Source organism: Pseudomonas sp. SJZ131, from assembly GCF_007828705.1.
GTDB lineage: Bacteria > Pseudomonadota > Gammaproteobacteria > Pseudomonadales > Pseudomonadaceae > Aquipseudomonas > Aquipseudomonas prosekii.
In genome coordinates this window covers 173,015-286,806 of the sequence record NZ_VIVC01000001.1, presented here as the reverse complement: position 1 = coordinate 286,806, position 113,792 = coordinate 173,015, and the positions used below count along the sequence as shown (strand labels likewise).

At 58.7% G+C, this 113,792-nt stretch carries 107 protein-coding genes, 4 tRNA genes and 1 pseudogene (1 of these 112 cut by a window edge); 68 read left to right on the top strand and 44 right to left on the bottom strand.

The genetic code is table 11. From position 1 onward, the window contains the following. The 18 genes and pseudogenes from FBY12_RS01070 to FBY12_RS00980 form a co-directional block, all read left to right on the top strand. Window positions 1-314, top strand: the 3' portion of a protein-coding gene (locus FBY12_RS01070) for a hypothetical protein (RefSeq protein ID WP_145250249.1). The gene continues 40 nt to the left of window position 1, outside the view; the window shows 314 of its 354 coding nt (coding positions 41-354); the start codon falls outside the window, past its left edge; its stop codon occupies window positions 312-314. Between the two features lie 9 nt (window positions 315-323). Continuing rightward, window positions 324-1,055 carry a hypothetical protein gene (locus FBY12_RS01065; protein ID WP_145250246.1) on the top strand — a complete coding sequence of 244 codons (732 nt, stop codon included), beginning with the start codon at window positions 324-326 and terminating at the stop codon, window positions 1,053-1,055. A 788-nt stretch (window positions 1,056-1,843) separates the two neighbouring features. Then, a complete protein-coding gene (locus tag FBY12_RS01060; protein WP_145252280.1) occupies window positions 1,844-2,473 on the top strand; it encodes a hypothetical protein in 630 nt (209 codons plus the stop codon). A gap of 799 nt (window positions 2,474-3,272) precedes the next feature. Continuing rightward, entirely contained in the window at window positions 3,273-3,902 is a 630-nt protein-coding gene (locus FBY12_RS01055) for a hypothetical protein (RefSeq protein WP_145252278.1), read from the top strand. A gap of 366 nt (window positions 3,903-4,268) precedes the next feature. Next, window positions 4,269-5,517, top strand: a pseudogene (gene tssI, locus FBY12_RS01050) (type VI secretion system tip protein TssI/VgrG); the annotation flags it as partial. A gap of 181 nt (window positions 5,518-5,698) precedes the next feature. Beyond that, complete coding sequence (locus FBY12_RS01045) at window positions 5,699-6,109, top strand: hypothetical protein (protein ID WP_145250244.1); 411 nt, start codon at window positions 5,699-5,701, stop codon at window positions 6,107-6,109. Further along, window positions 6,075-6,437: a hypothetical protein gene (locus FBY12_RS01040; protein WP_256663249.1), complete on the top strand. Its 363-nt coding sequence runs from the start codon at window positions 6,075-6,077 to the stop codon at window positions 6,435-6,437. The genes FBY12_RS01045 and FBY12_RS01040 overlap by 35 nt, the downstream gene beginning before the upstream one ends. Window positions 6,438-6,461: 24 nt before the next feature. After that, entirely contained in the window at window positions 6,462-7,199 is a 738-nt protein-coding gene (locus FBY12_RS01035; protein WP_145250243.1) for a DUF4123 domain-containing protein, read from the top strand. Continuing rightward, a complete protein-coding gene (locus tag FBY12_RS27595) occupies window positions 7,199-7,360 on the top strand; it encodes a hypothetical protein (protein ID WP_178111705.1) in 162 nt (53 codons plus the stop codon). The genes FBY12_RS01035 and FBY12_RS27595 overlap by 1 nt, the downstream gene beginning before the upstream one ends. A 62-nt stretch (window positions 7,361-7,422) precedes the next feature. Then, window positions 7,423-7,950, top strand: a complete 528-nt coding sequence (locus tag FBY12_RS01030) for a CPCC family cysteine-rich protein (RefSeq protein WP_145250241.1) — start codon at window positions 7,423-7,425, stop codon at window positions 7,948-7,950. Window positions 7,951-8,182: 232 nt separating this feature from the next. Then, window positions 8,183-8,515 (top strand): hypothetical protein, encoded by a 333-nt coding sequence (locus tag FBY12_RS01025; RefSeq protein ID WP_145250239.1) that lies wholly within the window; start codon window positions 8,183-8,185, stop codon window positions 8,513-8,515. Between the two features lie 492 nt (window positions 8,516-9,007). Beyond that, window positions 9,008-9,433, top strand: coding sequence for a hypothetical protein (locus tag FBY12_RS01020; protein ID WP_145250236.1), 426 nt, complete (start codon window positions 9,008-9,010; stop codon window positions 9,431-9,433). Window positions 9,434-9,705: 272 nt separating this feature from the next. Next, window positions 9,706-9,942: a polymorphic toxin type 46 domain-containing protein gene (locus FBY12_RS01015; RefSeq protein ID WP_145250234.1), complete on the top strand. Its 237-nt coding sequence runs from the start codon at window positions 9,706-9,708 to the stop codon at window positions 9,940-9,942. Window positions 9,943-9,967: 25 nt separating this feature from the next. Next, a complete protein-coding gene (locus tag FBY12_RS01010) occupies window positions 9,968-10,240 on the top strand; it encodes a hypothetical protein (protein WP_145250232.1) in 273 nt (90 codons plus the stop codon). A 261-nt stretch (window positions 10,241-10,501) separates the two neighbouring features. Beyond that, the gene (locus FBY12_RS00995; RefSeq protein ID WP_145250229.1) at window positions 10,502-10,837 is read left to right on the top strand and encodes a hypothetical protein; all 336 of its coding nucleotides are present in this window, start codon (window positions 10,502-10,504) and stop codon (window positions 10,835-10,837) included. 166 nt (window positions 10,838-11,003) lie between these two features. Next, window positions 11,004-11,288 (top strand): hypothetical protein, encoded by a 285-nt coding sequence (locus FBY12_RS00990; RefSeq protein ID WP_145250226.1) that lies wholly within the window; start codon window positions 11,004-11,006, stop codon window positions 11,286-11,288. A gap of 502 nt (window positions 11,289-11,790) precedes the next feature. After that, a complete protein-coding gene (locus FBY12_RS00985; protein WP_145250222.1) occupies window positions 11,791-12,225 on the top strand; it encodes an SMI1/KNR4 family protein in 435 nt (144 codons plus the stop codon). A gap of 215 nt (window positions 12,226-12,440) precedes the next feature. Then, complete coding sequence (locus tag FBY12_RS00980; protein WP_145250218.1) at window positions 12,441-12,830, top strand: immunity 22 family protein; 390 nt, start codon at window positions 12,441-12,443, stop codon at window positions 12,828-12,830. Window positions 12,831-13,296: 466 nt separating this feature from the next. Here the strand turns inward: FBY12_RS00980 and FBY12_RS00975 are convergent, their stop codons facing one another. The 4 genes from FBY12_RS00975 to FBY12_RS00960 form a co-directional block, all read right to left on the bottom strand. After that, the gene (locus FBY12_RS00975; RefSeq protein WP_092270365.1) at window positions 13,297-13,539 is read right to left on the bottom strand and encodes a hypothetical protein; all 243 of its coding nucleotides are present in this window, start codon (window positions 13,537-13,539) and stop codon (window positions 13,297-13,299) included. A 61-nt stretch (window positions 13,540-13,600) separates the two neighbouring features. Continuing rightward, window positions 13,601-14,689 (bottom strand): lipocalin-like domain-containing protein, encoded by a 1,089-nt coding sequence (locus FBY12_RS00970; RefSeq protein ID WP_121733984.1) that lies wholly within the window; start codon window positions 14,687-14,689, stop codon window positions 13,601-13,603. Further along, a complete protein-coding gene (locus FBY12_RS00965; RefSeq protein WP_145250214.1) occupies window positions 14,679-17,150 on the bottom strand; it encodes an FtsX-like permease family protein in 2,472 nt (823 codons plus the stop codon). Before FBY12_RS00965 ends, FBY12_RS00970 begins: the two co-directional genes overlap by 11 nt. A gap of 1 nt (window position 17,151) precedes the next feature. Next, complete coding sequence (locus FBY12_RS00960; protein WP_092270370.1) at window positions 17,152-17,820, bottom strand: ABC transporter ATP-binding protein; 669 nt, start codon at window positions 17,818-17,820, stop codon at window positions 17,152-17,154. 181 nt (window positions 17,821-18,001) lie between these two features. Between FBY12_RS00960 and FBY12_RS00955 the strand changes: the two genes are divergently transcribed. Continuing rightward, window positions 18,002-18,952 carry a hypothetical protein gene (locus FBY12_RS00955; protein ID WP_145250211.1) on the top strand — a complete coding sequence of 317 codons (951 nt, stop codon included), beginning with the start codon at window positions 18,002-18,004 and terminating at the stop codon, window positions 18,950-18,952. A gap of 30 nt (window positions 18,953-18,982) precedes the next feature. Here the strand turns inward: FBY12_RS00955 and FBY12_RS00950 are convergent, their stop codons facing one another. Continuing rightward, window positions 18,983-20,680, bottom strand: coding sequence for a sulfatase-like hydrolase/transferase (locus FBY12_RS00950; protein WP_145250208.1), 1,698 nt, complete (start codon window positions 20,678-20,680; stop codon window positions 18,983-18,985). Between the two features lie 389 nt (window positions 20,681-21,069). Between FBY12_RS00950 and FBY12_RS00945 the strand changes: the two genes are divergently transcribed. The 17 genes from FBY12_RS00945 (at window position 21,070) to FBY12_RS00865 (ending at window position 39,897) form a co-directional block, all read left to right on the top strand. After that, window positions 21,070-22,422 (top strand): UDP-glucose/GDP-mannose dehydrogenase family protein, encoded by a 1,353-nt coding sequence (locus FBY12_RS00945; RefSeq protein WP_145250205.1) that lies wholly within the window; start codon window positions 21,070-21,072, stop codon window positions 22,420-22,422. Beyond that, on the top strand, window positions 22,419-23,465 hold the full coding sequence (locus FBY12_RS00940; RefSeq protein WP_145250203.1) for an NAD-dependent epimerase: 1,047 nt from the start codon (window positions 22,419-22,421) through the stop codon (window positions 23,463-23,465). The genes FBY12_RS00945 and FBY12_RS00940 overlap by 4 nt, the downstream gene beginning before the upstream one ends. A gap of 18 nt (window positions 23,466-23,483) precedes the next feature. Continuing rightward, window positions 23,484-24,230 carry a sugar transferase gene (locus tag FBY12_RS00935; protein WP_092270387.1) on the top strand — a complete coding sequence of 249 codons (747 nt, stop codon included), beginning with the start codon at window positions 23,484-23,486 and terminating at the stop codon, window positions 24,228-24,230. Beyond that, window positions 24,231-24,878, top strand: coding sequence for a CpsD/CapB family tyrosine-protein kinase (locus tag FBY12_RS00930; protein ID WP_121733990.1), 648 nt, complete (start codon window positions 24,231-24,233; stop codon window positions 24,876-24,878). A 22-nt stretch (window positions 24,879-24,900) separates the two neighbouring features. Beyond that, window positions 24,901-25,926 (top strand): polysaccharide biosynthesis/export family protein, encoded by a 1,026-nt coding sequence (locus FBY12_RS00925; RefSeq protein ID WP_145250202.1) that lies wholly within the window; start codon window positions 24,901-24,903, stop codon window positions 25,924-25,926. Between the two features lie 17 nt (window positions 25,927-25,943). After that, entirely contained in the window at window positions 25,944-27,536 is a 1,593-nt protein-coding gene (locus FBY12_RS00920; RefSeq protein ID WP_145250199.1) for a Wzz/FepE/Etk N-terminal domain-containing protein, read from the top strand. Further along, complete coding sequence (locus FBY12_RS00915; protein WP_145250196.1) at window positions 27,533-28,627, top strand: glycosyltransferase family 4 protein; 1,095 nt, start codon at window positions 27,533-27,535, stop codon at window positions 28,625-28,627. Before FBY12_RS00920 ends, FBY12_RS00915 begins: the two co-directional genes overlap by 4 nt. After that, window positions 28,624-29,991 (top strand): O-antigen ligase, encoded by a 1,368-nt coding sequence (locus tag FBY12_RS00910; protein ID WP_145250193.1) that lies wholly within the window; start codon window positions 28,624-28,626, stop codon window positions 29,989-29,991. The genes FBY12_RS00915 and FBY12_RS00910 overlap by 4 nt, the downstream gene beginning before the upstream one ends. After that, entirely contained in the window at window positions 29,988-30,956 is a 969-nt protein-coding gene (locus FBY12_RS00905) for a glycosyltransferase family 2 protein (RefSeq protein WP_145250190.1), read from the top strand. The genes FBY12_RS00910 and FBY12_RS00905 overlap by 4 nt, the downstream gene beginning before the upstream one ends. Next, window positions 30,949-32,085 carry a glycosyltransferase gene (locus tag FBY12_RS00900; protein WP_121733995.1) on the top strand — a complete coding sequence of 379 codons (1,137 nt, stop codon included), beginning with the start codon at window positions 30,949-30,951 and terminating at the stop codon, window positions 32,083-32,085. Before FBY12_RS00905 ends, FBY12_RS00900 begins: the two co-directional genes overlap by 8 nt. 12 nt (window positions 32,086-32,097) lie before the next feature. Next, entirely contained in the window at window positions 32,098-33,099 is a 1,002-nt protein-coding gene (locus FBY12_RS00895; protein ID WP_145250187.1) for a polysaccharide deacetylase family protein, read from the top strand. Then, window positions 33,096-34,400 carry a lipopolysaccharide biosynthesis protein gene (locus tag FBY12_RS00890; protein ID WP_145250184.1) on the top strand — a complete coding sequence of 435 codons (1,305 nt, stop codon included), beginning with the start codon at window positions 33,096-33,098 and terminating at the stop codon, window positions 34,398-34,400. Before FBY12_RS00895 ends, FBY12_RS00890 begins: the two co-directional genes overlap by 4 nt. After that, complete coding sequence (locus FBY12_RS00885; protein ID WP_145250181.1) at window positions 34,397-36,340, top strand: hypothetical protein; 1,944 nt, start codon at window positions 34,397-34,399, stop codon at window positions 36,338-36,340. The genes FBY12_RS00890 and FBY12_RS00885 overlap by 4 nt, the downstream gene beginning before the upstream one ends. Before the next feature lie 86 nt (window positions 36,341-36,426). Further along, window positions 36,427-37,116, top strand: a complete 690-nt coding sequence (locus FBY12_RS00880; RefSeq protein WP_145250178.1) for an N-acetyltransferase — start codon at window positions 36,427-36,429, stop codon at window positions 37,114-37,116. Window positions 37,117-37,119: 3 nt separating this feature from the next. After that, window positions 37,120-38,325, top strand: coding sequence for a GNAT family N-acetyltransferase (locus tag FBY12_RS00875; RefSeq protein ID WP_145250175.1), 1,206 nt, complete (start codon window positions 37,120-37,122; stop codon window positions 38,323-38,325). Beyond that, on the top strand, window positions 38,297-39,088 hold the full coding sequence (locus tag FBY12_RS00870) for a ChbG/HpnK family deacetylase (RefSeq protein WP_145250172.1): 792 nt from the start codon (window positions 38,297-38,299) through the stop codon (window positions 39,086-39,088). Before FBY12_RS00875 ends, FBY12_RS00870 begins: the two co-directional genes overlap by 29 nt. A gap of 116 nt (window positions 39,089-39,204) precedes the next feature. Beyond that, window positions 39,205-39,897 carry an N-acetyltransferase gene (locus FBY12_RS00865; protein WP_121757442.1) on the top strand — a complete coding sequence of 231 codons (693 nt, stop codon included), beginning with the start codon at window positions 39,205-39,207 and terminating at the stop codon, window positions 39,895-39,897. Window positions 39,898-40,052: 155 nt separating this feature from the next. Here the strand turns inward: FBY12_RS00865 and FBY12_RS00860 are convergent, their stop codons facing one another. Beyond that, entirely contained in the window at window positions 40,053-40,760 is a 708-nt protein-coding gene (locus FBY12_RS00860; RefSeq protein WP_121734001.1) for a YebC/PmpR family DNA-binding transcriptional regulator, read from the bottom strand. A gap of 232 nt (window positions 40,761-40,992) precedes the next feature. On the opposite strand from FBY12_RS00860, the gene FBY12_RS00855 reads away from it, so the two are divergent. Beyond that, a complete protein-coding gene (locus FBY12_RS00855) occupies window positions 40,993-42,390 on the top strand; it encodes a type VI secretion system Vgr family protein (protein WP_145250169.1) in 1,398 nt (465 codons plus the stop codon). A 160-nt stretch (window positions 42,391-42,550) separates the two neighbouring features. Here FBY12_RS00855 and FBY12_RS00850 read toward each other — a convergent pair whose 3' ends face one another. Continuing rightward, window positions 42,551-43,957, bottom strand: coding sequence for an FAD-dependent oxidoreductase (locus tag FBY12_RS00850; protein ID WP_145250166.1), 1,407 nt, complete (start codon window positions 43,955-43,957; stop codon window positions 42,551-42,553). Window positions 43,958-43,966: 9 nt separating this feature from the next. Next, window positions 43,967-45,292 carry an MFS transporter gene (locus tag FBY12_RS00845; RefSeq protein WP_145250163.1) on the bottom strand — a complete coding sequence of 442 codons (1,326 nt, stop codon included), beginning with the start codon at window positions 45,290-45,292 and terminating at the stop codon, window positions 43,967-43,969. Window positions 45,293-45,560: 268 nt separating this feature from the next. Here FBY12_RS00845 and FBY12_RS00840 point away from each other — a divergent pair, with 268 nt between their 5' ends. Further along, window positions 45,561-46,433 carry a LysR family transcriptional regulator gene (locus tag FBY12_RS00840; RefSeq protein WP_008029617.1) on the top strand — a complete coding sequence of 291 codons (873 nt, stop codon included), beginning with the start codon at window positions 45,561-45,563 and terminating at the stop codon, window positions 46,431-46,433. Between the two features lie 184 nt (window positions 46,434-46,617). On the opposite strand, the gene FBY12_RS00835 is transcribed toward FBY12_RS00840, so the two are convergent. Further along, entirely contained in the window at window positions 46,618-47,481 is an 864-nt protein-coding gene (locus tag FBY12_RS00835) for a LysR substrate-binding domain-containing protein (protein ID WP_145250160.1), read from the bottom strand. A gap of 109 nt (window positions 47,482-47,590) precedes the next feature. On the opposite strand from FBY12_RS00835, the gene FBY12_RS00830 reads away from it, so the two are divergent. Then, on the top strand, window positions 47,591-48,700 hold the full coding sequence (locus FBY12_RS00830) for a 2-aminoethylphosphonate--pyruvate transaminase (protein ID WP_145250158.1): 1,110 nt from the start codon (window positions 47,591-47,593) through the stop codon (window positions 48,698-48,700). A 217-nt stretch (window positions 48,701-48,917) separates the two neighbouring features. Further along, window positions 48,918-49,745 carry a phosphonoacetaldehyde hydrolase gene (gene phnX / locus FBY12_RS00825; protein WP_145250155.1) on the top strand — a complete coding sequence of 276 codons (828 nt, stop codon included), beginning with the start codon at window positions 48,918-48,920 and terminating at the stop codon, window positions 49,743-49,745. Window positions 49,746-49,804: 59 nt separating this feature from the next. On the opposite strand, the gene FBY12_RS27590 is transcribed toward phnX, so the two are convergent. From FBY12_RS27590 to FBY12_RS00810, 3 genes are all read right to left on the bottom strand, one after another. Then, on the bottom strand, window positions 49,805-50,416 hold the full coding sequence (locus tag FBY12_RS27590) for a hypothetical protein (protein WP_178111704.1): 612 nt from the start codon (window positions 50,414-50,416) through the stop codon (window positions 49,805-49,807). A gap of 180 nt (window positions 50,417-50,596) precedes the next feature. Then, window positions 50,597-51,520 (bottom strand): 1-aminocyclopropane-1-carboxylate deaminase/D-cysteine desulfhydrase, encoded by a 924-nt coding sequence (locus tag FBY12_RS00815; RefSeq protein WP_145250152.1) that lies wholly within the window; start codon window positions 51,518-51,520, stop codon window positions 50,597-50,599. Window positions 51,521-51,571: 51 nt separating this feature from the next. After that, window positions 51,572-53,611, bottom strand: coding sequence for an NADPH-dependent 2,4-dienoyl-CoA reductase (locus FBY12_RS00810; RefSeq protein WP_145250149.1), 2,040 nt, complete (start codon window positions 53,609-53,611; stop codon window positions 51,572-51,574). A 208-nt stretch (window positions 53,612-53,819) separates the two neighbouring features. Here FBY12_RS00810 and FBY12_RS00805 point away from each other — a divergent pair, with 208 nt between their 5' ends. Beyond that, the gene (locus tag FBY12_RS00805; RefSeq protein ID WP_145250146.1) at window positions 53,820-54,950 is read left to right on the top strand and encodes a carbon-nitrogen hydrolase family protein; all 1,131 of its coding nucleotides are present in this window, start codon (window positions 53,820-53,822) and stop codon (window positions 54,948-54,950) included. A 3-nt stretch (window positions 54,951-54,953) separates the two neighbouring features. Then, window positions 54,954-55,994, top strand: coding sequence for an AraC family transcriptional regulator (locus FBY12_RS00800; RefSeq protein WP_121734453.1), 1,041 nt, complete (start codon window positions 54,954-54,956; stop codon window positions 55,992-55,994). Window positions 55,995-56,345: 351 nt separating this feature from the next. Here FBY12_RS00800 and FBY12_RS00795 read toward each other — a convergent pair whose 3' ends face one another. The 7 genes from FBY12_RS00795 to tig all read right to left on the bottom strand — a co-directional run bounded on the left by FBY12_RS00795 (window position 56,346) and on the right by tig (window position 66,008). Further along, window positions 56,346-57,257, bottom strand: a complete 912-nt coding sequence (locus tag FBY12_RS00795; protein WP_145250143.1) for a DUF2242 domain-containing protein — start codon at window positions 57,255-57,257, stop codon at window positions 56,346-56,348. 228 nt (window positions 57,258-57,485) lie between these two features. Next, entirely contained in the window at window positions 57,486-59,357 is a 1,872-nt protein-coding gene (locus tag FBY12_RS00790; protein WP_145250140.1) for a SurA N-terminal domain-containing protein, read from the bottom strand. A gap of 234 nt (window positions 59,358-59,591) precedes the next feature. Beyond that, window positions 59,592-59,864: an HU family DNA-binding protein gene (locus tag FBY12_RS00785; protein WP_002552737.1), complete on the bottom strand. Its 273-nt coding sequence runs from the start codon at window positions 59,862-59,864 to the stop codon at window positions 59,592-59,594. 150 nt (window positions 59,865-60,014) lie between these two features. Then, window positions 60,015-62,411 (bottom strand): endopeptidase La, encoded by a 2,397-nt coding sequence (gene lon / locus FBY12_RS00780; RefSeq protein ID WP_121734372.1) that lies wholly within the window; start codon window positions 62,409-62,411, stop codon window positions 60,015-60,017. Window positions 62,412-62,572: 161 nt separating this feature from the next. After that, window positions 62,573-63,856: an ATP-dependent Clp protease ATP-binding subunit ClpX gene (gene clpX / locus FBY12_RS00775; protein ID WP_007901798.1), complete on the bottom strand. Its 1,284-nt coding sequence runs from the start codon at window positions 63,854-63,856 to the stop codon at window positions 62,573-62,575. A 112-nt stretch (window positions 63,857-63,968) separates the two neighbouring features. Further along, window positions 63,969-64,604, bottom strand: a complete 636-nt coding sequence (gene clpP, locus FBY12_RS00770; RefSeq protein WP_092270463.1) for an ATP-dependent Clp endopeptidase proteolytic subunit ClpP — start codon at window positions 64,602-64,604, stop codon at window positions 63,969-63,971. A 93-nt stretch (window positions 64,605-64,697) separates the two neighbouring features. Then, window positions 64,698-66,008, bottom strand: coding sequence for a trigger factor (tig, locus tag FBY12_RS00765; protein WP_121734371.1), 1,311 nt, complete (start codon window positions 66,006-66,008; stop codon window positions 64,698-64,700). 145 nt (window positions 66,009-66,153) lie between these two features. Here tig and FBY12_RS00760 point away from each other — a divergent pair, with 145 nt between their 5' ends. Further along, window positions 66,154-66,390, top strand: a complete 237-nt coding sequence (locus FBY12_RS00760) for a hypothetical protein (RefSeq protein ID WP_145250136.1) — start codon at window positions 66,154-66,156, stop codon at window positions 66,388-66,390. A 20-nt stretch (window positions 66,391-66,410) separates the two neighbouring features. On the opposite strand, the gene FBY12_RS00755 is transcribed toward FBY12_RS00760, so the two are convergent. The 4 genes from FBY12_RS00755 to FBY12_RS00740 form a co-directional block, all read right to left on the bottom strand. Beyond that, window positions 66,411-66,486: transfer RNA gene (locus FBY12_RS00755), tRNA-His, on the bottom strand. A gap of 78 nt (window positions 66,487-66,564) precedes the next feature. Further along, a tRNA-Leu gene (locus tag FBY12_RS00750) sits at window positions 66,565-66,649 on the bottom strand. A gap of 56 nt (window positions 66,650-66,705) precedes the next feature. Next, window positions 66,706-66,781 (bottom strand) — tRNA-His (locus FBY12_RS00745). A 32-nt stretch (window positions 66,782-66,813) separates the two neighbouring features. Beyond that, window positions 66,814-66,890, bottom strand: a tRNA-Arg gene (locus tag FBY12_RS00740). Between the two features lie 274 nt (window positions 66,891-67,164). Between FBY12_RS00740 and folD the strand changes: the two genes are divergently transcribed. After that, on the top strand, window positions 67,165-68,019 hold the full coding sequence (gene folD / locus FBY12_RS00735) for a bifunctional methylenetetrahydrofolate dehydrogenase/methenyltetrahydrofolate cyclohydrolase FolD (RefSeq protein ID WP_101208814.1): 855 nt from the start codon (window positions 67,165-67,167) through the stop codon (window positions 68,017-68,019). Between the two features lie 246 nt (window positions 68,020-68,265). Continuing rightward, on the top strand, window positions 68,266-69,204 hold the full coding sequence (gene pbpG, locus FBY12_RS00730; protein WP_092270472.1) for a D-alanyl-D-alanine endopeptidase: 939 nt from the start codon (window positions 68,266-68,268) through the stop codon (window positions 69,202-69,204). A gap of 71 nt (window positions 69,205-69,275) precedes the next feature. Here pbpG and FBY12_RS00725 read toward each other — a convergent pair whose 3' ends face one another. The 3 genes from FBY12_RS00725 to FBY12_RS00715 all read right to left on the bottom strand — a co-directional run bounded on the left by FBY12_RS00725 (window position 69,276) and on the right by FBY12_RS00715 (window position 70,504). Beyond that, window positions 69,276-69,491, bottom strand: a complete 216-nt coding sequence (locus tag FBY12_RS00725) for a hypothetical protein (protein ID WP_145250132.1) — start codon at window positions 69,489-69,491, stop codon at window positions 69,276-69,278. Between the two features lie 8 nt (window positions 69,492-69,499). Then, window positions 69,500-69,721 (bottom strand): DUF6021 family protein, encoded by a 222-nt coding sequence (locus FBY12_RS00720; protein ID WP_092270477.1) that lies wholly within the window; start codon window positions 69,719-69,721, stop codon window positions 69,500-69,502. Between the two features lie 111 nt (window positions 69,722-69,832). Continuing rightward, complete coding sequence (locus FBY12_RS00715) at window positions 69,833-70,504, bottom strand: peptidase C39 family protein (RefSeq protein ID WP_145252274.1); 672 nt, start codon at window positions 70,502-70,504, stop codon at window positions 69,833-69,835. A gap of 226 nt (window positions 70,505-70,730) precedes the next feature. Between FBY12_RS00715 and FBY12_RS00710 the strand changes: the two genes are divergently transcribed. Then, window positions 70,731-70,901 (top strand): hypothetical protein, encoded by a 171-nt coding sequence (locus FBY12_RS00710; protein WP_371927358.1) that lies wholly within the window; start codon window positions 70,731-70,733, stop codon window positions 70,899-70,901. A gap of 247 nt (window positions 70,902-71,148) precedes the next feature. Here FBY12_RS00710 and FBY12_RS00705 read toward each other — a convergent pair whose 3' ends face one another. Beyond that, complete coding sequence (locus tag FBY12_RS00705; RefSeq protein WP_121734368.1) at window positions 71,149-71,898, bottom strand: TerC family protein; 750 nt, start codon at window positions 71,896-71,898, stop codon at window positions 71,149-71,151. A gap of 30 nt (window positions 71,899-71,928) precedes the next feature. After that, on the bottom strand, window positions 71,929-72,171 hold the full coding sequence (locus FBY12_RS00700) for a hypothetical protein (protein ID WP_121734367.1): 243 nt from the start codon (window positions 72,169-72,171) through the stop codon (window positions 71,929-71,931). A gap of 135 nt (window positions 72,172-72,306) precedes the next feature. On the opposite strand from FBY12_RS00700, the gene nhaR reads away from it, so the two are divergent. Further along, entirely contained in the window at window positions 72,307-73,203 is an 897-nt protein-coding gene (gene nhaR, locus FBY12_RS00695) for a transcriptional activator NhaR (protein WP_145250129.1), read from the top strand. Window positions 73,204-73,237: 34 nt separating this feature from the next. Here the strand turns inward: nhaR and FBY12_RS00690 are convergent, their stop codons facing one another. Beyond that, window positions 73,238-74,398, bottom strand: coding sequence for an MFS transporter (locus FBY12_RS00690; RefSeq protein WP_092281442.1), 1,161 nt, complete (start codon window positions 74,396-74,398; stop codon window positions 73,238-73,240). Window positions 74,399-74,783: 385 nt separating this feature from the next. Between FBY12_RS00690 and sstT the strand changes: the two genes are divergently transcribed. Continuing rightward, a complete protein-coding gene (gene sstT, locus FBY12_RS00685; RefSeq protein WP_145250126.1) occupies window positions 74,784-76,004 on the top strand; it encodes a serine/threonine transporter SstT in 1,221 nt (406 codons plus the stop codon). A 138-nt stretch (window positions 76,005-76,142) separates the two neighbouring features. Here the strand turns inward: sstT and FBY12_RS00680 are convergent, their stop codons facing one another. Further along, window positions 76,143-76,652, bottom strand: coding sequence for a DUF1993 family protein (locus FBY12_RS00680; protein ID WP_145250123.1), 510 nt, complete (start codon window positions 76,650-76,652; stop codon window positions 76,143-76,145). A gap of 142 nt (window positions 76,653-76,794) precedes the next feature. On the opposite strand from FBY12_RS00680, the gene FBY12_RS00675 reads away from it, so the two are divergent. Then, window positions 76,795-77,442, top strand: coding sequence for a YceH family protein (locus FBY12_RS00675; protein ID WP_145250121.1), 648 nt, complete (start codon window positions 76,795-76,797; stop codon window positions 77,440-77,442). 147 nt (window positions 77,443-77,589) lie between these two features. On the opposite strand, the gene FBY12_RS00670 is transcribed toward FBY12_RS00675, so the two are convergent. Then, a complete protein-coding gene (locus FBY12_RS00670; RefSeq protein ID WP_145250118.1) occupies window positions 77,590-78,408 on the bottom strand; it encodes a shikimate 5-dehydrogenase in 819 nt (272 codons plus the stop codon). A gap of 244 nt (window positions 78,409-78,652) precedes the next feature. On the opposite strand from FBY12_RS00670, the gene FBY12_RS00665 reads away from it, so the two are divergent. From FBY12_RS00665 to FBY12_RS00655, 3 genes are all read left to right on the top strand, one after another. Next, window positions 78,653-79,015: a hypothetical protein gene (locus FBY12_RS00665; protein WP_092270503.1), complete on the top strand. Its 363-nt coding sequence runs from the start codon at window positions 78,653-78,655 to the stop codon at window positions 79,013-79,015. Window positions 79,016-79,269: 254 nt separating this feature from the next. After that, window positions 79,270-79,464: a hypothetical protein gene (locus tag FBY12_RS00660; RefSeq protein ID WP_121734400.1), complete on the top strand. Its 195-nt coding sequence runs from the start codon at window positions 79,270-79,272 to the stop codon at window positions 79,462-79,464. Between the two features lie 100 nt (window positions 79,465-79,564). After that, window positions 79,565-79,747, top strand: coding sequence for a hypothetical protein (locus tag FBY12_RS00655; RefSeq protein ID WP_145250114.1), 183 nt, complete (start codon window positions 79,565-79,567; stop codon window positions 79,745-79,747). Here FBY12_RS00655 and FBY12_RS00650 read toward each other — a convergent pair. Continuing rightward, window positions 79,744-80,808 carry an AI-2E family transporter gene (locus FBY12_RS00650; protein WP_145250112.1) on the bottom strand — a complete coding sequence of 355 codons (1,065 nt, stop codon included), beginning with the start codon at window positions 80,806-80,808 and terminating at the stop codon, window positions 79,744-79,746. The genes FBY12_RS00655 and FBY12_RS00650 overlap by 4 nt on opposite strands. Before the next feature lie 163 nt (window positions 80,809-80,971). Between FBY12_RS00650 and yegQ the strand changes: the two genes are divergently transcribed. After that, window positions 80,972-82,309, top strand: a complete 1,338-nt coding sequence (yegQ, locus tag FBY12_RS00645; protein ID WP_145250109.1) for a tRNA 5-hydroxyuridine modification protein YegQ — start codon at window positions 80,972-80,974, stop codon at window positions 82,307-82,309. A 152-nt stretch (window positions 82,310-82,461) separates the two neighbouring features. Here the strand turns inward: yegQ and FBY12_RS00640 are convergent, their stop codons facing one another. After that, window positions 82,462-83,325, bottom strand: a complete 864-nt coding sequence (locus FBY12_RS00640) for a LysR family transcriptional regulator (RefSeq protein WP_145250107.1) — start codon at window positions 83,323-83,325, stop codon at window positions 82,462-82,464. Between the two features lie 97 nt (window positions 83,326-83,422). Here FBY12_RS00640 and FBY12_RS00635 point away from each other — a divergent pair, with 97 nt between their 5' ends. Next, window positions 83,423-84,340 carry a DMT family transporter gene (locus FBY12_RS00635; protein ID WP_145250104.1) on the top strand — a complete coding sequence of 306 codons (918 nt, stop codon included), beginning with the start codon at window positions 83,423-83,425 and terminating at the stop codon, window positions 84,338-84,340. Window positions 84,341-84,847: 507 nt separating this feature from the next. Here FBY12_RS00635 and FBY12_RS00630 read toward each other — a convergent pair. Then, window positions 84,848-85,078 carry a hypothetical protein gene (locus tag FBY12_RS00630; protein ID WP_092279898.1) on the bottom strand — a complete coding sequence of 77 codons (231 nt, stop codon included), beginning with the start codon at window positions 85,076-85,078 and terminating at the stop codon, window positions 84,848-84,850. 93 nt (window positions 85,079-85,171) lie between these two features. Continuing rightward, entirely contained in the window at window positions 85,172-85,885 is a 714-nt protein-coding gene (locus tag FBY12_RS00625; RefSeq protein WP_145250101.1) for a FadR/GntR family transcriptional regulator, read from the bottom strand. 301 nt (window positions 85,886-86,186) lie between these two features. On the opposite strand from FBY12_RS00625, the gene FBY12_RS00620 reads away from it, so the two are divergent. The 3 genes from FBY12_RS00620 to ampC all read left to right on the top strand — a co-directional run bounded on the left by FBY12_RS00620 (window position 86,187) and on the right by ampC (window position 90,267). Continuing rightward, window positions 86,187-87,509: an MFS transporter gene (locus FBY12_RS00620; protein ID WP_371927379.1), complete on the top strand. Its 1,323-nt coding sequence runs from the start codon at window positions 86,187-86,189 to the stop codon at window positions 87,507-87,509. 25 nt (window positions 87,510-87,534) lie between these two features. Continuing rightward, window positions 87,535-88,902, top strand: coding sequence for a glucarate dehydratase (gene gudD / locus FBY12_RS00615; protein ID WP_145250095.1), 1,368 nt, complete (start codon window positions 87,535-87,537; stop codon window positions 88,900-88,902). A gap of 213 nt (window positions 88,903-89,115) precedes the next feature. Continuing rightward, window positions 89,116-90,267 (top strand): class C beta-lactamase, encoded by a 1,152-nt coding sequence (gene ampC / locus FBY12_RS00610; RefSeq protein ID WP_145250093.1) that lies wholly within the window; start codon window positions 89,116-89,118, stop codon window positions 90,265-90,267. Between the two features lie 114 nt (window positions 90,268-90,381). Here ampC and FBY12_RS00605 read toward each other — a convergent pair whose 3' ends face one another. Continuing rightward, complete coding sequence (locus FBY12_RS00605) at window positions 90,382-91,509, bottom strand: MFS transporter (RefSeq protein ID WP_145250091.1); 1,128 nt, start codon at window positions 91,507-91,509, stop codon at window positions 90,382-90,384. Window positions 91,510-91,662: 153 nt separating this feature from the next. Here FBY12_RS00605 and FBY12_RS00600 point away from each other — a divergent pair, with 153 nt between their 5' ends. Continuing rightward, on the top strand, window positions 91,663-92,457 hold the full coding sequence (locus FBY12_RS00600) for an SDR family NAD(P)-dependent oxidoreductase (RefSeq protein ID WP_092279886.1): 795 nt from the start codon (window positions 91,663-91,665) through the stop codon (window positions 92,455-92,457). 780 nt (window positions 92,458-93,237) lie between these two features. Here the strand turns inward: FBY12_RS00600 and FBY12_RS00595 are convergent. The 4 genes from FBY12_RS00595 to FBY12_RS00580 form a co-directional block, all read right to left on the bottom strand. Beyond that, a complete protein-coding gene (locus FBY12_RS00595) occupies window positions 93,238-93,810 on the bottom strand; it encodes a DUF4174 domain-containing protein (RefSeq protein WP_145250088.1) in 573 nt (190 codons plus the stop codon). A gap of 164 nt (window positions 93,811-93,974) precedes the next feature. Further along, on the bottom strand, window positions 93,975-96,230 hold the full coding sequence (locus tag FBY12_RS00590; RefSeq protein WP_145250085.1) for an ATP-binding protein: 2,256 nt from the start codon (window positions 96,228-96,230) through the stop codon (window positions 93,975-93,977). Continuing rightward, window positions 96,227-96,826 carry a biliverdin-producing heme oxygenase gene (locus tag FBY12_RS00585; protein ID WP_256663248.1) on the bottom strand — a complete coding sequence of 200 codons (600 nt, stop codon included), beginning with the start codon at window positions 96,824-96,826 and terminating at the stop codon, window positions 96,227-96,229. Before FBY12_RS00585 ends, FBY12_RS00590 begins: the two co-directional genes overlap by 4 nt. A 316-nt stretch (window positions 96,827-97,142) precedes the next feature. Beyond that, entirely contained in the window at window positions 97,143-97,928 is a 786-nt protein-coding gene (locus tag FBY12_RS00580; protein ID WP_121734389.1) for a sulfite exporter TauE/SafE family protein, read from the bottom strand. A gap of 21 nt (window positions 97,929-97,949) precedes the next feature. Here FBY12_RS00580 and FBY12_RS27585 point away from each other — a divergent pair, with 21 nt between their 5' ends. Beyond that, window positions 97,950-98,099 (top strand): hypothetical protein, encoded by a 150-nt coding sequence (locus tag FBY12_RS27585; protein WP_178111703.1) that lies wholly within the window; start codon window positions 97,950-97,952, stop codon window positions 98,097-98,099. A gap of 45 nt (window positions 98,100-98,144) precedes the next feature. Here the strand turns inward: FBY12_RS27585 and FBY12_RS00575 are convergent, their stop codons facing one another. Beyond that, a complete protein-coding gene (locus FBY12_RS00575) occupies window positions 98,145-98,882 on the bottom strand; it encodes a hypothetical protein (protein WP_145250082.1) in 738 nt (245 codons plus the stop codon). A gap of 236 nt (window positions 98,883-99,118) precedes the next feature. Between FBY12_RS00575 and FBY12_RS00570 the strand changes: the two genes are divergently transcribed. The 3 genes from FBY12_RS00570 (at window position 99,119) to FBY12_RS00560 (ending at window position 102,049) form a co-directional block, all read left to right on the top strand. Further along, window positions 99,119-100,267: an aldose epimerase family protein gene (locus FBY12_RS00570; RefSeq protein ID WP_145250078.1), complete on the top strand. Its 1,149-nt coding sequence runs from the start codon at window positions 99,119-99,121 to the stop codon at window positions 100,265-100,267. Window positions 100,268-100,634: 367 nt separating this feature from the next. Then, complete coding sequence (locus FBY12_RS00565) at window positions 100,635-101,468, top strand: aldo/keto reductase (RefSeq protein ID WP_145250075.1); 834 nt, start codon at window positions 100,635-100,637, stop codon at window positions 101,466-101,468. Window positions 101,469-101,578: 110 nt separating this feature from the next. After that, a complete protein-coding gene (locus tag FBY12_RS00560) occupies window positions 101,579-102,049 on the top strand; it encodes a DUF1810 domain-containing protein (protein WP_145250072.1) in 471 nt (156 codons plus the stop codon). On the opposite strand, the gene FBY12_RS00555 is transcribed toward FBY12_RS00560, so the two are convergent. Beyond that, window positions 102,014-104,374 (bottom strand): DNA polymerase II, encoded by a 2,361-nt coding sequence (locus tag FBY12_RS00555; protein WP_145250069.1) that lies wholly within the window; start codon window positions 104,372-104,374, stop codon window positions 102,014-102,016. The genes FBY12_RS00560 and FBY12_RS00555 overlap by 36 nt on opposite strands. Before the next feature lie 199 nt (window positions 104,375-104,573). Between FBY12_RS00555 and FBY12_RS00550 the strand changes: the two genes are divergently transcribed. Then, the gene (locus FBY12_RS00550; RefSeq protein WP_109521318.1) at window positions 104,574-105,014 is read left to right on the top strand and encodes a CBS domain-containing protein; all 441 of its coding nucleotides are present in this window, start codon (window positions 104,574-104,576) and stop codon (window positions 105,012-105,014) included. Window positions 105,015-105,169: 155 nt separating this feature from the next. On the opposite strand, the gene FBY12_RS00545 is transcribed toward FBY12_RS00550, so the two are convergent. Next, on the bottom strand, window positions 105,170-105,793 hold the full coding sequence (locus FBY12_RS00545; RefSeq protein ID WP_121732300.1) for a glutathione S-transferase: 624 nt from the start codon (window positions 105,791-105,793) through the stop codon (window positions 105,170-105,172). Window positions 105,794-105,939: 146 nt separating this feature from the next. Between FBY12_RS00545 and FBY12_RS00540 the strand changes: the two genes are divergently transcribed. The 4 genes from FBY12_RS00540 to FBY12_RS00525 all read left to right on the top strand — a co-directional run bounded on the left by FBY12_RS00540 (window position 105,940) and on the right by FBY12_RS00525 (window position 109,035). Next, complete coding sequence (locus FBY12_RS00540) at window positions 105,940-106,734, top strand: DUF4349 domain-containing protein (protein ID WP_145250066.1); 795 nt, start codon at window positions 105,940-105,942, stop codon at window positions 106,732-106,734. A 426-nt stretch (window positions 106,735-107,160) separates the two neighbouring features. Beyond that, window positions 107,161-107,682 carry a DUF3455 domain-containing protein gene (locus FBY12_RS00535; protein ID WP_121732309.1) on the top strand — a complete coding sequence of 174 codons (522 nt, stop codon included), beginning with the start codon at window positions 107,161-107,163 and terminating at the stop codon, window positions 107,680-107,682. A gap of 109 nt (window positions 107,683-107,791) precedes the next feature. Further along, complete coding sequence (locus FBY12_RS00530; RefSeq protein WP_371927357.1) at window positions 107,792-108,331, top strand: sigma-70 family RNA polymerase sigma factor; 540 nt, start codon at window positions 107,792-107,794, stop codon at window positions 108,329-108,331. Continuing rightward, entirely contained in the window at window positions 108,328-109,035 is a 708-nt protein-coding gene (locus tag FBY12_RS00525) for an anti-sigma factor domain-containing protein (protein ID WP_145250060.1), read from the top strand. The genes FBY12_RS00530 and FBY12_RS00525 overlap by 4 nt, the downstream gene beginning before the upstream one ends. A gap of 214 nt (window positions 109,036-109,249) precedes the next feature. Here FBY12_RS00525 and FBY12_RS00520 read toward each other — a convergent pair whose 3' ends face one another. Further along, complete coding sequence (locus tag FBY12_RS00520) at window positions 109,250-110,341, bottom strand: DUF1615 domain-containing protein (protein ID WP_145250057.1); 1,092 nt, start codon at window positions 110,339-110,341, stop codon at window positions 109,250-109,252. 439 nt (window positions 110,342-110,780) lie between these two features. On the opposite strand from FBY12_RS00520, the gene FBY12_RS00515 reads away from it, so the two are divergent. Beyond that, the gene (locus FBY12_RS00515; RefSeq protein WP_145250054.1) at window positions 110,781-113,009 is read left to right on the top strand and encodes a TonB-dependent siderophore receptor; all 2,229 of its coding nucleotides are present in this window, start codon (window positions 110,781-110,783) and stop codon (window positions 113,007-113,009) included. Window positions 113,010-113,792: the final 783 nt, after the last annotated feature.

The following is a 113,792-nucleotide window of genomic DNA, read 5'->3' as shown; positions in this document are numbered from 1 at the left end:
TAACACCTAGAACCAAACCTACGCACTCTTTATACCCCTCACCTAACATATCAGAAAAAGATACAAGCTTAACACTACAAACCTGGGTGCCATTATCCGAAAAGGCTCAGAACCTGGAATTGCAAATTTGGTATCCAATAGAGGTTCTGGCTTCTGGTGAGGGAGACAGAGGATATAGGTATCAATTAGAGCTATCTAATGAAGGAATCAATGATCACAAAGATACACGTATAAGCGCATCAGTCAAAAGCACTTTGCAAGTGCAAACCCTTGGCGGCCGAATGCAGGGTGCTGTGGTACCGATTCCGCTTTAAGGAAAGAAAATGAACAATTCAACACCGAGTGAATGTGCGATCGAAGATGATCCAATTATAGGCGAAGTCCAGATGTCCTGGACTATAAAAGCTTTGCCTCACAACACTTCAATCATGGATACAGGCATGATTGTATTGACTTTGATTGGACTGACTGCGCTACTAAATGGAATATATGAAATATTTTACTTGGACCTACCTTTGCAACAACGCTCAACTTTTTTAAGTGCTCACTTTGGAATTATTTGCCTATGCATGACTTTGTACTTTTGGACATTAGTCATACGACAAAAAAACATCTACCACTATGTTATCACCGACAAAGAACTAGATGTCAAGTATAAGATCCACTTCCCTGAGCTTGCCGGGACCATATTTAAATGGCTAGCCGGAACGTTCATTATTGCAATATTTATTTTTATCGCCTACAACCCATCAGCGGCATGGTTCCTAGCAGGTCCAGCAGGAATCTCCATTGTCAGTGCGATACACCTTTTAAACTGGAAAAACCCAACAAAAAATCTGAGATTCAATTGGGATCGCCCAAATCTGGTACTTATCGACAGGAAACGCAGATTAGTTGCCGTTCAACGCCGTTACAACCCAGATATGCGTATTGAAGACAACTATCTTTACATACCGATACATCTGCCTAGAGCAGATATTGACAAGTTCGTGGCTATTGCAAAAAAATTTGCTCCAGCTTCTACCGATTTCGAGGAGGGGCGCGACAAAAACTAGTCAATCGCTTCGAGTGATAATCGGGGACAGGAGCGAAAATAAATCCGCTCCTTTTCTGCGTATTGCTGGAATTGGCCATCCATCGGCGACAGTCCGAATTAGAATTATTCTGCCCCAAAATCAGCCATGACTTCATCCACGCCCGGCAGCCGAACGGGATTGGCACATCAAAACACTAAGTTCTCTGTATGACTTTTCAAATAGATAATTCGTACGCTGCCAGCGCCTACCGCAGCAACAGCCGTGCCCCGCTGCCTCCTCCAAAATGGGCGGAAGATGCCAATCGCTCAGGGAACTTTGAGACCCACCTCGCCTTTGGTCATTACGCAAATCTTGAACCGGCGATGGAAATTAATACCCAGCTACAAGGTGAGGAACGGACCATTTACCAGCGACAGCAGAAGCTAGGAAAAAAGGAAGAGGCATATTGCGATGCCAGACGCTGGCGCTTTCAAAACTCAAGTAAAATCCCCCACTTGTTTTCAGTTTTAAAACTCATGTGCTTCTTCTTCATATGGGTTCCTTGGGGAGCGGGAATTATAATTAATTTCATCCCTGAAACCGGACGCAAAGATGTTAATGCATTTCTCGTTTTACTTTCTTCAGTTCTGGTCGTCGCACTGATGGTTACTTCACTTGCTCTTTACATGAACGGGAAAAAAGTCGTTCATCACATCCAAATTATTGGTTTATGCATTTTTTCCGTCATTGTCTACTCCCAGAAAGGTTCACTATTGGGTAGCGATGAAATCCAGATTGCCCTCTGGACCGGTTCGTTCCTTTACTTCATGGGTGCTATCGGCATTGATTGCCTTATTTGGCTCCACAGCAAAATCACCACCCACGACGGCAGCGAATTCAACCGCATAGACGGCATGCTTCGCTTCAAACGCCGTTTCCGCCGACTCTTCGTTGCGCCTTTTGAAGAGTTCGATCCAGTGCTGCAATTGTTGCCCAGCGGTTATGGTTCCCATGACTATGCCCTGTGGCTGCACCACCGCTATACCGACAACAAGATTTGTCTGGCCACCAAGGTCCACGCCTTGGGCCTCGACCAGGTGAATGCACTGGCCTTCTGGGATTGCCTGCAACGTTATATGGATGTCACGCAACCGTTGCCGGACCTGCCAGTACTGGAACAAAGTCGCCACCTGGACCCGGTAACTTCCATCTACGACGCCAAAACATGCCGTAACCCGAGACGCTGGCGCGACCAATCGGAAAAGGGTTGGCTGGCAATAGGCCTCAAGCAGCTGACACAACAATTGCAGCAATATCCTTGGCAAAAACAGCCCTGCATCATCAAGGCTCGCATTGATCCATCTTTGAGCATCGAAGCTTACTACCGCGCGCAGGAAGCTAAAGGCATTCAGGCGACGCCGAAAGCCGACGACTTTGATGATGTTCATCGCGGTTGAGCGTAAAAGCTTAAAGGGGACAGTTTTATTTCCTAAGCAGTCTCCTAGCGGGAAATCGCGCAAGAATAAATCCGCCTCTTTTGCGCAAGCTCAAAAATCCGTCTCGCAGTTTTCTCAGCCAACTGCCGTTGGCCTTCTGAGAGCTTGCAGCGGGATATCTGCCCAGCCTATTGCAAATCAAAGCCACTGAGTTCTCTGTATGACTGTTCAAATGGATAACCCGTATGCTGGCAGTGCTTACCGCAGCAACAGCCGAGCCCCGCTGCCTCCTCCAAAATGGAAGGAAGATGCCAATCGCTCAGGGACCTTTGACACCCATCTCGCCTTGGGTCACTACAGCAATTTGGAACCAGCGATGGAGGTTACGACCCAGCTTCAAGGTGAAGAGCAGTCGGTTTATCAACGACAGCAGGAGCTAGGAAAAAAGGAAGACGTGTATTGCGATGCCAGACGCTGGCGCTTTCAAAACTCAAGCAAAATCCCGCACTTACTTTTCATTTTAAAATTGATTAGCTTTCCATTTGGCTGGATAGCGTGGGCAGGGATATTGGGATCATTTATTCCAGGCCATGATGCAGCTAAATACTTGCAAGACTTAGCATTACTATTCTTTCTTTTGATTTCCGCCACCCTCATAGTTGGCTCACTAATGCTTTACATGAGGGGAAAAAAAATAGTCCACCACATGCACATCATAGGTTTTTTCATTTGTGCGGGTATCGTGTATTGGCAGAAAGGTTCTCTTTGGGGGAATGATGGAATACAGATCTCCCTATGGATCGGCGCCTTCCTCTACTTCTTGGGGGGCATCGGTTTTGATGGCCTGCTATGGCTCCACAGCAAAATCGGCACCTATGATGGCAGCGAGTTCAACCGCATCGACGGCATGCTTCGCTTCAAGCGGCGTTTCCGCCGACTCTTCGTTGCGCCTTTTGAAGAGTTCGACCCCGTGCTGCAATTGCTGCCCAGTGGTTATGGTTCCCATGACTATGCCCTGTGGCTGCACCACCGCTATACCGACAACAAGATTTGTTTGGCCACCAAGGTCCACGCCTTGGGCCTCGACCAGGTGAATGCACTGGCCTTCTGGGATTGCCTGCAACGTTATATGGATGTCACGCAACCGTTGCCGGACCTGCCGGTACTGGAACAAAGTCGTCACCTCGACCCAGAAACTGTCGCCTACGACGCCAAAATAGGCCGTAACCCGCGACGCTGGCGCGACCAGTCGGAAAAGGGTTGGCTGGCAACAGGCCTCAAGCAGCTGACACAACAATTGCAGCAATATCCTTGGCAAAAACAGCCATGCATCATCAAGGCTCGCATTGATCCATCTTTGAACATCGAAGCTTACTACCGCGCGCAGGAAGCTAAAGGCATTCAGGCGACGCCGAAAGCCGACGACTTTGATGATGTTCATCGCGGTTGAACGTTAAAAGCTCCAAGAAGCTCAAACTCACAAGCAAACTCAAAAGGGAAAGATTTATTTTTATACACTCCAAAATAAATCCGCCCCTTTGTTCTACTGCAAGTTCCAAACTAATGACTTATTTATGTTGCAGTGCAATGTCGGAGTTACCAAGGTTTCGAATCAGTTTTGACGTGTGTTTGAGGTAGCGAAACGGCAAGCGGGTGCTGTCCTGCGACACGGTGTATGTCTTGCGGGAGTAGCGCCAGACGTGTTGGCGGAGGAGGCGTTTTTGCCACACGAGCAGCCAGCAGATAAAGAAATTGGACAGATTTATTCTTCTTAATTCGGGTTACCGAAATCTGAAACCAACGTGGCGACGCCCTGCCCGACCTCGAAGACTACGACTATCCCGGTCGCTTCATCGACCGCGAGCGCGGCAAACACCTGGCCAAACGCGCCCTCGAACGCCACCGCAGCGACTTCCAGCTCGCCGAAGGCAAAAGCGCTCAACCGTTGCTCGTCAGCGGCCACTTCCTGGCCCTGACCGAACACCCGAAAGCCAAATGGAACGACTTGTGGCTGCTCACCGAAATCTTCCACGAAGGCAAACAGCCACAAGTGCTGGAAGAGTCAGTCACCAGCGACACCACCACGCTCAAAGATGACTTCCACCAGGGTTATCGCAACCGCTTCCAGGCCACCCCGTGGGACGTGCCGAACCGCCCGCCGCTGAACCACCCGAAACCGCGAATCCTCGGCAGCCAAAGCGCCGTGGTCACTGGGCCAAAAGGTGAAGAGATCCACTGCGACCAGTACGGCCGTGTCAAAGTCCAGTTCCACTGGGACCGCGAAGGCCAGGCCGACGACAAAACCAGCTGCTGGCGGCAATGAGCGGCACGATACGGTTGAGCAGAACAGCTACACGGAATTCAAGGCTGAAGAGCATCACACGGTTTATGCGGATCGCAAGGTCGAGGCGCGGGCGAATGATCACCTTACTGTAGGTGTGAATCAGCACGTGAAGGTGGGTACTGGGCAATTCATCGATGCTGGTCAGGAGATTCACCTGAGCAGCGGCATGAAAGTCGTGCTCGAAGCCGGCAGCGAGTTGACCCTGATTGGTGGGGGTAGCTTCGTCAAGATTGATGGCAGCGGTGTAACGCTGAGCGGGCCGGTGATCAACATGAACTCCGGGGGTAGTCCCGGCAACGGCACAGGCGCCGCCCCGCTGATGCCCGGAGTGCTGAAAAAAGCCGATGCGGATAAGGCGGGGGCGGTACTGACACCAGCGCAAATCAATACGTTGAAGCGCAATGCGCCGTTCTGTGAAGAGTGTGAGAAATGCAAGGCAGGTTTGTGCGATATCGAAAAAGCCATCCCAAATACAGGCAAAACCACCCACGATTTAGTGTTCGTCGTGAATGACGATACAACAGGCCAACCCAAGCCAAATACTTCTTATCAAATAACGCTTGAATCTGGACTTATTGTTAATGGCGTCACCGACAGTAAAGGACAGACCCAAAAAGTCTCATCCAACAAACCCGAAAAAGCCACCATTGAGGCCCCCTATTATGGCGACACTACAAGCGACACTCACTCCGACTGCGGATCAGACGCCTGTAGCTGTTAGTGTTTCAGCGGAAGAGCCGAGTGGAGCTCAATGGGTGGGTAGATTCCTTGGCAGCGCTAGTGTCACGACGCTTGCGTCCCCATTTCGCGAAGCTGTATCCAAGTTTCTGGATGCCGTAAAAGCTGGCGGAGGATCTGTCCATATTTCTGCGACATTCCGTCCTCCAGAAAGAGCCTATCTGATGCACTGGTCTTGGAAAATCGTAAAAACAGGCTTCGACCCGAGGCAAGTTCCCAGCTATCCCGGTGATGTTATAAAAATCAAGTGGGCACACGTTTCCGCGTCTGGCGCATTTGACCAGCAAGCTTCAGTGCAAGGGGCAAGGGCTATGGTGAATAGCTACGGCATCAGTGGACTCAATGTCGCCCCGGCGCTTAACTCCCGGCACACTCTAAAGCTTGCCATTGATATGAACATTAGCTGGACAGGGACGTTAGCGATTAACAATGCCTCAGGCACCGCAGTCAGTATAAGCTCGGCTCCCAAAACCGGCATGAACAGTGAGCTGCATACCGTTGGAGCTTCTTATGGCGTGATTAAATTTTTAGGGGGAAGTAGTGACAAACCTCACTGGTCGAATGATGGGCATTAAAATGCAAAATATCCCACCTTATTGCTTACTTTTTGCGTTAGCCCTCCCCTTGATTTCTTGCGCAGCGGAAAGCGATAGCAAAGTGCCGGTTGATGTCTCCAGCTACATAAAAGGCAGAGATACTTGCGACTCTTTGCGTGGAGATATCCCTGAGCCTGACCCCACTGACCCTGAAAATCTCAACCGTGTCATCAGCAATATAAATAGATACTGCAAGGGTACCGATCTAAAGCTGAAACAGTTGAAAGAAAAGTATTCTGGAAACGAAAACGTTGAGAAACTGCTCTCGACTTACGAAGAAAATATTAAAGCGGACATGAGTTTTTAGATTCACTCATCAAGGACGGCTGTTGTGACATCTGAAAACATTTCCCCACAGGTCTGGTTATCTACAACCCCGTTGCGAGAGGGAGAACGGCTTTATCTGGTCCTCAGCGTCGCCAGTGATGCCGAAGCGATCAAGACGCTGTATCAAGTAGAACCCACCACCCAAGTCACCCCCATTTGGGGCGGCACGCCCTATGCAGCGTGGCAACCGGTGATGCCCTACCTCACCGAAATCAGATCCAACTCGAACTTCTTGCCGTGGATCGCCGAAACCGATGCCCAGGACTGGGGCTGGCTGGCAGTGTCCCGCAGCGAACCGGAGGTGGTGTTTGAGCATTTGCGGAGTATGACCCAAGTGAAGATGCCGGACGGGACTGAGGTGTTCTTCCGGTTTTGGGATGGACGGCATATTTATCCGATTCTTGAAGAATTAGGTGAAGCGGCCGGACAAGAGTTACCGGTGTTTGATCGGTATTTGATTAACGGCCAAAGCCTTGAGATTGGGCCGAGGGTGGTGCCGCCGGCGAAAGACTGGCCGTGGTGGCAGGTGCCGACAGGATTGCTGGATGGGCTCGCCAAGCAGAACCCATCGACCCTGATTGGCAACCTGATGCAATGGCTGGGAGAGGAACGTCCAGACATCTATGCCGCTTATCCCGAGAGCAACCTGAAGCTGAAAATTGCACGCTTCGTGCGCCGGGTCGATGCTCCAAAAAACCTTAATGAAGCACTGTTAAACCACCTGATTCTGGAGCGAGGCTGATGGATCGCGTTGCTTTTGTTGATGACCAACTGACCACATTCAAGGACAGTCTGAAACTTTATCGTGAAATGACCGAAAGCAATTTCGCTCAGTGGGTAGATAAACGCCCTCAGTTCTTTGACAAGCCAGCCTTAAGTCTCGAGAATCAGAACCTTTTATAAAGATGACGGAAGAAGCGCCGATCCGTTTAAGTCAGCGATTGATTTAGCTAAAGGTCTTTAACATGCGGAAAATCTCTCGATCCGATGCAACTCATATACTGAGCAAACAAGCTTTAGCGTCCCTTGACAATAATACGCGCGAATCACTGTTATTGAACTGGTGGGGAATTGATGATAGCGATGAAGAATTTTCCTTACTTTCAAAAGAGATGCAAGAACTACTTGTCTCAAACGACGAACCTCCGAGCGATGTGCAGAATCCTTTATATGACGAGTTGCTTTTGATTGCTTTGTACTCAGAGTACAAAGGCGTGACAAACTCATATTTATCTACCTCCATGAAAAAAATTGGACTTGGCGAACATGAGGTCGTTGGGTTTATCGAACCATTGGAGACTTGCCCCTGCTGCGGCTACCGAACGCTATCGTCAAGGGCAAACTATGAAATTTGTGATCTATGCAGATGGGAAGATAGTGGAGTAGTTGATCCTGAGCAGTACAGCGGCCCAAATCATATGACACTCGGGGAAGCGAAAGCGATATTTGCCAAGAGCATGAGCACATTGCCTTTAGATAAATGGGCTATCTGATAACAACCGAAAATTGAGTGTTATTTTTATACTATGTCTAGTCTTGGAAAAAGTTTAATTGAAGACACAAACGGAAATTATCTTAGAGTGTATGAGGCTCTTTTTCCCAGAGGAAAGAAATTACCTAGATTTACAAAGCATTCAACGTAGCAAAAATCGACTCATGGAAGGCAGGCAGGAAGAACAGAAAGCGAACACAATGGATTAATGGATTTCCATAAAGAGCCATAAGATGAAAACAATCTCCGTCCCGTTGCGCTCCGAAGCAATGAAGCGCCTAGATCTAGATGACTGTTTGCTTGGTGATCTTGAAGAACTGCAATTACCAGAAGAGCAATACGCAAAACTACTGCAATCTGGAGTACTTGAAAAAATCAACTCATCGCTAGGAAAACTTATAGATGAGTACGAAGACGAAAGCATTCAAGGCAACACAGACCTGACCAAATCTCTAGATATTTTCACCAGCGTTTATGAACACACTAAACTTGAAGTATTAGGAAAGATTATAAGCCTGAACAAGCTAGCACTAAAGAGCAAGACAGGGTTGTTTTTTTATTTCTGAGTAAAATAAATTAAAAGTGTAGAATGACTTTCCATATAGGAAATTTTATCTATCCCTGTTCACTCTTGAAACAGATATTTTGCAGCACTTGAGAATTACGCGTTCTAGGATGGTCAAGACATCAAAAATGGAAAGCCATGGAAGGTCATTGAAATAGGGAAACCATTGACGCCAGCGACGCTAAGTAATTGCGATTCAAGAAAATTGAGCTAAGTTCGAACACGATCTATAGCGGCTAATGCAGGGCGACCGCTACTACGACTACGATACGTTCGGCTACCTGAGACGAGCAAAAACAGGGGACAGAATTATTTTCTATGCTCGAAATAGATCCGCCCCTCTTTTCAAAGAGGATGGACTTATTCTGAGAAGTACAATTGGCGACCCAAAAGAAGGGGATAAGTGGTCATGGCGGTATTCGGAAGATCGTTGGGGGGAGCAAGAAGTTCTCTTGAAAGGACCCCGCAGCGGGGATGTTGAGGCGTTTAAACCATGAATATATTAGATTTCTTACAACAGTATTTTCATCTCGCAGACGTCGAGACGAAATCGGCCCAACTATTAAATAAATCAGCTAAAGAAAGTTTCATTTTTAAAAACGCTTACATAATAATAAAAACTAGCGACGCGTACAAAAAAGAACTCATCATTCAAAAAGAAATTGCAAATACAACCTCATCGGAAATACTAGGATTTGAAGAGCTTATAAGTTCGCTTTCAAATATCGCGCCTGACGCAATACTATCAATGCGTTTCATTAATAGTACTAGTTGGGACGGTCGCATTTTTTATGATGAAAAAAATGCATTCATTGGCGCGATAATTGGAAAAAAGAAAAATAAAAATTGGGAGACGCCCCCAAACTGGGATGGCTCAGAGGAAATGCTACGAACATACAATGCCCAAAAAGACACCTAAAACCTCTATAAAACGCACACCCATGCACGAGCCGATCTCCAGTCAAGGCCAAGGTGTTTCTTTTTCGTGTAAAGGCATGTCGAATCGGGATAATTCGATAGAACGCGGCATCATTACATAATGAAAGCTGCGGTTCCTCAGAAGCTACAGTTGCACTACTTAAGACAAAAACGGAAAGGTACCCCTTTTTAAGCTGAGTCGTAAACTCACCTTCCGACTGTAAAAGGTAAGGACGGAGAAACAGTACACATTTACTAACAAAGGGAGACAGATTGTTTTCCATTCTCAAAATAAATCCGTCCCCTTTTCGCAGAGATAATCGCGCAGCAGGAACGGTGGAACTAAAACTGCAAGGCATGTATCGAACGACAGAAAAAACGCCAGTATTGAAATCGACAGGCAATTCGATTGATGATACGTGGTCTGTAAAAGGGATGACGCAACCGTCATCAGGTGGGGGCACTCAAGTCTTTAGCAGCGCTAAAGGAAATTTTGAAAAAACCCAGTGATTTATCAAAATCTAAGAGGCTACGAATGAAGCAAACTGATTTATATAACATGGCAAGTCGTTGCGGCTTCACGGTAACGGTGTTTTCGGAACATCCAGACTTCTTCTCATCTTGGTCGTTAAACATAGGAAAAGACGATAAAAAATACATGATAGAGCACGACGGTAGAAACGGCTGGCTGATGTTCTACCAAGAAAACGAACCAAATAAATTCAAAGAAATTGATAAGAAAATATCTCATGCCATGGACGACAATGAAAAAATAAACCAGTGCGAGTCTTGGCTGTTAAGCGTTTAAAAAGTAAAGTCCAGCGAGACGTCAACAAAGAGGGGACAGATTTATTTTCTCTCTGAAAATAAATCTGTCCCCTTTTCTCTCAGTATTAGCCAGAAGGATCGCAATCTGTTCCAGCGCCGCTACGCCTACGATGCCAATGGCAACCTCGCCGGCATAGACGACAGCCGCAGAGGCAACTTGGCAAAGGCGGACGAGATATATGGGGTGGGGGCCGAGAAGGCCGAGAAGGGAAAATAAAAACGGAATAATTGGAGCACTGATATGAAACACATTCATTATATCAAGATAAACGACCTGATCGATTTCTTAAAGGCTCAGAAAAAAGAACACACCTATTGTGTTTATGGGAAAGGATCATCGGACCAAGCGACGCTGAAAACCGACTGCGTGATTGATGAATACTCGGAGATCACCGATGACGACGAAGAGATTTTTCCAAAATACATCACTCAAAACAATCTTGAGTTTTGGTTTACCGACGAACTCTTGGAGGATGTTACATCCAACGCGCTGAAGCAAAAAATGTCTGCTACAAATGAGGAAATACTAAAAGCCATTAAACATTATAATGAGCACGACAGCTTCATGAAATCATGAAAATACAGCCCACGAAAATAACCCCGTTATTTTTTGCTTGCTGAATGGGAATGCATCTAGACAAGGTTCGGAAATTGCCCCGCCGAAACGATAGACTCCCATAAACTTGCACGTTCCCATCTCCAAGGAAAGGGGGGCAGAGTTATTAACTGCGCGCGAGTCTGACATGAAATTCGAATTGAGTTCTTTAGGGGTTGAACAAGGTCCTTCGGTGGACGGGGATACGATTACGCAAGTACAAAAAATTTACTTGGCGCTGCTCTTCCAGAGTCATACTTGGAGTTGGTCAAATATCCCAATGAGGCATCTCCAGAAGTATCGTCATTTTCGTATGGGAACGAAGCTGGTAAGAGAGTTCTTTTGGTTCTCGCCTGATGCGACTCCATATACCATATCAGGGTACTTTGTTTTGGGAAGACCCCCAAGACTGTTGGTGCTGACGGCAAATTGATCCAGTTGCCAAGTTATCACTGACCCAGTCTGTTCCTCGCGAACCATTGCCTTAGCTGAGTTTGTTTAGCTTTGGAGGTGGTTCAGTCTTACGTCAGTATGTGGGTTAATTCGGCGTTGACGTCAACAGGGGTCGCTTTTTGAGCTAGGTTGTAAGACTCCCCTTACGACCTTAAAAAGCAAAAATAGGGGACAGATTTATTTTCTACGCTCGAAAATAAATCCGCCCCCTCTTTTCAAAAGAGGATGGACCTATTCTGAGAGTTAAAAATTGGCGCACTAAAAGAAGGGGATAGGTGGTCATGGCAGTATTCGGAAGATCATTGGGGGGAGCAAGAAGCTCTCTTGAAAGGACCCCGCAGCGGGGATATCGAGGTGTTTAAACCATGAATATATTAGATTTCTTACAGCAGCATTTTCATCTCGACGAATAGAAAATAAATCAGTCCCTTTCTGCAGATCCCTTCCGCAATGTTGGAGGGATCGTGCCACCGAGGTAAAAAATGATACCCCCAGAATTAGTTAGCCTGATAGAAAAGCAGCCAGACAGCATACATAGAACCGACAAGGACTTGGCTATAAGCGCCCTTGAAAAACTAGGAGTCTCTCCAGACAGCGAGTTCGGTACTATTTATATAAATTACCTACCTGCTAATTTTAAGAGCTCTGTATCTGATGAGTACATTTGTGACGTATCCGAGCCTACAGAGCAGATCTTGATGGGTACCGAGTTCATTCACGACATGTGGGAGCTACCAGAAAATTACATAGGCTTCACATCCTTGCAAGGTGAGGGATGTTACTTGCTGGACAAAAATAGTGGTGGCGTTTGGGACTTCGACTTAGCTCAGCAAGAAGACTTCGTATCTGGCCTGATCCCTCCAAAATGGAGTGGATTTTTTGAGTTTATCAGGTGGTACCTTTCGCCAGCAGAATAAAGAAAATAGGGCAGGTGTATTTTATCTACACTCACGAAAATAGCCCCGTTACCTTTTTGCTTGCTGAATGGGAATGCAGCTAGACAAGGTTCGGAGATTGCCCCGCCGAAACGATAGGCTTCCATAAACTTGCATACATAAATTATGTAGACTGGACGGCGATTGGAAGGCGGGTCCGATGCTCTACCATCAGGACTAGAACTGAGGAAACGAAAATGGGGTCGAAAAAAATCGTTTGTATTTGGACGGTAAATACCGATTGGGAACCGTCTACTCTTCGAGATGTGATGAGCGCAGAGTACTCTAGGGACGGAGACTTTCTTGGCTCTGAGTTCAGCAAGGCTTTCTCACTTGGTTTTGTTGACGATGACACTGTCGAAGCAGATAAAATCGAGCCAACAAATTCTTTAATTGATGCAATTGACGGGTGCTCATACGACCTTGACATCTCGTCTGACATGAAAAATAAAAACACTACTCTGACCGATGCGCCTATAAACACCATAGTTGCAATATACGACTACTCCTTCTCAGGCACTCCCCAAAATACTAAAACCAGAAACAAGCTCTTTACATACCGAGGAAGCTTTGAATACCAACACTAAACTCTCAGAGAACAGAGCGTAAGGAATAGATATATTTCTGCATTCTTAAATAAATCTGTCTTTGGGAATTCCCTATGAACAGTAATCCGACTTATAAAAGTATGTGGAAACTTCCTATCCTGGCATCTCCGATAAAGTCAGCCCAAGCCCCAAAGGCAGTGGACAGACGGGTGCCCCAGGTGATGGCGTGGACCATTGCGTTGAGCTCACAATTCCCCGTGACGAATGGCAGCACACGGCCCCGGACCAAGATTAAATACCGTGCGCGCCGATGACCAAAAACCCTGATCAAGGAGTATTCGCAGTTTCCTGAGCAGTAGATTCTCCACTCTCAGTCCCCTTCCCGCTCTCCTCACGCTTCTTCGGATCAGTCGGGCGCAACGCATCGTTATCACGCTCCACCTCACCCGGTGGCCGTGGTTCGTCGGGGTGTTCGGTTTGGTTAATCGGTTTCATTCGAGTCTCCTCACGCTTCGGGGTCGTCGACTTCTTCGGCGACGTTGATGGCGGGCGAATCCTTGTGGGATTGCTCGGCTTTGGCTTTCAGGGTTTGCCATTGTTGGAGGTCGATGGCGCCCTGCCCCAGCAAGTCGTCGGCGACGCGCAGCAGTTCGCTGTAATGCGCGTCGGGGGATTGTTGCCAGTAGGCTTTGTCCTCGAACAGACGTTGCCAGGTGTCGAGGTCCGGGGCTTTGAGGTCGTCGCTCATGGCGCACTCCAGTGATCGGTTTCTTAACTTAGGAGGGTGGCGCGATGGCGAGAGTTCCGACTTAATACCCGGTCATTTCCAGATAACCCTGCCCCGCGTGGCTGCCGCTCAAACGTACCGGACCTTCCCAATAGGGAATGCGCAAATCCATCCACGCGTTGGGGTTGAGCGCGGTGGTGCTGATGTCGAGGTTTTTGCTGGGGATTTTGATGGTCCAGCGCACCGGCATTTGGTGTCCGGCGACTTTCGCGGTGTCTTGCGGCGTGAGACTGATGTCGTCGCCGTGCAGCGGTTGAGTTTGCCCCTGGGCGTCGATCCAGGTGCCGGTGAGGTAAGGCGCGCCGTCCTTTTGCCGCATGCGATAGAGCATGACGTTTTCGCCACTGTCCAGGTGCAGCGAGAACCAGTCCCAGCCGGTCTGGTTGGCGGTCAGTGGTTGGCTGCTCCACTCGCGATCGAGCCACGCCGGGCCGCTGACGGTGTAGGTTTTGCCATCGATTTGCAGCGTGCCGCTCGCCTGGAAGAACGGTTGGCTGTAGTAGTACGACGCCTGGCCTTGTTCGGATTTTTGACTGAAGCCTTTGTCGCCCTGAAGCACCAGCGGTCGAGAGGATGTCAGCCGTAATTGATAGCTGAACGCCTTGTCGCGGGCGCTGAGTTGCATGTCAGCCAACGGATCGGCGCTCGCGCTGCTGAAACGCCAGTCATCGATCCACGCATTGAACGGCGCCACGCTTACACCGGCCTGCGCCACGCCGCCTCGGGCGTAGCGTTCAGCGGCGTGGTGCGCGGTCGCCGAGGTCACCGCTGCGTGGCCGAGCCAGATGGTCTGGTTGGCCCAGCCCGCCACCTCGGGCGTGGCTTTCAACGCGCTGCGGAAGAGCGTCCATTGCACGCCGAATTCCTCGCCCTGGTCGTCCTTGAGGTTGGCGGTGACGTACCACCATTCGATGCGAAAACCATCGTGCGGTCCGTGGTCTGCCGGAAAACTGAACGGCCGCCCCGCCACCACCGGAGTGAACGCCGCCGCGTCGCCGCCCATCCCGGCGAAGCCTTTTTCGACCGGTGCGGAGTTATCGCAGCCGCTCAACAGCGCCACTAACCACGCCAATGACAAAGCCAATAACGGCCCGACAACCTTAATCCTCATGCGCAAAAGTCCTTAGCAAATCCGCCGGGCGTGTGCGGTACAGCGTGTACAACGGCCACGCCGACGCCAGCAGTGTGGCGAGCAGCGCCAGCCCCATCAACTGCAGTAATTGCAGCGGGAACACCCGCAACGGCAGGCGCCAGCCAAACGCCTGAACGTTGATCACCGTGTCCAGGCACCACGCCAACGCGATGCCCAATGGCAGCGCGAGCACCAGCGTCAGCACCGCCAGCAGCCAGGTTTGCCCGAGGTTGAGCAGCATCAATTGTCGCCGCGTCACACCCAGCGCCCACAGCGGCGCGAGTTGGCCGAGACGGCTCTGGCTCTGCGTCAGCAGGCTGATGAACAGCGCCACGCCGGCGACCCCCAGCGTCAGGCTATTAAGCGCGGCAGTCGCGGCGAATGTGCGCTCGAACACTTGCGTCGACCAACCCTTGAGCCGCGCCTGATCGACGATGTGGCTGTCGTCCAATTCAAAGCGCTTCTGCAGCTCAGTCAGGAACGGCGCGACGGCGGGCGGATCGATGCGCAGATTGAAGCGGTTCGGCGTGAGCTGCGGCCAGCCGCGCAGCAAGTGTTCGACGTTGACCAGCAGGTGGCCCTTGGGATTGCCGTAATCGGCGTAGATCCCGACGATGCGCGGGCTCCACGTGGCGTCCGGCGTGGGAAACGTCAGGTGATCGCCCAAACTCACTTTTAAACGCCGCGCCAATTGTTCGCTGAGCATCACCGTATCGTCGCTGGCCAGACGTTGCCACGGGTTGTCGCCGAGCGCTTCGAGCAGCGGCCAGTGTTCGCGATAACTCGGGTGGTCGATTACGCCGTAGACGTCCGCCGGCCAACCTTGCAGTTGCACCGAAACCTGCCAATTTGGCAGCACCGCCGTGACCTGCGGTTGTTGTGTGAGCCAGCTCTGCATCTCGCGCGCCTGCGCCGGGTTTTGCGGATTGATGTAGAGCTCGGCGGTCAGGCGTTGTTCGAGCCAGTCGCTGAAGGTCTGACGGAAACCGGCGGTCATGCTGCCGGCGCCGATGTTCGCCGCCAGCGCCAGCAGCAACGCCATCAGCGCCAGGCTCAGGGCCGGCAATTGCTGGCGGCAATCGGCGAGAAACCATTGGCCAAGCACCGAACGACTGCGCCGCAGCACCAGGTTGAGCACGCCGTTGAGCAACACCGGTAGCGCCAGCGCGGCGCCCAGCAACATCGTTGCCATCAACACAAAACCGCTGGCCAGGCTGTCACCCCAGATCCACGCCGACAGCGCGATCAGCCCGGCAATGCCAGCCACCCAACCTTGGCGGCGCAACCACCGTGCATGGGCCTGATGCCAGGCCTGCGGATTGGCCAGCGCCAACAGCGGCAGACGCGCCGCTCGCAATAAACTGTTAGCGCCGGCCAGCAGCGCGCCGAGCAGGCTGAGGCCGACGCCGCTGAGCCACCACAGCGGACTCAAACTCAGCTGCCCCGCCACTTCGGCGCCGTACAAACCGCGCAAACTGGCGGCGACATCGGGCAGCAATACGCTCGCCAGCAGGTAACCGCTGGCGACCCCGGCGATGCCACCGATCAGCGCCAGACCTCCCAACTCGACCGACAGACAGGCGATCAGCATCCGTGCGCTGACCCCGCAAGCGCGCAAGGTTCTGAGCAAGCCTCGGCGTTGTTCCAGCGCCAGACCGATCGCCGCGTGAACGATGAACAGGCCGACGACAAACGAGAGAAAACCCAGGGCATCGAGGTTCAGGTGAAAGCTTTCGGTGAGGCGCGAAAGATTGTTTTCTTCGCCACTGCTTTTGAGCTGCAACTGGCCTTTGAATTGATCCGGCAATGGCGCGGTGAAGTCTTTCGGCAGCAGCAAGCGCGACAGCTGATCCGGCTGATCGAGGATCTGCTGGGCGAAGCCGATATCGACCAGCAATACGCCGGGCGCCATGTCCGGTTGCGCGTGCAGCGGCGGCAAGCTGTGCCCGCTCTCTGCAACTGGCCGGTCACCTTCGCGCAACCCCAGCGCCTGCAACGTCTGCGGCGCGATCCAGGTGCTGCCCGGCGGAGAGAAAAACTCGACGATTCCCTCTATCGCCAAGGCCTGCCCCGCCACCGCCGAACCGGCCGGCAATGACACCGGCTCAATGCCCATCAGCTGCAAGCGCTGGTCGTCGTGCTGTTTGAGGGTCAACCGGCCTTGCAGCACCGGCGATACTGGCCAACCGGCGCGGCGCAGGTCGACGAACAATTGCTGGGGAAATACCGCGCCGCTCGGCGCGCTCAGACTGGCCTGCGGTTCGCCGCCGATCAACTGGCTGGCCTTGGCGTAGCTTTCTCGCGCCTGGCTGTTCAGTGCCTGGACGCCGGTGAGCAGGCTGGTGGCGAGCCACAACCCGGTCAACACACTGAAGAACTGCACCGGGTGCTGGCGCCAATGGCTGAGCAGCGCGCGCAAGGTTTCAGCAAAGACCCGCACCTCAGCGCACGTCCGCGTCGGCCAGACGGCCACGGTGCAGCACGACTTTTTCCGCCAGCCGCGCGGCCACCCGAGGGCTGTGCGTGACCATCAACAAGGTCGTCGGCGTGTCGTCGAGCAGCTCCAGCAACAACTTCAAAACTTCGTCGCTGGTGGCTTCGTCGAGGCTGCCCGTCGGTTCGTCGGCCAGCAGTAATTTAGGTTGCGAGGCCAGTGCGCGGCCGAGGGCGACACGTTGTTGCTGGCCACCGGACAGTTGCTCCGGATAGCGCCGCAGCAAATCGCCCAGACCCAGACGCTGCACCAGATGCGCCTGCCAGCGCGGATCGTGACGCCCGGCAAGCCGCGCCTGAAACGCCAGGTTGTCTTCCACACGTAAACTGCCGATGAGATTGAACTGCTGGAACACCAAGCCGATTTCAGTGCGCCGCCAGTTGGCCAGTTGCGCTTCGTTCATCTGATCGAGCCGATGCTCGCCGCTGCTGATGCTGCCGCGATCGACCTTGTCCAGCCCGGCAATCAGGTGCAGCAATGTGCTTTTGCCACTTCCCGACTCGCCCATCAGCGCCAGGCTGCTGCCAGGTTTCAGCGTCAGGTCGATGCCTTGCAGCACTGGCAATGGGCCTTGCGGGGTGGCGTAGCTTTTGTAGACACCTTGGACAGACAACATGGGCAAACCCGTTTGATAAGCGTGGGGCAAGGATAGCGGACGCGACCGCAGGTTACCTGACAGTTCTAACAGTAGCGGGCGCGCAGGCGGGGGTATCTAATATTGTCATGCAAGGGGTGTCTGATACCGGGGATGGTCATCGCTTCGCCCACCAGCGCTGCGCAGGAAAGAGGCTCGAATGATGAAAACGTCACTGCACATCAGCCGCAAGACCGACGCCAAACCCGTCGGCAAATTCCTGCGCAAGCCGCTGGTCATCGGCGTGGTCGAAGTCGGTCGCGAGCCCAACAGCCTCGCGTTGGCCGCCAACGATTGTCTGGCCCTCGTGTGCAATACCGAGGACAGCACGCTGTCGCTGATCGACACTGACGCGATGTGCGTGATCGCGGTGATCACGCTGCCGATCCGGCCACTGACGATCGTTGTCGATGCCCGAAGAAATCGCGCTTATGTCGGCGGACTGGGGCAATCGAAAGTCATTGTGGTTGATATTTCGGCGCGCAAAATCGTCGGCGAAATCGCTGCCAGCGAAGGCCATGCGATGACCATCGATATCCACGGGCAACGCCTTTACGTGCATGCCAACAGCGCCGGCAATGGCCAGTTGTGCATTATCGATACCGCGAGCGACACGCTGATCAGGCGCATTATCACCGGTCCGTTTGCCAGCGCTGCGGTGCTCAGTCGCGATGGACGTCTGTTCATCTGCGATTACCTGCGCCACGCGCTGAACGTGCTCGATAGCGTAACCGGAGAAATCACTACGGTCCTGTCGCTGCCCGATCCCTTCGAGGAGTTCGCCCTCAGCCCTGCGGGGGATTTCGGCTACGCGCCTTATCGGACGGATGAGCGCATCGTCGCCAAGATCGATCTGGCGAGCTACGACGTGGTCGACCTGCTGCCAGTTCCGCCGCTGCCGCACGGGCTGACGTTCAGCCCGAACGGTGCACTCGCGTGTTGCTGCAGCGCGGCTGAACGCAACGTCACGATCATCGACACCGCAACCTGGCAAGTGGTCAGCCGCTTCCAGGCAGGCCTTTATCCGCAAAGCCCGGTGTTCAGCGCCGATGGCACGCGGTTGTACCTCTGCGATTCGTTTGGCAATGCGGTTTGGGTGGTGGCGCTGGACTGATCGCTGCAGATCAACAACGCGCTCGTGCCCTCACTGCCCCGCCGCCACACTCGTCGCCGACTCGGCTGGCGTCACAATCGTCTTCAGGTCGATGTGCTTCCACTGCGGTTTCGCCCCCAGCCGCGCGTTGAACCGGTAGTTGAAAGTGAAGTCGTCTGCCGTAGCCACGTTCAGCGGTTTGCCGTACACCGCTTCAACGCCCGCCAGGTCGTAACCCATCAACTGCAGCAGCGTCGGGAAGATGTTGTAGTGGCTGGAGCGATCCTTGTTCGCGGTCAATTGCGCTGACCAATCCAGCGTCTGCAAATCGCTGCCCTGAATCACCACCAGCGGCACCAGCCCTTCTTCTTCCACCGGATCACCGCCGCAGTGGGTATTGAGCCCCGGGTTGCCGCGTTCATGCAGATCCTGGCCATGATCCGAGGTGTAGATCAGCACCGCATTGCTCAGGTCAGCCTGGGCAAACAGCCGCGAGAAAAACTCCCCGACGTTCCACAGCAACGTGTTTTTGTAGGCGTTGCGGTAGAGCATCCAATCGTCCGGCTGACCATTGAAGCCATCGCGTTTACCGGTATCCGCCACTTCGACAAATTGCCCGCGCGGCAAGGTCGGACGATAGGTCATGAAGGCGTCCGGGTATTTGTCGTGCACCGGAAAATGCGCGCCGACCTTGTTGATCACCACCAATTGCGGCGTGCCGTCGTTGAGCAATTCGATGAGCTTGGTCGCAGCCGCCATGTCGCGGTCGAGCACGCTGGTTTTGTCGAATTGCACGAACTCGTCGATGTCTTTTTTCTCGGCATCGTTCATCAGATTTTGCAGATTGCCGCCCGTGCGCTGGGCGTCGATGTAGACGGTGCGCAAACCGGCTTTTTTCGCGTACTGCCAGATCGACGGCAACGTGGTGTTGATGCGCATGTAGTCGGCGCGGGTGCCGCCGTAGCGCAGGGTGATATTGGTGTCGGCGCTGCAATTGGCGATGGAAGCGGCATAGCCATAATTGAAAATATCGACGCCGGGCCGCGCTTGCTTGAGGTTGCTGTGCACGCCGAACGGCGCGTTGATGTCGAGGTAATTGCCGGAGATGCTTTCGTCGATGATCAGCACGATGTCGTGGCCGACCGGTTGCTCGTTGCGCGCCAGTTTTACCGGTTCGCGCGGGCCGACGGTGTTTTGCAGCGCCTCGTAGGTAAACAGGTTCAGATACGCCAGCGGCGTGTACATGATCGGCAAGCCGCGCGCGCCCTCGCCCGCCCTGACGAACAGCACCGCGCTCAATAGCAACACGCCCATCAGCGGCGCCGCTACCAGCACCGCGCCCGGCAAGCGCAGGTGCCGACGCGGTTTGAGGCCGATGCCGAACAGCAGCAGCAAACCACCGAGCAAACCGCTGATCAGCGGATCGCGGTACTGGTACGCCGCTTCCTGAATGAACCCGCCCGAGTACACCAGCGAGACGAAACTGCTGTACGTCAGGTAGTCAGCGGTCACCCGCGTATAGACGTCGAAGAACACTGCCGAAGCAAACATCGCCACTGCGAACAGATGCCGAATCAATGTTTGGCGAATATACGCCGTCATAAACAACGCAATAACCAGCGCCGCAAACATGGCGCCAAATAAAAGTAATGGAATACCAATGCCCAACGCACTTAGACGTTCGAGGTAATAGTCATAATTCTTTAGTAAGTACAAAACTAAGAGCAGTTCTTTAAGGTATCGATTCATAGTATTTGCACGTCTCGTGGAGGGCGTCTGGCCAATAGATTGTCGGCCATTTTTTGACACTAGCACCGGGCCATCAAAGCGCAAGAAATGCCCGACATTTTAAAAAAGCGTCAAAAAATTGTTGACTCAAATCTGACACACTCAAGGCGCTACAGCCCTTGCCAACCGGGGCTCTCGACCGTTTATCGCTTTCTTTTAAATGTGAAAAACCCGTCAAAACCGCGGCAAATCCAGCTACATCAAGCCTTTGATGGCAATTCGCCCGTGAAAACTCAGGTGTACTAACAGTGCAACATGTCATTTTGCTGACACGATTTCCTGCGGCTGGGCTATACCCCTTTTGACAGTCTAATTCCTGATTTTTTAACCGTCTTACGAGGCACGCCAATATGGACGTGAGCGTATTTGGTACGGGCTACGTCGGCCTGATTCAAGCAGCAGCACTTGCCGATGTCGGACACCGAGTGTTGTGTGTCGATATTGACCCGAACAAGATTAAACAGCTGCAACAAGCTGTTCCGCCTATTAGCGAGCCAGGACTTTCCAGCACACTGGAAGAGAACATCAAGGCCGGTCGTTTGCTGTTCACCACTCAGGCCAGCGACGCGGTCGAGCACGCCGAGCTGATTTTCATCGCGGTCGGCACGCCGGCCGATGAAGACGGCTCCGCTGACCTCAGCCACGTGCTCAACGTGGCACGGCAGATCGCCAATTTCATGGAAGCCGATCGCACCTTGATCATCAAGTCGACGGTGCCGGTCGGCACGGCGGATCAGGTCATCGCCACCGCCAATGAAGAACTGCAACGCCGTGGCAAAGGCGCGCTGACGGTGCGCGTGGTGTCCAACCCGGAGTTCCTCAAGGAAGGCAGCGCCCTCGCCGATTGCATGCGCCCGGACCGGATCATCGTCGGCACCAACGACGACGTGGCGCGCGACCAGTTGACCGAGCTCTACGCGCCCTTCTGCCGCAACCGCGAAAAACTCATGTTCATGGACAACCGCAGCGCCGAACTGACCAAGTACGCCGCCAACGCGATGCTCGCCACGCGCATCAGCTTCATGAACGAGCTGGCCAACCTCACCGAATTGCTCGGCGCCGACATCGAAGCGGTGCGCAAAGGCATCGGCTCCGACCCGCGCATCGGTTATCACTTTATCTACCCCGGTTGCGGCTTTGGCGGCTCGTGTTTCCCCAAAGACCTGCGCGCGCTGCTGCACACCGCCGAACACAACGGCATGCCGCTGCGGCTGTTGCGCAGCGTCACCGATGTCAACGATACCCAGCGGCACATTCTGTTCAGCAAACTCAAAGCGCAATTTCCTCAAGGCCTGGCCGGCAAGTCCGTCGCGATCTGGGGGCTGGCGTTCAAACCGAACACCGATGACATGCGCGAAGCGCCGAGCCGTTACCTGATGGAAGCGCTGTGGGCCGAGGGTGCGAGCGTACAGGCCTACGACCCGGAAGCCATGTCCGAATGCCGGCGCATCTACGGTTATCGCAACGACCTGCATTTGTGCGCGACCCGCGACGACACCCTGGAAGACGCCGATGCGCTGGTGATCTGCACCGAGTGGAAGAACTTTCGCGTGGTCGACTTCGACGTGCTCGCAAGCAAGCTGCGCTCGCGGGTGATCGTCGACGGACGCAACCTCTACAACCCTGAACAAGTCGCCGCCGCCGGTCTGCATTACAGCGGCATCGGCCTGCGCCACGTGGTTCCCGAGGTGCTGCGCCCATGAAGATTCTGGTGACGGGAGCAGCAGGATTCATTGGTGCCCATTGCGTGTTGCGGCTGATGCGCGACGGGCATGAGGTCTGCGGGCTGGACAACTTCAACGACTATTACGACCCGCAACTCAAGCACGATCGGGTCCGTTGGGTGCAGTCGCAAGTCGGCAGTTTCCCGCTCGCACAGACTGACCTGGCCGACGCTGCGGCCATCGACGCCTTGTTTGCCCGTGAACAACCGGAGGTGGTGATCAACCTCGCGGCCCAGGCTGGCGTGCGTTATTCGCTGGATAACCCGAAGGCGTACCTGGACAGCAACCTTTGCGGCTTTTTGAACATTCTCGAAAGCTGCCGGCACCACCCGGTCAAACACCTGATCTACGCCTCGTCGAGTTCGGTGTACGGCGCCAATCAACAAACGCCCTACTCGACGCACCACGGCGTCAATCACCCACTGTCGTTGTACGCCGCGACGAAAAAAGCCAATGAACTGATGGCCCACAGTTACAGCCATCTGTTCGGCATTCCCTGCACCGGCCTGCGCTTTTTCACCGTGTATGGGCCGTGGGGCCGGCCGGACATGTCGCCGATCCGCTTCGCCCAGGCGATCGTCGAAGGCAGCCCGCTGAAGTTGTTCAACTACGGTCAGCATCAACGCGATTTCACCTACATCGACGACATCGTCGAGAGCATTGCCCGCCTGGTCGAGCGGCCACCGGTTGCCTCGCCGCAGTGGGACCGCGAGCAACCGGACGCGGCCACCAGCATGGCGCCGTGGCGGCTCTACAACATCGGTGGCGAACACCCGGTGGAACTCAAGGATTACCTCGCCCTGATGGAAAAACATCTGGGCCGCAAAGCCAATGTCGAGCTGCTTCCCCTGCAACCGGGGGATGTGCTCAACACCTGTGCCGATGTCCACGAGCTGGAACGCGACACTGGATTTCAACCGCGTATCGAGCTTGACGAGGGCCTTCGCCGGTTCGTCGCCTGGTTTCGCGATTACTACCCACTGCCTGCCCACGCGCCGCTTGCGGCTGAGCTTTTGGGCTGAACTTGAGCGGAGGCGTCTATGACTGGACATGAAAAAGGTGTGCCACTGCAAAACCTGCGGCGCGACAAACGCCTGGACCCCGAACACCGAATGCGCCTCGACAGCGCGATCCATATGCAGGGTCGCGGCTGGATCACCGGGCGTGACGGCGGCCGGCCCTGGACCTTGTCGCGGACCAATCGGGTGGTCGCCTGCATCGGCGCGCTGGTGATTCTGCTAGCGATTTCGCCGCTGTTGCTCGGTCTCGCTGTGGCGATCAAGTTGAGCAGCCCGGGCCCGGTGATGTTCGTGCAGAAACGCACCGGTTATCGCGGCCGCGTGTTCGGCATGTACAAGTTTCGCACCATGGTCGCCAACGCCGAGGAGCTCAAGGAATCCTTGCGGCACCTGAACAAGCACGGCGCCGACGCAATTGATTTCAAGATCGACAAGGACCCGCGCATCACCCGTATCGGTGGGTTCCTGCGGCGCAGCAGCCTCGATGAGCTGCCGAACCTGATCAACGTCTTTACCGGCGACATGCGCCTGGTCGGCCCCCGGCCTACCTCGTTCAACGCCTACCGCTACAAGGATAACCACCTTGCCCGCCTGAGCATCTACCCCGGCATGACCGGCCTGTGGCAGATCTCCGGGCGCAGCAACATTGACTTCGACCAGCGCGTTGAGTTGGACCTCAGCTACATCGCCGAGCAGAGCCTGTTGCTTGATCTGAAGATTCTGTTGAAAACCCCCTTCAAAGTATTCAGCGGCCACGGAGCAAGTTAAATGGACGGTTCAACCAATAAAAGCCTGAGCATTGCCAACCCGAGCGAGTCCAACCTGACATCGACCGTGCTCGATCAAGATCTGCGGATCCTATTCCTGACCGCCGCCAACCCCGGCGCGGGCACCACCACCAGCGCCCTGGTGCTGGCCAGCCAACTGGCACAAATGAGCAGCGGCCAAGTGCTGCTGGTCGATGCCAGCCAGTCGGCGACCAACTTCACCGCGCAAATGGGTCTGCAAAAGGAACGCGGCTTCCGCGACCTGCTGTTCAGCAGCGGCACCCCGCCACTGCTGCAGGATTGCGTGGTGCAAACCTCCAGCCTGCCGTTCGACGTGCTGCCCAACGGCCGGCAAATCCGCGGCACCGAACACCTCACCGCCGAACGCTTGAGCCCGTTGCTCGACCAGTTGGGCAGCCGCTACCGCTTTGTCGTGATTGACGGCGACGCGGTGTATTCGGCCGCCGACACGCTGGTCATCAGCACCCAGGTGGACGGCGTGATCATGGTCGTTCGCGCCGAAGACACGCGTTGGGAAGTGGCCCAGGCCGCCGTCCAGCGCCTGACTCAGGCCGGGGCAAAACTGGTCGGCAGCGTGTTCAACCGACGCAAGTACTACATGCCCAAGTGGCTCTACAAAAACCTCTAAGCCAGCAGAAAAGGATGACGCCATGAACGCCAAAATGCTGCTTCTGCTGTTGCTGCCGCTTGCAGGTTGCTCCAGCAATTCAGATACCCAGAACATGCCGGTGAATATCCTCACCGCCTCGCCGGCCAATGCGCAGGCCACCGACATGCCCCGCGTCGAACAGACCTTGCGTCCGCAAGATGTGCTGGACGTGATCTTCCACATCAGCACCAGCGGCTCGGACGCTTACCGCGTGCAGTCGGGTGACCAGATCGGCCTGAACTTCACCGCTGCCAGCCAGCTCAACGGCAATCAACTGGTGCTGCCCGATGGCACCATCGAACTGCCGGGGGCCAATACTTCGGTGAAAATCGCCGGGCTGACCTCAGAGGAAGCGCGCACCGAGATTCAGCGCGCTTACCAACGCAAACAACTGTTCCAGCCCAACCGCAATCAGCTGACGGTGCAAATCATCAGCCCGCTGAGCAACGAAGCGAACCTGAAAAGTGCGCTCAACCACCCGGCTACCGGCATGAGCCGGGAGATCACCGTGGGCACCGACGGCTACGCAAGTTTCCCGGAAATCGGCGCCGTGCCGCTGCAAGGCATGACCGTCAATCAACTGGAAACCTTCCTCAACAAACGCTACGCGCAACTGCCGGGACGGATGACCGTCGACGTGCTGCTCAAATCCACCGCCGGCAACGAAATCTACGTATTGGGCGAAGTCGCGCAACCGGGTTCCTACCCGATTCGCCGGCCGGTTTCAGTGCTCGAAGCGTTGACCCTGGCCCGTGGCACCAACATCAAGGCACGCCTCGATTCAGTGGTGATCATGCGCCGCAACGGCAATCAGGTTCAGGCCCGGCGTTACGACGTGGAGAAAGCCCTGTCGGGTGACGCTTCGCAATTCGCCTACCTGCAACCGGACGACATGCTCTATGTGCCGAAGACCAAACTGGCCAGCGCCGGTGAGCTCGCGCGGCAACTGGCCGACGTCGTGTTGTTCCAGGGTGTGGGTTTCAGCTTCGGCTACCGCGTCGACAACAAAGACAGCGACAGCAACTAACGCTTGGGGGATCTGACATGAATCCAAAGGAAAACTACCTGCACGAGTTCTTCAGGATCTTCTTCGCCAACAAGCAATTGGTGAAACGAGTGTTCCTGATCTTTGCAGTCATCGCGCTGATCTTGCCAATGGTGCTCAAGCAAAGCTTCGACATCACCGCGCAAGTCATCGTCCAGTCGAAAAAACTCTCCCAGGGCGACGCGACCACCTCGCTGACCCAGGAAAACGCCAGTTTCATTCCGCCGTCACTGGCCGACATGGAAACCGAGAGCAACATCCTGCGTTCGCCGGCGCTGATTCGTCAGACCATCAGCGAACTGCGGGAAAAAGGCGAGTACACGCCCAGCCCCGGTGCGTTCAACAAACTGGTGTCCGAACCGTGGCAACGCTACGTCACCACGCCGCTGCGCGAGTACGTGATCAACCCGGCGAAAGCCGCGCTCGGCATGGAAACCGATCCAGTGCGTGACACCACGCTGGACGCGCTGACTGAAGAAGCCATCGCCAAGCTGAAAATCGAAACCCTGCCGGGCTCCAACGTGATCTCGATCATCTACAGCTTCGGCGATCCGCATCAGGGCACGCAGTTTGTTGCAGCGCTGCTGCAAAACTACCTGGTCAGCCGTCAGCAGTTGCAGTCGATCGAATTGCCGCAAAGTTTCTATGAAACCAAAAAGCAGCAATACGAAGTGCGCCTCGACGGTCTGGAAGGCAATCGCCTGGCGTTGCTCGAAGCCATCGGTTCGTCTGATCCGAAAGAGGAAATCACCTTCCGCCTCAACGCGATCAACACCGAAGAACAAGCGCTCAACCTCTACCAGGACCGTCGCCTGCAAAGCCAACGCTGGCTCGAATACCTGAAAACCAGCCTCGCCGCCGCGAGTGCCTCGAAACTCAACGACTACACCTTCCCGTACACCTTCACCACCACCGTCGACAACGTGGCGTTCGAAGATCGCGAGATCAAGCAGATGGGTGAGGCGCTGACCTCGCAAGTCAGCCGCTACATGAACGATCTGGCGATTTTCCAGCCAAGCAGCGAACCCATGCTGCTGACCCGCGAGCAGATTGCCCGCACCCGACAGCAGTTCTTGAAAGTGGTGAGCAACCGGATTCAGGAACGCACCAACGACCTGGCGATTGTCAGTTCGGTGATCGACCAGAAAACCGCGCGCATCGCCGAGTTCAAGAATCGCATCCACCAGTTGCAGGAAACCCAAAGCAAACTGCGCCAGATGGACACCGAGATCGATGCCCTGCACGCGGCGTTCGGCACCTACGCCCAGCGTTTTGCCGAAAGCACCGCGACCAGTTCGCTGAACAACGACCTGTCCAACGCCCGGGTGCTCAGCCCGCCGTTCGAACCGACGGCGCCGGCGTTTCCCAAGCCGTTCCTGATCATTCCGTTCGGTTTGTTCACCGGTCTGTTGCTGGCGATTGCCTTGGTCTACGTGCGGGAGTTCTTTGACCATCGCTTCAAGCACCCAGCGCAAATCAGCCACGAACTGGGCTTGCCGGTGCTGCTGGTGATCAACGATCAACACCTGCTGCCGACCAACCCGCACAAGAGCTGGAGCGTGCCACGCTTCGTGCATTGGGTGCGCAATTGAACGCGCCGCTCAACCCGACCAGCGCCCTGCCGATCATTCATTTGCTCAGCAGCGGCGGCTTCTATGGGGCTGAGCGGATGCTGCTGGACCATTGCCTGGCGACGCCGGGGCAGCACCAAGTGCTGTTTCTCGATGCGCCGCCAGCCCTGATTGCACGGTTTCGCGATGCCGGGGTGGATTGCCAGGGCGTCGCGGGGTTGGGGGCGTTGCTGACGCATTTGCGTCAGCGCCGGGCGGAACAGCCGCTGATCAATACGCACAATTTCAAAGGCCTGTTGTTTGGCTGGGTCGGCGCGACGCTGTTGCGTCTGCCGCTGGTGATTACCCAGCACGGCTTCACGCCGCGCAGTCGCAAGCAGAAGTTCTACACCTGGCTGAGCCTGCAACTGTGCCGCACTGCCTCGGTCAACCGGGTGGTCTGCGTCGCTGAAAGCATCGCCACGCTGTGCCGTCAGGCCAGTGTGCGGGCGGAGAAATTGCAGGTGATTCCCAACGGCTTGCCGGCGGCCAAAGGGGTGTTGCCGCAGAGCATCAATCGCCAGCGCTGGATCGCCGGTTACGTCGGACGGCTGAGCAGTGAAAAAGGCCCCGACCTGTTTCTCGACGCGCTGATTCCGCTGTGTCAGCAACACCCGCAACTGGACGCCGTGATGCTCGGCGACGGCCCGGAACGCGAGAGTTTGCTGGAAAGGATCAACGCCGCCGGTCTGCAAAAGCGCATCACCCTGCCCGGCTATCAGACGGACATGGGCTTGTGGTGGCGCCGCCTCGATGCGCTGGTGATCAGCTCGCGCACCGAAGGCACGCCGATGATTTTGCTCGAAGCGATGCAGGCCGGCGTGCCCGTGGTCGCGTTTGGTGTCGGCGGGATTCCCGATGTGCTCGAAGAACGGCACAACGGCTTGCTCGCCACGCCGACCGACAGCGCCGCCCTCGCCCGGCAGATCGGCACCTTGTTGAGCGAACCGGCACTGGCCCGTGAATTGAGTGACAACGCAAAACGTACACAACTGGATCGCTATGACCTCAAGGCCCTCGCCGAACGCTGGTCGCAGCTTTATATCCGTACCGCACGGGAAGCACGCGCATGATCTTTCCACTCTCGATCATCAGTCTTTTCGGCCTGGTCTGCCTTGCTCTGCTGGCCAGCCCTTATCCATTCCTCGCCCCCGGCGCGGTCCTCGGCCTGGTCGGCGTGGCGGTGCTGTACCGCAAACCGGCCTGGGGTTTGTTGGGGATTATTGCGCTGGTGCCCTTTGAAGGTTTCTTCAAGGACAACGCGCTCTCCGGGACCAAGTTCATCGGTGCTTCGCTGGCGCTGATCCTGATGCTGCAATTGGCGCTGCACCAGATTCCCTCGGAACGCCTGCGCAGCAACATCTGGCGTTTCCTCATCTGGTTCATGGTTTTGTACCTGCTCAGCACGCTGAACACCGATGACATGGGGATGTCGCTGGGGCATCTGCGGGAACTCAGCGTGGGCCTGGTGTTGTTCGTGATCACGCTGCTGATCGGCCGCGAACTGAACCTCGACCTGTTCGCCCGGCTGGCGACCCTCAGCGTCACGGCGACGTGCGCCTTGGCGATGTTCTCCAGCAAGTATCAGGATCAGGGCCGCGCCGCCGGCCTGCTCGAAGACCCGAACGCCTTCGCCATGCTGATCGCCTTTGCCGTGCCGCTTGCTTTGCTGCTGGTAATCCGCAGCCCGAACCTGTGGCACCGGTTGTTCTGGGGCGCTTGCTTTGTGCTGCTGCTGGGCGGCATGACCAAAACCGAATCGCGTTCCGGGCTGGTGGTGTTGTTCCTCAGCCTGATGATTGGTGTCTGGCACTACCGCACCGAGTTGACGCGCATCCGCCCTCGGCATCTGGGTTTTGCCATGCTTGGGCTGGTGATTGTGATTCCGCTGGCGATTTACGCGATGCCCGCCGGTTATGTCGAACGCATCCAGTCGCTGAGCATCCTCAGCGCCGGCGCCAAGAGCCAGGACGAATCCCTCGGTCGGCGCGCCTCTTATATCGTCGTCGGCGGCCAGATGATCAGCGAAAATCCGCTGCTCGGCACCGGCCCCGGCACCTTCCCGCTGCACTACGCAACCACCGGTTACGCCAAGGCGTTTTCGGCCAACCGCAAGGTCGGCGACCTCTATCGCCGCGCGCACAACACCTACCTGGAAATCTTCAGTGAACTGGGGATTCCTGCCGGCCTGTTGTTCGTCGGCATGCTCGCCCTCGGCGTCTACAACATGATCCGCGCCCGACGTGCGTGGATGCTGCGCAACAACGGCAACCAGGCTGACCTGATGACGCACCTGGGCATGAGTTTCCTGTCGCTGGCGTTGTTTCTGATGTTCCTCAGCGCGCCCAACCAGAAATACGTGTGGATCATGCTCGCGCTGACCAGCGTGTTGCGCCTCAAAGCCGAGCAGGCACCACTGACGGGGACCAAGGCATGAATCGAATCAGCATTGTTATCCCGATGTACAACGAAGCCCGGCACATTGGCCGCACCCTGCTCGCCGCGCAAAAAGCTGCGGTGGCGGCCGGTGTCGAGTGCGAGTTGATTGTGGTCGATAACGGCTCCGACGATCACGGCCCGCAGATTGCCCGGCAATTCGGCGCGCAGGTGTTGGTGCAACCGGGTGTGCTGATCGGCGCGTTGCGCAATCGCGGCACCGCCGTCGCCACCGGTGACTGGCTGGCGTTTATCGACGCCGACGTGGAAATGCCCGAAGACTGGCTGAGCCTGTTGTTCAAACTCGAATCCGCTGCGCAGGCCGACGTCTTCGGTCTCGACCTGCACGCCCCGGCCCAAGCGCCGTGGTACGCCGACGCCTGGCAACGGCGCACCTTGCGCCCGACCACGCAGAAACTCTACGCGGCGCAATGGCTGCCAACCTCCAACCTGCTGATGCGCCGTAGCTGGTTCGATCAGGTCGGCGGTTTTGATGAAAACCTGCGCACCGGCGAAGACAAGGATTTCACCATGCGCGTGCGCGCGGCTGGCGCGCGGTTGCTCTCGGTCAATCAAAGCGTCGCGCTGCATTGGGGTTATGAAGTTACGTGGCGTGAATGGACGGGCAAAGAGATGTGGCGCCAGGGCAGTCATCTGCAATTGCTCCGCAGCCACGGTTACAGCTTGCGGCTGCTGCGCTTTCCGATGTTGTCGCTGCTGGTCTGGCTGCTGGATTTTCTGGCGATCTCGGCGTTGCTTGATGGCTTCCCGCACCACGCCGCCGTGATGGTGACCATCACCGTGCTGCCGGGTCTGGCGCTCAGCCTGCGCCAAAGCCTCAAACATCGCGATGTGCTGTTGACCCTGCAACTGTGGGGCCTGCATTGGGTGCGCCTGCACCTGGCCGGCGCCGCGTTTGTCCTCAGTCTGTGTCGTTGGAATGCCAGGAGGCCTGCCCGTGGCTGAATTCATTTTCTGGACGTGCCTGCTCTTGCCGGTCTACGCCTACCTCGGTTATCCGCTGCTGCTGACGCTGCTCGCGCCGTTGTTCGCCGCGCGCCGTCACGACGCTGCGCCGCCGCTGAACATCAGCATCGTGATCGCCGCGCACAACGAAGCGCGGCACATCGAGCACAAGCTGCGCACTTTGCTCGCCCAGGATTATCAACCGGCGACGCTGGAAATCATTCTGGTCAGCGACGGCTCCACCGATGACACTGTGGCCTGCGCGCATAAAGTCGTCGACCCGCGCATTCGTGTGCTCGACCTGCCGCGCCAAGGCAAAGCCGCAACCCTGAATGCCGGCGTAGCCTTGAGCAGCGGCGACATTCTGGTGTTCACCGACGCCGACAACCAATGGTCGCGCGACACCCTCGGGCATTTGCTCGCGCCGCTGACTGACCCGAAAGTCGGCGCCTGCGCCGGGCACATGGTGATCCCGGTGACCGGTGGTGGCTTGAGCGTCGGCGACAGTCTGTATCGGCATTACGAAGGCTGGTTGCGCCGCGTCGAAAATCGCACCGGTTGCATGGTGTCCGCCGACGGCGCGCTGCTCGCGTTACGCCGCGAATTGTTCGAAAACGTACCGGCCGAGGTCAACGACGATTTCTTCATCAGTACCTGCGCGCCCGTGGCGTTCAAACGCATCGTCTATGTGCCCGAGGCGCAAGTCATCGACCACGGCGTCGACGAAGCCGACAAGCAATTCCGCCGCCGCCAGCGCGTCACCGTCGGTGGCCTGCAAAGCCTGGCGCAGCGCCGCGAACTGCTGAATCCGCTGAAGCATGGCTTGTACTCGATTGCGTTGATCAGCCACAAACTGATCCGACGTCTGGCGCCGATCCTCTTGCTGCCGTTGCTCCTGAGCAACCTGTGGCTGTGGGATGACCACGGTTTTTATCAGTTCTGCCTGGTGGCGCAACTGCTCGGTTACGCAGTGGCCATCGTCGGTCTGCTCGATTCACAGCACCGTTTACCGAAACCCTTTCGCCTCGCCGCTTTCCTTCTGGTGACCCTCGCCGGAATGAGCATCGGTCTGTGGCAGTTTCTGCGTGGCCAGCGGTACAGCCAGTGGAACCCCGAGCAAAATCGTTGAGAGGCGCGCGCCATGGCGATCAAACAATTATTAAAACGCACCAGTGGCTGGCTGTACCTCAACTCACCGGTGGGGCGTAATCAGCTGCACGGCGCCGGGGTGATCCTGATGCTGCACCGGGTGCTGGCCAGCGACCGCGCCGCCGACCTGCCGCATCGCAATGAATTGTGCGTCGGCCCGAAGGCCTTCGAGCACTTGCTGGCGTGGCTGAAAAAACACTTCGACTGCGTGCCGTTGATGGACATTCTGCAACCCGGCACCCAGCGTTCGGAGCGGCCGAAAGTCACCCTGACCTTCGACGATGGCTGGCGCGACAACGACATCAATGCCTTCCCGCTGCTGCAGAAATACCAGGTGCCGGCGAGCATTTTTCTCTCCACCGATTTCATTGGCAGCCGCCAGCGTTTCTGGTGGGAAAGCATCGGCGAAACCTTGTGGGGCAGTTATGGCGAAACCGCCCGCCATCATCTGATCGAAAGCCTGCTGCAGGTCGGTCGTGCGCTGCCGGTGTTGCTGGATGACCTCGACGTCGAGCGCCGCAGCCTGACGTTGCTGCATTACCTGCAAAGTCTGAAAAGCCTGTCGCCCGACGACTTGAACCGGCTGACCTACGAATGCCCTGACGAGTCGATGCCCCAGGCGCTCGACTGGCAACAAGTGCGCGCGCTGGAAGCCTCCGGGCTGGTGCGTTTCGGCCCGCATGGCGCCAGTCACGCGATCCTCACCGGCCTCAGTGATCGGCGCCTCGACGAAGAACTTAGCCGCAGCCGCGAGGCGTTGTTGATCGGCTGCAATCGGCCGTTGCCGGTCTACTGCTACCCCAACGGCGACCACGACGCGCGGGTTCGCCAGTACGTCGCCGGGCATGACTTCCCGTTCGCCCTCGGCACCGGCACCGGCATTTATCGCGGCGCCAGTGACCCCTTGGCATTACCGCGTTTCGGCGTCAGCCAACGCACCGCGCGTAACCCGGAATTGCTCTCGTGGCGCATTTATCGCGGAGCACGACCATGAGCCGCAGCCATTACCTGAAACACCTGGCCCTGAGCATGGGCACCAAACTGGCGATGATCGGCCTGCGCTTGCTGCGCAACGTCCTGCTCGCGCGGATCCTCGGGCCAAGCGAGCGCGGCTTGTTTGCCCTGCTCAGCACCCTGCCCGACCTGATCAGCGCCGCCACCAGTGGTGGCTTGAATTCGGCGGTCGGTTATCAAGCAGCCAAGCAACGGCCGATGGGTTTGCTGCTGAGCCAAGTGTTGGTGTTCGGATGCCTGCTGGCACTGTTGCTGACATTGCTGGTGGTGGCGTTGACCCGTGAATTCGGCAGCGAACTGGACATCACCACGCAGCTCGGTTTGCTCGCCTGGCTGTTGTTGCTGGCGGTGCCGTTGACCGTGCTCAAAAGCGGTTTGCTCACACTGCACAATGCTTCCGGCGGCGTCGTTGCATTCAACGTCTTGCGCCTGATCGAATCGTTGGCGCCGCTGCTGCTGTTTCTCGCCTTGTTCTGGATGTGGAAAGAAGCGGCGCTCGAAGCGGCGCTGATCAGTTGGCTGGCCGGTATCAGTCTGGTGGTGCTGGCGGGTTGGATCTGGCTCAAACGCATTCAACCGGTGACGCTGCAATGGGACCGCGCCAGTCAAAATGAGCTGCTGCGCTACAGCGCGCGCAGCCATCCCGACTTGTTGTTCCAACAAGTGATCCTGCGTTCCGATTACCTGTTCATCGGCGCCCTGCTCGGCAGCACCGCGCTGGGGCATTACGCGATGGCCAGCGCCGCCGCCGAACTGCTGCTGATCGTCCCGGAAGCAGTCACCACGCCACTGATGAAACGCCTGTTGCAGCAAGAGGCCGGAATCGAGAAAGTCACGCCACTGGCGCTGCGCCTGACCGCAACGGTGATGCTCGGCGCGTGCCTGAGCATGGCGGTGATTGGCGAATGGCTGATCGTCACGTTGTTCGGCGCCGCCTATCAACCGGCGTATCCGGCGTTGCTGGCGCTGCTGCCGGGGCTGTTCGGCTTGTGCTACGCGAGCATCCTGCGCCTCGACCTGCTGGGCAAAAATCGTCCCGGCACGATCTCGCTGATGATGGGCCTGGGTGCGCTGCTCAACCTTGCGCTGAACCTGTTGTTGATCCCGACTTACGGCATCGTCGGCGCCGCTGCTGCGTCATCCGTCGCCTACCTGGCGGTGACTGTGGCGATGCTGGTGTTGTATTGCCGCTTGAGCGGCGTGCCGGTCTGGCAAACCCTGATTATTCTGCCCAGCGACATCACGCCGATGCTGCTGATGCTGCAACGGAAATCGGCATGAAATCGGTGTCGCGGCTGCTCGCGCTCGGGCTCACGTGCGGGCTCAACCTGTGCCTGACGCTGAGCGCCCACGCGGCGCCGATGCGCTGGGGCGAGATCCGTGACGGCAGCCTGTACCTGCAAGCCAATCGCCCTGACACGGTGAACGTCAGTTGGGCGCCGGCGTGGCAGGCCGACGCCAATGAAGAACGAATTTATCTGCTCGATGGCCAAGGCAAACTGCAGGGCGAACGCCTGATCGCCGCGACCGAATCGCGCGGCAAGCAGAGCTGGCCGCTGCTGCCCGGCGCGGCGAGTTATCGACTGGAAATTCCCGGCTACAGCTTCCGCCACTACAAGGTCGAACACGACGACAGCACGGTCGCGCTGTTCGCCCCGGCCAAGGTGCATTTCAGCGCCGAAACCCCTGACGGCGCCGAGCTGTATTTCAAAGTCGCGCCGGGAGAACGCGCGGTGCTCGCCGGCAAGTTCCATGGCGGCGTCAGCACCCTGCAAGCGCAACGGCTGAGCGACAAACTGCAACTGCTGCTGCCGCTCAAACCGTATCGCGCTTATTGGCAATTCGATGAGGTTGAACTGCCGGTGGCCACGACCGAACAAGTCTGGCGCCTGCGGTTGCGCGGCAGCGGCAAAGCGGCGTTCTGGCTCGACGGCACGGCTAATCTGTTCGCGCAAAATCCGCAGCAACTCAAGCCGCTGCGCGAGGACGCCGGCCAGACCCAATTGACCCTGCACAACGAGCTGCTCGGGCCGACGCCGAACCTGGGTGTCGCCCTGCCCTACGTGATGCCGCCGCCGTCGAGTTTTGCCGTGCTCGATGCGCTCAAGGCACGCTCGGCCAGCTACTACAGCTTTGTCGACGTCACCCAGAAACAACCGAAATACGAGAACAAATTCCGCCAGCTCTATCAGCAGCGTTTTGGCATAACCCACGACATCACGTTGCTCGCCGGCAGCCAACGCCAGGCCGATTTGCGCGCCAACACCATGAGCAACGCCGGCCTTGACGCCTGGCTCGCCGCCACCCGCGCGCTCGGTGGCAAAGGCACGCACTACATCGGTTTCGCCGACGAGCCGAACCTCAATTACCCGGACTACGCCAGCTACCAAAGCATCTTCAACAGCATGGCCAAACAAGTGCGCAGCAACCCGGCCAACGCCAAGGCTGGCGTGCGCATCGCCATGCCGGCCACCTCGCGGCTGGTCAACGGGCCGTTCGCCGACAACGCGGCGGACAAGCGCGGCATCGACTGGGCGAAACGCATGCTCGCCGAATCCGCCGATCAGGTCGATGCGCTGGCGTGGCACGAATGGATGATTCGCGATTTGCTCGCCACCCGGGTCTACCGCGACAGCGTGCGCCGCGCCGCCGACCTCGTCGGGCTCGACGCCAAGGGCCGGCCGCGCAAAGCGTTGCTGCTCGACCAGACCAACATGTCCAGCGGCTCCAGCCTCAGCCCCTACGATCAGGAAACCCATTACGCCTCGCTGTGGTGGGCGTCGGTGGTGATCAATTCGTCGCAGGACGGCTTGCTGGAAATGCTCAATTTTTTCCAGGCAGCCGATGAGCCGAACTACCCAAAGGGCATGTTCAAAGTCATCAACGACGACCAGTTCGTGATGAAACCGGTCGGCTGGGCGCAGCAGTTTATTCAGGAACATTGGTTGCACAGCGTGATGCGCCTGGAGAACAGCGCGTTTGAAGTCGATGCGTTGGCGATGGCCAGCGAACTGCAACGCAGCGTGCTCGGCGTCAACAAAGCCAAACGTCTGCAGCAGGTCAGCCTGGCCGGGGCGAAGTGCCCGTTGGCCAACGGTTCGCTGCGCTACTTCGGTGCCGATAACCGCAGCCGCGACGCGCCGTTCAGCTGTGATAACGGTCGCCTCAGTTTTGAGCTGCCGGGTGAAACCCTGTTCGCGCTGAGCTGGAGCGCCCAATGAGTACTTGTCGATTGAATTGCCGCGCCGGTCATGCGCCGCGCGACGCATTACTCCACCCACGGACCATCCCGACAGGAGTTCAGCACATGGGTATTTTTCGCAAACTCAGCGAGCACATCAAACACAAAGGATTGCGCGCCACCCTTGCCAAGATCTGGAAGCACTTCTTTTTTGCCCACCAGGAGCTGCTATGGATGGAGCGCGATCTGGTGACGCCGGTGCCGCCGCACAAGCTGCGACCCTACGCGCCGCTGCGCCTGGAGACGATTACCCCGCACAACACGCTGGCCTTCAGCAAACACTTCGGCGACCGCGTCGGCACCATGGCCGAACTGGCCGCCGAGGGTCACACCGGGCACATGTACCTCAATGAACACGGCGAAGCGGTCGCCTTCATCTGGGGCAGCAAGGTCAATTACCACGACCGCCATTATTACGGTTGCTGGTTCCCGGTGCGCCCCGGCGAGTTTTTCGAGTTTGGCGGCGAGCAGATTCGCGCCTATTGGGGCACGACGTTGTCGGTCGATCTGCAACTGAATCTGTGGCAAGCCATGGCCGCTCAGGGTTGCAACAAAGTCGTCGACGTCTGCGAGTACCACAACATTCCCGCCCTCAAACTGCACATTCGCATGGGCTACAAGGAGCAAGGTCGAATCATGAACATCTATACATTGTTTGGCCGCTGGCGCTTCTACCGGGAAACGGCCTATAGCGGTTCGCGCCTGGATGCCTTGCGCAAACCGGCGTCCGCCGCTGTCACCGCGTCGGCGGCCTGACCGATGGCGGCGCGATTCGAATGGCGCACTTCGCTGTGCGCCGCGGACTTTCCGGCAGCGGCTTACGAGGCGTTGCGTCTGCGTGTGACCGACCACACGCCGTTCAACACCCTGGCGTGGCTGGGCGCCGCCGAAAAGGCCCTCAACCCCGGCGAGCAATTGCACGTGCTGCTCGGCTGGCAGGGCGATGAATTGGCGCTGTGCCTGCCGTTGGTGACGACCACCGAACGCTTCGGCGGTCTGCCGTTTCGGGTGCTGCATCACCTCGGCTACCCGCTGACCGATCGTCTGGCGCTGCTCGCCTGCCTCGACGACGAGAGCATCCGCAAAGCGCTGATCGTGATCCGCCGCCGCTTGCCCCACGCATTGCTGCAACTTAACGAGCTGTCCGAACCGACCGGCGAAGAAAGTGCCCTGACGGTGTGGATGGCGCACAGCTCCACCGGCGAACGGCGCTTGAGTTGCAAGGTGCCGGTGCACCTGATCAGTGACGCGGATCGCCAGGAAGTATCCGGTGATCCGCGCTACAAACTGCGGCGCGCGCGCAAGCGGATTGCCGCGTGTGGCGCCGAAGTGCGGCGCATCACCCCGGATGCGTTGACCATGGGCCCGCTGTTGCAGGCCATCAGCGAAGTCGAAGCGGTGAGCTGGAAAGGTGATGAGGGCGTGGGGATCTTCGCTGACGACCGCCATCGCCAATGGATGAATCGCGCCTTCACCGCCCTCGCCGCCCAAGGTCTGGTGCGCGTGGTGCTGCTGGAACTTGACGGCCGCTGCATCAGCTATCGCCTCGGTTTGCTGGAGCAGGGTCGGCTGTACGACTACAACCTCGCGTTCCTGCCGCAATACGCTGATCTGGGCAGCGGCCGGGTCTTGCTCGAAGAGTGGATTCGCTGGGGCCTGGACGACAATTGGCGCTGGATCGATGCCTCGCGCGTCAGCCTGGAAAACTCCAGCCATCAACTCCACGAGCGCATGACCGGGCAACTCGAACACTGGCGCTGGAGTTTCTATTCCTGGCGCCCGAGCGGCCTCACGTTGGGGCTGGCGTTACGCGTCTGGCAGCGGCTGAAACCGACCTTGCAGAAATGGCGGGCGAAACGTGCGGCAGCTGCGGTGGTGACCACACCTGCGGTGGCCAAGCCTGCGGCGATTATCGAGAAACCAATGGAGGGCGAGCATGCCTCAGCAAGTCATAGTCAACGCTGACGATTTCGGCCTCAGCCCGTGCGAAAACGCGGTGATTCTCGGCGCGTTTCAGGCTGGGGTCATCAGTTCGGCGACAGCCATGGCCAACATGCCGGCGTTTGAAGCCGCGTGCCAGATGGCCCAGCACCCGCTGCTCAAGGGACGCATCGGCCTGCATTTCAACCTGACGTATGGCCGGCCGTTGAGCCAGAGCATTCTCGCCCGCCCGACGTTTTGCGACAGTCAGGGCGGGTTTGAACTGAACCTGCGGCGCCACAGCTTCTGGCTTAGCCGCGAGGACCGCGCTGCGGTGTTGGAGGAACTGCAAGCGCAATGGCAGCGTTGCGTCGACCACGACATGCGCCCCAGCCACATCGATTCACACCAGCATGTGCACAACATTTGGCCGATTGGCGAGATCGTCGCGCGGTTCGCCGCGCGTCAAGGGGTGGCGGTGCGCCTGGCGCGAAATCTGGGGCAAAACCTGAGTTTGCCGAAGCGGATTTTCAAGGGTTTGCTCAATCGCCGCTTGCACACTTTGGCCGGTGCTTCGGCGGACTATGTGTGCACGCCCGTGGACCTGCGCAATCAGCCAATGCCGACTGACGGTTTGCTGGAAATCGTCGCTCATCCGAACCAGTTGGGCGCCGATTTTGGTGACGCCTATTTGAACCCCGGGGAGTCGCTGACGCAGGTGCTAGAGGGGCGCCTTGCGGGTATCGAACGGGTGTCGTACGGCGTGTTTCATCGGGATCTCACCACCCGAACTGCAGTACTGGAATGAGCAACATAAGTTGCAACATATTCAAAGCTGGCGTTTTGATATGAACCGCCAGCCTTGATCTATACCCATAAAAAGAACCACCACAACACACCCTGGCTTCGGCCACGGAGGGCTCCATGAACGTCATCGAAAAGCTTCGCGAACGCATCAGGCAAAAGGGCTTGGGCAACCTCTTCAAGGCATTCTGGAAGCGCTATGTGTTCTTCCACTGGGAGCTGTTGTGGATGGAACGTGACTTGGTCAGCCCGGTACCGCCGCACAAACTGCGGCCCTATTCAGGTTTGCGCAAGGTCGACATCACCCCCGAGAACGCAACGGCGTTCGCCAAGCATTTTGGCGACCGCGTCGGGACCATGGCCGAACTCGCTGCCGACGGCCACACCGGGCATATGTACCTCGACGAACACGACGATGCGGTCGGCTTCATTTGGGCCAGCACCCGCAACTACCACGACCGCCATTATTACGGTTGCTGGTTTCCGGTGAAACCGGGCGAGTTCTTCGAATTCGGCGGCGAAATGATCCGCACCTACTTCGGCACCAGCCTGTCGGTGGACGTGCAAATTGAGTTGTGGGAAACGATGGCCGCGAAAGGTTGCAACAAGGTCGTGGACGTGTGCGAAACCCACAACATTCCAGCGCTGAAATTGCACATCCGCATGGGCTATCAGGAACAAGGTCGGGTGACCCACGTCTACGGCTTTTTCGGCGGGCGCTGGCGCTTTTTCCGCGAAACCCGCTACCAAGGCTCGCGCCTCGACCCACTGCGCAAACCGGGCCGGCCAGTGGTGGTGTCGGCGGCTGTTTAGGCTTTGTGAATGCTTGAGATGGAGGGATGGCGCCTGGCGCCATCGCGAGCAGGCTCGCTCCCACAGGGGATTTGTATTAGGCACTGATTAAGTGTGCGCAACACATCACCTGTGGGAGCGAGCTTGGTCGCGAGAGGTCTCACTGCGAAAGCAGATTAACCTGCCAAACCGACAAACATGTCCTGCACGTCATCGTGGTTATCGAGGCCTTCGAGGAAGGCTTCGACTTCAGCCATTTGCTCATCGCTCAAACCGCTGACCGGGTTTTTCGGCTGGTAGCCCAACTTCGCCGCCAACACGGTAAAACCCTGTTCTGGCAAGGCTTTCTGCACGGCATCAAGGTCCGCAGGTTCGGTCAGGAACAGGGTCGTGCCCTCTTCTTCGCCCGGCTCGAAATCCTGTGCGCCGGCCTCGATGGCGGCCATTTCCGGATCGGCGTCAGGGCTGTCCGGGGACGCCTCGATCATGCCGACATGGTTGAAATCCCAGGCGACCGAACCGGAAGCGCCCAATTGGCCCTTGCGGAATGCGACGCGGATTTCCGCGACGGTGCGGTTGATGTTGTCGGTCACGCATTCAACGATCAGCGGCACCTGATGCGGGGCGAAGCCTTCGTAGGTCACGCGATGGTATTGCACGGTTTCGCCCAACAGGCCCGCGCCTTTCTTGATCGCGCGGTCGAGGGTTTCTTTCGGCATCGAAGCCTTCTTGGCCTGCTCGACAACCAGACGCAAGTGGGCGTTGGTCGAGACATCGGCGCCGTTACGCGCAGCAATGGTGATTTCTTTCACCAGTTTGCCGAAGATCTTGCCTTTGGCATTGGATGCCGCTTCTTTGTGTTTAACCTTCCACTGTGCGCCCATTACTCACTCTCTTGATCTGTGGCGCCGAGACATCTATTGGCCGACGCATGGCGGCAAGTTTATACGGCCTAAAGTCGGCAATCGACCAAAAATTCCATGCTGTTTAGCCAAGCCGCGTCGACTTATTCAACAGTGCTTGTAGGGCAAATCTGAAAAGTCGCTTTGCAGGGTCTATTCCTGCGCGCGGTTACGTACCCTCTGCGCCCCGTAATCCATGGCAGAAGCGCACTCGATGCACAACGACAAGGAAAGTCCCTTCACCCTGACGCTGGTCGAGGATGATTTGAGTTGGCAAGTGTTGCAGTTCAGCGGCCACGAAGCCCTCAACCAGCCTTACCGCTTCGACATCGAAGTGATCGGCCTCGCCCCGGCGATGAACCTCGACCGCGTGTTGCAGCAACCGGCCTACCTGAGCCTGGGCGCTGGCCAGGGTTTTCATGGCGTGGTGCACAGCGCCAGTCGCGAGCAGCGCGGCGCGCAGCGCATCGGTTACCGACTGGTTTTGGTGCCGCACCTGCAACGGCTCGAGCAAGCACTCAAGCGACGGGTATTTCAGCAGCTCGACGTGCCAGCGATTCTTCGCCAATTGCTGTCGGAAAACGCCCTGCCCGAGGACAGTTATCGCCTCGAACTGAACACCGGGCATTACCCCGTGCGGCCATTTTGCATTCAGTACGAGGAAAGTGATTTGGCGTTGCTGCAACGGCTCTGCGAGGAGGAAGGCATTCACTACCACTTCGAACACAGCGGCGCCGGGCATGTGGTGGTGTTCGCCGATGACAGTTCGAGTTTTCCTCAAGCACCGGTGATCACGCCGTTTCAGGGCGACGCTTTTGATGAACCGTCATTTGTTGCCATCAGCGAGATGTTCCAGCGCCTGGATTCGCCGCCGATTCCACCGCTGCCCGGCGCCAATGATCGGGGCATGCAGGTGCTCAGCGCTGACGCGGCCAATCATCCGCCGAGCGAAAAACCCGGGTTGATCGGGTTTCCCGGTGCCGGGCAAATGCACAGCGAACAACGCAGCCGCCGAACGTTGCAGCAGTTGCGCTGCCAGCATCGGCAACTGCATGGCAAAAGCGATCAGCCCGCGCTGCTCAGCGGCCGTGTCGTGCAGGTCGAGCAACATCCGCTGGCGAGTTTCAATGATCAATGGTTGCTCACCGAGGTTCGCCATCAAGGTCGGCAGTCGTCGATTCTGGCGCGGGACAGCGCCTCGCGGCCGGCAGGTTATTGCAATGAGTTCAGCGCGATTGTCTGGTCAAGCGTGTTCAGGCCAGCATTGAAACAACCGCGGCCGATTATCCCCGGCTATCAACCGGGGCGTGTGATGGGCGAGCCGGGGCAAGCGCCGACGCGGGATGAATTGGGCCGAATTGAGGTCAGCCTGTGGCCGGAATCGTCGGCGCAGGTTTCGCGGGGAATATGGTTGCCAGTGGCGCTGGGCGCGGCTGGCATGCCGCTGGCGGGCAGCGAGGTGTACGTGAGTTTTCTCGACAGCGACCCGGATCGGCCGATTGTCTGCGCAGAGGTCAATCCGCAGAAACGCCGAAAATCACCGACAGCAACACCGCGTGGTGATACGCGGCTGCTGCTGGATTGGTTGGTCAATTGTCCGGATAACCCTTGAGAATTGAGTGCTGAAGGTCACGCCAAGGTATGCCCTTGTGGCGAGGGGGCTTGCCCCCGTTAGGCGGCGCAGTTCGTGCCGCAAAAGCGACGGCTGCTGCGCAACCGAACGGGGGCAAGCCCCCTCGCCACGGGGTTATGTGACTTATCGGCAGAGTCGCTCAGCCCTTGTCAGCCTTGCCCGCCGCTGCCGCGAACTTCGCCAGGCGCATGTCCAGATGCCGAGGCCGGCGGCCGTGATCCTCGGCGCGTTCCTTGCGGCGGATGGCGTTGCGCACCATCAGCGAACCGAGATACCGAATCGGCTCCGGCGGGAAGTAGCCCAGCGGTCCATTGACCAGCGGCGAGCGCGTCCACGGGTTGTCCAGCCCTTGCACCATCGAGGCCAGAATCTGCCCGCCCATGTGGCACGGGCCGACGCCGCTGCCGGAATAACCGAAACCATAAAACACATTGCCGCTGGTGCTCATCTGACCAAAAAACGGCAGCCCGGTGACCGAGCGATCCGACGGCCCGTTCCACGTTGCCTCGACCTTGGCCTCGGCAAACGCCGGGAAAAAGTCCGTCAGGCTGCTGCGCAACAACCCGGCGTACGGCGACGGCTGATCGAACACCGGCGACATCCGCCCACCGTAGGCAAAGGTGTTGCCGCCCTTGCCGAGCATGATCCGGCCGTCCGGGGTGTTGTGGTAATAGTGCACAAAAATCCGCGAATCGAGCACGGTCACGCCGCTGGTCAACCCGATTTCAGCGAGCAATTCCGGGCGCGGTTCGGTGATCAGCATGTCGCTGGAGACAATCGCCACGCTGCGTTCGAACTGCGGGAACGCGCGGGCCATCCACGCATTCATCGCCAACACCACACGATCGGCGCGGACCGTGCCGTGGGGCGTTTGAATGCCCGCAGGCCTGCCCTCCTCCAGCCCGGTCATCGCCGTGTTTTCATGAATCCGCACACCCAACTGCAACGCCACGCGGCGCAAACCGCGCACCAGTTTGCCCGGTTGCACGCTGGCAGCGGCCGGGGAAAACCAGCCTTCCAGATGTTTGCGCGAGCCGGCCATGCGTTGCACATCGGCGACTGGACGCTGGCTGAACGAGTTGATGCCATTGCGTTCCAGCGCTGCGATCACCGCGTCGGTCGAGCCGCATTGCGCGCGGTTGGTCGCGGTGTACAGCGTGCCGTCGAGACGGTAATCGGCTTCGACGCCGTACTGCTGGCAAAAGTCGCCGATCGCGTAAATGCTCCGCTCCGACTCCTTGACCAGGCGCACCGCTTCTTCGACGCCGAACAAGCGCTCCAGGGTGAAATACTTCGCCGACCACGACAACGCACAACCACCGTTGCGACCACTGGCGCCGGCACCGCAGATGTCGGCTTCGATCAGCAACACGTCGAGCTCGGGGTTTTGCTCCTTGAGCATGACCGCGGTCCATAACCCGGTGTAGCCGCCGCCGACAATGCAAACGTCGGCGCGGGTGTCGGCCGTCAGCGGCGCGCACGGCAAGGGTCCGCACGGCGCGCAGGACTCGGCCGCCAGCGCTTGGTCCAGCCAGAAAGGTCTCATGGGATTTCCTCAGGTACGCAGGGGTTTGATGGTGATTGCCTGGTTGGGCACAAAAGCATTTTCGCCGCGCAGGCCGGCCGGGCGGCTGTTCCAGTGCGGGATCAGCACGAAGGCTGAAAACATCGCGCAACCGGCGAAGATGATGAACACCGTAACCGAGTCGAAGTAACCCGGCAGCAAACCGCCGAGAATCGCCCCGACCGAGCCGCAGCCATTGACGAAACCCGCTGCGGTGGCGCCAGCCTTGGCGGTGCCGAAGTCAATGGCCGCCGCGCCGCTGATCATCGAATCCGGCCCATACAGCGTCAGGCCCATGACGAACAGCAGCGCCACCACCAGCAACACGCTGCCGGTGCTCAAGGCACCCATGAACAGCGCCAGGGAAACCGTCAGCGCCAACAGGCTGATCACGCACGCCGGCATGCGCCGGGCGCCGAACAGTTTGTCCGAGGCCAGACCGATCATGATCGGCCCGAGCAACCCGGCCAGTTCAAACGCGGTCGGAATGATCGCCGCGCCAACCTTGCCGACCGAGGGCATCTGTTCAAAAACAATCACCGGGCCCCACAGCAGAATCGCGTAGCGCGCCGGTTTCAACAGGAAGTACGAGAGCCCGAGGACCAGCACCGTGCGGTTACGCAGGATTTCCTTCAACGGTTCCCAGCAACTGAGTTTGCTCTGCGCATCGGCCTGTTCAACGCTCAACTCAGGCTCGGGCTCGACGGCGGGCAAACCGACGTCTTCGGGTTTATTGCGTTGAAAAATGAAGAACAACACCGCAACCACGCCGACCACCGCCGCGCTGGAAATAAACGCCGCGTGCCATGAGCCGACCAGCGTGTACGCCCACCAACCGGCGAAGGGCGACGCCACCAGACCGCCGAATGCGTAACACGAACTCCACAGCCCGAGTACGCGCCCACGCTGCTCGGCGGGGAAGAAACTGCCGATGTTCTTGCACAGCCCCGACCAGCCGGTGGACTGCGCCAGGCCCTGGATCAACATGCACGTGGCGAAGATCGGCAATGTCGCGAAACTGCCCATCACCAGTGCCGCCGCCGCAGAAATCACCAGACCGCCGAGCACTACGACCCGTGGGCCAAAACGGTCGGCGAGGATGCCCCAGGTGAATTGGCCGACGGCGTAAGCAGCCAGGTAGATGGCGTCGAGGTTGGCCATGGCCATTTTGTCGAGCATGAACTCGGGGTCTTCGCCGATCCCCAGTTTGGCGACCGAAAAAGCTTTGCGAGTGAAGTAGAAAGCGGCGTAAGCGAGCCAGGTGATGGCGAAGATCTGCACGCGCCAACGCTTGATGGTGCCGATGTGCTGATTCATGGTGGTTCTGACCTCAGGGTGTGAGTGTGCCGGCAGAAATTGAGAAATAACGCCTGTTTTTTTATTGTTGAGCACTTCGATATCGCTGCTTCCCTGAGGCGATACCGGTCAGATGAGTCCTGCTGTTGCACGCACAGGCTCATGGCCACCGGCGCTGTTCGAACGAGCAGTCGCCGGGGCTGAGGCCGATAAAAACAATTACGGACTAATAAGTGAAATCGATTTATCGTATTTCCAAAATAAGCTCAGCTTGTTACTGGAGGTTTCGATGTCGGTGTCTCACGCCCAGTTAAAAGCCTTCCATGCCGTGGCGGTGCACGGAAGCTTCACCAAAGCCGCCGAGCGGCTTTTTCTCACGCAACCGGCGATTTCCGACCAAGTGCGCAAACTCGAAGAACGTTTTGGCGTGTTGCTGTTCCATCGCAACAAACGCTCGGTGCGCCTGACCGATCTGGGCGAGCGTTTGCTGAGCATCACCCAGCGTTTGTTTGTGATCGAGGCCGAAGCGCAGGAGTTGTTGCAGGACTCCCAGGCGCTGCAAACCGGCAGCCTGATCCTCGCCGTGGATGCGCCCGTCCATGTGTTGCCGCAGATCGCCCGGTTCTGTGAGCGCTACCCCGGCATCAGCGTGAAGATCGAAACCGGCAACACCGATGAATCGCTGTTCCGGTTGTTCAACTATCAGGCGGATCTGGCGCTGCTCGGGCGCGATGTCAGTGATGAACGATTGATCTCGTTGCCGCTGCGCAATGACCCGATGGTGGCATTCGTATCGCGCAATCATCCGTGGGCCGACCGCGAATCGATCTGCCTCGCCGACCTCGACGACACGCCATTGGTGCTGCGGGAAATCGGTTCGGTGACCCGGCAGACCCTGGAAGAGGAAATGGCCGGGGCCGGGTTTCGGATTCGCCCGGCAATTCAGGTTGAAGGCCGGGAAGCGGCGCGGGAGGCGGTGGTGGTCGGGATTGGTGTCGGGGTGGTGTCGGCAGCCGAGTTCGGTGCCGATTCGCGGGTGTGCGCGCTGCCGATTACCGACTGCAAGCGGCGGCTGACGGAGACGCTGGTGTGCCTGCGCGAACAGAGCTCGCGGCGCGTGGTGGCGACGTTTCTAGAGATGGTGCGCGAGAGCCTGGTGTAGGCAGGTCTGGCCCCATCGCGGGCAAGCCTCGCTCCCACAGGTTTTGTGTCGTACACCAAATGTGTGTCTGGCATAAATCCCTGTGGGAGCATGGCTTGCCCGCGATGGCCGCGCCTCGGTCTACTCCCGCCTAACGCAATTCCCCTGTGGGAGCATGGCTTGCCTGCGATGGCCGCGCCTCGGTCTAACTGGCCGGGGCCAAATCAAAAAACGCCTGAATCAAGCGCAAATCCCGCCGCCGCTGCATGCACCCGATCATGTGCCGGTTGACCAGTCCATCCCCAATAATCGGCACCGCCACCACCCGCGGGTCATGGCTGACTTCCACCGACGACACCACGCCAACTCCCAATTCCGCAGCAACGGCCTCGGTCACCGCCTCACGGCTGTCCAGCTCCAGCAGCACCCGGGGATTAATCTTCGCCTGGCTGCAAGCATCATCAAACGTGCGCCGCGTAATCGAGCTCGGCTCGCGCAGCACCATGATTACCTGATCCAGTTCCTTCAACGGCACATCCCTGACCCGCTGCGCCCACGGGTGCGCGGCCGGCACCAACGCGCAGATCCGTGATTCGCTCAGCGCTTGCAGATGCAAGCCTTTGCGCGGTTCGACCTCGGTCAGCACCGCGACATCCGCGTGTTCGGACAACAACGCGCCAAGAGTTTCCTGCGCATTGCCCAAGCGCAGGTTCACCGTTATTCCCGGATAACGCGCGCGCAAACTGGCGAGCATTGGCATGACCATGTGCGGCCCGTCCGCCGCAACCTCCAGGCGCCCGGTGAGCAACTGCCGGTTAGCCTCCAGCAGCACTTGCGCTTCTTCGGCCAAACCAAACATCGCGCGGGTGATCGCTGCGAGTTTGGTGCCCTCCTCGGTCAATTCGACCCGGCGCGCGGTGCGCCGCAACAAGGTGATCTGGTAATGCTCCTCCAGCGCTTTGATGTGCCCGGTGACCGCCGGTTGGCTGATGAACAACCGCGCAGCCGCCCGGGTGAAGCTGCCCTCGCGGGCCACCGCATCGAACGCGCGGAGCTGGAACAGATTCATGAATAACCCTCGCTGATGGTTGGCATAACAACAAACAATTTGATTGATGCAACGGCAAATTGCAATTTAAGCCCCGTAGCTTCATCCCATCGATTGCGAGGACACGAGAATGAGTATTGCCGAACCCATCCTGCTCACCCCCGGCCCACTGACCACTTCGGCCCGCACCCGCCAGGCGATGATGGTCGACTGGGGTTCATGGGATGACCGCTTCAATCAACTGACCGCCAGCCTCTGCGAACAATTGCTGAGCATCATCAACGGCGCGCACAGCCACCATTGTGTGCCTCTGCAGGGCAGCGGCACCTTCGCGGTCGAAGCGGCAATCGGCACGTTGGTGCCGCGCGATGGCAAAGTCCTGGTGCTGATCAACGGCGCCTACGGCAAACGCCTGGCGAAGATTTGCGAAGTGCTCGGCCGCCCGTTCAGCACCTTCGAAACCGCCGAAGACGAGCCGACCACCGCTGCCGACGTCGATCGCCTGTTGCGCGCCGACCCGAGCATTAGCCACATCGCGTTGATCCATTGCGAAACCAGCACCGGCATCCTCAACCCTTTGCCGGAGATTGCCGCCGTCATCGCGCAGCACGGCAAAAGCCTGATCATCGATGCGATGAGCTCGTTCGGCGCGCTGCCGATCGACGCGCAACAGGTGCCGTTCGACGCGCTGATCGCCGCCTCGGGCAAGTGCCTGGAAGGTGTGCCGGGCATGGGTTTTGTCTTCGCTCGCAAAGAGTCACTGGCGCAAGCCGCGGGCAATTCGCACTCGCTGGCGATGGACTTGTTCGACCAGCACAGCTACATGGCCAAGACCGGCCAGTGGCGCTTCACCCCGCCGACCCACGTCGTCGCCGCGCTGCACGAAGCGCTGCTGCAATACAACGAAGAAGGCGGTTTGCCCGCGCGCCATCAGCGTTACGCGAACAATTGCCAGGTGCTGCTCGATGACATGGCCAGACTCGGTTTGCGCAGTTTTCTGCCTGCCGCGATCCAGGCGCCGATCATCGTTACGTTCCATGCACCGAAAGATCCGCGCTACCAGTTCAAGGAGTTTTACGAACGGGTCAAAGCCAAGGGCTACATCCTCTATCCGGGCAAATTAACCCAGGTCGAAACCTTCCGCGTCGGCTGCATCGGCCACGTCAACCAGGCGGAAATGCATGCAGCCGTGGCAGCGATTGCCGAAGTGCTGCGCGAAATGGAAGTCCTCGACATCTGACCCCTCACCGCCCTGTAGCAGCTGCCGAGCCCCGGCGAGGCTGCGTTCGGCAGCGCAGCTGTCGTAAAACCATCCACCTCGGTGTTTCAGGTGGACGGCGTGGCCAGGGTTAACGACGGCGGCGCCGCCCGACGCAGCCTCGCCGGGGCTTGGCAGCTGCTACAGAAAATCAGCGTTGCACATTCTCGAATTTGCTCATTTAAAAGGATCACATCACATGAATTACAACAACCCAAGCAAACTCCAGGCGGCCATTCTCGATTGGGCTGGCACCGTGGTCGATTTCGGTTCGTTCGCGCCGACGCAGATTTTTGTCGAGGCGTTCGCCGAATTCGACGTGCAAGTTTCCATCGAAGAAGCCCGTGGACCGATGGGCATGGGCAAGTGGGACCACATCCGCACGCTGTGCGATCAGCCGCAAGTCGCCGAGCGTTATCGCAAGGCGTTCGGGCGCACGCCGACCGACGATGACGTCACCGCGATTTATCAACGGTTCATGCCGTTGCAGATCGAGAAGATCGCCGAGCACTCGGCGCTGATCCCCGGCGCGCTGGAAACCATCGCCGCGCTGCGCGAGCAAGGGATCAAGATCGGTTCGTGCTCCGGTTACCCGAAACAGGTCATGGATAAAGTCGTCGAATTGGCTGCCACCAACGGCTACGTCGCCGACCACGTCGTCGCCACCGACGAAGTGCCAAACGGTCGCCCATGGCCGGCACAGGCATTGGCCAACGTGATCGCGCTGGGCATCGACGACGTCGGCGCCTGCGTGAAAATCGATGACACCGTGCCGGGCATTCTAGAAGGTCGCCGCGCCGGCATGTGGACCGTGGCGTTGATCTGCTCCGGCAACGCGCTGGGGCTGGATTACGACGGTTATAAAGCGCTCGGCAGTGAAGAACTGGCCAGCGAACGCAAACGGATTCACGCATTGTTCGAAAGTTCGCGCCCGCATTACATGATCGACACCATTACTGACTTGCCGGAAGTCATCGCAGATATCAATAAGCGTTTGGCTAATGGTGAAATGCCACAAAGTTTCTGACAATACAAAATGCCGCGACTCTTTCGAAAGTCGCGGCATTTTTATTGGATAAATTGTATTCAGTTGATCTGCACACCATTGGCGTCAATGATTACGCCGTCGGGATAAACAGTACTGCCATCCGCGCGAAGTTCGGTGCCATCCGCCCAGACAATTCGCCCATCCAGGTACTCAACAGTACCGTCCGGCCATTCGATACGACCATCCGGATAACCGATTCGGCCATCGGCATATTGCACAATGCCGTCCGGGCGCGTTACCGATTGCTCATCTTCGCTGATCAGGCTGCCATCCGGCAGTTGACCGCGGCCGTCAGCATTGCGGATCAGGCCCGGAGCAGTGAGCAGGTTGTACCAGCCCAGCGGGTCGATAGTGATGTTGAAGGTCGGCCACGGCAGCGGCGGACGCGGGCTCGGCCGCGGCGCTGGTTTCGGCGCAGGCTTGGGGGTCAGGCCAGGTTTCGGTGCAGGTTTTGGCGCCGGTTTCGGAGCTGGCTTGGGGGCTGGTTTTGGCGCAGGTTTCGGCGTTGGTTTTGGAGCTGGCTTCGGCGCCGGTTTCGGCGTGGGCGCAGGTTTTGGCGCAGGTTTGGGTTTCGGCGCAGGCGGTTTGGCCGCCATCATTTTTCGCGCTGGGCCTTGTTTCTGTGCTTGGGTGAAAATGAATCCTTTCATGAACTTCTCCAGTTATATAAGTAGGTGATCAACTTTTACTAAAGCCACCAGTAAATTGAATCAAACAAGTGAGGGCTTGGCGACAGAGTATATAACCGGCATGAAAAGGCAAAACCGCAAGCGATACAAAACATGAGTAACGTTTAATTAACAACTATCAACTAGCAGAACAAAAGCTCATTAAGCAACAGCAAATCCACGACGCCCCTGCAAACCGCCAGTATGAATAAAGATCAAACGCGAACCCGGCGCAAGTCTGCCTGATTCAATATGTTGTTTGAGTGCCAGCAACGCTTTACCGGTGTACAGCGGTTCCAGAGCAATGCCGCTTTGCTGTTCAGTTTGTTGAATAAACGCCAGCAACAGCGGATCGACCTTGGCAAAACCTCCACGACTGGCGTCGAACAGTTCATACAGCGGCTCAGTTAAACCCGCCTCGCGCACAATCGCCTCAACCTGTTGCGCCACGCCATGATCGTCGGGCACGGCCAGCGCGCCGTAAACCGGATGCTCGCCGGCCTCGGCCAGGACCAATCCAGCGAGCGTGGTGCCAGTGCCGCAGGCCAGCCACCAGCCGTCGTAATCGCGCCAGCCCAGAGCGCTCAATTGTTGCTGCACCTGACTCTTGAGCTGCACACAGCCCAGCGCCCCCGGCAATCCGCCACCGCCCTCCGGCACCGCGTGCAGCGTCGGGTATTGCGTCTGCCATGGCCGCCAGAAACCTGGTTCGTGGCGCGCGCGATAGCCGCCGTAACCCAGCCAATGCAGCTGCATGCCGAACTCGCGCAGATCGATGACGGTCGGCGTGTCTTGCGCATGCCCGCGCAGCAAACCGACGGTTTTGAAACCGAAACGTTGGCCCGCCGCAGCAAGCGCATGCAGATGATTGGAGTGCGCGCCGCCGAGGCTGATGATGCCTTCGGCACCGGCGCGATTCGCCGCATTGAGGTGCTCGGTGAGTTTGAACCACTTGTTGCCGCTGATCAGCGGGTCGATCTGGTCGAGACGCAGGATCGCCACGTCGACGCCGGCGCGGGTCAGCCAGTCGACGTGCAGCGTTTCGAGGGGAGCGATGGCTTGCCAGTCGCTGGGAGGGAGAAACATCGATGCCGGCCCTGGGTTAAGAGCCGGCATCTTATCAGCACGCTGACCGGTTTAGAGTTCGGCGGCCAAACGCGAACCCTGGTTGATCGCACGCTTGGCGTCGAGCTCGGCTGCCACGTCTGCGCCGCCGATCAAGTGCACGTTCTGCCCGGCCGCGAGCAAGCCGTCCTGCAACTCACGCAACGGGTCCTGCCCGGCGCAAATCACGATGTTGTCGACCGCCAGCAGCTGCGGCTCGCCAGTTTCGCCGATGCGAATGTGCAGGCCCTCATCGTCGATTTTCAGGTATTCGACGCTGTTGAGCATTTGCACCTGTTTGTTCTTCAACCCGGTGCGGTGAATCCAGCCGGTGGTTTTGCCCAGGCCATCGCCGACCTTGGAGCTCTTGCGTTGCAGCAGGAACACCTCGCGGGCCGGCGCATGCGGTTGAGCCTTGATCCCGGCGACGCCGCCACGCGCTTCAAGGTGCGTGTCGATGCCCCACTCTTTCCAGAACGCGGCGCGGTCGAGGCTGGTCGACACGCCTTGATGCACAAGAAATTCCGAGACGTCGAAACCGATGCCGCCGGCGCCAATCACTGCCACGCGTTTGCCCACCGGCTTGCGCTCGAGGATCACGTCGAGATAGCTCAGCACTTTGGCATTGTCGACGCCCGGAATCGCCGGTGTGCGCGGCGCAATGCCGGTGGCCAGGATGATCTCGTCAAAACCGCCGGCAACCAGTTGCGCGACGTCGACGCGAGTATTCAGGCAGACCTCGACGTGGGTGGTCTGCAACTTGCGATTGAAATAACGCAGGGTTTCGAAGAACTCTTCCTTGCCCGGCACGCGTTTGGCGATGTTGAACTGGCCGCCGATTTCGCTGGCCGAATCAAACAATGTCACCTGATGCCCGCGCTCGGCAGCCACGGTGGCAGCGGCCAGACCCGCAGGCCCGGCACCGACCACGGCGATTTTCTTGATTTGTTGCACGGGCAGGTAATTGAGTTCGGTTTCGTGACAGGCGCGCGGGTTGACCAGGCAACTGGTCAATTTGCCACCGAAGGTGTGATCGAGGCACGCCTGATTGCAGCCGATGCACGTATTGATTTCATCAGCGCGACCGGCCGCAGCCTTATTGACGAAATCGGCGTCGGCGAGAAATGGCCGCGCCATCGAGACCATGTCCGCGTCACCTTCGGCGAGGATCTGCTCGGCGATTTCCGGGGTGTTTATGCGGTTGGTGGTAATCAGCGGAATGCTCACCGAGCCGCGCAGTTTTGCCGTGACTTTGCTGAACGCCGCGCGCGGGACTTTGGTGGCGATGGTCGGAATCCGCGCTTCGTGCCAGCCAATCCCGGTGTTGATAATGGTCGCGCCGGCCTGCTCGATAGCTTTGGCGAGGGTAACGATTTCTTCCCAGGAGCTGCCGCCCTCGACCAGATCGAGCATCGACAAACGGAAAATGATGATGAAATTCGGACCGACCGCTTCGCGCACGCGGCGGACGATTTCCACCGGCAGGCGCATACGGTTTTCGTAGCTGCCGCCCCAGCGGTCGGTGCGGTGATTGGTGTGGGCTGCGAGGAACTGGTTAATGAAATAACCTTCGGAGCCCATGATCTCGACGCCGTCGTACTCGGCTTTTTGCGCGAGAACCGAACAGGTGACGAAATCGCTGATTTGCTTATCGATGCCTTCCTCGTCCAGCTCTTTAGGCTTGAACGGGTTGATCGGCGCCTGAATCGCGCTCGGCGCCACTTGTTTCGGGCTGTAGGCGTAACGCCCGGCGTGGAGGATCTGCATGCAAATCTTGCCGCCCGCCGCGTGCACCGCGCGGGTAACGATCTGGTGTTTGAGCGCTTCTTCTTCGGTGGTCAACTTGGCCGCGCCGGAGTACACGCCGCCCTCATCATTCGGACCGATACCGCCGGTGACCATCAGGCCAACACCGCCGCGCGCACGCTCGGCAAAATACGCCGCCATGCGCTCGAAGCCGCCGGGTTTTTCCTCAAGGCCAGTGTGCATCGACCCCATCAGGGTGCGGTTGCGCAGCGTGGTAAAACCCAGGTCCAGCGGGGCCAACAGGTGCGGGTAATGAGCGGCGGCCATCGGTAACTCCACATCGAGCGATCACGGAAATTGCGGAAGCTCTGCGGCCCCCGTCAGTCATGTGGCACAGACTAAGAGTCGCACTCGTGTCACTCAATGACCCAAACTGACAACTTATTGATCCAAATGCGCAGCGCCCCTTGGCAAGCGCCGGCATGCGCCCTACCCTAGTCGGCGAATCCTGCACACGGCTGTCGACTGTTTTCCCATGCGCAAACTTCTGTACCTGACCTTTTCCATGGCGTTGATCGCCGCCCTGACGACCTACGCAATGTGGGCCGCAGACCGTCCGGTGGGGCATTACCTGTCGGACCTGCGTATCAATCTGGCGGTCGATCAAGGCACGCCGGCCGATCGCGGCAACTTGCTCGGCATCCAGCCCGAGCTGTTCCCGACCGACTACCAAAGCCCCGAACGCCTGCGGCGCAAGCTCGGCGCCTATCTGCAACAGGCCCAGGAACAAGGCCTGCTCAACGAAAAGACCGTCGTTGTGCTGCCGGAACATGTCGGCACATGGCTGATGATCAGCGGCGAAAAAGACGAGCTGTATCAGGCCGGCACCCTCAAGGAAGCGATGAACTGGCTGGCGGCGAGCAATCCATTGCAGTTCGCGCGCGCGCTGCTGCGTGCCAAGGGCGCCAGCCGTCTGGATGACGCGCATCTGCGGATGAAAGCCAAAAGCATGGCCAAGGATTACCAGACGTTGTTTGGTGGTCTGGCGAAAGAATTCAACGTGACGCTGGTGGCCGGCACCATCGTGCTGCCGGAGCCAAGCGTGCGCGACGGCGAGCTGAAAATCGGCCACGGCGCGCTGTTCAACAGCACCGTGGTGTTCGGTCGCGACGGTCTGCCAATCGGCCAGCCGCAACGGCAGATGCACCCGATCTTCGCCGATCAGGACACGCTCGCCGCCAACAGCGAGCACACCATCAGCGTCGTCGACACACCGGCCGGACGCCTTGGCGTGTTGATCGGCAGCGACAGTTGGTACCCGGACAATTACCGCAAGCTCGACGAACAGAACGTGCAACTGGTGGCGGTTCCGGCCTTCGTGGTCGGCCACGGCGCGTGGGACAAACCGTGGCGCGGCTATAAAGGCCTGTCGACGCCGAGTTCGGTCAGCCTCAAGGCCGGCGAGCTCAGTGAAGGCCAGGCCTGGCATCGTTTGACCCTGATCGCGCAGCCGCCGAGCAGTCAGGCGATTGCCGGGGTCAGTGTGTTTATGCGTGGGCAATTCTGGGACAAGGCCAGCGCCGGGCAGAGTTTCCTCAGCAGCAATGGCCAGCACGCCGCTGACGGCGATCAGCGTGGCGCGCGTTTGTTGAACCTGTGGTTGTAAAACATGAAACCGCTGCCGATGCGCCTCGGGGATCTGTCGGTCGGCTTCGTTAACAGCCTGGCGGATGCGGTGCGCAGTCATGGCGCCGATCCACAGCCGTTGCTCGACCAATACGGCCTCGACGCAGCGCGCCTCGGTGAGGCCGGTGCGCGGTTGTCGATTCCGCGGTACATGCGCCTCGGACACGGCGCGATCCAGCTGACCGCCGACCCGGCGCTGGGTTTGCGCATGGGCCAGTTGAGTCGGTTGAGCCAGGCCGGCCTCGCCGGGGTCACCGCCGCGCAGGCACCGACGGTTCGCGAGGCGGCGCGTTGCCTGATCCGCTTCGAAGCGTTGTACGGCTCCAACTATCGCGGTCAATCAAGTTTTCACGAAGACCCGCGCGGCGCCTGGCTGCGGTTTTATTCGATCAATCCCTACAACGCCTACAACCGCTTCGTCGTCGATTCGATTATTTCCGGCTGGTTGCGGCAGTTGTCCAGCGTCAGCGCTACCGCGTTGCCAGCCGAACGCATCGACATCGAATTTGAAGCGCCGCCGTATCGCGAGGCTTACAGCGTACTGGGCGATTGCCCGATCCAGTTCGGCGCCGAGCACAATCAACTGCGCCTGAGCCTGAGCAGCCTCGCCCAGCGCAACCCGGAGCATTGCCCGAGCACCTGGCGGCACCTGCTGCAATTATGTGAGCGCGAACTGGAACAATTGACGCGCACCCGCAGCCTGCGTGAACGGATCATTCAGCTGTTGGGGCCGTTGCTCAACGGTGGCCGGGAACCCGACCTGGAAGAAGTGGCGGCACGCCTGAAGCTGCCAACCTGGACCTTGCGTCGCAAACTCGCCGAGGAAGGCACGCAATTTCGTGCAATTCTCAACGACACTCGCCGCGACCTAGCCATGACGTACATTCGCGACACCGAACTGGCGTTCGGCGAAATCGCCTATCTGCTGGGCTTTGCCTCAGCCGAAGCTTTTCAACGGGCCTTCAAACGCTGGAACGGCCAGACGCCCGGCGAATTTCGCCGAAGTCATCGCCAAACCGCGTGAAGGCTTAAAGCTCGGTAGCGTCTTCGGCTGGTTCCAGCGGATCCAGTTCAAATGCCGAATATTCCAGCAACTCTTCTTGATAATCGTCCATGGTGATCTCCCCTCGATTGCTCATTAAAAAAGGCCTGATCAACTGACCAGCGCCTTGAGCATAAAGTGCCCGCGTGAAAGAAAAATGACGCTCACACGGCACTCGACCGCTACTCAATAAAACGTAGCAGTCGATCAGGAATTTATCAGGGGATTTTTTCGCCGCAGTGCGTAGGAAAACGCACTGCTGTGACTTCGATCAATTGGGCGGTTGGCGGCGGGAAGCTCTGACACGTTCCCGCCCTCTTGCCGCAGGGGCGGTTATTGACCCGAGGATGGCATCGCCGGAATCGGCTCGCTCGGTGCGGGCATGTTGTCCGGGTGCGACGGCGTGGTGTTAGTTTCCGTGGCGGGCGCCGGTTCGGTGGTTTGTGCCGGGGTGATCGGTGCAGATTCTGCCGGCGGCGCGACAGGCTCCGAAGCGCCAGGTGCAAAGTCGACTGCGGCAGGTTCTGTAGTTGGCGCGGCTGCGGGCTCTGCGGCAGGTGTTGCGGCAGGTGTCGGCGCGGCTGCTGGGGTTGCCGGAGACGGTGAGCCTGCCGCTGGCGCGGGCGCCAGTGCTGCCGGTGCGGCTGGCGCCGGTTTGGTTTCCGGCATGCCCAAATCGGTTTTTGGCTTCTCGACGATGTGCGCGGCTTTCTTTGCTTCGGCCGGCAGGAACAGCTCGACCAGGGTAAAAAATCGCTCATAGAACTTGGCCGACGACACGGTTTCGCTGGCCACTTTGACCATCGAATCGTCAGACGAGCCGATCGGCATCGACACCGAGCCCAACACACCGACGCCGAGGCTGGCGGAGTTGTTGGTCTTCTTCAACGCATAACGGTCCTGCAAGGCGTTGGCGAACATGGTCGCGTGGTGTCCTTCGGAACCATCATCGGCGCACACCACACTGAAGCTGATCTCCATGTGCGTCTCGCCGGTTTGCTGGAAGCTTTTGTGGCCGCTGATCAGTTTCGGATCGCTGCTGGTAATGATGTAACCCTGGCTGAGCAACGCACGGCGCGCGGCTTCGCAGGTCTGCACGTCGGTCACCGGGTAATTGCGCGAAAACGTTCCGGAATCGTCGAAGTTCTCATGCTCATAGATGGCGGCTTTTTTCGACGAACAACCGGCAGCAACGGCCAGCACTAAAGCCAGCCCGACAACACGCATGGGAATTGATCTGAACATTGAACATCCTGAGAGAAAACGGTCCGGGGCGTATTGTGCAACAGAACGATGCTTAGCGTCGCATCCATTGATGTCTTAAACCTGTTACAGGAAGTTGACCCCGATATGCCGGAAAAGTCGCACAACCTCGCGGATTACCGATAAGCCGGCGCCGAAATTTTCCTTCATGCACAAAAAACCCCGGCGTTTCGGCCGGGGTTCTTGTGTAGCGAGCAGCTCAGTCAGCCATCAGAAACGCTTGATGTCCGCTTCGCTTTCCAACTGCTTGCGGTAGGCCGCAAAGTCTTGCTGGCCAATGCGCGAAGCGAGGAAACGACGGTACTGAGTCTTCTCTTCTTCGGTCGGCGCTGCGGCTTCGTTCACGCCATTCAGACGCACGATCACCAGGCTACCATCGGCCAGGGTCACGCTGTTGAACGTCGGCTTGTCCTTGGCAGCAGGCTTGGGCATCCGGAACAGCGCTTGCAGCACAGTCGGGTCAACCCCTTCCTGAGCGCGAGTAGCTGCTGCGGTGACTTTCCAGGTCTGGCCGTCAATCGCCTGATCCAGCGGCGTCTTGCCGTCGCGCAGACTGGCGATCAGCTCATCAGCCTTGGTCTTGGCGGCAGCAATGGCGTGCTCCTTGGCCAATTGCGTGCGGATGTTGGCGGCAACGCTTTCGAGTGGCAACTGCGCAGGCTTCAAGTGCTCCTTGGCGCGCAACACGATCACGGTTTCCGGATCGAGCTCGATGGCGGTGCTGTTGGCACCTTCATCCAACACTTCAGGGCTGAATGCTGCAGTGATCACGGCACGGTTGGCCGCAACACCTTCGCCACCTTCACGGCCGAACGGCGCAGAAGTGTGAACGGTCAGTTTCAAGTCTTGTGCCGGCTGAGCCAGATCGGAAGCTTCAAACGAGGAGTCTTCCAATTGCTTGGTCGCCTCGACGAAACGCTGCTCGACTTGCTGGGTTTTCAGTTCACGGGTCAGTTTGGCCTTGAGGCTGTCCAACGTCGGAACTTCAGGCGCTTCAACGCCCAGCAGCTTGATCAGGTGGAAACCGAAATCCGTGCGAACCGGTTCCGACACTTGGTCCTTGGTCAACGCGTACAGGGCTTTTTCAAACGCTGGATCGTAGACACCTGGACCGGCGTAACCGAGGTCACCACCATTGTTCGCCGAACCCGGGTCCTGGGAGAATTCCTTGGCCAGAGCCTCGAACTTCTCGCCTTTGGCCAGACGAGCCTGAACTTCTTCGATTTTCGCCTTGGCTTGCGCCTCGGTCACTTTGTCGTTCACTTCGATCAGAATGTGCGCAGCCCGGCGTTGCTCGGCCAAGTTGGCGATTTCTTTCTGATAAGCCGCTTGCAGCTCTTCGTCCTTGACGCTGACTTCATCGAAGAAGGAAGCCTTCTTCAATTCCAGGTAATCAATGACTACCTGATCCGGCGTCATGAATTCCTTGGCGTGCTCGTCATAGTAAGCCTTGACCTCGTCGTCGGTCACTTTCACCGCAGACGGATCAACTTTGATGTTCAACGAAGCGAAATCACGCGTCTGTTTTTCCAGACGGGCGAACGCCAGCACCTGGGCGTCGGTGACAAAACCGCTGCCCGCCAGACCGGCGCGCAACTGACCGATCAGCATTTCCTGAGCCAGCATCTGGCGGAATTGCATACGGCTGTAGCCCAGTTGACGAATCACCTGGTCGAAGCGCTCAGGGCTGAACTTGCCATCCACCTGAAATTCAGGCGTCTGCAGGATCACTTGGTCCAGAGCGGCTTCGGAGAAAGCGAACTTCGATTTTTCTGCGCCTTGCAGCAGCAGTTTGCGATCGATCAGGCCTTTGAGGGCCGATTCGCGGAGCATTTTTTCGTCGAGCAACGAAGCGTCGAAATCCTTGCCCAGCTGTTGCATCAGCTGACGGCGTTGCATGTCGACAGCTTGGCTCAGCTCGTTGGTACTGATTTCTTCACCGTTGACCTTGGCCGCATCCTGGCTGTTGGTCGTCGCCTGGAAAATGGCCTCGATACCGGTGAAAGCCATCAATACAACGATGATTCCGATAATGGTCTTGGCAATCCAGCCTTGTGAATTGTCCCTGATATTCTGCAGCATGCGTCCCCCAGAAACGGTTGAACTTCAAAATTAGGCAACCGTGGAGCGTGGGTAGAATCCGGATAGAAGAAAGGCGCATCCGGGGATGCGCCTTCTCGTAACTGGCGGAGCGGACCGAGGGGTTCGAACTTGCGACCCTCGGTGTCTCAGACCAGCAATGTGCTGACTGGACTACCGCTCCGCTGCCAGGTCAGGCATGACCCCGACCCGGATAGGCAAAAACCTGAATCTGACTTAGTTGACAGCTTCTTTCAGTGCTTTACCGGCTTTGAAACCTGGTTTTTTGGCTGCAGCGATTTCCAGTGTCTTACCAGTCTGTGGGTTACGACCGATGCGAGCTGGACGATCGGTAACGGAGAACGTACCGAAACCAACCAGAACAACAGAGTCGCCAGCCTTGAGAGCGCCAGTGACGGATTCGATTACAGCGTCCAGCGCACGGCCAGCAGCAGCTTTCGGGATATCAGCGGATGCAGCGATAGCATCAATCAGTTCCGACTTGTTCACTCTAAGTCCCCTTATATCTATTTGAGTATGATTCTAAGTTTTTTGGTGAAAGCAAAAAAACGAGTGCTGAATGGCCTACAGACACTTAAGAGCCGCTTTATAACAAGGGCTCTAAAAAGCTGTCAAGGAAGCCCCCCAGGCAAATGCGTACTAATGCGTGCTAATTCTTTCCTTAGAGTCAGACTCGCGTTTTTCATCCTTTGCAACTATCTCGGGAGCCACATCCGGCAAGGGCTCCGGCGCGTATTGCAGCGCAATTTGCAGGACCTCGTCAATCCATTTAACCGGTTTAATCTGCAGATCCTGCTTAATGTTGTCAGGAATTTCCTTCAGATCACGCACGTTCTCTTCCGGAATGATCACAGTCTTGATCCCGCCACGGTGAGCCGCGAGCAGTTTTTCCTTCAGACCGCCGATGGCCAGCACTTGGCCACGCAGGGTGATTTCTCCTGTCATAGCGACGTCTGCGCGCACCGGAATCCCGGTCAACGCCGATACCAGCGCCGTGCACATGCCTACACCGGCGCTAGGGCCGTCCTTCGGGGTCGCCCCTTCCGGCATGTGGATGTGCGTGTCGCGCTTCTCGTGGAAGTCCAGAGGGATCCCCAGGCTTTTCGCACGGCTGCGTACCACGGTCAGCGCTGCGGTGATCGATTCGACCATCACATCGCCCAGCGAACCGGTCTTGATCAACTGGCCTTTGCCGGGTACGACAGCGGCTTCGATGGTTAGCAATTCGCCACCCACCTGAGTCCAAGCCAAGCCAGTTACCTGGCCGATCTGATCCTGGGATTCGGCAAGACCGTAGCGGTATTTGCGCACGCCGAGGAAGTGCTCGAGCATGTCCGCAGTGACCTTCACCGAGAAGCGTTTTTCCAGTGCGTGCTCTTTGACGGTCTTGCGGCAAACCTTGGCAATCTGGCGCTCAAGCCCCCGTACACCGGCTTCGCGGGTGTAGTAGCGGATGATGTCGCGGATCGCTTCGGAGTCGAATTCCAGCTCGCCTTTCTTCAAGCCATTGGCCTGAATCTGCTTCGGCGAAAGGTACTTGACCGCGATGTTGATCTTCTCGTCTTCGGTGTAGCCCGGCAGGCGAATGACTTCCATCCGGTCCAGCAGCGCTGGCGGAATGTTCATCGAGTTCGAGGTGCACAGGAACATCACATCGGACAGGTCGTAGTCGACTTCCAGATAGTGGTCGTTGAAGTTGTGGTTCTGCTCAGGGTCGAGCACTTCCAGCAACGCCGACGCCGGATCGCCACGCATGTCGCTGCCCATCTTGTCGATTTCATCGAGCAGGAACAGCGGGTTGCGAACCCCGACTTTTGTCATCTTTTGAATCAATCTTCCTGGCATCGAACCGATGTAAGTGCGGCGATGACCACGAATTTCCGCTTCATCGCGCACGCCACCGAGGGCCATACGCACGAATTTACGGTTGGTGGCGTGGGCAATCGACTCCGCCAACGAGGTTTTACCCACGCCAGGAGGACCGACCAGGCACAACACCGGACCACGAATCTTCTTCACGCGCTTTTGCACAGCGAGGTATTCGAGGATGCGTTCTTTGACTTCGTCCAGACCGTAGTGGTCGGCATCGAGAATATCTTCGGCGCGGGCAAGGTCCAGACGCACTTTGCTCTGAGCTTTCCACGGCACTTGAACCAGCCAGTCGATGTATGAACGAACCACGGTCGCCTCGGCGGACATCGGCGACATTTGTTTCAGTTTGTTCAGCTCGCCGTTGGCCTTGGCCAGGGCATCTTTGGGCAGGCCAGCGGCATCGATGCGCTTTTTCAGCTCTTCGATTTCGTTGTGGCCTTCTTCGCTGTCGCCGAGTTCTTTCTGAATGGCTTTCATCTGCTCATTCAGGTAGTACTCGCGCTGACTGCGCTCCATTTGCTTTTTGACGCGACCGCGAATGCGTTTTTCGACTTGCAGCAGATCGATCTCGGCATCCAGCAACGCCAGAACGTGCTCGACCCGGGCCGACAAATCGATGATTTCGAGGATTTCCTGCTTCTGCTCGATCTTCAGGGCCATGTGTGCGGCCATGGTGTCGACCAAGCGGCCCGGCTCGTCGATGCTGTTGAGCGACGACAGGACTTCAGCCGGGACTTTCTTGCCCAGCTGGACATATTGTTCGAACTGAGCCAACAGACTGCGGACAAACACTTCCGACTCGCGCTCTGGCGCGTCGACTTCGTCGATCAACGAGACTTCGGCACGGCAGTGGCCGTCCACTTCGCTGAAGCGCTCCACGGCGCCCCGCTGCTCGCCTTCGACCAGAACCTTGACGGTGCCGTCAGGCAGCTTGAGCAGTTGCAGAACAGTGGCGATGGTACCTACGCGATAAAGTGCTTCTTCACCGGGATCGTCGTCAGCAGGATTGCGCTGAGCCAGCAGAAGGATCTGCTTGTCGCCGGTCATCGCTGCCTCGAGGGCTTCGATGGATTTCTCGCGCCCCACGAACAGCGGGATAACCATGTGCGGATAAACCACAACATCACGCAATGGCAGGAGAGGCAATTCGATGGTTGTCTTCATGATTTCGCCTCTACGGCGGCCATAAGGCCGTAAACAGATGGATGTAAGCTTGAAACCAAGATGGGGGCTGCTTTCAAAAAAAACAAGCGTAAAGAGGGTGTTAAAACGCTTTAAAAGAAAAGGGGCCCGAAGGCCCCTTCTTTATTCCAGCAGCGTGACGCTTAAGCGTCTGGCGCTGCCTTGGCAGTCGGCTCACTGTTTTCGTAGATATACAGTGGCTTGGACTTGCCTTCGATCACGCTTTCATCGATCACTACTTTGCTCACCTCGGACTGCGAGGGGATTTCATACATAGTGTCGAGCAACACACCTTCGAGAATCGAGCGCAAGCCACGGGCACCGGTTTTGCGTTCCAGGGCACGTTTGGCGACCGATTTCAGTGCGTCGGCCCGGAATTCCAGGTCCACGCCTTCCATCTCGAACAGCTTGGCGTACTGCTTGGTCAAAGCATTTTTCGGCTCGGTGAGGATCTGCATCAACGCAGCTTCATCAAGCTCGTCCAGCGTTGCAAGAACTGGCAGACGACCGACGAATTCCGGGATCAGACCGAACTTGACCAAATCGTCAGGCTCGACTTCACGCAGGGATTCACCGACTTTCTTGCCTTCTTCCTTGCTGCGCACTTCTGCGTTGAAACCGATGCCGCCCTTGGTGGAACGGTTTTGAATAACCTTTTCCAGACCGGAGAACGCACCACCGCAGATGAACAGGATGTTACGGGTGTCGACCTGCAGGAATTCCTGCTGCGGATGCTTGCGACCACCTTGCGGCGGAACGGAAGCGACCGTGCCTTCGATCAACTTGAGCAAGGCTTGCTGCACGCCTTCACCGGAAACGTCCCGGGTGATCGACGGGTTGTCAGACTTGCGCGAGATCTTGTCGATTTCATCGATGTAGACAATGCCCATCTGGGCCTTTTCCACGTCGTAATCGCACTTCTGCAGCAGCTTCTGAATGATGTTCTCGACATCTTCACCGACATAACCCGCCTCGGTGAGGGTGGTTGCGTCGGCGATGGTGAACGGAACGTTCAGCAAACGAGCCAGTGTTTCGGCAAGCAGGGTTTTACCCGAGCCTGTCGGGCCGATCAGCAAGATGTTGCTTTTGCCAAGTTCGACGTCGTCATTCTTTTTGTCACGCTGGTTCAAGCGTTTGTAGTGGTTGTACACCGCTACGGCCAAAACCTTTTTCGCACGCTCCTGACCAATGACGTACTGGTCAAGGATGCCGCTGATTTCTTTAGGCGAAGGCAATTTATGCGCGCTGCTCTCGGCCTGGGCTTCCTGCACCTCCTCGCGGATGATGTCATTGCACAGGTCGACGCACTCGTCGCAGATAAAGACCGAGGGGCCGGCAATCAATTTGCGCACTTCATGCTGGCTTTTGCCACAGAAGGAGCAATAGAGCAGCTTGCCGTTGTCCTCGCCGTTGCGGGTGTCAGTCATTCGTTCGATCCAAATCCGATAGGCTTGCAACACAAGATGAAGGCTATTGCGGGCTTTTTCAAGCCCGCTGGTGATCGGAGCAACCGACCAGCCTTATTTTGAGCTGCTTATTTTAAGCCGGGCGCTGTTCGATCACTTCATCGATCAACCCGTACTCACGCGCGGCTTGTGCACTCATGAAGTTGTCGCGGTTGGTATCGCGCTCGATTTCTTCAAGGGTGTGCCCGCTATGCTTGGCCATCAGCGTGTTGAGACGCTCACGAATGAAGAGGATTTCCTTGGCATGGATTTCGATATCCGAAGCCTGACCCTGGAAACCGCCCAATGGCTGGTGAATCATCACACGCGAGTTCGGCAGGCAGAAACGCTTGCCGGCAGCACCTGCGGTCAGCAGGAACGCGCCCATGCTGCAGGCCTGGCCGATACAGGTGGTCGATACGTTTGGCTTGATGAACTGCATGGTGTCGTAGATCGACATGCCCGCTGTCACCGAACCGCCCGGGGAGTTGATATAGAGATGGATGTCCTTGTCCGGGTTTTCCGCTTCAAGGAACAGCAGTTGCGCACAGATCAGGTTAGCCATGTAGTCCTCTACCGGGCCAACCAGAAAAATCACTCGCTCCTTGAGAAGACGCGAATAAATGTCGTAAGCGCGCTCGCCACGAGCAGACTGCTCGACAACCATCGGGACCAGGCCGCCAGCGGCCTGGATATCTGAGTTCTGCTGAATATACGAATTACGGAACATGCTCTGCAGTCACTCCCAAATAGTTATGTCTTGAATACGCATAAGCCAGCGCGAAGGCTGGCTTATGGTGATTACTTCTTAACGCTAAAACGATCAGTCGGCTTGTGGAGCTTCAACCGGCTTGACTGCTTCTTCGTAAGAGACCGACTTATCGGTCACACTAGCTTTCTGCAGAACAGTATCCACAACTTGTTCTTCCAGCACAACCGAACGAACTTCGTTCAGTTGCTGGTCGTTCTTGTAGTACCAGGACACAACCTGCTCAGGCTCTTGGTAGGCCGAAGCCATTTCCTGAATCATTTCGCGAACGCGGGCTTCGTCAGGCTTGAGGTCGAATTGCTTGACCACTTCAGCCACGATCAGACCCAGTACAACGCGGCGCTTGGCTTGTTCTTCGAACAGCTCGGCCGGCAGTTGGTCAGGCTTGATGTTGCCGCCGAACTGCTGAACAGCCTGCACGCGCAGACGGTCAACTTCGGTGGACAGCAGAGCCTTAGGCACTTCGATCGGGTTGGTGGCCAGCAGACCGTCCATTACCTGATTCTTGACCTTGGATTTGATCGCCTGACGCAGCTCGCGCTCCATGTTCTTGCGAACTTCGGTGCGGAAGCCTTCCAGGCCAGTTTCCTTGATGCCGAATTGAGCGAAGAATTCTTCGGTCAGCTCAGGCAGTTTTGGCTCGGAAACAGTGTTCACGGTAACGGTGAACTCGGCGGTTTTGCCAGCCAGGTCGAGGTTCTGATAGTCCTCTGGGAAAGTCAGGTTCAGAACGCGTTCTTCGCCAGCTTTAGCGCCAACCAGACCGTCTTCGAAACCAGGGATCATGCGACCCGAACCCAGTACCAGCTGAGTGCCTTTGGCGGAACCGCCAGCGAACACTTCGCCGTCAACCTTGCCAACGAAATCGATGTTCAGTTGGTCTTCGTTCTGGGCAGCGCGTTCGGCCACTTCAAAACGGGTGTTCTGCTTGCGCAGGATTTCGAGCATTTTGTCCAGGTCAGCGTCAGCCACGTCAGCGCTCAGGCGCTCGACAGTGATGCCTTCGAAACCGGCAACGGTGAACTCAGGGAACACTTCGAAAACTGCAACGTATTCCAGATCCTTGCCAGCTTCGATCGATTTAGGCTCGATCGAAGGAGCGCCAGCCGGGTTCAGCTTCTGCTCGACGACAGCTTCGTAGAAGGAGGACTGGATGACGTCGCCAACAGCTTCCTGACGTGCATCAGCACCGAAACGGCGCTTGATTTCACTCATTGGCACTTTGCCTGGACGGAAGCCAGCAATCTTGGCCTTTTGGGCGGTCTGCTGCAGACGCTTGTTGACCTGAGTCTCGATGCGCTCAGCCGGCACGGTGATGCTCATGCGGCGCTCAAGAGCAGAAGTATTTTCAACAGAAACTTGCATGGATATTCCTCGTTGCACAGACGTTAGCCGGCCGTTTCCGACCCCAGAATCAAGGGCATGCATTCTAGTGGGTCAAACTCAAGAAGTCACCCTACTGAAAAAGGGTAAAAAAACAGCAGGCAATTTATAGGCGAGGGACAAACGGTTGCGCCTCACCCTGTTCGCAAATACAGCCAATCAAGCCAGGGCTCTGCGCCAACCCTTCTATATAAAGAAGAAGTTGCCAGTCATCTCCCTGACAACCGACCTTGCGAGCAAGGCCGGCGGGCGGCGCGGCATCATCGGGAAACATAAATACGACGAAGCACCCCACCCCTGCGACCCGGAATTGCAGCCGCTGAATACTCGAACCGCTAAAACAAAAAAGGCGCCAGACTGTTAAATCTGGCGCCTCTCGAAATATGGGGTGGACGAAGGGGATCGAACCCTCGACAACGGGAGTCACAATCCCGTGCTCTACCAACTGAGCTACGCCCACCATATAGCCTGACAAAGAAGCCAAACAACCTTCCTTGCTGCGCCCCAACCAAGCCAATGGCCCGAGTGAAGCTTTATTTGGTGCGGATGAAGAGACTCGAACTCTTACACCTTGCGGCGCTGGAACCTAAATCCAGTGTGTCTACCAATTCCACCACATCCGCGTTTGAAGCTGTTAAAGCAAAGGCGCCAGACTGTTAATCTGGCGCCTTTCGAAATATGGGGTGGACGAAGGGGATCGAACCCTCGACAACGGGAGTCACAATCCCGTGCTCTACCAACTGAGCTACGCCCACCATATTGCGCTACTTGTGCCAAAGTTGCCTAATGGCGCACCCGGCAGGACTCGAACCTGCGACCATCCGCTTAGAAGGCGGATGCTCTATCCAGCTGAGCTACGGGCGCCTTATTAATCTGTACTCTTGGAGGACTACAAACTAAGTGCTTCCAGCCTTGCAGAACCGTAATTCCGCTCGACCTTCTCATCCAGTGCTAGGCTGTGCCCGACAAGTGCGACGAATAGTATAGAGCGGCCCAAAGTCCGTCAAATCCTTTTTAAAAAAAATTCATTTAATTAAAGGGCTTAGAGGAATTTGCAGACCAAGCGCCTTTGCCCTCGGCGCCTGACATGCGAGAATGCGCCCTCTTTTTTTCCCCTCTCGATGGTTAATCACGCGCAATGACTGCACAACTAATCGACGGCAAGTCAATCGCCGCCAGCCTGCGCCAGCAGATCGCCAAACGAGTTGCCGAGCGTCGCCAGCAAGGTCTGCGCACGCCAGGCCTCGCGGTGATCCTGGTCGGCAGCGATCCTGCCTCTCAGGTTTATGTCTCGCACAAGCGTAAAGACTGTGAAGAGGTCGGCTTTCTATCCCAAGCCTACGACCTGCCTGCTGACACCACTCAACAAGCACTGACCGAACTGATCGATCGCCTCAACGACGACCCGGCCATCGATGGCGTGCTGCTGCAGTTGCCTTTGCCTGCACACCTTGATGCATCCAAATTGCTCGAGCGCATTCGCCCGGACAAAGACGTGGATGGTTTCCACCCTTATAACGTCGGTCGTCTGGCACAGCGCATTCCACTGCTGCGCCCGTGCACACCAAAAGGCATCATGACCTTGCTCGAAAGCACTGGCGCCGACCTTTACGGGATGGACGCAGTGATCGTCGGTGCGTCCAACATCGTCGGCCGCCCGATGGCGATGGAACTGCTGCTGGCCGGCTGCACCGTCACCGTCACCCACCGCTTTACCAAGGACCTGGCCGGCCACGTCGGCCGCGCCGATCTGGTTGTTGTCGCTGCGGGCAAGCCAGGCCTGGTCAAAGGTGAGTGGATCAAGCAAGGCGCGATCGTGATCGACGTCGGCATCAATCGTCAGGACGACGGCAAGCTGGTTGGCGACGTGATCTACGAAACTGCCCTGCCCCGCGCTGGCTGGATCACCCCAGTGCCGGGCGGCGTTGGTCCGATGACGCGCGCCTGCCTGCTGGAAAACACTTTGTACGCGGCAGAAACCCTGCACGGCTGAGTTGTTTTGCTGCACCCACAGAGCCCCGCCCAGTGCGGGGCTTTGTTGTTTTCGCGGTGTGTATTTGTAGCGAACAAACGCATCAATTGCGCCAACCCATGCCCCACCAGAGATTAAATAATCTTCATCTACAGCTCCCACTGCACAGGCGTCTGGCGCTTTATTGGCTCATACTCATAAAATGCGTCGTTTTTATGAAACAGCCCGTAACAAAACGGCATATCCACCCTTTATGAGTTCGCCCGCGTGAAAATCCGTCTTTCCATCCTGAGTCTATTTTTTGCATTTACAGGGACGTTCATCACGCCAATGGCCAGCGCCGCAGAAACCACTGCCGCGCCCCGAGACGCTTCACAACTGAAAATCGCTTCCGGCAGCGCACTGCTGCTGGATCTGCAAACCAACAAAGTCATTTATTCCAGTAACCCCGACGTTGTCGTGCCGATTGCTTCAGTGAGCAAATTGATGACCGGCCTGGTGGTGGTTGAAGCCCGCCAGAACATGGACGAATACATTAACGTCGACATCAGCCACACGCCGGAAATGAAAGGTGTGTTTTCGCGGGTCAAACTCAACAGCGAACTGCCGCGCAAAAAGATGCTGCTGATTGCGTTGATGTCTTCGGAAAACCGCGCCGCCGCTACCCTCGCCCACCATTACCCGGGCGGCTACGTGGCGTTTATTGCGGCGATGAACGCCAAAGCCAAGGCGCTGGGCATGACCAGCACGCATTTTGTCGAACCCACCGGCCTGTCGCCGCGTAACGTTTCGACGGCACGCGACTTGAGCAAGCTGCTGATCGCCGCGCGCAAATATCCGCTGCTGACCGAGCTGACCACCACCAAGGAAGCCACCGTCGCGTTCCGCAAACCCAACTACACGCTGGGTTTCAATAACACCGACCACTTGGTGAAAAAGCCCAATTGGGACATCAAGATCACCAAGACCGGTTTCACCAATGAAGCAGGGCATTGCCTGGTGTTGGTGACCAGCATGGGCAATCGCCCGGTGGCCCTGGTGATTCTCGACGCCTTCGGCAAATACACGCATTTCGCCGACGCCAGCCGCATCCGCAGTTGGGTCGAAACCGGTCGCAGCGTCGATGCACCGTCGGTAGCCCTGCAATACAAAGCCGCGAAAAATCTCAAACAGCGCCAGAGCGGCGTGGTTGAAGCCTCGAAATAGCCGCGCGCCAACAAATAGAAACCCAACAAAAAGCCCCGAATATTCGGGGCTTTTTGCAGGTGGACGAAAGATCAGTCGTTGGGCAACGGCATCTCATCGTCGTTGGGAATGCCATCGCCGTCGCTCGGATGTTTCGAACCCCGCGCAGGATCAGTCGGTGTCACCAACGGCCGCGCCAGCGGATCGCGCAGCGGACTGTTCGGATCCATGGCGCCGTCCACGTCGTCTTCGGGCGTGGTTGGAACGCTGTCCGGACGTCGGTCATTGAAACTCGAATCGGTAGACATGATTCACCTCATTGCGATTGCGCGTCAGGTTTCAGGTCACCCAGCGGATCGTAAGGCTTCGCCGGCTTCTTTTCGTCCTCGCCTGGCTTGATGTCTCGCGGCGCCTTGGCTGGCCCGATAGGGTCAACCTGCGGGTCCGCAACATCGGGCGAATCGGGATCGAAACCCAGATCATCGCCGGACGAATGCTCGGACGAATGTGGGCCATCTGGGGAATTGGAATGTGCCATGGACGCCTCCTTGGGTCTGGCCCGGAGGAATCCGGGCCTTACTCATATGAGGCGCGCGGCACGTGACGGTGCCCGAAACATGACGAACGGAGCCTTCAGCGCAAATAGCCGCTACTGAGCCTGCAACGCTTTGCTCGCCCGCGCGGCTGGCTGTTCTTGCCCGGCCTGGCCTAAATCGCTGGCGGCCTTGAGCCAGCGCGGCCCGTCGACCTTGGCCGGCAGCTGATTCGGCTTCTGGATCAAAACCGCCCAGCCGCCAGCATCCTTGAAGGCAGACTCAAACGAATTGAAGTCCATCAGCAATCGGCGATTCATCCCGGCGCGCAGCAGCACGGTCTGCTTCTGCCGGTTGTAACCGGCGAGGATCGCGTAACGCGGTTCGGCCCAGAATGCCGAGCCTTCAGTGAACCGCACCATCACCGGATAACCGGCCGCGACTTGGGTCAGCAGCGCCGACAGATTGCCATCGAGCGGGTACACGACCATGCCGTATTCACGGGCAAGGTTCTGCATGTTCTGCTGCAACTGCGCCTCGGCGCCCGGCAACTTCAAAGGTTTTTCGAGCAGCCCAGGGGTGATCACGATGCCTTGTTGCGACAACATGCTGGCCAGCACCTGCGGCCCACTCTGATTGGCCTGCCCGCGATAAAACGTACCGCTGAGTTCCACGCGTTCCGGCAGTTGCCGAACCTCTGGCGCCACGCTGCCCGCGCATCCTGCCAGCGCAGCAACGCAACTGATCGCCAGCACTAAAGTTCGAATTCCAGACATTACCCGCACCATCATCACCCGCTTGTTCAGACGCCAGGCAATCACGCCCCTGGCTTGGGCCACCGATCATAGGTCGCCATGGCGCAGCGGTATAGCCTAAACCGGCAGTTGTTTGCATTCGATAGAGCGAACTGGCTGGAGACAGGCGACCTTTGGTCAATAGCCTGAAACACGCTAACGACTAGACTGTCATTTGAAAGACGTGATGCGCCCGATGCAGGGCGAAGAGGAGGCACCGATGAGCCTGACAATGACAATCGTAATGCTCGTATGTGGCTGGCTGGCCGTGGCCGCCGCCATGCTGTGGGGCGTGCTGCGCATCACTCGCCGCCACCATCACCCGCCCGCACAAGTGACGCCCGAAGCAAAAACCGAACAAGCACCGACCCGCCCCGCGACCGCGCACTGATCATTCTTTAGCACCTGACAGGTAAGTTTGCGTATGTAGCAGCTGCCGAGCCTGCGAGGCTGCGTTGGCCTGCAAAGCGGCCCCCCGAGGGCGCTCCTGCGGACCGCAACGCAGCCTCGTGCCTCGGCAGTTGCTACAAGGGATCGTTATTTATTCGCGCCAGACGTCTTTGAGAACGCTGACCCAGTTAATAAAACGGCCACCTGCACCCTCGCGAGTACAGGTGGCCGTTGTTTTCTTGCGCGGATCAGACTTTAGCGGCGCTACGCTTTTGCTTGGCCCGTCGAGACATCATGTTCAAGCACTCGATCGTCGCCGAGAACGCCATGGCGGCATACACGTAGCCTTTTGGTACGTGAGCGCCGAAGCCTTCGGCGATCAGCGTCATGCCGATCATGATCAGGAAGCCCAGAGCCAGCATCACCACCGTCGGGTTGTCGTTGATGAACTTGGCCAGCGGGTCAGCCGCCAACAACATCACCAGCACCGACACCACCACCGCGATGATCATGATCGGCAGATGCTCGGTCATGCCGACAGCGGTAATGATGCTGTCGATCGAGAACACCAGGTCGAGCATCAGGATCTGCCCGATAGCGGCGGCAAAACCCAACGTCACGGTAGACGTCGCCGACTTCGGATCTTCCGGCGCCGGGTCCATGCTGTGGTGAATCTCGGTAGTCGCTTTCCACAACAGGAACAGGCCACCGGCGATCAAGATAATGTCCTTCCACGAGAACGCGTGGCCGAGCAACTCGATCACCGGGGTGGTCAGCTGAACGATGAAGGCGATAGTGCTCAGCAGGCCCAATCGCAGAATCAGCGCCATGCCGATGCCGATACGCCGCGCCTTCTGCCGATGCTGCTCGGGCAGTTTGTTGGTCAGAATCGAGATGAAAATCAGGTTATCGATGCCGAGCACGATTTCCATGACCACCAACGTCGCCAAGGCGATCCAGGCGGTTGGGCTGGTGGCTAGCTCTAAAAGGTATTCCATGGGTCAGTCCTGACTCGTTGCGATTCGGGGTTAGATTTCCTGGGACGAAGAACTGGATTGCTCTTCATCTTCGGCCGAGGATGGTTTTTTGCTGATCAGCCCGCCAGTGGCGTCGCTGAGCGCTTGTTCAGCGGCCTTATGCGTGTCGTCGATCGCCTGTTTGGCGGATTCGGCGGCCTTGCCCATCAGTTGCTGCGCACTCTTTTCAGCCTGATCACACCCGGCCAGTACCAGTAAAGACGTGATCAGCAGGGCCGTAGCGGTAAATTTCATGACGCTCTCCTTGTAAAACGGGCCGGCGCCAAGCGGCGCCCCGTCGATAGCGAGGCATTCTATGTAAGGAAATACTTCAGGAAAATTCGTATTTTCAGCGGCTATACTTCGTTTTTTACGAACTGACAGGCCGCCATGCTCAATTACCGACAGCTGCATTACTTCTGGGTCGTCGCCAAGACCGGCAGCATCGTCCGCGCGTGCGAGCAACTTAACCTGACGCCGCAGACCATCAGCGGACAGATTTCATTGTTTGAACAAACTTTCGGTATCGAATTGTTTCGCCGCGTCGGGCGCAATCTCGAGCTCACCGAGGCAGGGCGCCAGACGCTGCCCTTTGCCGAGCAGATGTTTCAGCTCGGTGGCGAATTGGAGTTGATGCTGCGCGCCCAACCAAATGAGCAACAGATTCTGTTCCGCGTCGGTGTCGCAGACGTGGTGCCGAAATCCATCGTCTATCGACTGATCGCGCCGACCATGGAGTTGAGCGAGCCGCTGCGCATCAGCTGTCGCGAGGACAAACTGGAGCGGTTACTCGCCGACCTGGCGATTCAACGCCTCGACCTGGTGATCTCTGACAGCCCGATGCCGTCGCACCTCGACATCAAGGGCTACAGCCAGAAACTCGGCGAATGCGGGATCAGTTTTTTTGCGACGAAAGCCTTGGCGGCACAGTACGGCGAGGATTTCCCCCGCAGCCTGCACGGTGCGCCGCTACTGATTCCCGGGCCGGAAACCGTGGTGCGCAGCCGTTTGCAGCGCTGGTTTGCCGAGCAGCAGATTCAGCCACGGATTGTCGGCGAGTTCGATGACAGCGCGTTGATGCAGGCGTTTGGGCAATCCGGCAGCGGGATTTTCATCGGCCCGAGCGTGATTGCCGACGAGGTGCAACGCCAGTGCGGCGTCGAATTGATCGGCCAGACCGAAGCGGTGACCGAGTCGTTCTACGCCATTTCCGTCGAACGCAAGGTCAAGCACCCCGGCATCGTTGCGATTGCCGAAGGTGCCCGACGCGAGCTGTTTACTGACTGACTGTTTACTGAATAGCAGTTTACTGACCAGCTGTTTACTGAACGGTGAGAATCTCGCGCGGTTTCATGGTCATGAGGGCCATGGCCAGCAGCACCGAGGCGAGGATGATCGCGGCGGCGGCGAAACCCAGCCCTTGCAGGCCAAAACTGTCGATCACCCGACCACCGAGCATCGCGCCCAGGCCAATCCCGAGGTTGGCCCCGGCGATGTTCAGCGACGCGGCGAAGGCCGGCGCTTCCGGCGCAGCTTTCATCAAACGCACATGGCTGACCAGGAACAGCGCGGCTTGGGTCACACCCCAAATGCCCATCGCCGCCGCCAGACCCAGCGGCGAGTGAATATTCGGCACCAGCGCGACCATGCCGGCAATCATGAACGCGCAAAACATCATCGACGCGATCAACGGATGACGATCCACCGCGCGGCCACCCAGCGAATTGCCGATCAAACCGACCGCGCCGAAGCCCATCAGGCACCAGCCGACCACGGTGCCGTTGAAACCGGCGAGGCGCTCAAGGATGTCCGCCAGATAGGTGTAAGCGGTGAACATGCCGCTGAAGACCAGAATCGACAACAGCACATGACCGATCATCAACGGGCTGTGGAGGATCTTGAATTGCGAGCGAAAGCTCACTTGATGCTGATGCAAGCTGGTTTTCGGCAAGTAGATAAACAGCAGCAGAGCCTTGGCAAACGCGATCACCGCGAGAATGCCGAAAGCGCTGCGCCAGCCGAAGGCATCGGAAATCAGCGTGCCGACCGGAATGCCGAACACCGTGGCGCAGACGATGCCGAAACCGATCTTGGCGATGGCGCGACCGGCGTGGTCCGGTCCGACGATGTCCACCGCAGTCTCGCTGGCCAAGGCCCAGAACACCGGCAAGCCCAGCGCCGGGATCAACCGCGCGGCGGCCATCACCCAGATATTCGGCGCAAACGCCGCGACCGTGTTGGCCACGCCGAACATGATCAGCACCGAGATAAACAGTTTGCGCCGTTCGAAACGGGCGAAGTAGGCGGTCAGGAACGGGCCGAACGCGGCCACGGTGAACGCGAACAGCGTCACCAGCAAACCGGCTTGGGGAATCGTGACTTCGAGGTCTCGAGCGATCGCCGGCAACAGGCCGACGATGATGAACTCCGTGGTCAGCACCGTGAAGCCGGCAGCGGACAACAGAATGATGGGCAGCAACAGCATGCAAAACTCCAGAAAAACGACGACAGCAGCGACAGCCCGAGGGCGCACTGGCAGAAACTGAAAATGAGGATGGCGAATCTTAACAGAGTGTGTCCGGGCCGGGTTGCACGAACCTGCAAATCGCGCCGGCGCCACGGGCGGCAGATCGTCACAGGTCTGAAGGAAGCGGACTACCCTGTGATAAAGTTCGCGCCCTGCGATTCGTACACCCTGATCATCGGCCACTTTGCGGCTCTGATGGCGCACTAACCCGTAGTTCTTGAACATAGTTCTTAAACGTAGTTTCTATCCGTAGCTTCTACCAGTGGCTCCTTCCTGTGGCCTGCCCTGTTATTGCCGCGTGATGCGCAACCCTGCACCCAAAAAAATCAGAGATACCGCTATGAGCGCTGCATCCCCTGCCCTATTACATCGTTTGAAACGTATTAGCCTGGTCACGCAAATCATCATCGGCCTGATCGCCGGCATCGCCCTCGCGCTGCTGGCACCAGAAGTGGCGAAGTCGACCACGTTCATCGGCAAAGTATTTGTCACAGCGTTGAAAGCGGTCGCGCCGATTCTGGTGTTCGTGCTGGTCATGGCCTCGATTGCCAACCACAAAGTCGGTCAGGAAACCCACATTCGGCCGATTTTGTATCTGTATTTGCTGGGGACTTTTGCCGCTGCGGTGGTCGCGGTCGTGGCCAGCACGTTGTTTCCCTCGAGTCTGGTGCTGACCACTCACGATGTCGCGATCACTGCGCCGGGCGGGATTGGCGAAGTCTTGCAAAGTCTGCTGCTGAGCGTGGTCGACAACCCGGTCAGTGCGCTGATGAATGCCAACTTCATCGGCATTCTGGCCTGGGCGATCGGCATGGGCGTAGCCATTCGCCATGCCGGCGACACCACGCGTGAGGTGCTGGGCGACTTGTCCAACGGCGTCACGCTGATTGTGCGCATGGTCATCTGTTTTGCGCCGCTGGGGATTTTTGGCCTGGTGGCGTCGACGCTGGCCACTTCCGGTTTCGGCGCGCTGATCGGTTATGTGCATCTGCTGGCGGTGCTGCTCGGCTGCATGCTGTTCGTGGCGCTGGTGATGAATCCGGCCATCGTTTTCTGGAAACTGCGCCGCAACCCGTATCCGCTGGTGTGGATGTGCTTGCGCGAAAGTGGCATCACCGCGTTTTTCACCCGCAGCTCGGCGGCGAACATTCCGGTCAACCTGGAACTGAGCAAACGCCTGGGCTTGCATGAAGACACGTATTCGGTGTCGATCCCGCTCGGCGCGACGATCAACATGGCTGGCGCGGCGATCACCATTACCGTGCTGACCCTCGCCGCCGTGCACACGCTGGGGATTGCCGTGGACATTCCGACGGCGATTCTGCTCAGCGTCGTCGCGGCGATTTGCGCGTGTGGCGCTTCGGGTGTGGCCGGCGGTTCGCTGTTGCTGATTCCGCTGGCGTGCAGCTTGTTCGGCATTCCGAGCGAAATCGCCATGCAAGTGGTGGCGGTCGGTTTCATCATCGGCGTGCTGCAGGATTCGGCCGAGACAGCGCTGAATTCCTCCACCGACGTGCTGTTTACCGCAGCAGCCTGTTTGGGTGAAGAACAGAAAGCATAACCCCTCTCCTGTAGGAGCCAGGCTTGCCGGCGAAGGCGTCCTTGAACTCGCTTTCGCCGGCAAGCCTGGCTCCTACAAAGACAAAAAAATCCCGCCACGGCGCTAACCGTGGCGGGATTTTTTTTATTGCCGGACGGTTTAGAACGCGCCCATGTAATCGCGCTTGCCCACTTCCACGCCGTTGTGACGCAGCAGCGCGTAAGCGGTGGTGACGTGGAAGAAGAACTGCGGCAAGCCGTAGCTCAGCAGGTAAGCCTGGCCGCTGAAGCGCTTCTCTTTCGGCGTGCCTGGGCGAGTGACGATTTCGATGCCTTCGTTGCCATCGATCTGCTCAGGCTTGATCTCGCCGAGGTAGGCCAGAACTTTGGTGATCAGCGCTTGCAGCTCGGCGAAGGTGGTTTCTGTGTCTTCGTATTTCGGCACTTCCAGCTCGGCCAGACGCGACGAAACGCCTTTGGCGAAATCGACGGCGATCTGTACCTGGCGAACCAGCGGGAACATGTCCGGGTACAAACGCGCTTGCAGAAACGCATTCGGGTCGATGTTTTTCGCGGTGGCGTGGGCTTCAGCCTTGTTCAGCACATCGCTCAGGGCGTTGAGCATTTGCTTGAAAACCGGGACAGAAGCGGCGTACAGGGAAATAGTCATGGCAGTCTCGTGTTGTGGCGGGTGTAAAAACGTGGGGCGATTATAGCCATGCTTTGCGCATCGGGCGGCTTGCCTTTTGTTTGGCAAGGATTACGCTAGGCGGCTTCGACTGCACGCATCGACAGCAAAGGGAAAAGCGCGAATGAGCACTGAGCAAGAGACGACCTTCGACGAGCCGCGCCTCAACAGCACGGAAATCCGCATCCTTGGCTCGCTGATCGAGAAACAGGCGACCAGCCCGGAAACCTACCCGCTGACCCTTAATGCGCTGGTGATTGCCTGCAACCAGAAAACCAGCCGCGAACCGGTGATGAACCTGACTCAGGGCCAAGTTGGCCAGAGCCTGCGCGCCCTCGAAGGTCGCGGCTTCAGCAAACTGGTGATGGGCAGCCGCGCCGACCGCTGGGAACACAAAGTCGACAAGGCGCTGGAACTGGTGCCGGCGCAGGTGATTTTGACCGGTTTGCTGTTCTTGCGCGGTCCGCAAACGGTCAATGAGCTGCTGACCCGCAGCGGCCGCATGCATGAATTTGAAGATGCCGAGCAGGTGGTGCATCAGCTCGAACGGCTGATTGCGCGGGGGTTGGCGCTGTTGATTCCGCGTCAGGCCGGGCAGCGCGAAGACCGCTACATGCACGCGCTGGGCGATCCGGCAGACATCGAGACGATTCTCGCGGCCCGGCAAAATCCTGCGGAACGTGGCGCCAGTGGCGGGGTTTCGGTGGAGCGTATTGAAGTGCTGGAAGCGCGGATTGCAGCGCTGGAAGAACGCCTGTCGCGGCTGGAATAACCCGACGCCACAGATCAAATGATGTCGGCTGACACTTCGTCATCGCGAGCAGGCTCGCTCCTACAGGGATTTCAGCATTCATGAGATTTCCTGTGGGAGCGAGCTGCTCGCGATGAGGCCGGCACTGCCCATGCAAAAACCCGGCAATCAACTCCGTGCAAACGCCACCGCAGCCTGAAACTGCTCAGCCGTCGGCCGCACGCCGGTGTACAGCACAAACTGCTCCAGCGCCTGGATTGCGATCACTTCGAGCCCGGTGATCACGCGTTTGCCTTCCGCGCGCCCGCGCACGATCAGCGGCGTCTCAGACGGAATCGCCACCACGTCGAATACCGTCTGCGCCGCAGCAATTACCTCTGCATCAAACGCCAACTGATCCGCTTCCGGTCCACCGGTCATGCCGATTGGCGTCACGTTGATCAGCATCTGCGGGCGTCGCGCGCCCAACTCTGCTTGCCATTCGTAACCCAGCGCATCGGCCAGCGAGCGCCCGGCGCGCTCGTTACGCGCGACGATCACGCCGTTTGCGTAGCCGCCATCGCGCAACGCGCTGGCCACTGCTTTGGCCATTCCGCCGCTGCCGCGCAGGGCGAACGTCGAGTCTTTCGGCACCTGATGCGTTTCCAGCAACTGCGCGATGGCGATGTAATCGGTGTTATAGGCCTTGAGATGGCCGTCAGTGTTGACGATGGTGTTGATCGACTGAATCGCCGCCGCCGACGCATCCAGCTCATCGACCAGTGCAATGCACGCTTCCTTGAACGGCATTGACACGCCGCAACCGCGAATGCCCAGCGCGCGAATACCACCGACGGCGCCGTTCAGGTCTTTGCTGCTGAACGCCTTGTAATAGAAATTCAGCCCCAACTGTTCGTACAGATGATTGTGAAATCGCAGGCCAAAGTTGCCGGGGCGCCCGGAGAGCGACATGCACAACTGCGTGTCTTTGTTGGGGTTCATCTGCATGAAACATCTCCTTCCAATGCACTTTCAGATGGACGGGATTAGCCATTCCATCCTCTTCTGTTCGATCATGATCCGGTCTGCAAACGGCGCTGCAGGACGGTAAAGAAGCCGGTACAGACCTTACACAAAATTTACCCAACGGCTGTGCAGTATTTGCAAAAAACGCTGTCTTAGAAATATCCCCGCGCCAATCCCAAGGTCTATTGCAGACTCAGGCGCCGGGTCGAAGAACCGAGGAATTATCATGATCCGTAAAATCCCCACAGTGGCCTTGTTGATAGGTGTACTGGCAGTCGCCGGGCAGGCCGAAGCGCATGGCGGTGGCGGTTGGCAAGGTCCGGCGGTGTTCGGTGCGATTGTCGGCTCGGCGATCGTCGGCTCGGCCCTGATCAATGCCAATCGACCGGTTTATGTTGAACAGCCGCAGCCGGTTTACTACCAGCCACAACCGGTTTACGTACAACAACCGCCGCCACCGGTTTATTACCAACCAGCACCGGTCTACGTGCAGCAACCGATCTACTATCGCCCGGCGCCGGTTTATTACGGCCCGCCACGCGGCTATTACGGTCGTCCGCACGGCTATTACGGCGGCCCGCGCTACTGATTGATCGAATCACCAGGCCCCGCCTCAACCGCGGGGCTTTTTTATGAGCGCGAGGTGTACGAGGTCTGGATAGACCGCGTCGAGGTCGTTATCGAGACAGCGCGCACGGACGATTTTGGCAAGATTGCCTTGAGTGCCCTTCCCTGACCTTGGGGCCAAACCGTAATATTTGTGTCATGACAGGTGCGCAATCTGCATCTGCAGGCGTATAGCAGCGTTGAATAACAGCCATCAATAACAAGAAGGACGAGCTCATGCCCACGCAAAACCCGCACCGCAATGTCGGCTTGTGCACTTCCAGCAAGGTTTATGACGCACTGACCGAACTCAAGCATCTGGAAGGCCATCGCAGCGCCAAGTTCCTCTCGCTGCTGGCGGAAAACCTGGTGCGCAAAGGCCTGCTCAACGAGCAGGAAGTCGTGCACATGCTCGATCAGGTGGTCGATTGAGCGCAAAGCTCAGTCGCATCAATGACCACTATCGAGAACGTTGATTGTCCGTTGCGCGGCGCGATCCGTAAGGTAGCCCCATCGTTTGATGGAGGTACTTATGAATCAGGTCCAAATCATGTCAGTCATCGGCAGCGCCGTTCCAGCATCGCTCAGAGCATCTGGATTGCTCGCTTGCTGGTACTTGGTGCTCAACGGCGAACCGGTCAGCGGCCCGTTGACCTCGCTGACCGCCGCCCAGGCCCTGTCACAGCGCATAGGCGGCGGCTCGTTCAGCGCTTAAGAAGGCAGTTGAACACGCGGCTTGCTTTCGACGAAGATCGCCCAGCTCGACATAAACAGCGCGGCGATCAACGGCCCGATCACAAACCCGTTCAGACCGAAGACGGCCATGCCGCCCAAGGTTGAAATGAGGATCATGTAGTCGGGCATTTTCGTGTCCTTGCCTACCAGAATCGGGCGCAGCACGTTGTCCACCAGGCCAATCACGAATACCCCGAACAGCGCCAGCACCACGCCCTGCCAGACATAACCGCTGAGCAGGAAGTACAAGGCCACCGGCGCCCAGACAATCCCCGCGCCTACCGCCGGCAACAGCGACAGAAACGCCATCACCACTGCCCAGAGCAACGCGCTGGGGATGTCCAGAAACCAGAAAATAAACCCGCCCAACGCACCTTGGGTAACCGCCACCAACAGGTTGCCTTTGACGGTGGCGCGCACCACGCGGTTGAATTTGAGCTGCAAACGGCGCTTCTGCTGTTCCTGCAACGGCACGGCGGTGCGCACTTTGCGTGCCAGTTCGGCACCGTCGCGCAGGAAGAAGAACAGCAGGTACAACATGATGAAGAAACTGACGATGAACTCGAACGTGCCTTGGCCGAACGTCACCACTTGCGAAGCGAAGAACTGACTGCCCTGCATCGCGCCTTTCACCGCTTTGTCCTGCAGACCGTTCAACTCGCCGATACCAAAGCGGTCGAGCAGATGCTGGAAGGACATCGGCAAGCCATGCTTGAACTGGGTGATGTAACCGGCGATGTCCAATTTGCCGCTTTCGATGCTCTCGTAAAGCACCGCGCCTTCCTGAACCAGCAACGCACTGATGATGATCACCGGCAAAATCGCGATCACCAGACACACGCTCAAGGTGCACAGCGACGTCACGTTGCGCTGCCAGCCGAACTTCAACTGCAGCCGTCGTTGCATGGGCGCAAAGATAATCCCGAGAATCACCGCCCAGAACACCGCGCCGTAGAACGGCAGCAGAATCCAGATAAAGGCCAGCGTCACTGCTCCCAGTAAAATCAGCAGTGATCGTTTTTGTACCGTCGTTTCTTTCATGTCCGATCCATGTCAGTGCGCAGAGGACGCAAGTTCGCGTCAGATGCTTAGTCCGCCACGGTTCGCGCGAGTGCCATCCGTTTGTTCAACAAGCATAGATCCAGATCAATAAAGCCTCGGAGCAAGGCGCTTAACCTCGCCGACTTTTGCGATCGACACGACCATGACCCTTGCGCCGCCGCCCTCCAGCCCAGAACTGCTCGCCCCCGCCGGCACCCTGAAAAACATGCGCTACGCCTTTGCCTACGGCGCCGATGCGGTGTACGCCGGGCAGCCGCGCTACAGCTTGCGCGTGCGCAACAATGAATTCGATCACGCCAACCTCGCCCTCGGCATTCGCGAGGCGCAGCAACAGGGCAAGCGTTTTTACGTGGTGGTGAACATCGCGCCGCACAACGCCAAACTCAAAACCTTCCTCAAAGACCTCGAACCGGTGATCGCGATGGCGCCGGACGCGCTGATCATGTCCGATCCGGGGCTGATCATGCTGGTGCGCCGGCACTTTCCACAGATGCCGATTCACCTGTCGGTGCAGGCCAACACGGTGAATTGGGCGAGCGTCGAGTTCTGGCAGCGGCAGGGGCTGAGCCGGATCATCCTCTCGCGTGAACTGTCGCTGGAAGAAATCGCCGAGATCCGCCAACAAGTGCCGGCCATGGAACTGGAGGTGTTCGTCCACGGCGCGCTGTGCATGGCGTATTCCGGGCGTTGTCTGCTGTCGGGTTACATGAACAAGCGCGACGCCAATCAGGGCAGTTGCACCAATGCCTGTCGCTGGAAGTACTCGGCGCAAGCGGCCACGGAAAATCAGCTCGGCGAGATTGTGCAGCAATTCGTGCCGCAACCGACCTTGGGCATTGGCGCGCCGACCGATCAGGTGTTTCTGTTGCAGGAAGCCAATCGGCCGGACGAATTGATGCCGGCATTCGAGGACGAGCACGGCACTTACATCATGAACGCCAAGGACCTGCGCGCGGTGCAGCATGTCGAGCGTTTGACGCAGATGGGCGTGCATTCACTGAAGATCGAGGGCCGGACCAAATCGCACTTCTATTGCGCGCGCACCACTCAGGTGTATCGCCAAGCCATTGACGATGCGGTGGCGGGCCGCGCGTTTGATCGCAACCTGATGACTGATCTGGAATCGCTGGCCCAGCGCGGCTACACCGAGGGTTTTCTGCGCCGGCATGTGCACGACGAATACCAGAACTACCAGAACGGCAGCTCGGTGTCGGAGCGTCAGCAGTTTGTCGGCGAGCTGACCGGTGAACGCCGCGATCGCCTGGCAGAAGTGCAAGTGAAGAACCGCTTCGGCCTGGGCGATCACATGGAACTGATGACGCCCAAGGGCAACTTTCACTTTGACCTGCATGAATTGCAAAACCTGCGCGGCGAACCGATCGACGTCGCGCCGGGCGATGGCCACACCGTGTACGTACCGATCCCGGATGCAGTGGATCTGCGCTTCGCCCTGCTGATGCGCGATGTCAGCGGCAGCTGACCGACCAACACGCAATTGCGCAGACAACGCCAAACCCTGTAGGAGCAGAGCTTGCTCGCGAAGAGGCCGTCAGCCGCACCATCTTCATTCCCTGAACGACCGCTTTCGCGAGCAAGCTCGGCTCCTACAGGAAACCAGGGCGCCAGTGGGATTCAGGCAAATTCTTCGCGGAGCATTCCGACAAACGCCTCGCGCGCCGGGTGCACACCGGCGTTCTCGTGCCAATAAAACAAATTCTCCACCGCCGTCAGTTCCGCGAACTCATACCCGGCGCACCCGGCGCCTTTTGCGTACTGATCGAACACGCCTTTGGGCACCAGCGCCACGCCGGCCCCGGCGCTGACGCAACCGACAATTGCACCGTAACTGGCCAGGCTGACAATCGGCAGCGCCTGCCCCTGACGCAGCAACCAATGCTCCAGCGCCGCCCGATACGGGCAACCGGGCGGCCACATGAACACGGTTTTATCCTGCAAATCGGCAACATCGCGCACCGGTCCCAGCGACGTCGAGGCGATCAGCAGCAGCTCTTCGCGGTACATCGGCGTGCGCATCAGGTGCGAGCGCTCGACATCCACCGCGACGATGGCGCCGTCGAGGCGATGGTTGGCGGTGTCGTCGAGCAGTTGGCTCCAGGTGCCGGTGGTCAATTCCAGCGCGACACCGGGATAACGTTTGTGAAATTTCGCCAGCAAGCGCGGCAAGCGCCCGGTCGCCGAGGATTCGATGGCGCCGATGCGCAGCGGCCCGCAAGGCTCGGCGGATGGGTCGAGGGCGCGTTTGGCCTCAACTGTCAGCGCCAGAATCTTCGACGCGTAGGTCAGGAAGGTCTGCCCCGAAGGGCTGATCCGCAGCCCGCGCCCCTCGCGCAGAAACAGCGCCACGCCGAGCTCCGCTTCCAACGCCTTGATCCGCGCAGTGATATTCGACGGCACGCAGTGCAGCAATTCTGCCGCGCGGGCAATGCTGCCGACGTCGGCCACAGTCTTGAACATGCGAATCTGCGCCAATTCCATAATGCTCATCCAAAGTGATGTATCGGCGCAGTATAAGTCAGTTGTAGCGAACGACCAGGCTTCTGATACTCAGTGCATCCAACACAGGTGCACGACCATGCCGCAACTTTCTCCCGCTGTGAAAATCATGTTGGCCATGGCATTTGTCGTGGTGTGCTGGGGTTACTCACCGACCGGCATTCACCTTGGCTTGCAGGCCTACGAGCCGGGACATCTGGCGTTGCTACGGTTTCTGCTGGCGTCGGTGTTGATGGCGGCGGTCGCGCTATGGCGCGGCATCAGCCTGCCGAAGATGCGTGACGTGCCGTCGCTGATCGCGCTCGGTTTGTTTGCCGTGAGCTTGCATCACGTGCTGCTGAACATCGGGCAGCAGAGCGTCAGCGCCGGCGCGTCGAGTGTGCTGGCGCAATCGACGCCGCTGTTCAGCACCTTGCTGGCGCGGTTTGTGTTCAAGGATCGGGTCAGTGCCTGGCGTTGGGGTTGCGTGCTGCTGGGGCTGATCGGCGTGGTAATCGTCGTCGCCGGAGACAAAGGCCTGGCCAGCATTGATGCGCAGGGTTTGCTGATTTTGCTGGCGGCGGTTTCATGGAGTGTTTACTTCGCATTGCAGAAGTATCACACCGGGCGTTACGACGGGTTGACCCTGACCTGTTACACGGTTTGGGCGGGGACGCTGTTGTTGCTGGTGTATCTGCCGGGGTTGGCGGATCAGGTGTTACGCGCGCCGGGCGAGGTGCAAATAGCGGTGATTGGCTTGGGCGTGTTTCCGAGCGCACTGGCGTATCTGGCGTGGGCATTTGTGTTGGCGCATGTGGACTTGAGCCGCGCCGCGATGACCCTTTATCTAGTGCCGCCGACGGCGATGCTGATTGCCAGTTTCGCCCTGGGCGAGCGGCCGTCGATGCTGGTGATAGTCGGCGCAGTGGTGGTATTGAGCAGCGTGCTGGCGTTGAATCTGGAGCGAAAACTGCTGGCGCTGCTGACGCCATCGCGAGCAGGCTCACTCCCACATTGACCGCACAAACCTTTAGGAGCTGAGCTTGCTCGCGATAGCGGTCTTTCGGGCAATGAAGATGTTGTGGCTGATGGCCTCATCGCGAGCAAGCTCAGCTCCCACAGGGCTCGCGGCGTGCTGGAAATCCCCCGTAGGAGCGAGGCTTGCCCGCGAAAGCGGTGGTTCTGGTGATGAAGATGTTGTGGCTGATGGCCTCTTCGCGAGCAAGCTCAGCTCCTACAGTGTTCGCGGCGTGCTGGAGATCCCCCGTAGGAGCGAGGCTTGCCCGCGAAAGCGGTCTTTCAAGCAATTGAGGGTTTGTGTCCCCCAAGGTTCGCGGCGCGCTGAAGATCCCCCGTAGGAGCGAGGCTTGCCCGCGAAAGCGGTGGTTCAGGCAATGAAGGTTTTGTGTCCCACAGGGTTTGCGGCGCGCTGGAGATCCCCTGTGGGAGTGAGCCTGCTCGCGATGAACGATGACGCGGTCAACCTGCGGCCCACAAAAAACCCGGCACTCTGGCCGGGTTTTGTTTAGCGCCGATCATCGGACAATGGCGTTTGCTCATCTGCCGCCGGCATGTCTTCGTCGGCGCTCGGGTCTTTCCAGTCATCGGGGCGATCCGCATCCGATTGCGCCGGGTCCCGGGCGGGGTCCATGCCGGGCGGAGCATCATGGTCCAGCGACGGTTCGTCCGTGCCGGGCATGGGTCTGGTGGGATCGGTATTGGGCGTTCCACCCTGGAACATCGAATCGTTAGCCATGATGCACCTCACTGATGTTGGCCGGATTATCCGGGCCGTATCATTTGGAAAACCGGCGCATGAAGACCGTGCTATCGACTAGACCAACGGTTATCAGCCACGCGCCAGAAAGCGGTCGCGGCTGTTGGTCAGATGCAGCCACATAGCCGCGCGAGCCGCGTCAGGGTCCTGGCGTTTGATCGCGTTGAGAATCGCCTCGTGCTCCTGATTGGCCAATTGCCCGAGCTTGCTCAAATCCGCCGCGCCACGCTCAACGGCATTGACCCGGGTTCGCGGAATCATCGCACTGCCAAAATGCTGGATGATTTCGCTGAAACACACGTTGCCGGTGGCTTCGGCGATCAGCAAATGGAAGCGCCTGTCGGCCTCCACGCAACTGTCGTTATTCGCCAGCAAGTTTTGATAGTCATCCAGCGCCTCGCGCATCTGCTGCAATTGCGCGTCCGTGCGGCGACTGGCGGCGAGCGCGGCGGCCTGGGTTTCCAGGCCCATGCGCAGCTCCAGAATGCTGCGCACACCCAGCGCCGTGTCGACGTTCAGCCGCAAGCCCTGCTCCGCTGCCCGCTCAATCACAAACGTGCCAATGCCATGCCGGGTTTCCACTAACCCCGATGCCTGCAATTTCGAGATCGCTTCGCGCACCACGGTGCGGCTGACCCCGTGTTCCTGAACGATCGAGTTCTCCGACGGCAGCTTGTCGCCGGGCAACATCTGCCCGAGCAGGATGCTCTGGGTCAGCTTCGCGACCAAATCATGCGCCAGGTTATGGCTGCGTTTGCGGGCGGGAACGTCGAAGTCTTCTTGCATGGCGATCTTCCGGAGACTGGGCAATCGGGATCGTAGCACTGGCGTGGGCGGGAGACCTTCCAAAATGATGGCGAACTTGTATGACAACATTCCACAAAACGCCACAATCGCGCTCAGGCATTTCCTACCAACGCCACCTTCAAGAATCGAAACCGTCCAGGTGAGCGCTATTTCATTGACCAACAACCTTGCACATCAAAAAAACCTAGTTGTATGATGTCTATCAACAAGCAACACGCAGTTACACCCCGCATAAAAATAATCAGTGGGAGAAACGCAAGTGAATACAGCCCTGTCCGGGATGCATGACGGCACCGATTCGGTGCTCAAATCCGCCATCTCCAAAGTCAAACGCCACGTCCTGCCGCTCTTCGTGATCATGTTCATCGTCAACTACATTGACCGCGTGAACATTGGTTTCGTCCGCGCCCACATGGAGCAGGACCTGGGCATCGGCGCTGCCGCCTACGGTCTCGGTGCCGGCCTGTTCTTCATCGGTTACGCGCTGTTCGAAGTCCCCTCCAACATGCTTCTGCAAAAAGTCGGCGCGCGCATCTGGCTGACCCGCATCATGCTGACCTGGGGCCTGGTCGCCGCCGGCATGGCGTTTATCCAGAACGAAACCCACTTTTATATTCTGCGATTTCTGCTTGGTGTCGCCGAAGCCGGATTCTTTCCCGGGGTAATCTATTACTTCACCCGCTGGCTGCCAGGCGTCGAGCGCGGCAAGGCAATTGCGATCTTCCTCAGCGGCTCGGCGATTGCCTCGCTGATCTCCGGCCCGCTGTCCGGGCTGCTCCTGCAAATCAACGGTCTGGGCCTGCACGGCTGGCAGTGGATGTACTTCATTGAAGGCATGTTCTCGGTTGGCTTGTGCGTGTTCGTCTGGTTCTGGCTCGACTCCAAACCCCACGACGCCAAATGGCTGACCCGCGCAGAACAGGACGCGCTGGTCAAAGCCATCGACGACGAACAACTGGCTCGCGAAGCCGCGACGCCGATCAAACCGTCGTTGGGCAGACTGCTCAAGGATCGCCAGATCATTCTGTTTTGCCTGATCTACTTCTTCATTCAACTGACGATCTATGCCGCGACGTTCTGGCTGCCGAGCATCATCAAGAAGATGGGCGACCTCAGCGACATTCAAGTCGGGCTGTTCAATTCGATCCCGTGGTTGCTGTCGATTGTCGGCATGTACGCCTTCGCCGCCCTGTCGGCCAAATGGAAAAACCAGCAAGCATGGGTCGCCGCGGCGCTGTTGATCGCCGCTGCCGGGATGTTCATGTCGACCACCGGCGGGCCGATCTTTGCCTTCGTTGCGATCTGTTTTGCGGCGCTCGGTTTCAAATCGGCGTCGTCGCTGTTCTGGCCGATTCCCCAGGCCTATCTGGACGCGCGAATCGCTGCCGGAGTGATCGCGCTGATCAACTCGGTGGGCAACCTCGGCGGCTTCGTCGCGCCAACCACGTTTGGCCTGCTGGAGGAACACACCGGTTCGATCCAGGGCGGCCTCTACGGTTTGGCCGCGACCTCGATCATCGCTGCGATCATCGTTTTTGCCGCCCGCAATACGCCGAGAAAAGCCTCGGTCACCGTCGGCCAAACCGCGTCCAGCCACGCCTGAATTTCTGATCCAAGGACAATAAAAAATGCACACACAAGACCACGCTCAAGACCGCACAAAAAACACCGAAAAAGCGCCGATCATTACCAGCATGCAAGTGGTTCCGGTGGCCGGTCACGACGGCATGCTGCTCAACCTCAGCGGCGCCCATGGGCCGTTTTTCACCCGCAACATCGTGATTCTCACCGATAACGCCGGGCACACCGGGGTCGGCGAAGTGCCCGGTGGCGAGCGCATTCGGCAGACGCTGGAAGATGCGCGTGCGCTAGTGGTCGGCAGTCCGATCGGCACTTATCAGAAGATCCTCAATCAAGTGCGCCAGACCTTTGCCGACCGCGACGCCGGCGGCCGTGGTTTGCAAACCTTCGACCTGCGCATCACCATTCACGCGGTCACCGGCCTCGAAGCCGCCCTGCTCGACTTGCTCGGCCAGCACCTCGACGTGCCGGTCGCGGCGCTGCTCGGCGAAGGGCAGCAGCGCGATGAAGTGAAGATGCTCGGTTACCTGTTTTACGTCGGTGATCGGCACGCCACTGACCTCGCTTATCGCAGCGAACCGGAAGCCGATAACGACTGGTTCCGCGTCCGTCATGAGCAAGCCATGACCGCCGATGCGGTGGTGCGTCTGGCCGAAGCCGCGCACGCGCGTTATGGCTTCAAGGACTTCAAACTCAAGGGCGGCGTGCTCAGCGGCGACGAGGAAATCGAAGCAGTCACCGCGCTGGCCGAACGCTTCCCCGATGCGCGAATTACCCTCGATCCGAACGGCGCGTGGTCATTGAAAGAAGCGATCCGTTTGTGCCGCGATCAGCATCGCGTACTCGCTTACGCCGAAGACCCGTGCGGCGCGGAAAACGGTTATTCCGGGCGTGAAGTCATGGCCGAGTTTCGCCGCGCCACAGGGCTGAAAACCGCGACCAATATGATCGCCACCGACTGGCGGGAAATGGGCCACGCGATCCAGTTGCAATCGGTGGACATTCCGCTCGCCGATCCGCATTTCTGGACCATGCAAGGCTCGGTTCGCGTCGCGCAGATGTGCCACGAATGGGGCCTGACCTGGGGTTCGCATTCCAACAATCATTTCGATATTTCGCTGGCGATGTTCACCCATGTCGCGGCCGCCGCGCCGGGGGAAATCACCGCGATCGACACGCACTGGATCTGGCAGGACGGCCAGCGCCTGACCAAAGCGCCGCTGCAGATTGTCGGCGGCTGCGTGCAAGTGCCGAAGAAACCCGGGCTCGGCGTCGAGTTGGACATGGACCAGTTGGCCAAGGCGCACGAGTTGTATCAAGGCATGGGCCTCGGCGCGCGCGACGACAGCGTGGCGATGCAGTTTCTGATCCCGGGCTGGAAGTTCGATAACAAGCGACCGTGCCTGGTGCGCTGAACCACTCACCGCCCCTGTAGGAGCAAAGCTTGCTCGCGAAGGCGTCGTGTCAGTCGACACCCGTTTGCCTGACCCGACGCTATCGCGAGCAAGCTCGCTCCCACAGGGTTTTGTGCCCGGTGCATCCCCCCTCGTTCACACACCACCATCGCCGCAGTCTCGGCTCGCGATTACAATCGTGCCCATCAGCAGACACGACATGGATGAAACACGATGAGCAGACTGACTATTCTCGCCGCTTGCCTGGCACTGGGCAGCACAGGTGCGTGCCTGGCGCAGGCTCGCACCGACCAGCAGATCGAAACCTCAGTCGATGCGGCGATCCGCCCGATCATGCAAAGCCAAGGCGTGCCGGGGATCGCGGTAGCGGTGACGGTCGACGGCAACGCGCATTACTTCAACTACGGCGTCGCCTCGAAAGAAAGTGGGGAGAAGGTCACTAAAAACACCCTGTTCGAAATCGGTTCGCTGAGTAAAACCTTCACCGCCACCCTCCTCGCCTACGCCCAAGCGACCGGCAAATTGTCCCTGAACGACAAGGCCAGCCAGGTTCTCCCGGCGTTAAAGGGCAGCGCGCTGGACAACATCAGCGTCGTGCAATTGGCCACTTACACGGCGGGCGGTTTGCCGTTGCAGTTCCCGCAAGCGGCGGACAGCGCGGACAAGATGCTCGGCTATTTCCAGCAATGGAAACCGCTTTATGCGCCCGGCACTCATCGGCAATATTCCAACCCGAGCATCGGCTTGTCCGGGTATCTGGCCGCACACAGCCTCGGCGTGCCGTTTGAGCAGGCAATGGAAAAAACCCTGCTGCCAAAACTCGGGTTGAAGCACACATTTATCCACGTCCCGCAGGATCAGATGGAGCTTTACGCTCAGGGTTACGACAAGGCCGACAAGCCTGTGCGTGTCAGCCCCGGAGCGCTGGACGCAGAAGCCTACGGGGTGAAAACCAGCGCGGCAGACCTGCTGACTTTTGTCCAGGCAAACATGCAGCCGGCCGCGCTGGACGCGCCGGTGCAGCACGCGATTGCCGCAACGCACGCCGGTTATTACACGGTGGGCGACATGACTCAGGGCCTGGGTTGGGAGCGTTATGCCTACCCGATTACCTTGGATAAATTGCTCGCGGGCAATTCGACGCCGATGGCCATGGAGGCGCATCCAGTCCAGTGGTTGAACCCGCCGCAGGCTGAGCCGAAGGATGTGCTGCTGAACAAGACCGGTTCGACCGGTGGTTTCGGCGCTTACGCGGCGTATGTGCCGTCGCGCAAGATTGGCGTGGTGATCATGGCCAACAAAAACTACCCGATCCCGGAACGAGTGAAAGCGGCGCATCAGATATTGCAGTCATTGACCGAGTAGCACGCCCCCCATGATCCCCTGTGGGAGTGAGCCTGCTCGCGATGGCGCCAGCCCAGTCGACATCGATGTTGCCGCATTTACCGCCATCGCGAGCAGGCTCACTCCTACAGGGATTTATGTATCGGTCTGAATTTTTTTCCGCTCCAAACACGCCAGCGCACTCACCGCGAGACACAGCGCCGCCCCGCCGTACACCCATTCCGACGGCGCCACCGGCAGCAGAAAACCCGCCAGCAACGGCCCGATCCCGGCGCCGATGTCACGCCACACCGCGTTCCCCGCCAGCGCGCGCACCCGGCCGCTGTCCGGATGACGCTGGGCGATCACCGTCACCACCAACGGCAATTGCAGCGCGCGCAATATCAACACCAGCGCGCCGCCGACGATCAACCAGTGAAACCCGAAGCCGATCAGCGCTATCGAGGTCATCAGCGAGAACACGATCAACATTCGCGTCGCGCCCCAGCGCTGCGCCGCCACGCCGCCCAACGGGCTCAGCAACAATTCCGAGACATAACGCAGCGCCAACAACGTGCCGGCGACCACCACGGCGTTGCCTTCCAGCAAGTGATCAGCCAATAGCGACAGGCCGATGATGAACAAGCCGTCGAGCGTCAGGCCTTCGATAAACGACCACATCGCGACACTGTCCGGCCACTGGAAACGCCGCGTCGAAGCCGCCATCGGATGCGCCGCCGACGGCAGCCCGAGCGCCTTCCACATTCCGATCAGCGAGGTCACGCACATCAGGTAGAAAATCACTCGCGGGCCATACTCGACACTGAGCAACGCGCCCAACGGCAGCGCCAGCATCGGCCCCGCCGCGATCACCGCGCGCGAACGGCCGGTACGCCGCGCCGCACCCAGCGGCTCGGCGGTGGCCATCACTTGCGTGGACAAATTCAGCGCCGCGTACGACAAGCCCCAACCGAGGCGCAACAGCAGCAACCACCAAAAACCCGACAGCGTCGCGTAACCCAACGCGCACAACGCCGCCGTGCCCGTGGCCAGCAGCAACGCCGGGCGATCACCCTGGCGGGTGTAAAACTGCATGACGTAGCGATAACCGAAAATCCGCACCAGCCGATTCGCCGCCAGCAAAATCCCCGCCTCGGCGAGGGTGATGCCAAACGCCTGCGGCTGCATCGGCAGCAGCAGGTACAACAAGACATCGCCAGGTAAACACAGGGCCAACACCGAAGCGGCCCGGAACGAGTGTTGGTCGGCGGTTTTTTCTGACATGAGAGCGGCAGGCCTTGGCAAAAATCTTCAACGTTCAGACTGGCGTGAAGCGGCGCCGCTGACAAACTTTTTTACAAATCATCGGAATGCCTTGAACTCCATAAAGCCCCGCGCAGTCATCCCTGTTACCTCCCCTTCAAGCGAGTGCTACCCATGAACATCGATCTATCCAGCAAAACCGCATTGGTCACCGGCTCAACCCAAGGCATCGGTTTTGCGATTGCCAAAGGCCTGGCGCAATCCGGTGCCGAGGTAGTGATCAATGGGCGCAAGCAGGATGCTGTCGACGCCGCTGTCAGCCAGCTCAAAAAGTTGCTGCCCAACGCCAAGGTGCGCGGGATCGCCGCCGACGCCGGCACCGCCGAGGGCTGCAAGAGCATGGTCGCCGCCCTGCCGCACGTGGATATTCTGGTGAACAACGTCGGCATTTATGGCCCGCAGGATTTCTTCGAAACCGAGGATGAGGTCTGGGAAAAATTCTTCGAGGTCAACGTGATGTCCGGTGTGCGCCTGTCGCGCGCCTATCTCGAAGGCATGGCGAAGAACGCCTGGGGCCGGGTGGTGTTCATCTCGTCCGAGTCGGCGCTGAACATCCCGGCGGACATGATCCATTACGGTTTCACCAAGACTTCAAACCTGTCGATTTCACGCGGTCTGGCTAAGCGCATGGCCGGCACCGGCGTGACCGTCAACGCCGTACTGCCAGGGCCGACACTGTCCGAAGGGCTGCAGGAAATGCTCAAGGATGAACAGCAGAAGTCTGGCGAATCGATGGAAAAAGTTGCAGCCGATTTTGTCATGGCCAACCGTCCGACCTCGATCATCCAGCGCGCGGCGGAAATGGAAGAAGTGGCGAACATGGTCGTCTACGTCGCCTCGCCACAAGCCTCCGCCACCACCGGCGCGGCATTGCGCGTGGACGGCGGCGTCGTCGACAGCCTCGCCTGACCGCCCCCCGAACCCTGTAGGAGCAAGGCTTGCCCGCGAAAGCGGTGTATCAGGAATCAAAAGTCGCCTGACCGACCGCCATCGCGAGCAAGCTTTGCTCCCACAACCGCGCGGATGTCCACGGTTATATGCCCCACCCAAACCCTGTAGGAGCAAGGCTTGCCCGCGAAAGCGGTGGATCAGGCAATCAAAAGGTGCCTGACCGACCGCTATCGCGAGCAAGCTCCGCTCCCACAACCGCGCGGTCGTTTGCGGTTATGTGCCCAACCCAAACCCTGTAGGAGCAAGGCTTGCCCGCGAAAGCGGTGGATCAGGCAATCAAAAGCCGCCTGACCGACCGCCATCGCGAGCAAGCTCTGCTCCCACAACCGCGCGGTTGCCTGCGGTGATGTGCCCAACCCAAACCCTGTAGGAGCAAGGCTTGCCTGCGAAAGCGGTGGATCAGGCAATCAAAAGTCGCCTGACCGACCGCTATCGCGAGCAAGCTCTGCTCCCACAATCGCGCGGATGTCCACGGTTATGTGCCCAACCCAAACCCTGTAGGAGCAAGGCTTGCCCGCGAAAGCGGTGGATCAGGCAATCAAAAGTCGCCTGACCGACCGCCATCGCGAGCAAGCTCTGCTCCCACAACCGCACGGTCGTCTGCGGTTATATGCCCCACCCAAACCCTGTAGGAGCAAGGCTTGCCCGCGAAAGTGGTGGATCAGGCAATCAAAAGTCGCCTGACAGACCGCCATCGCGAGCAAGCTCTGCTCCCACAACCGCGCAGTTGGACGTTAATCAGTCATCCGGCATTTCTGGTGGTTTGGTTGGCTTGGCCGGTTTTGCCGGTTTGGTAGCCTTCGTGCCTTTTGCCGCTGCCGGCTCGGCTGCTGCCGGTGGTGGCGTGGCGGCGGCAGCGGCGGCCGCTTCTTTTTCGGCCATCGGCATGGCGTCGATGGTTTCGAAGATTTTCTTCAGGTCGACGGTTTTCGATTCATCACCCGAGCTTTCGAGTTTTTTCTCGCCATCCTTGCCCACCAGAATGACTTTCGGCAACGCACCGGCACCCAGTTTCAGCGAACGAATCAGCGCCATGGTGTCCTGCTGCCCCATGTCCTTGCCGTCGAGTTGGCCGGACATGTTCAGCACGCTGTAGACCCGGATGTTGCGCTGGGCCAAGCCTTCTTTGTTGGCCGGATCGTCCAGCGATTTTTTCAAACCGAGCCAGACCGGGTCGATGGTGCTGGACGTGATCACGATCAGCGGTCGAGCCCTGCCCTTATCGATGTCCAACGGGGAATCGCCATCGGCGGCGAGCAAGGGGCCAGCAAGCGCCAGCAAGGTTGTCAGGGTCAATGACCTGATGAGCATGCGCGTCTCCTTTTGATATCCACGCTCTACTGATTGCGCATCGCGGCGATCGTTCCGGGTGACGGCCCGTAAAAATGTTTCGCCTAGGCCAAAGCTTAGGTCAGGGCCGATATTGCGCAACCGCATTCACCAGCGCCCCTAACCGCCCCCCTGCTACAAAAAACTTATTCGGCTGCTGGCAGCGAGAAGGTGAATACGCTGCCGACGCCCGGTTCGCTTTCCACCCACATTTCGCCGCCGTGGGCGTGGACGATGCTGCGGCAGATGTACAACCCCAGGCCGCTGCCATTCGGATTGCCCTCGCGCACCGACCAGTAGCGCTCGAAGATGTGCGGAAGTTGTGTCGGCAAAATCCCGCCACCGTTGTCGCGCACCGAAATCATCACTTTGTCGTCGAGTTGCCAGGCACTGACGTCGATGCGTCCGCCGACCGGGGTGAATTTGATCGCGTTGCCGAGCAGGTTCGACAACACCTGAAACAATCGCTGCGGGTCGGCGTGAATGCTCAGGCCCTCGGCGCTGCTGCAATTGAGCTCGATGCCTTTGTGCGAGGTCAGCGTCACCAGCAATGCGCAGGCCTGTTCAAGCAGCGCGACCACGTCCAGCGGTTTGCAATCGAGCGGATATTGCCCGGCGTCGAGTTTGGATTTGTCGAGCAAATCGGCGATCAATACATTCATCCGCGAGGTCGCGTCTTCCATCGTTCCCAGCGCCGCGCTCATGCGCCCGGAATGGTTGCTCTCGTCGCGCGAGACCAGGCGCTGCATCATCCCGCACTGCATGATGATGATCGTCATCGGGTTGCGCAGATCGTGCGAAACCACCGCGACCAACTCATCGCGCACCCGCACCGCCTCGTGCTCACGGCGTACCTGGCGGGCCAAATCATCTTCAATCGCCGCGCGGCGCAATTGCAGCGCGGCAAAACTGTCGGCGGCGCTCCATGGCCGCGAACGGCCGTACACCTGTTGCTCCCAGACTTCGAAGGATTTGCGCGGTTGCAGGCGTTGGTCGGGATCAGTGCCAGCGACAAAATGCTCGTCGGGATTGCCGCTCCATTGCATGCTCGAACGCAATTGCCCACCGAACCAGATCACCGCGTTGTCCACCGGTTTGGGCAGCACAAATGCCAACAATCCGCTGGCGGCATCGCTGTACACCGCGCTGCCCGCATGCAGACTTTGCAGGTGCTCGGTCTGGAGCAATTCGCCCTTCTCCTGGCAGCGTTCGCGCACCCACAAATACAACGCGCGGACCTGCTCGGCAGTCGGGCATTGGCCGATCAACTGCAAGCGATCCTCGACCAACACCGCGACGCCACTGGCGCCCGTCAGGTTGAGCAGCTGTTGCGGGTGATTGGCCAGGCCGTCGAGCACGTCATGTTTGGCCAGGCGCATGGCGGCGGTCAGTTCGTTGATCAGCAGCGATTTTTCGTCGCGATCTGTTTGCTGATCGCGGGTTTGCAGCGCGCTGATCTGCACGCTCAGCAACTGCGCAATGGCGACGCACATGCTGCGCACCGGATGGCTGACCAGCAGCGGCTGATGATGGGCGCAGGTGATCAGGCCCCAGAGCCGATCCTGTTCCAGCAGCGACAGGCTCATTGAGGCGCGCACGCCCATGTTGTCCAGGTATTGGCAGTGCACTGGCGAAACACTGCGCAACATCGAGAAGCCAAGGTCCGGCGGCTGGCCGTCGGGGCGCAACGTCGGCAGGATCGGCACCGGCACGTAACGCGCATCCGGAATCACCCGAATCCAGTTCAGGCGATACAGCTCGCGGGCCTGCGGCGGGATGTCCGAGGCGGGAAAACATTGACCGAGGTAACCCGGCAACTGCCCGCCCAATGCTTCACTGATGACCCGCCCATGGCCCTGACTTTCGAAGCGATAAATCAGCACGCGGTCGAAGCCGGTCAGTTGGCGAATCTCCGCGACACTGACCGCGTACAAATCCTCCAACGTCGCCGCCGCCTGCATCCGTCGCAGCGCGCGCAGCAGAATGACCGTGTTGTCCTGAGTCGCCTCAAGCCACGGCTCCAGTTCAAGAATCACCACGCTGTCGTGGCGGCTGAGCGAGCCGTTGAAGCGTTGCCCGCCGATCTCCAGCAGCAGTGGATTGGCTTCGTCGAGTTGCGGCAGTAACAGCGCCTGACGGATTTGCTCGGCGGCGGCGATGCCGGTCAATGTTGCCAAGGGTTGCTGCCATAGCTCGGCGGGCGACAGACCAAACAGCGCCTGGCAATTGCTGCTGATCTGGCCAATCAGCAAACCGTCCTCACTTGACCCAGGTTCACTCAGCGTCAGCAGCACGCCATGCGGCTGGATCGAGCCCGGCAGGCGAATTGGTTCGCTGGCGCATTGCGCGAGCGCGGCTTGCAACTGCGCGGCGTCGAGCTGCTCGGAACTGAGGCGAATCATTGCAACACCCCGCACTGCTCCAGCCACTGCTCGAACGCCTTGAAGGTCGCCTCGGCCGCGACCACCGTTTGCGCTCGCTCGGCGGGGTCGCGCACTTCATACAAGCACGCGAGAAAACCGCGCCACATCACCAGCGTCGAGGTGCCGTACACCGCGAAAAATCGTCCGCCGCTGTGTTCGTCGATGCCCAGGCGCGAGTACAAACCGTTGCGCATCGACTGGCCGCCGAGGGTCGCGCCTTCGAGCACGTACAACACGCCGAGGACGTCGGCGGCGCTGTTGATCTGGAAGGGAATCGGGCATTGCGCGAGCGCCTCGACGGCGTCGGTGCCGAGGCCGAGGGCAAACAGGTCTGCTTCAAGCGATGGGGTTTTGCTGCGGATCAGCCAGTCCAGGCCGGAAATGTTCATCGCCTGCCGGGACAGCAAATGCTCCAGCGGCCGATAAAAACCGTAATAGGCTTTGATCAATCGCGTGTAAAGCGCCTGGTCGGCGGTGAAAAAAGGGATGCGTTTCTCCAGCAACTGATGCTGCTGGGTGGTAGCGACGCGCAGCTCATTGAGAATCAGCGGCAAACTCTTCGGCGGGACGTTCACGACAGGGCGTCGTGGCAGTGTCCGGCTGGGGAACGGAGACGTTCAATAACGTCGATTAAAGCGTGCACGTGTCACCTCATTCTTGTCGATCACAGGGGAATGCCGACAGGTCAGCCGCGAACGGATGAATGGGTGGCTTGGCACCGTAGCACCTAATGGGACGGGAGCAGTGGTTTGTTTGTGCGTGGCGCAAATCGCTGTGGGAATTAGCTTGCTCGCGATGAGGGTGAATCGGTTAAACCGGTGATTGAATGCTAGTGCGCTATCGCGAGCAGGCTCGCTCCTACAGGGGCGGGTCTGTTCGATAGCGGCGGGATCAGAACGCCAGTTTGTAGCCGATCAGCAGCAGCATCGTCGCCAGGCACGGACGCAGCACTTCGTCGGAGATGCGCCCGGTGAGGTGGCTGCCGAGCCAGATGCCCGGCAACGATCCGATCAAGAGGAAACCCAGCACCTGCCAATCCATGTTGCCCATGCTCGCGTGGCCGAGGCCGGCGACCAGGGTCAGCGGCACGGCGTGGGCGATTTCGGTGCCGACCAGGCGCCGGGTCGGCAGCAGCGGATAAAGGATAAACAGCGCGACCGTGCCGAGGGCGCCGGCGCCGATCGAGGTCAGCGCGACCATGGTGCCGAGGATCAGCCCGGTGATCACCGTCATCACATTCAGGCGAGTGCCGCTGGGATTGTAGTTGCCGCCGGCGCGTCGATGGGCGAAAGCGAGCAGGCGTTTCTTGAAGAAAATCGCCATCGCCGTGGCGAATAAAACAAAACCCAGGGCTTGCTTGATGATCGCGTTCATCGCGTCGGGCGCGGTGTGCAGGCTGCTGAGAAACCACAAGGTCATTGCCACCGCCGGCACGCTGCCGAGGGTCAGCCAACCGGTGATCGCCCAATCGATGTTCTGGTTTTTGCGGTGCACCAGCACGCCGCTGGATTTGGTAATGGCCGCGTACAACAGGTCGGTGCCGACTGCGGTGGCCGGGTTGACGCCGAACCACAACAGGATCGGCGTCATCAGCGATCCGCCGCCAACGCCGGTCATGCCGACGATAAAGCCCACCACCAGTCCTGCGACGACTAAACCAAAATTCCCGAAATCCATTAACACGCCCGCAACAATCGCATGAAAAAACTGGCCCGCAGCATAGCGATTTTTCTTATAACCACTTATATCGATACGGTCTATCGTTATGCCCGAACCCCGCATCCCTCCGTAGGAGCAGAGCTTGCTCGCGAAGGGGCCATCACCGGCAACATTTATGGTGAATGTTGATAAGCCTTCGCGAGCAAGCTTTGCTCCTACAAGGGCCGGCCCGAGTTATTGCACGGGCAGGAAGTTGAGGAACAACAGGCTCTGTGCGTAATTCAGGCCAATGCGCCGATAGCGCTCATCGAGCATCTGCGTGAGCAAGTCCAGGCGCGCGACGATCTTGCCGAACTCCACGGCAAAACTGAGGTTGCTGCCCTCCTCCGAAATCTCGTTGGAAAACAGCAACGGTTCGCCATTTTTGTTTTGCCGCTGGCTGAGAATCCACGTGGCTTTTTCGATGTTGCGCGCGGCGTTGCTGACGAACACCGGGTTGATCGCATCGGTCATGTAGAACTCCAGCCGATTGCCGTGCGCGGTCACCAGCATGCTGCCGATTGCATAGATGAACGCGCCGACTCGATCGCCGAGAAACTCCGGGCTCATCGCGAAACTCAATGCCGCCAAGTCTTTTTTGCCGCCCAAGGTGGGTAATGGCTGCTGCATTTCGATGGCTTCGCGCACTTGTTTTTCAGCGGATCGAGCGTCGAGGAAGCCGGATTTTTTCAGTTCTTGCGGGTTGCGCAGGTACAGCTTGCTCATCAGCAAATAGAGGCTTTCGAGGTTGTCGTGCATCGCCAGCGTGGCCATGCGATCGACGCTGGTCTGGAGGAATTCCTGAGGTTTGCCCTGGCGAAACTGGCTGAGGATATCGCTGCCCTGCTGCTGGCTGCAACCACTGGCGAACAGCAACGCCAGGCAGGCCAAAACGCGCATTGGGCTAGTAAGGAAGGATGAAACTCGAACCATGGGATGTTGAGCTGACACGTCTTTGCGCGGCGGGAGTCGCCGCAGCCTGGCCATGCATAGAGCCGCGCATTGGCAAAAAGTGCAGTGCTGGCGCGGGTCTACCGATCACCGGCAGTTTCACGCCATCCATTTAGTATGACTTTATATTGAATAACCTCGTTTATCGGCTATAAATTGTAATTCCTGCGTTATTTAGTCTGACTACTACCACAACAACAAAAAATGGAAGGTCAACCATGCTTCAATCCCGCTACCTGCTCTCCGCCCTCGGACTGTCCCTGATGATCGCTACCCTCCCCGCCCACGCCGCCGGCCTGTCCAGCGAGCACAAGGCTTTCGGCAAAACCAATGACGGCACGCCCGTCGAACAATACATCCTGCGCAACAGCCACGGCATGCAAGCCACGGTGATCACTTACGGCGCGACGTTGCAGTCGCTGCAAGTGCCCGACAAGAACGGCAAGGTCGATGACATCGTCCTTGGATTTGACGATGTTCAGGGTTACCAGGCGGGCACCGCGTACTTCGGCGCGACCATCGGCCGCTTCGGCAATCGCCTGGCCGGCGGTGCGTTCGAGCTGGACGGCAAACGATATCAGGTGCCGAAAAACGACGGCCCCAACTCGCTGCACGGCGGCAGTCAAGGTTTCGACAAACACGTGTGGAAAGCCGAGCCAGGCAAAGGCAAGGATGCGGCGAGCGTGACCCTGACGTACCTTTCGAAGGACGGTGAGATGGGTTTTCCCGGCAACCTGAAAACCGAGGTCACTTACAGCCTCACCGAGAACAATGAGCTGCGCATCGAGTACAAGGCCAGCACCGACAAACCGACGGTGCTGAACCTGACCAATCACAGTTATTTCAACCTCGCTGGCGCGGGCAATGGCGATGTGTTGCAGCAACTGGCGACCTTGCACGCGAGCCATTACACGCCGATCAATGACACGCTGATCCCGACCGGCGAACTGGCGCCAGTGGCCGGCACGCCGATGGATTTCAGCAAACCGACGGCGATCGGGCAGAACATCAAGGCTGATCATCCGCAGCTGAAATTTGCCGAACCGAAACAGGGTGGTTTCGATTTCAACTGGGCGCTGGACGCCAAGGGCGACGTGAGCAAACTGGCCGCCGACGTCAGCGATCCGCAATCCGGCCGGCGCCTGCAGCTCTACACCAGCGAACCCGGCGTGCAGTTCTACACCAGCAACTTCCTCGACGGCACCGTCAAGGGCAAGGGCGGCAAGGTCTATTCACACTGGGGCGCGTTCACCCTCGAAACCCAGCACTACCCGGATTCGCCCAACCAGCCAAATTTCCCCAGCACCCGCCTCGACCCAGGCAAAACCTACAGCCAAAACACCGTGTTCAAATTCACCACCGAGTGAGCCGCCCAAAACCCAAACACACCCCCAATCCCTGTGGGAGCCCAGCTTGCTCGCGATAGCGGTGGATCAGCCAACATGTAATTACCTGACCCACCGCTTCGCGAGCAAGCTCAGCTCCTACAGAATCCGGGGTGAATCCGAAATCCCGGCAACCCCACAAATCCCCATGTAGGAGTGAGCCTGCTCGCGATAGCGGTGTGCCAGTCACCCTGCAATCACCTGACCCACCGCCATCGCGAGCAAGCTCAGCTCCCACAGAATCCGGGGTGAATCCGAAATCCCGGCAACCCCACAAATCCCACGGGAACCCATGCGCCTTTCTGCTGCCCATTGTTGTATCGATTGTGTTTAGCGAAGGAGGTTTTGCATGCGTACTCTCGAACTGGCCGGCGTTGCGGTTCCTGTGATCGGCCAGGGCACTTGGCGGATGGGTGAGGATCGCTCGGCGCACAAGCTTGAAGTCGCGGCCCTGCGCCAAGGTATCGACCTTGGCATGACGCTGATCGACACCGCCGAAATGTACGCCGAGGGCGGTGCCGAGGAAGTGGTCGGCGAAGCCATCGCCGGGCGACGCGATCAGGTGTTTCTGGTGAGCAAGGTCTACCCGCACAACGCCAGCCGCAAAGGCGTTGCGCAAGCCATCGAGCGCAGTCTGCGGCGGATGAACACCGACTACATCGACTTGTACCTGCTGCACTGGCGCGGCCAATACCCTCTGGAAGAAACCGTCGAGGCCTTCGAACGCCTGCGCGAAGAAGGCAAGATCGGCCGCTGGGGCGTGTCCAATTTCGACCTCGACGATATGCACGAACTGGCCTCAGTCGCCCCGGCCAACGGCTGCGCCACCAATCAAGTGCTGTACAACCTCGAAGAACGCGGCATCGAATTCGACCTGCTGCCGTGGAGCCAGCAACAGCGCCTGCCGATCATGGCCTACTGTCCGATCGGCCAGGGCGGGCAAATGCTCGGGCACGCGGCGCTGGCGCAAGTCGCCGCCCGTCACGCAGCGTCCCCGGCACAGGTTGCGCTGGCATGGTTACTGCGCCAGGACAACGTTATCGCTATTCCCAAAGCGGTCCGCCCGGAGCACGTGACGCTCAATGCGCAAGCGGCACAACTGAAGCTGGACGCTGCGGACCTGACGGCGCTGGACCAGGCATTTCGTGCGCCACAACGCAAGCAGCGACTGGCCATGGTCTGAGCCATCGCGTGCAAAGCGTTTCCCCATGAAGAGCGTTTTCACATGAAGGGCGTTTCCACATGAAGAGCGTTTTCACATGAAGGGCGTTTTCACATGAAGAGGGCTTCCACATGAGAAGCACCGATCAGCTCGACTCGTTCAATTTGCCGCGCTTCGTCCAAGCGCAGGACCCGGTGTTCGCGCGGGTCGAGGAAGAATTGCACAACGGCAAAAAACGCAGCCACTGGATGTGGTTCATCTTCCCGCAGATCGCCGGCCTGGGCGGCAGCGAGATGTCGCGCCACTTCGCCATTAGCGGCGCCGAAGAGGCCACCGCCTACCTCAATCACCCGCTGCTGGGTTCACGTTTGCGCGCTTGCACGCAATTAGTGCTCAACGTCAAACAACGCTCGGTGGCCGATATTTTCGGCCATCCCGACGACCTGAAATTTCATTCGTGCATGACCCTGTTCGCTCAGGTCGCGCCCGAAGGCAGCGTCTTTCATCAGGCGCTGGAGCGTTATTTCCACGGCATTCAGGACGACTGGACGCTGTCGCTGCTGGACCTAAAACAAGCCCAGTTGCCCCCCAATCAGGGTTGAAAAATCGTCATCGACAAACGGCAAAATCGCGTCGGCGACCGGTTGCAGTTGGCGAGTCACGTAGTGGTCGTAATCAATCGGCGCGCTGCGGATTTCCAGCGGTTCCGGCCCGGCGACCGTGATCACATAGCTGATCCAGCCGCCATTCTGATATTGCAACGGCCGGCCCTGCTGCTCGTTGTAGGCATCGGCCATGCGCGCAGCGCGCACGTGCGGCGGGACGTTGCGTTCGTAGTCGTCAAGGGTCCGGCGCAGGCGCTTGCGATACACCAGTCGATCATCGAATTCACCGGCCAGGGTTTTGCGCACGTAGTCGCGCACGTAATCCTGATAAGGCTTGCGATAGAAAATCAGCGAGTACAGCTCCTGCTGAAATTGCCGGGCCAGCAGCGACCAATCGGTGCGCACGGTTTCCAGGCCTTTGTAGATCATTTCGTCAGTGCCGTCGGCGCGAGTGACCAGCCCGGCGTAACGCTTCTTGCTGCCCTCCTCGGCACCGCGAATGGTTGGCATCAGAAAGCGTTTGTAGTGCGTTTCGAACTGCAATTCCAACGCGCTTTCGAGGCCATATTCCTCTTGCACATGCTCGCGCCACCAGTGGTTGACGTGGTCGACCAGCGCGCGGCCGATCTGCGCCGCTTCTTCCTGACCGTGCGCGCGGCGCAGCCAGACAAAGGTTGAGTCGGTGTCGCCGTAAATCACCGCGTGCCCCTGGGCCTCGATCAACTGCCGGGTGCGCAGCATGATTTCGTGGCCGCGCAAGGTGATCGACGACGCCAATCGGGTATCGAAAAACCGGCAACCGCTGGAACCGAGCACGCCGTAGAACGCGTTCATGATGATTTTCAGTGCCTGGGACAGCGGCGCATTGTGCTCGCGCTTGGCGGTTTCGCGGCCCTCGGCCACTCGCGCGACGATCGCCGGCAGGCAATGGCGGGTGCGGGAAAAACGCGCACCACGAAAGCCCGGCACCGACTCGCTGTCATCGGGATGTTTGAGTCCGTCGATCAGCCCGACCGGGTCAATCAGGAACGTGCGAATGATCGACGGATACAGGCTTTTGTAATCGAGCACCAACACCGACTCGTACAAACCGGGTTGCGAATCCATGACAAACCCGCCGGGGCTGGCCTCCGGTGGTTTGCCGCCAAGATTCGGCGCAACGAAGCCCTGACGGTGCATCAGCGGCATGTACAAATGGGTGAACGCCGCCACCGAGCCGCCGCTGCGATCGGCCGGCAACCCGGTGACGCTCGCCCGCTCCAGCAGGAAGGTCAGCAATTCGGTCTTGGCGAAGATCCGCGTGACCAGTTCACAGTCTTTGAGGTTGTAAGTCGCGAGCGCCGGTTTGTCTTCGGCGAACATGCGGTTGATTTCGTCCATGCGCTGGTACGGCGTGCTGATTGCCTTGCCTTCGCCGAGCAAAGTTTGCGCAACGTTTTCGAGGCTGAACGAAGGAAAACTCCAAGTCGCTGAACGCAGCGATTCGATGCCGTCGATGATCAGCCGCCCGGCCGCCGAGGCGAAAAAATGATTGCGGCTGCCGTGTTCGCGCCACTGCATTTCTTCGCCGCCACGCCCCAGTTTCAGCGGCACCCCGAGGCGTCGGGCGTGTTCGTGAAGGACGCGCAAATCGAACTGCACGACGTTCCAGCCGATGATCGCGTCGGGATCGTGGCGGGCAAACCAATCGTTGAGTTTTTTCAGCAGCGTAGTGCGGCTGTCGCAGTATTCGAGCTGGAAATCCACGGCGCTGGCATCGCCATTCGGCGGGCCGAGCATGTACACCTGACGCTCGCCGCAGCCTTCGAGGCCAATCGAATAGAGCTCGCCACGGGCGGTGGTTTCGATGTCCAGCGACACCAGTCGCAGGTTCGGCCGATAACCCGGCGCCGGTTTCATCTGCGCGTCGAGCAGTAAGCCATCGTCACCCGGCGTGCCGCCGAACAGCACCGGCGCGGTGATGAAGCGCTCCATCATGTAACGCTCAGGCGGGCGCACATCGCCCTCGAACATCTCGACGCCGGCCTTGCGCAGCGTGGTTTCGAGGCGCATCAACTGATTGTGCTGCTGGCAATACAGCCCGAGCACCGGCCGATGCTCGAAATCGAGCAGCGCCAGCGGCCGCAATTCGACGTTCTTTTCGCCGTGCAGCACGGTTTCAGCCTGCTCGCGCTGCACGGCCGGGATAAAAGCTACGGACGGTTGATGTGGCAAACGAATGCGCCGCGGCCCGGCATCGGTCGCCAGCCAGAACTCGACTTCGGTGCCGGCCGGGGTGTCGCGCCAATGCCGGGTCAGGACGAAGCCCTGCTGTAAATCCACCGCTGTAACCTCAAGATTTGATTCGAGTGAGGATTCTACCCGTCATTGCCCACGGTGACGCCGCTTCATCCGCGACAGAATTCTCAAAGAAAAAACGCCAAATGGCGTTTTTTGCGTGTTATCTGCCGTTTTCCGCCTTGCCCGGAACGCTTGCGTCTACGATTCTTCAAGGACAACGACAACACCTAGAGAAACCGCCATGAAAACCGTCGCGCAACTGCTCAAATTAAAGGCCCAGCAAAATCAGGAAGTGCACACCATCGCGCCACATCAGATGGTGCTGGAAGCGCTGATGGTGATGGCCGCGAAGAACGTGGGCGCGCTGCCGGTAGTGGCCAATGGTGAGGTCGTGGGCATCATCAGCGAGCGTGATTACGCGCGCAAACTGGTGCTCAAGGGGCGCTCTTCGGTCGGTACGCCGGTCAGCGAAATCATGGTTTCGCCGGTGATTACCGTGGACACTCACCAAACCGTCGAAACCTGCATGGGCATCATGTCGGAGAAACGCCTGCGGCACTTGCCGGTGGTCGAGAACGGCCAGTTGATCGGGCTGCTGTCGATCGGCGACCTGGTGAAAGAAGCAATTGCCGAACAGGCGGAATTGATCAAGCAACTGGAACAGTACATTCGCGGCGAGTGATCGTACTCGATCGCAGACCTGATACATCCCCCTGTAGGAGCGAGGCTTGCCCGCGAAAGCGGTGTGTCAGCAAACATTTGTCCCGACTGACACGGCCTATTCGCGGGCAAGCCTCGCTCCTACAGGGTTTTCTGTGTGGATCGAAAGCCATTGGCTCAAGCCGGCCAGTGCCGTTCAAACACCGGCGCCAGGGTCGGGTGTTTATCGATGCGGGTCAGCCAGGCATAAAACCCCGGCCGCGCCGTGCGCAAGTGCTCGCGGCTGCCGGCCCAGCGCGACACCACGGCCGCCAGCACGTCCAGCGCGCCGGGCGTTTCGTCGTCCAGGTACAGCTCGGCGGAAAACTGGTCGGCAAACACCTCCCAACTCCAGTGCAGGCGCTGGCGTGCGCCGGCAATCAGGTTCTCGCGCGAGGCGTCATCGGCCGCGACCAGCCAGCGCTCCGGGTAATCGATGATGCCAATCGCCGCGTAGCAATTGCTGACGATGTAGACCAAACCGCGAATCGCCTGATCACGTTCCGCCGGGTCATCCGGCAGCAGCCCCGAGGACGGAAACGTCAGACCGAGGTGAATCAGGATCGCCGCGCTCTCGGTGAGGATGCTGCCGTCGGGCAGTTCCAGGGTGGGGATCTGTTTCAGCGGGTTGAGTTTCGCCAGCGCGTGCGCCGACTCCGCCGCCCCGTCAACGTCGATAAAACGATAAGCAATCTCGCAGAGTTCAAGGGCTGCTTCGATCGCCGCCGCGCCGGAATTCTGGTGTCCGTAAAGCTGATACATGTCGCGCCCTCCCGCGAGCAAACAGTCAGTCGGTAGACGGCTGGCCGAGCGAGCATGTTCCCTGCCATTTAGCCGAATGATGCAGGTAAGATGCGCCAACCCGGGACGCACCGTTGCCGTCCCGCCGCACATTTCAAGGAAAGAACATGCGCCACCTGGCCGGCAAACTCGCCTCAAAGCCCCGTATTTATTGGTTGCTGCTGGCCAGCTTCGCGTTGAGCGGCTGCGGCCCCAGCGAACGTTCGTCATCGGCCAGTCTAGCCGGTGAACAGGGACGCGGCGGCGCGATGCTCGCTTATGAGCACGATGTGCAATTGAAACTGCCGGAGGCGCAAATCGTCCCGCGCCTGCAGGCCAGTCGCGAAGCCTGTGAAACCGCGAAGTTCGGCGCCTGCAATGTGTTGCGCATCGAGCAAGGTGCCGGCCGCGCCGAGATTACTTTGCGCATCGTCCCCGCTGGCATCGAGCCGTTGGTCGCAATGGCCGCCGAGGGTGGCGAACTGGGCCAGCGCATCACCACCGCCGAAGACCTTGCCGACGCGGTGGACAACACCCGCCGCCAGCAGGAACGGCTCAAGGCCCAACAACAGCGCCTCGATGAACTGGCCAGCCGCCGCGACATCAGCGTCAGCGACCTGGTGGTGCTGAGCAAGGAACAGGCAAGCATCGAAAACGATCTGCAAGCCTTGGCGCAAGTCGCCGCCGGCCATCAGCGACGCCTGGACACCAATCGCATCACCCTGTCATTCGAGCCAACCGCGGCGAGCAATCGCGCGTCGAACCTGAACCGGGCGTTCAGCAATCTGCTCGACAACTTGGCCGACGGCGCGGTGGATGCGCTGGAGAAAGGCAGTTACGTGCTGCCATTCCTGATCCTGGCATTCCCGTTGTTGATGTTGTGGGTGTGGCTATGGCGCAAATTCGTCCGCCGCCGCACCTGAGCCCGCCACACGCCAATCCCCTGTAGCAGCGGTCGCGGCCAGCGAGGCCGCGTCCGGCGGCGCAGCCGTCGCCAAGTGAACACGCGGTGTATCAGGGCAACCGTGAATACCGGGTCTACGACGGCTGCGCCGCCGAACGCAGCCTCGCGGAGCTCGGCAGCTGCTACTTCGAATGGCGTCGCGCCCAAACCCGCCACACGCCAATCCCCTGTAGCAGCGGTCGAGCCCAGCGAGGCCGTGTCCGGCGGCGCAGCCGTCGCTAAGTGAACACGCGGTGTATCAGGGCAACCGTGAATACCGGGGAGCGGGCATCTCGCCTGAAAATTTATTTTCGGCGCACTGCATCCAAAGCGCTTCGTCGTGGGTAGTACCTGTAGCAGCCCCTGATGCTGCCGAGCGGGTTACCCCTTACGGAGAAAAAAAATGATGAACGCCAAACAGCTGCTGTGCCTTGCAGGTCTGTTCGCCGCCGTACCTTTCGCCAATGCGCAAAGCGACTTGCCGGACAGTGTCAAAGTCCCCGCCGGGCACAAGGTCGCCCTGCAAACTACCGGGGTGGGCGAGATCACTTACGAATGCCGCGACAAGGCCAACGCGGCCGGCCAGACCGAATGGTTTTTCGTCGGTCCCAAAGCCGTGCTCAATGACAGCAGCGGCAAACAGGTCGGCACCTACTTCGGCCCACCAGCCACCTGGCAGGCCAAGGACGGTTCCAAAGTCACCGGCACGCAATTGGCCGTCGCGCCGTCGAGTCCGGGCAACCTGCCCTATCAACTGGTCAAAGCCAATCCCGCCGAAGGCAAAGGCGCGATGAGCGGCGTCAGCTACATCCAGCGCGTGGCCCTCAAGGGTGGCGTGGCGCCGACCAGCGAGTGCGCGGCAGCCAACAAGGGCAAGCAGGAAGTGGTGAAGTATCAGGCGGATTACATCTTCTGGACCGCCAGCTAAGCAGACACAGCTCAGCCACGCCCGACCGTTTGTTCGGGCGTCGCTCCTACCCATGTCGGGATTGTTTGCTAGATTGCATGGACCCTCCCGACTTCAGCGGTTGCGCACAGTGTCCTTGCCTGAACCTTCTTTTGATTACGAAGCCCATTTGGCTGCTTGCGGGCGTGGCGAGCGTCCGGCCCTGCACGCGTTGTATTTGCAGGAGAGCCCGCGCTTGCTCGGCGTCGCCAAACGGCTGGTCGGTGACACGGCGCTGGCCGAGGACATCGTCCACGATGCGTTTATCAAAATCTGGTCCGGCGCCGCCGGTTTCGACTCGGCTCGCGGTTCGGCGCGCGGCTGGATGTTCAGCGTGACCCGGCACCTGGCGCTGAATGTGCTTCGCAACCATCGCCGCGAAACGCCACTGATGGATGACTTCGAACCGCCGCTCCACGACTCAACTGAAGCGCCTGAATCACTCGACCCGGCCGGACGCATCCACCGCTGCCTGGAGCAACTCGACCCCGAACGCCGCAGCTGCATCCTGCACGCTTACGTCGACGGTTATTCCCACGCGCAAATCTCGGCCAGACTCGGCACGCCGCTGGGCACGGTCAAAGCCTGGATCAAGCGCAGCCTCACAGCCTTGCGGGAGTGCATGGGATGACGAACGAAACCCCGGAAGAACTCGACGAACTGGCCAGCGAATATGTGCTCGGCACGCTGCCGGCCGAACAGCGCCGCGAGGTGCAACAGCGTCTGCGCCAAGAGCCGACGTTGCAGACTGCGGTGGATGCGTGGGAGCGGCGTTTGCTCGGCTTGACCGATCTGGCCGAGCCACAAACACCCTCGCCGCACCTGTGGCGGCGGATTGAGCGCGGCGTCAACGAGCTGCGCCGGCCAGCGCCGCGCTCTGCGTCTCAGCGCACGTCGTGGTGGAATTTACTGCCGCTGTGGCGCGGCCTCGCCGGTGCCGGGTTGGCCGCCAGTCTGCTGCTCGGCGCGTTATTGCTGACTCAGGCGACGGTCAAACCAACCTATCTGGTGGTGCTGGTCGGCCCGCAAGACAAGGCGCCGGGCTGGGTGATTCAGGCGAGCAATCAGCGCGAAATCCAGCTGATTCCGTTGGGCGCGTTCGAAGTTCCGAGCGACAAGGCACTGGAGTTCTGGACCAAGGGTGACGACTGGCAGGGCCCGGTGTCGCTGGGTTTGGTGAAACCGGGGCAAACGCTGTCGGTGCCGCTGGACAAGCTGCCACCGCTGCAACCCAACCAATTGTTCGAGCTGACGCTTGAGGGCGCCAATGGCTCGCCGATTGGCAAGCCGACCGGGCCGATTCAGTTCATCGGCCGCGCAGTGAAAGTGATCTGAAGCGAAGCGGGATTCAGCAGAGTTGTGGCTGACACCGTTCTTTATGGAAACCTCCTGGGGAAGCCTCCTGTGGGGGCCTCCTGTGGGAGCCGAGCTTGCTCGCGATGGGGCCATGTCAGTCAACACTGAGTTGAACGACAGACCGCTATCGCGAGCAAGCTCGGCTCCCACAGGGATCCTCGGCGGTTCAGCCTCAGATCAGCCGATCAAATACTCAACCGCCCTTGGCCATGCAGCGCCGATAACGCTCATCAACCCGTTTGGCGAACCACGCCGTGGTCAGTTTGCGGGTGATTTTCGGGCTCTGCAGCACGATCCCCGGCAACACCGCTCGCGGCAACGCGCGACCTTCAGCCTGTTCGGCCAGGGCGAAAACCCGCTGATAGAGCTTGGTTTCCTCGAATTCGAGGCTGTTGCCCTTCTCCAACTGATCGCGAATTGTCGGGTTGCGCATGCCCAGTTGTTTGCCGAGGGCGCGCACCGCCAGTTCCGTTGTGCCAGGCATGATCGAGCCATAGCGGATCAGATCGCCGTCCAGCGCCAGGGGAATGCCCGAGGCGCGGCTCAAGGCGTTCTGAAACGCCGCATTGCGACTGGCGTACCAACCGGCGTTGAAGTCGGCAAAGCGGTACAGCGGTTCGGTGTAGCTCACCGGATAACCGAGCAAATGGGCGATGCCGAAGTACATGCCGCCGCGACGGCTGAACACTTCGTGGCGAATCGAACCCTCGACCGGGTACGGATAATTGCGCGCCTGCTGCTCGGCGAATTCGATGCTGACCTGCATCGGCCCACCGGTGTGCACCGGGTTGAAGCCGCCAAACAAAGTGCGGCCCATCGGCACCATGCCGATGAAGTCATCGAAGATCGCGCTCAGTTCTTTTTCGCTGCGCGCCGCATTCAGACGGCTGCTGTAACTCTTGCCGTTCGGCGAACTGACCTGCAGCGCGCCGTTCACCAGCAGGTTGGGGATATGCACTTTGGCGGCGCGCCGGTTGATTTCGTCACGGGCGATCTTGCCCAGGCCCGGCACGCTCGGATCAACCTGAAAGGTCGATTCCTGCTCGGTCACCGCCAGCACCGAGCAGAGGTTTTGCGTGGTCGGCGAAATCTCCTGCGCGGCGAAAGCGGCATAGATGTCCGTCGCCCAGCCTTCACGGTCGACGGTTTTCGCCGGCAATAGCCGCACGATCTGCGCCTTCACCTCGGCAGGCTTGCGCGCCGGCGCTTCGTCGGTTTGCCGCGTGCTGCAACCGGCCAAAACCAGCAGTGCGGCGATGCTCATGATCAGTCGAGGGGCGTGCATGGTGCTCCAGAATTCCGTTCAGCCGAGGTCAACCATACGATCAATCGTGTGGCGCAGGCTATGACTGTGCCCATCTTCTACTGTTCCCCAGTTCCCCGTTGTTCCCCCATTCCCTCGTCGCTTCCCCATTCCCTCGTCGCTTCCCCATTCCCTCGTCGCTTCCCCATCCCCTTGTAGCAGCTGCCGAGCCCAAGCGAGGCTGCGTTCGGCGGCGTAGCCGTCGTAGATTCGTGAGACATGGCGGAGGCTGGGCCGTCGGACGCAGCCTCGCTTGGGCTCGGCAGCTGCTACAGGATTTGGGTTGCAGGTGTTGTGATGACAAACTGATTGCAGGATGTGACTGAGAAAATCTATCATTCGCGCCTGGAGTCGTATTTGCGCAAGGAGTTCCCCGCGCCGTCAATTTCCTTACCAGCGGCGCGCCGCCAGGATCGACACAATGCTCACTCCAACCCGCTCTGGCGTTCCATTTCGCCCGACGTTGCTTGCCCTGTTTTGCGCCCTCTCTGTTTCCGCCCTGCCTGTCTGCGCCGAAGCCGCCACCGCCGAAGATGACAGCAAAGCCTTGGTGCTGGACGACGTAAACGTCAACGCTCAAGCCCCGACCGCCGCTACCGCCCTGCCCCCGGTGTATGCCGGCGGTCAGGTCGCGCGCGGCGGCCAATTGGGCGTGTTGGGCAATCAGGACATGATGGACGTGCCGTTCAGCATGGCCTCCTACACCGAACAGTTGATTCAGGACCAACAGGCTGAAGACGTCGCCGACGTCCTGCTCAACGATTCTTCGGTGCGCCAGGCGTCCGGTTTTTCCAACCAGGCACAGATCTTCATGATTCGCGGCTTGCCGTTGACCGGCGACGATATTTCCTACAACGGCCTGTACGGCGTCCTGCCGCGCCAGATCATTTCCACTGACGCTCTGGAGCGCGTGGAAGTGTTCAAAGGCCCGAACGCCTTCATCAACGGCGTGACCCCGACCGGCTCCGGCATCGGCGGCGGCGTCAACCTGCAACCCAAGCGTGCCGGTGACGTGCCGCTGCGTCGCTTCACTACCGACATCAACGACGAAGGTCGCCTCGGCCAGCACCTCGACCTCGGTCAGCGTTTTGTTGAAGACAACCGTTTCGGCGCGCGGGTCAACCTTGCCCAGCGTGAAGGCGACACCGGCATCGACCACGAAAATCAGCGCTCGAAACTGTTCTCGGTCGGCCTCGATTATCGTGGCGACGCGCTGCGCATTTCCGGCGATTTCGCCTACCAGAAACAGCGCGTCAACGGCGGGCGCAACACGGTCAACCTCGGCAACACCACGCACATCCCGGACGCGCCATCGGCCGACACCAACTACGCGCCGAAATGGGGTTTCACCGAGATCGAAGACACGTTCGGCATGCTCCGCGCCGAGTACGATCTGAACGACAACTGGACCGCCTACGCCGCTGGCGGCGCCAAGCACACCCGCGAAACCGGGCTCTACAATTCGACCACGCTGGTCGGCAACAGCGGCGCTTCGACCACCACCGGTTCGTTCATCCCGCACGACGAAGACAACACCAGCGTCATGGCCGGCCTCAATGGTCGCTTCGCCACCGGCCCGGTCACCCACAAACTGAATTTCGGCCTCGCCGGGATCTGGACCGAACAGCGCAGCGCTTACGATTTCGACCTGACGCGCTACTCGAACAACATTTACCACCCGGTGAACACGCCGTCGCCGGTCGGCAATTTCTCGGGCGGCGACCTCAACGATCCGGGCATCGTCGGCAAGTCGTTCAACCGCAGCGCCGCTGTGTCCGACACCCTCGGTTTCTTCGACGATCGCCTGTTGCTGACCGTCGGTCTGCGCCGCCAGCAGTTGGTGGTCCAGGGTTACGGTTATGCGCCTTACGGCTCCGGCAGCCGCACTTCTTCCTATGACGAATCGATCACCACGCCGGTCTACGGCATCGTGTTCAAGCCATGGGACCACGTGTCGTTCTACGCCAACCGCATCGAAGGTTTGGCCGAAGGTCCGACCTCGCCGACCACGTCCGGCAACTTGATCGTGACCAACGGCAACGAAGTCTATGCGCCGGCCCGTTCGAAGCAGGTTGAAGCGGGGGTGAAGATTGACATGGGCACCTACGGCGCCAGCCTCGGCGTGTACCGTATCGAGCAGCCGAGCGACGGTTACTCGATCGCTACCAGCGCGACCACGGCGGAATATGTGCGTGAAGGCGAGCAAATCAACAAGGGCGTCGAGCTCAACGTCTTCGGCGAGCCGATCGACGGCTTGCGCCTGATCAGCGGCTTGACGCTGATGGACACTGAACTGAAAAACACCCAGAACGGCGCCAACGACGGCAACCGCGCGATCGGCGTGCCGACCTTCCAGTTCAACGCGGGTGTGGATTGGGACGTGCCGGGCCTGCAAGGCGTAGCGCTGAACGCGCGGATGTTGCGCACCGGCGGCCAGTACGCCGACGCGGCGAACAACCTCAGCCTGCCGACCTGGAACCGCTTCGACGCCGGCGCGCGTTACGGCTTCAAGGTTGACCAGAAAGACGTGACATTGCGTTTGAACATCGAAAACCTCGCCAACGAGAAATACTGGGAGTCGGCCCAAGCCGGTTACCTGACCCAAGGCGAACCGCGCGTGGCGAAATTGTCCGGCACCATCGACTTCTGATTTTCGCCGTTTGAAGCAAAGCCCCGCAGTTGAATGGCTGCGGGGCTTTTTGTATCCGCAGAATAAGCCGAAACCGCACAAATCCCCTGTAGGAGCTGAGCTTGCTCGCGAAAGCGGTGGGTCAGCTTGCATCTGTTTTGGCTGACAGAGCGATATCGCGAGCAGGCTCACTCCTACGGGGGAATGGATGTGTCTACAAAATCCCGGACCACCACAAATGCCTGTGGGAGCTGAGCTTGCTCGCGATTGCGGTGGGTCAGCTTGCATCTGTTTTGGCTGAAATACCGCTATCGCGAGCAGGCTCACTCCTACGGGGGAATGGATGCGCCTACAAAATCTCCGCCCACCACAAATCCCTGTGGGAGCTGAGCTTGCTCGCGAAAGCGGTGGGTCAGCTTGCATCTGTTTCGGCTGAAATACCGCTATCGCGAGCAGGCTCACTCCTACGGGGGAATGAATGCGCCTACAAAATCCCGGACCACCGCAAATCCCCTGTAGGAGCTGAGCTTGCTCGCGAAAGCGGTGGGTCAGCTTGCATCTGTTTTGGGTGACAGATCGCTATCGCGAGCAGGCTCACTCCCACAGGGGAATGGATGCGCCTACAAAATCTCCGCCCACCACAAATCCCAGTAGGAGCTGAGCTTGCTCGCGAAAGCGGTGGGTCAGCTTGCATCTGTGTTGGCTGACACATCGCTATCGCGAGCAGGCTCACTCCTACAGGTGAATGGATGCGCCTACAAAATCCCGGACCACCGCAAATCCCCTGTGGGAATGGTTGCGTCT

Coding starts and splice junctions, on each gene's coding strand:
- FBY12_RS01065 (WP_145250246.1), top strand. CDS start 324: ATGAACAATTCAACACCGAGTGAATGTGCGATCGAAGATGATCCAATT.
- FBY12_RS01060 (WP_145252280.1), top strand. CDS start 1,844: ATGGGTGCTATCGGCATTGATTGCCTTATTTGGCTCCACAGCAAAATC.
- FBY12_RS01045 (WP_145250244.1), top strand. CDS start 5,699: ATGCACTGGTCTTGGAAAATCGTAAAAACAGGCTTCGACCCGAGGCAA.
- FBY12_RS27595 (WP_178111705.1), top strand. CDS start 7,199: ATGGATCGCGTTGCTTTTGTTGATGACCAACTGACCACATTCAAGGAC.
- FBY12_RS01030 (WP_145250241.1), top strand. CDS start 7,423: ATGCGGAAAATCTCTCGATCCGATGCAACTCATATACTGAGCAAACAA.
- FBY12_RS01025 (WP_145250239.1), top strand. CDS start 8,183: ATGAAAACAATCTCCGTCCCGTTGCGCTCCGAAGCAATGAAGCGCCTA.
- FBY12_RS01020 (WP_145250236.1), top strand. CDS start 9,008: ATGAATATATTAGATTTCTTACAACAGTATTTTCATCTCGCAGACGTC.
- FBY12_RS01010 (WP_145250232.1), top strand. CDS start 9,968: ATGAAGCAAACTGATTTATATAACATGGCAAGTCGTTGCGGCTTCACG.
- FBY12_RS00995 (WP_145250229.1), top strand. CDS start 10,502: ATGAAACACATTCATTATATCAAGATAAACGACCTGATCGATTTCTTA.
- FBY12_RS00990 (WP_145250226.1), top strand. CDS start 11,004: ATGAAATTCGAATTGAGTTCTTTAGGGGTTGAACAAGGTCCTTCGGTG.
- FBY12_RS00985 (WP_145250222.1), top strand. CDS start 11,791: ATGATACCCCCAGAATTAGTTAGCCTGATAGAAAAGCAGCCAGACAGC.
- FBY12_RS00980 (WP_145250218.1), top strand. CDS start 12,441: ATGGGGTCGAAAAAAATCGTTTGTATTTGGACGGTAAATACCGATTGG.
- FBY12_RS00975 (WP_092270365.1), bottom strand. CDS start 13,539: ATGAGCGACGACCTCAAAGCCCCGGACCTCGACACCTGGCAACGTCTG.
- FBY12_RS00970 (WP_121733984.1), bottom strand. CDS start 14,689: ATGAGGATTAAGGTTGTCGGGCCGTTATTGGCTTTGTCATTGGCGTGG.
- FBY12_RS00960 (WP_092270370.1), bottom strand. CDS start 17,820: ATGTTGTCTGTCCAAGGTGTCTACAAAAGCTACGCCACCCCGCAAGGC.
- FBY12_RS00955 (WP_145250211.1), top strand. CDS start 18,002: ATGAAAACGTCACTGCACATCAGCCGCAAGACCGACGCCAAACCCGTC.
- FBY12_RS00950 (WP_145250208.1), bottom strand. CDS start 20,680: ATGAATCGATACCTTAAAGAACTGCTCTTAGTTTTGTACTTACTAAAG.
- FBY12_RS00945 (WP_145250205.1), top strand. CDS start 21,070: ATGGACGTGAGCGTATTTGGTACGGGCTACGTCGGCCTGATTCAAGCA.
- FBY12_RS00940 (WP_145250203.1), top strand. CDS start 22,419: ATGAAGATTCTGGTGACGGGAGCAGCAGGATTCATTGGTGCCCATTGC.
- FBY12_RS00935 (WP_092270387.1), top strand. CDS start 23,484: ATGACTGGACATGAAAAAGGTGTGCCACTGCAAAACCTGCGGCGCGAC.
- FBY12_RS00930 (WP_121733990.1), top strand. CDS start 24,231: ATGGACGGTTCAACCAATAAAAGCCTGAGCATTGCCAACCCGAGCGAG.
- FBY12_RS00925 (WP_145250202.1), top strand. CDS start 24,901: ATGAACGCCAAAATGCTGCTTCTGCTGTTGCTGCCGCTTGCAGGTTGC.
- FBY12_RS00920 (WP_145250199.1), top strand. CDS start 25,944: ATGAATCCAAAGGAAAACTACCTGCACGAGTTCTTCAGGATCTTCTTC.
- FBY12_RS00910 (WP_145250193.1), top strand. CDS start 28,624: ATGATCTTTCCACTCTCGATCATCAGTCTTTTCGGCCTGGTCTGCCTT.
- FBY12_RS00905 (WP_145250190.1), top strand. CDS start 29,988: ATGAATCGAATCAGCATTGTTATCCCGATGTACAACGAAGCCCGGCAC.
- FBY12_RS00895 (WP_145250187.1), top strand. CDS start 32,098: ATGGCGATCAAACAATTATTAAAACGCACCAGTGGCTGGCTGTACCTC.
- FBY12_RS00890 (WP_145250184.1), top strand. CDS start 33,096: ATGAGCCGCAGCCATTACCTGAAACACCTGGCCCTGAGCATGGGCACC.
- FBY12_RS00885 (WP_145250181.1), top strand. CDS start 34,397: ATGAAATCGGTGTCGCGGCTGCTCGCGCTCGGGCTCACGTGCGGGCTC.
- FBY12_RS00880 (WP_145250178.1), top strand. CDS start 36,427: ATGGGTATTTTTCGCAAACTCAGCGAGCACATCAAACACAAAGGATTG.
- FBY12_RS00875 (WP_145250175.1), top strand. CDS start 37,120: ATGGCGGCGCGATTCGAATGGCGCACTTCGCTGTGCGCCGCGGACTTT.
- FBY12_RS00870 (WP_145250172.1), top strand. CDS start 38,297: ATGCCTCAGCAAGTCATAGTCAACGCTGACGATTTCGGCCTCAGCCCG.
- FBY12_RS00865 (WP_121757442.1), top strand. CDS start 39,205: ATGAACGTCATCGAAAAGCTTCGCGAACGCATCAGGCAAAAGGGCTTG.
- FBY12_RS00860 (WP_121734001.1), bottom strand. CDS start 40,760: ATGGGCGCACAGTGGAAGGTTAAACACAAAGAAGCGGCATCCAATGCC.
- FBY12_RS00855 (WP_145250169.1), top strand. CDS start 40,993: ATGCACAACGACAAGGAAAGTCCCTTCACCCTGACGCTGGTCGAGGAT.
- FBY12_RS00850 (WP_145250166.1), bottom strand. CDS start 43,957: ATGAGACCTTTCTGGCTGGACCAAGCGCTGGCGGCCGAGTCCTGCGCG.
- FBY12_RS00845 (WP_145250163.1), bottom strand. CDS start 45,292: ATGAATCAGCACATCGGCACCATCAAGCGTTGGCGCGTGCAGATCTTC.
- FBY12_RS00840 (WP_008029617.1), top strand. CDS start 45,561: ATGTCGGTGTCTCACGCCCAGTTAAAAGCCTTCCATGCCGTGGCGGTG.
- FBY12_RS00835 (WP_145250160.1), bottom strand. CDS start 47,481: ATGAATCTGTTCCAGCTCCGCGCGTTCGATGCGGTGGCCCGCGAGGGC.
- FBY12_RS00830 (WP_145250158.1), top strand. CDS start 47,591: ATGAGTATTGCCGAACCCATCCTGCTCACCCCCGGCCCACTGACCACT.
- phnX (WP_145250155.1), top strand. CDS start 48,918: ATGAATTACAACAACCCAAGCAAACTCCAGGCGGCCATTCTCGATTGG.
- FBY12_RS27590 (WP_178111704.1), bottom strand. CDS start 50,416: ATGAAAGGATTCATTTTCACCCAAGCACAGAAACAAGGCCCAGCGCGA.
- FBY12_RS00815 (WP_145250152.1), bottom strand. CDS start 51,520: ATGTTTCTCCCTCCCAGCGACTGGCAAGCCATCGCTCCCCTCGAAACG.
- FBY12_RS00810 (WP_145250149.1), bottom strand. CDS start 53,611: ATGGCCGCCGCTCATTACCCGCACCTGTTGGCCCCGCTGGACCTGGGT.
- FBY12_RS00805 (WP_145250146.1), top strand. CDS start 53,820: ATGCGCAAACTTCTGTACCTGACCTTTTCCATGGCGTTGATCGCCGCC.
- FBY12_RS00800 (WP_121734453.1), top strand. CDS start 54,954: ATGAAACCGCTGCCGATGCGCCTCGGGGATCTGTCGGTCGGCTTCGTT.
- FBY12_RS00795 (WP_145250143.1), bottom strand. CDS start 57,257: ATGTTCAGATCAATTCCCATGCGTGTTGTCGGGCTGGCTTTAGTGCTG.
- FBY12_RS00790 (WP_145250140.1), bottom strand. CDS start 59,357: ATGCTGCAGAATATCAGGGACAATTCACAAGGCTGGATTGCCAAGACC.
- lon (WP_121734372.1), bottom strand. CDS start 62,411: ATGAAGACAACCATCGAATTGCCTCTCCTGCCATTGCGTGATGTTGTG.
- clpX (WP_007901798.1), bottom strand. CDS start 63,856: ATGACTGACACCCGCAACGGCGAGGACAACGGCAAGCTGCTCTATTGC.
- clpP (WP_092270463.1), bottom strand. CDS start 64,604: ATGTTCCGTAATTCGTATATTCAGCAGAACTCAGATATCCAGGCCGCT.
- tig (WP_121734371.1), bottom strand. CDS start 66,008: ATGCAAGTTTCTGTTGAAAATACTTCTGCTCTTGAGCGCCGCATGAGC.
- folD (WP_101208814.1), top strand. CDS start 67,165: ATGACTGCACAACTAATCGACGGCAAGTCAATCGCCGCCAGCCTGCGC.
- FBY12_RS00725 (WP_145250132.1), bottom strand. CDS start 69,491: ATGTCTACCGATTCGAGTTTCAATGACCGACGTCCGGACAGCGTTCCA.
- FBY12_RS00720 (WP_092270477.1), bottom strand. CDS start 69,721: ATGGCACATTCCAATTCCCCAGATGGCCCACATTCGTCCGAGCATTCG.
- FBY12_RS00715 (WP_145252274.1), bottom strand. CDS start 70,504: ATGGTGCGGGTAATGTCTGGAATTCGAACTTTAGTGCTGGCGATCAGT.
- FBY12_RS00710 (WP_371927358.1), top strand. CDS start 70,731: ATGAGCCTGACAATGACAATCGTAATGCTCGTATGTGGCTGGCTGGCC.
- FBY12_RS00705 (WP_121734368.1), bottom strand. CDS start 71,898: ATGGAATACCTTTTAGAGCTAGCCACCAGCCCAACCGCCTGGATCGCC.
- FBY12_RS00700 (WP_121734367.1), bottom strand. CDS start 72,171: ATGAAATTTACCGCTACGGCCCTGCTGATCACGTCTTTACTGGTACTG.
- nhaR (WP_145250129.1), top strand. CDS start 72,307: ATGCTCAATTACCGACAGCTGCATTACTTCTGGGTCGTCGCCAAGACC.
- sstT (WP_145250126.1), top strand. CDS start 74,784: ATGAGCGCTGCATCCCCTGCCCTATTACATCGTTTGAAACGTATTAGC.
- FBY12_RS00680 (WP_145250123.1), bottom strand. CDS start 76,652: ATGACTATTTCCCTGTACGCCGCTTCTGTCCCGGTTTTCAAGCAAATG.
- FBY12_RS00675 (WP_145250121.1), top strand. CDS start 76,795: ATGAGCACTGAGCAAGAGACGACCTTCGACGAGCCGCGCCTCAACAGC.
- FBY12_RS00670 (WP_145250118.1), bottom strand. CDS start 78,408: ATGCAGATGAACCCCAACAAAGACACGCAGTTGTGCATGTCGCTCTCC.
- FBY12_RS00665 (WP_092270503.1), top strand. CDS start 78,653: ATGATCCGTAAAATCCCCACAGTGGCCTTGTTGATAGGTGTACTGGCA.
- FBY12_RS00660 (WP_121734400.1), top strand. CDS start 79,270: ATGCCCACGCAAAACCCGCACCGCAATGTCGGCTTGTGCACTTCCAGC.
- FBY12_RS00655 (WP_145250114.1), top strand. CDS start 79,565: ATGAATCAGGTCCAAATCATGTCAGTCATCGGCAGCGCCGTTCCAGCA.
- FBY12_RS00650 (WP_145250112.1), bottom strand. CDS start 80,808: ATGAAAGAAACGACGGTACAAAAACGATCACTGCTGATTTTACTGGGA.
- yegQ (WP_145250109.1), top strand. CDS start 80,972: ATGACCCTTGCGCCGCCGCCCTCCAGCCCAGAACTGCTCGCCCCCGCC.
- FBY12_RS00640 (WP_145250107.1), bottom strand. CDS start 83,325: ATGGAATTGGCGCAGATTCGCATGTTCAAGACTGTGGCCGACGTCGGC.
- FBY12_RS00635 (WP_145250104.1), top strand. CDS start 83,423: ATGCCGCAACTTTCTCCCGCTGTGAAAATCATGTTGGCCATGGCATTT.
- FBY12_RS00630 (WP_092279898.1), bottom strand. CDS start 85,078: ATGGCTAACGATTCGATGTTCCAGGGTGGAACGCCCAATACCGATCCC.
- FBY12_RS00625 (WP_145250101.1), bottom strand. CDS start 85,885: ATGCAAGAAGACTTCGACGTTCCCGCCCGCAAACGCAGCCATAACCTG.
- FBY12_RS00620 (WP_371927379.1), top strand. CDS start 86,187: ATGCATGACGGCACCGATTCGGTGCTCAAATCCGCCATCTCCAAAGTC.
- gudD (WP_145250095.1), top strand. CDS start 87,535: ATGCACACACAAGACCACGCTCAAGACCGCACAAAAAACACCGAAAAA.
- ampC (WP_145250093.1), top strand. CDS start 89,116: ATGAGCAGACTGACTATTCTCGCCGCTTGCCTGGCACTGGGCAGCACA.
- FBY12_RS00605 (WP_145250091.1), bottom strand. CDS start 91,509: ATGTCAGAAAAAACCGCCGACCAACACTCGTTCCGGGCCGCTTCGGTG.
- FBY12_RS00600 (WP_092279886.1), top strand. CDS start 91,663: ATGAACATCGATCTATCCAGCAAAACCGCATTGGTCACCGGCTCAACC.
- FBY12_RS00595 (WP_145250088.1), bottom strand. CDS start 93,810: ATGCTCATCAGGTCATTGACCCTGACAACCTTGCTGGCGCTTGCTGGC.
- FBY12_RS00590 (WP_145250085.1), bottom strand. CDS start 96,230: ATGATTCGCCTCAGTTCCGAGCAGCTCGACGCCGCGCAGTTGCAAGCC.
- FBY12_RS00580 (WP_121734389.1), bottom strand. CDS start 97,928: ATGGATTTCGGGAATTTTGGTTTAGTCGTCGCAGGACTGGTGGTGGGC.
- FBY12_RS27585 (WP_178111703.1), top strand. CDS start 97,950: ATGAAAAAACTGGCCCGCAGCATAGCGATTTTTCTTATAACCACTTAT.
- FBY12_RS00575 (WP_145250082.1), bottom strand. CDS start 98,882: ATGGTTCGAGTTTCATCCTTCCTTACTAGCCCAATGCGCGTTTTGGCC.
- FBY12_RS00570 (WP_145250078.1), top strand. CDS start 99,119: ATGCTTCAATCCCGCTACCTGCTCTCCGCCCTCGGACTGTCCCTGATG.
- FBY12_RS00565 (WP_145250075.1), top strand. CDS start 100,635: ATGCGTACTCTCGAACTGGCCGGCGTTGCGGTTCCTGTGATCGGCCAG.
- FBY12_RS00560 (WP_145250072.1), top strand. CDS start 101,579: ATGAGAAGCACCGATCAGCTCGACTCGTTCAATTTGCCGCGCTTCGTC.
- FBY12_RS00550 (WP_109521318.1), top strand. CDS start 104,574: ATGAAAACCGTCGCGCAACTGCTCAAATTAAAGGCCCAGCAAAATCAG.
- FBY12_RS00545 (WP_121732300.1), bottom strand. CDS start 105,793: ATGTATCAGCTTTACGGACACCAGAATTCCGGCGCGGCGGCGATCGAA.
- FBY12_RS00540 (WP_145250066.1), top strand. CDS start 105,940: ATGCGCCACCTGGCCGGCAAACTCGCCTCAAAGCCCCGTATTTATTGG.
- FBY12_RS00535 (WP_121732309.1), top strand. CDS start 107,161: ATGAACGCCAAACAGCTGCTGTGCCTTGCAGGTCTGTTCGCCGCCGTA.
- FBY12_RS00525 (WP_145250060.1), top strand. CDS start 108,328: ATGACGAACGAAACCCCGGAAGAACTCGACGAACTGGCCAGCGAATAT.
- FBY12_RS00520 (WP_145250057.1), bottom strand. CDS start 110,341: ATGCACGCCCCTCGACTGATCATGAGCATCGCCGCACTGCTGGTTTTG.
- FBY12_RS00515 (WP_145250054.1), top strand. CDS start 110,781: ATGCTCACTCCAACCCGCTCTGGCGTTCCATTTCGCCCGACGTTGCTT.